This is a genomic window from Enterobacter sp. ECC-219, assembly GCF_043966805.1.
Classification (GTDB): Bacteria; Pseudomonadota; Gammaproteobacteria; order Enterobacterales; family Enterobacteriaceae; genus Enterobacter; species Enterobacter cloacae_N.
Genome location: NZ_CP143680.1, coordinates 2,745,108 through 2,858,404, shown reverse-complemented (window position 1 = coordinate 2,858,404; position 113,297 = coordinate 2,745,108). Strand labels below are relative to the sequence as shown.

Genomic DNA, 113,297 nt, shown 5'->3' with positions numbered 1-113,297 from the left:
ATAGTCCGCACTCAGCACCGTCCCCCAGTGGGCATCGAACTGATGGCTCCAGGTCAGACTGGTTTCGACGCCATAAAATCCACCCGGCGCTGAATAGCGGCGATATCCGCTGCGGCGGCTCTGCTGCTCGCTGACCCCATACCAGGTATTCAGATAATGGCTGTCGCCAAACAGGGCCGCAGACTGAAAGGCGACCGTATCCTGGTTATTTTGTACGGGGACTAGCGTCACGGAGGCCTGATAGCTGGCCCCCTGGCTGTCCGTTAAAGGCAGCGTCGCTTTCCCCTCCACACTCAGCCAGGGCGCGGCCTGCCAGCCCACTGCAAGGCCGGTATTCAGGGTGGTATCAATGTCCCCCATCCCTTTCAGATTGTTTGCGCCCTCACGCCAGCCAGAATTTTTCTCAGCCCTTCCGAAGTCATAGCCCAGCGTGTGTTCGAAGTACCAACCGCTGTCGTTTTGCAGGTCATATCCCACCCCTTTTTGCGCATCAATAAAGAAAGCGCCTTTACGACCCTGCAGCACTGGAACCACCTGCCACACCTGCTTGTCTGAGCCTGAGTAACGTGGGGCATACTGTCCCCCCAGCCCGACGGTTAAGGAATCGGACGCGGAGCCATCATCCGCCTGCGCGCCGGACGTCACGACCATCAGAAGCGGGACGGACATATACAGGACTTTTTTTATCGCTATCATACTGCTCTCCATACAGACGCTGGCGTCACCTGATACAGGGGCGGCCACATAATGTTGGCGCAGTATGATTTGGCTGAATCAATGAATCGTCGGGATAGTGTTAAGAAATGGTCAAGGTGAACGGATGTTGTCCAGAAGAGTGCTGATTATTGAAGATGACGCCGATGCGGCTGGCGTGCTCGAAGCCTATTTACGGCGTGAAAATTACGACGTGACCATTACCGGAGACGGTCTTTCCGGGTTGGATATGGCGCAGCGGTGGAAGCCCGACCTCATCCTGCTGGACGTGATGCTGCCGGGGCTTAACGGCACCGAGGTGCTGGCTGGTGTGCGCCGTAAAAGCGATGTGCCGGTGATTATGGTCACGGCCATGGGGGATACCCCCGACCGCATTGGGGCCCTGCGGTACGGTGCCGATGATTACGTTGTGAAGCCTTATCATCCGGGGGAAGTGGTGGCTCGGGTACAGGCGGTGCTGCGGCGCAGCAGTAAAAAAGAGACAGACGAAGCGATCCTTCGCTGGCAAACGCTGGAGGTGGATGTGGGCGCCATTGTGGCGAGCGTGGATAACGGCGGCGACGCGCCTGTGATGCTCGATCTTACGCCAACGGAATTCTCGATTCTGGCAACGCTGCTGCGTTCTCCTGCGCACCCGTTCTCCCGCCAGTATTTACTGGAACACTGCTTGCCGGAAAGCGAGGCGCTGGAGCGCGTGGTGGACACCCATATTTATAACCTGCGTAAAAAACTCGAAGTGGCGGGTATTTCCGGCGTGCTGATCAACGTTCGCGGCGTGGGTTACAGGTTCAGACAGCCATGATAAAAAACCGGCACTCGTCTCTGTGGCGCTGGATTTGCGCCCGCATCTTAGCGCTGGCCATCGGCAGCGTGATCGTCATTGCCACCTGCATGTGGCTACGTTATGCGGTGCAGAACTACTGGATATTGGGCAAAATGCCAGCGGCGGTCCGGCAGGAGTTTCTTACGCTCAGCCAGAACCCGCAGGCCAATCCGGCCCGCTTCCACACGATTGTGGACACCTGGTGGGGCCTCAGCTACTCCACGCCGTCTATCGCCTCAGCCGACTGGGTCACGGTGGCCCTGCTGGTGCTGGTAATGATCCCGTTTATTGTGGTGATGGGTCTAAAACACGCCCGGCCGCTGGCGCAGCAGTTCAGCCGCCTTCGCGATGCAGCAAAGGATGTCGCCGACGGGCAGTTTGGCCGTCAGGCGGAACTTATCAAGGATGCACCGGCGGAAATGGTCAGCTTTGCGACCGATTTTAACTCCATGACGGGGCAACTCGCCCGCTATGAAAAAGAGCTCCGCGCCTCACACGTCGCGATGGCGCACGAGCTGCGCTCGCCCCTGACGGCCGCCATTGGGCGTCTGCAAGGCATGTTAGACGGCGTGTTTGATGCCAGCCCGGCGCAGCTGGGCATGGTGATGAAACAGCTCCAGCACCTCAACCGCCTCACCGATGAGCTCCACCTTCTCTCGTTGGCCGACGCGGGTAACCTTGTGCTGGAGGACCAGCCGTTCTGTCTGGATGAGCTGATTCAGGAGCGGGCAGCCTGGATCATGCCCCAGGCTGATGCGCATAATTTCCGGATAATCCTTCGTAACCCGCGTACCTGCCCCTTCAGAGGCGATGCGTTCCGCCTGGGACAGGTCGTTACTATCCTCATGGAAAATGCGCTACGTTACGGACGCGATGGCGGCCACCTTGAGGTGGCACTGTACTACGCCCGCGGGCATTACACCCTTGAATTTACCGATGACGGGCCGGGCGTATCGCCCCAGTTTTTACCGGAAATGTTTAAACGTTTTAGCCGCGAGGAGCAGTCCCGCGCGCGGCATTCCGGCGGCAGCGGCCTCGGCTTGTCCATCGCACGGGCGATTTGTCAGGCGCATGGGGGTGAGATTAGCGCGTCATTACCGGAAACCGGCGGCCTCGCCGTGCGCATTTTGCTGCCCTGGCATCCGTCCGATAATGAAAATCGCCACTCTTGATAAAGCCTTGACAGAACATCGAATCTTTCTCGACGTAGCGCGCATTTAATAACGCCATTCCCTTTATGGAGCGGCGTTATGTCAGACGAATTTTTTCTCTCCCTCCGCCACTGCCTGCATCATTTGTACGGCGTGGCGCGCACCCTTTCCTGGCTGCATTTTCTTCCCCTGGCCCTGCTTGCGCTGGCGATTTTTCCGCTGACCGGCTGTGGTGATAAACACGAAAATAAGCCCGTTCCTGCACGGGCGGTACGCTACGTCGTCGTTGGCACCGATCAAACCCTTCCCGCGCTGGAAAGAACCGGTGAGATCCATGCCCACGATGAAACGACCCTGAGCTTTCGTACCGGGGGTCGGATACTGACGCGCAGCGTTGATATTGGCGACCGGGTCACTGCCGGACAACTGCTGGCCACGCTTGACAATACGACCGGGCAGAATCAGCTCGACAGCGCTGAGGCCGACTATGAAGGCGCCAAAGCCTCCGCGCAGGTCGCCGCGCTTAACGTCAGTCGAATGCAAAAACTCATGCCAACGGGGGCAATAGCCCGCACGCAGCTCGACAGCGCCCGTGCGGACTGGCTTGTCGCCCGCGCGCGCTTAAAAAGCAGCGAGGCCGCGCGGCGAAATGCCCGCGAAAGCCTCGGCTGGACGCGCCTGATCGCGCCACAAGCGGGCATCATCACGGCCGTGAACGCCTCTGCGGGACAGGTTGTCAGCGACGGTCAGTCCGTGCTGACGCTGGCGACCGGGGAAGAACGCGATGTGATGTTTGATATTGCCACTCCCGATGCGATCCCGCCTCTGGATAAGGCGGTGTTGCGGGTTTCCCTTCTCAGCGACCCGTCAGTACAGGCGTCTGCCGTGCTGCGGGATATCACCCCGCAGGCCGATCCTCAGACCCGCACCTGGCGCGTCAGAGCCACCCTGCAAAACCCGCCGTCGGCCATGGCGCTGGGTGCCAGCGTTACCGTCACGTTGCCATCGTCAGCCCCGCACGGGTACACCCTTCCCGCATCCGCGCTGACCCGTGCCGGCGACAAACCGGCGGTTTTTGTGATTACCCCGCAGTCGCGGGCGCAGCTGCGCGTGGTGGTACCCGCGAGCTATACGGCTACCTCCGTCATGATTGCCTCCGGCCTTGAGCCCGGCGATCGGGTGATTACCGCGGGCGTGAGCACATTGCGGTCCGGCGAGCCGGTGATGGCCGGAGAGGTTCAGCCATGAACACAGGACAGGAAGCCAAATTTAACCTCTCCGCCTGGGCGCTGAAGAACCAGCAGATGGTCAGCTTTTTTATGCTGCTGGTGATTGCGATGGGCGTGTTCTGCTATGAGAAGTTGCCGCGTAACGAAGATCCGGCTTTTACCATTAAAACGGCCGTCGTCTCCGCGCAGTGGCCGGGAGCATCCGTGGCGGATACCACCCGCCTGCTGACCGATACGCTTGAAAAAAAGCTGCAGGAAACACCCTGGCTGGACTATCTCGAAAGTGAAACCCGGGCCGGACGCACCGTTATCCATGTCAACCTCCGTGACGATACGCCCCCGCAAAGCGTGCCGGACATCTGGTATCAGGTTCGCAAAAAAATGCAGGACATCGCGCCGTCCCTGCCTGAAGGGGTGCAGGTTCCTGCCGTGGACGACGAATTTGACGACACGTTCGGCACAATTTATGCTTTTATTCCCGAAGGTTTCACCCTGCGGGAGGTGCGGGATCGCGTAGAGACCTTACGACGCGAGCTTATGTCCCTGCCGGATATGGGCAAAACAACCCTGCTGGGCGAACAGCAGGAGCAGTGGGTTCTCGCCTTTTCTCCAGCACGCCTGGCCGGGATGGGGCTCGATATTCAGACGATCGCCGACGCCCTCCGGGCGCAGAACGCGGTTGTCCCGGCAGGCACTATGCGTACCGGACAGGAGAACATGGCGATAAAAGTCAGCGGGGCGCTCACGACCGAAGAGAGTTTACGGGCCGTCACGCTGCACGTGAACAATCGCTATATACCGCTGACCGACATTGCCACCGTCACCCGGGAAATCGCCGAGCCACCGGCCCCGGCCTACCGGGTGAACGGCAAACCGGCTATCGGGCTGGCGGTGTCGATGGCGCCAACGGGCAACATGCTGCGTTTCGGTGCTGCGCTGAACGCCAGAATGGCGGCCCTCAGCGCCGGGCTGCCGCACGGTATCGAGATGGTGAAAGTCGCCGATCAGTCAGCGGTGGTCAGTGACGCGGTAAGTGGGTTTATCCGGGTGCTTATCGAAGCCGTTATTATCGTGCTGGCGGTTTCATTTGTCTCACTGGGTTTACGGGCCGGGCTGGTGGTGGCGACGGCCATCCCGCTGGTGCTCGCCATGACGTTTGCCGGCATGATGTTCGCCGGCATTGGCCTTCAGCGCATCTCGCTCGGGGCGCTGATTATTGCCCTGGGCCTGCTGGTGGATGACGCCATGATCGCCGTCGAAACGATGGTCTCCCGGCTGGAAGCGGGGGATTCCCGTCGGCATGCGGCCACCCATGCATTCAAAACGACGGCCTTCCCGATGCTCACCGGTACCCTGGTGATGATTGCCGGTTTTATTCCCGTTGGTTTTGCGGCCTCCAGCGCCGGTGAATACTGTTTTTCCCTGTTTGCCGTGGTGCTCATTGCCCTGCTCTGTTCCTGGGCTGTCGCGATCCTGTTTTCGCCGCTGACGGGTACGTGGCTGCTGCCGGAAAAAGTCAGACATCACGCGGCGGGCCCCGGAAGGATCGCGCGCGGGTACGGACGGCTTTTACGCCTGGCACTGCGCCACCGGCTCGCTACCGTACTGATTGCGCTTTTCGCGCTGGGGCTGTCAGCGTACGGCACGACATTTATGCAGGGCGAGTTCTTCCCCGCCTCGGACCGGCCTGAGCTGCTGGTCAGCCTGACGCTTCCGGCCAACGCGTCGCAGGCGGAAACACTAAGAGAGGTGGAAAAGCTGGAAAAGGCGCTGGCAGGCAACGGCAACATCAATCGCTATTCGACGTACGTCGGGTCCGGCGCCATCCGTTTTTACCTGCCGATGGACGTGCTGCTGGAAAATGAAAATATCGCCCAGATGGTTGTGGTGGCTAAGGATCTTGAGGCGCGGGATCGTCTGCATGCGCAGCTCAACAGGATCCTGGCGACGCAGTTTAGCGATATCATCACGCGCGTGTCGCCCCTTGAGCTGGGGCCCCCCGTCGGCTGGCCAATCAAATACCGGGTGAGCGGGCCTGACTATCTGCAGGTTCGGGCGTTTGCGAACCGTCTCACGGACGCGATTGGGCAGTCCCCGTTCTCACGCGACGTTAACCAGACGGCCGGAGAGCCGGAGAGGGTCATAACCCTTGAGGTGAATCAGACGGCGGCCAGGGCGGCGGGAATATCATCAGAGAGCCTCGCCCGCACGCTGAATACCGTCTGGTCCGGCAGCGTTGTCACGTCTATCAGGGATAACGACCGCCTTGTCGACGTGGTGCTCCGGGCCACGGACGATGCACGTCACAGCACCGCCACCCTCTCCTCGCTCACGATCCAGGGGAATGACGGTAAAAAAATTCCGCTCAGCGCCGTCGCGACGCCGGTCTGGGGCGTGGACGATCCGGTCATCTGGCGTCGGCAACGCGTGCCCTTTATCACGGTGCAAACGGATCTTGCCCCGGGGCTGAAGGCTGAAGCGGTATCTGCAGCGCTGCGTCCGGCGGTCGATAAACTGCGCGCGAGCCTGCCGGCAGGTTACAGCATTGAAGAAGGCGGCGCGGTTGCCGAATCGGATAAGGGGAACAGCTCCGTCTTCACCGTTCTTCCGGTGACGCTGGTCATCATGCTGTTGCTGCTGATGCTTCAGTTGCGGCGATATTCCCGGATGCTGCTGGCACTCCTGATGGCCCCGTTTGGTTTACCGGGGATCGTGCTGGCTATGCTGCCCGGCGGAACGCCGATGGGGTTTGTCGCGCTGCTGGGCGTCATCGCACTGGCGGGGATGATCGTGCGTAACGCGGTGATATTGATTAGCGAGGTTGACAGCAATCTTGCTCAGGGGATGACAAACGATGCCGCGATTATGGCGGCTGCGGAACACCGGGCCAGGCCCATCTGTCTGACCGCCTGTGCCGCCATTCTGGGCATGATCCCCATTTCTCACCAGGTATTCTGGGGCCCAATGGCCTATGCCATTATCGGCGGGCTGCTGTCTGCGACGCTGGTGACGCTGACCGTGTTACCCACGTCGTTTAGCCTGCTGTTACAGTGGGGAGCTCAGCGCAACGCCACAGAAGACGGACTGCGCTGAGGCTCCACCGTTCCCCGGCTGATTACGCGGCGGTCAGCGCAAAACGGTCCTTCAGGACATGGCGAATTTCATCCTCCGCCAGCTGCCGCGTTTCAGTGCCGTTCGCCGTGATGGTTTTCAGCATATCGCCCAGCAAAATCTCGCGTCCTTCGGGGCCATGCTGCACTACCACCCGCTTCTGCACAAAGATCGCATCCGGGTGCGTGGAGTTAAGGTAGTTAGCCGGGACGAAATCAATCCATTCCTGAGGCGTCAGATCAAAACCGTATTGATTAGCCCATTCCCCCTCCACCTTCGCCTCAAGCAGATACTCGCCTTCCGCGCTGCGGCTTAGTCGAAACGTGTCGAAATCCTGCGTGATACCCACATCAAGCGTGTCTAACGCCATCGGCGCGCGAATGCCGTAGCTGCCGAACCCGAGGTCGCAAAGCCACAGTCGGCTATCTACCTCAGCGATGAGCGCCATATGGGTTTTAGGTCGCCGCACGGGGTAGAACATCGGCCGCGCCGCCACGAAACGGTAAGGTATCCCTAACGCCACCAGCGCCATGGCAAAAAGCCCGTTCACCTCATAGCAGTAGCCGCCGCGCCCCTGCGTTAACACCTTATCGGCAATGTCGTCTGGCGCCAGCGAGACAATTTTACCCGCCTGCACGTCCAGATTCTCAAAGGGAACGGAAAAGAGCTGATGGCGCATCAGCGCATGCAGGGTGGCCGTATCGGCAGCCGCCGGTCCGGTGTAGTTTATGCGTTTGAAATAGGTGGAAATGTTGAAATTATCGCTGTGCATAATGCCTCCTTGTCCTGAACATGCCGGACACTATAGATGGCGTGCATCATTGGCTGTATAGTCAGTTTTATCGAAAATTAGCCTGAACAGATCCCCATGTCCGCCCCGTCCCAGTCGTCCCCACACTATCGCCGAATTGCTGAGATGCTGCGCCTCACGCTGACCTCTGGCGCGCTGCGCGCCGGTGACAGGATGATCTCCGCACGTAAACTGGCCGAGCGCGAGCACGTTAGCCTTCCGACGGCGCTGGAGGCCCTTCGCTGCCTTGAGGCTGAAGGGCTGATTGTTGCGCGCCCGCGTTCAGGTTATTACATCCGCCAGACCAGCCTGCCTCCGCGCGTGGAGCCCGCACGTTCCTCACCTGGCCCGGTCCCCGTCACCATGTCCGCCGTGGCCCGGTCGCTGTTCAGCAGTGCAGAAGCCAGGCTGATCCCGCTGGGCGCCGCCCTGCCCGATCCCGCGTGGCTGCCGGGAGATGCACTGCAGCGGGCGCTGCACTCTGCGGGTCGTCGTCTGGACGCGCATGGACAGAGCTACAGCCTGCCTCCGGGAAGAGGGGATTTGCGAAGTAAGATTGCCGCGCGTTCTGCACAGTGGGGAGCCCGGTTCGGCGCAGACGATCTGATTATTACCGCGGGTGCGACGCAGGCGCTGCGCCTGGCCCTTCGGGCCGTGTGTCAGCCAGGTGATGTCGTGGCGATTGAGCAGCCCGCCTACTTTGGCACGCTCCTGCTGCTGGAGGATTTAGGCCTGAAGGCCTTAGCTATCCCCACCGACCCTGTCGAAGGCCTGCTGCTGAAACCGCTGGCGGACGCCATTCGCTGCCACCGCCCTGCTGCCGTTCTGGCCTCGCCCACCGTGCAAAACCCGTTGGGTGCCAGCATGCCCGTCGCGCGCAAGCAGGAACTGGTTGCCCTGCTTGAAGAGGCAGAAATTCCTTTGATTGAGGATGATGTTTACGGTGACCTGGTCGGCGAGGGGCAACGTCCTCCGGCCTGCAAGGCGTTCGACCAGAGCGGGAATGTGATTTACTGCAGTTCCCTGTCAAAAACGCTTGCGCCGGGCTGGCGAATCGGCTGGATTGCCGCCGGACGCTACCACCCGCAGGTCTTACAGGCCCGCATGGCCGGAGACTGGGCCGGCACGCCGCTGCTGGAAGCCGCAACCAGCGAGATGCTGGCAAGCGGCGACTACGATCGCCATCTCCGGAGGCTAAAGCGCCGGGTCGCAGAGGGGATCCACGCCGTTGTCGCGCGGGTCGAGGCCAGCTTCCCACCCGGCACGCGCGTTAGCGTACCCGCAGCCGGTTTCCTGCTGTGGGTAGAACTGCCTCAGCAGGTCAGTGCGCTAGAGGTGCACCGTCGTGCGCTGGCGCTGGGCATCGGCGTCAGCCCTGGCCCCCTGTTTTCCCCGAGATCAGAGTTAACGCATTTTCTGCGGCTGAACTGCGCAAACGAACCCACGCCCCGCCTGCTGAACGCCGTGGACCAGATTGGCGCGCTGTGTCACGAGCTGGCCGCTTTCACACCAGACTCTCCAGCCACTCGGTAAAGACCCGCACCTTGCGGGAGAGGTGACGGTGTGGATAGAGCAGCGACAGCTTGCGGTCCGGCGAGCGATAGTCTGGCAAGACTTCAACCAGAAGACCGCGGTCAATGTAAGGCTGGAGAAAAAGATTCATCCCCTGCATTAACCCCAGCCCGGCAAGGCCAGCCGCAATGTAGGCTTCGGAGTTATCCACGACAAGCTTACCGGGCAGGGTAATCTCCGCGATGCCTTCCGGCGTGGTAAACGTCCACGGCTGAATGTGTCTGCTGCGGTTATTAATCCAGTTGATGGCCTGATGTTTGCGTAAATCATCCGGCGTTTCTGGCGTACCGTGTTTTGCCAGCCAGGCCGGGCTGGCGCAGGTCGTGATGTTGATGTTCCCGATTTTACGCGCGATATACTCGCCGTCCTCCAGCTCTCCCACCCGCAGCACGCAGTCAAGACCGTCCCTGAGCATATCCCGACGGCGGTCAGAGCTGCTCAGAATGATGTCGATTTCAGGATGCTGCCGATAAAAATCAGGCAGATTAGGGATCACCCGCAGCGTTGCAAAAGAGACCGGCATATCCACACGCAGCTGACCGTGTATTGCCCGGTCCGTACCAAACGACTCCAGTAATTCGTCCGCCTGCGCCAGCAGAGGTTTACTCCGGCGATAAAACGCATCGCCATCCGGCGTCAGACTGATTCGACGCGTTGTTCGCTGCAGCAAACGCGTGCCGCTGTGCTGCTCCAGAAGCTGTAACGCTTTGGTGACCGCCGGGCGATGGACCTGCAGATTTTCCGCAGCCTGGGTCAGGCTCCCCGACTCGACAATTTCAATAAAAATTCGAATAGCTTCAAAGAGGTTTATTTGCATAAGGGATGCTTTTGCCGCGATCAGAATAACGTTATTGTTATTAATTTTATAACAGTGATGAATTTTTTTAGCTATTTTTCCTAACAATCCTGCGCCCTACACTCTTCCCCATTCAAACGTAAGGGAGAGTCTGCTATGAAAAATAACCGTATTTGTCAGATCCTGGGTATCGAAAAACCTGTTATTCAGGGGCCGTTATCCTGGCTCACGGATGCCCGCCTGGTCGCCGCGGTCAGCAATGCCGGCGGGCTCGGCGTGCTGGGGCCCAATGCCGGTTTAACCGCCGACACGGCGGTCTCCACGCCGGAAGAGACCGCCGAAAAAATGCGCGAAGAAATTCGTAAAACCAAACGGCTGACCGAAAAACCGTTTGGCGTGAACCTGATCCCCACGGCCGTTAATGACGTCTGGACTGGGCCTATTCTTCAGGTGGTGAAAGAGGAAGGCGTCAGGGCCGTGGTGTATACGGGCTACGGGGAAGGCAGCATTATTCCCGCGCTGTTCAGCGAGTTAAAAGAGGCGGGTATCGCCATTATCTACCGCGACATCAATCCAACGCCGGAGAACACCCGCCTCGCAGAAGAAATGGGGGCTGACATTATTGTTGCTACCGGTTTTGATGAGGGCGGAACGTTACCCGCAACGGTGCTTGGCACCTTTTCCATCGTGCCGCTGATTGCCGATGCCGTGAAGCACATCCCGTTGATGGCCGCGGGCGGCATTACCGATAATCGCACCGCCAGAGCGGCCCATGCATTAGGCGCGGAAGGCGTGTTTGCCGGGTCGGTCTTTATCAGCACGGAAGAAAGCCGCGTGCCGCAGGGAGTCAAAGAGAAAATTGTTGCTGCCAACGGTCTCGATTTGCTGCTTTTCCGCACCGTGCCCCATTACTACCGCGCGCTTCCCGGCAAGCTGGCGGAAAAACTGGCGTCGATGGATAAAGCAGGCGCAAGCAACGAAGCGCTGGGCAAGGCGATGGGAGGATTACGGGGTCTGCGCCTGGGCATGCTGGAAGATAATACCGATGAAGGCTATATCGCGCTCGGCACGGGGATTGGGAACATCCGCAGCGTGAAAAGCGTGGCCGAGGTTGTTAATGCCTTAACGGTTGAGTAAATCCCCCGGCGTCCAGGCTTGCACCTGGACGCCCAGATTTATCAGGGAATAATCCGCGCCGCTCTCAACTGCGCGAACAGGCTGAAAAACATCTCATCCGTCGCCTGCATCCGCGTGAAGCCCGACCGCCGCAGCTTGCTCCCGTCACCAAACATGTCGTAGTTCCAGCTGAAGACGAAATCGGCAAACTGCCCATCGCTCAGCTGCAAAATATCCGCTTCCACCAGCCCTTCCCCGGCAAGATCGCGCCATACGCCGCGATAGTCCGTAAACAGCTGGTGAAACGACAACCTCACCGGCGGCGCAGAGTCCAGTTCAAACCAGCGGGCAATGCGCGGCCACAGCTCGCTCCAGCGCCAGATATCGCCATTATTCACGTTGAACGCCTGATTCTGTGCCGCCGGTGACGTAGCCGCCCACAGCGTGGCCTCCGCCAGCAGTCCGGCATCGGTGTAATCCACAATGCTGTGCCAGGTCTGTTCCGAACCGGGAAAACGCAGTGGTAACCCCAGCGCCTTACACAAAGAGGCATACAGAGCGATACTCAGCGCAAGGTTCATGGTATTACCGGGCACCGCACTGCCCACCACGCCCGGCCGAATGGCATTCCAGTGCCAGCGTTTCCCCTGCTGAAACTGGCTGAGCCACGCGAGCTGCGCGGCGTTAAATTCGGCACCGGGCACGCCAGGATCGCTTTCGCGAGCCGGAGTTTTAAACGGCCCCAGGTGTGCGCCATACACTTTGTAACCCTGCATCAGGCTGACCGTCTGCAAAGGTGCCGTTTTTTCGAGGGTGCTGACCAGGTTACGCAGCATAGTGACGTTCGGCTCAACCATCTCTGTCCAGTTCGCGGCGTTCACCCAGGCGCTGTAAAAGAGATGGGTAACCCTGCTCAGCGATTGCAGCGCCCGCGCGCTGTCCTTAGCATCCAGCAAATCGACGTTCACCACTGGAATACCGTCAGGATGGGATAACGCCTGACGGCTCAGGCCGATCGCTTCCCATCCATTGTGCAGAAGCGTTTTAACAAGCTGTCTGCCGACAATTCCGCTCGCGCCCGCGACCAGGGCGACATTTTGTTGCTGCATCTTATCCATCGTGTTTCTCCAGAAAGGGTGACAGATGCAGTGTCATATATTATTTTTTTAGTGAATATCCCCTCCATCCGATAGCACTTATCAGAAAAACCATTAAATGAATAATAAGCTCAACGCCATTTCCACCTTTCTTTGCGTCGCGGACGCAGGCTCTTTTTCTGCCGCAGCCCGTCGGAGCGGGATGAAGCAGTCCGCCGTCAGCCAGCAGATCGCCGCCCTTGAACAAGAACTGGGCGTGGTGTTACTGCACCGAACAACGCGTGCAATGAAGCTGACCGAACAGGGAGAACGTTACCGCCGCGACATGCAGCTGCTGCTGGACGCCATGCGGGAAGCGGAGGGACGGCTGGCGCCGGTCGATCATCAATTTCAGGGAAGCGTTCATGTCCAGCTGCCGAGCGGCCTGGGGCAGATCGTCTTGCCACATCTACTGGAGCTGCAGCGCCTGCATCCAGAATTACATCTCAGGCTTTCTCTTGATGACCGCCTTGCAGACCTGGTGACGGAGGGCGTGGACGTCGCGATTAGGCTGGGCAGTGAGCCCCCGCAGGCGCATGCGGCCCGCGTGCTGGCGCGTATTGAAAGCGCGCTGTTCGCCGCCCCCGGCTTTCAGGCGGTGCACGACGTTAGCGAGCTGACCACGCTGCCCCACGTGCGCTTTAGCGGCATCCCGCTGGATGCCCCCCTGCGGCTCATCACGGATGAAAAAGCGATCGAAGTAAAAGTGAATACCGTTTTCCGCGCCAACACCAGCGACGCGCTGCTACGGGCGCTGGAGGCAGGCATCGGTATCGGCGGTATGCAGCGACCGCTTGCGGCCAGGGCGCTGAAAACCGGCACGCTGGTGCCGGTATTGCCCGACTGGCGGTTGCCCGATCGCGTCCTCTATGCCGTCTATCCTGACGCCCGCTTTATTCCGCAACGCGTGCGAAGCGTCGTCGGCGTGATTGAGCAATTGCTGATTGAGATCGCAGAGCACGCCCCCGCAAAATAACCGCATCCTACCGCGCCACCGGTAAATCCGCGTACCGCGTCGTATAAGCCGGCGACAGCATCTCACGCTTCATCGCCCAGGATTTCTCAATTCCCTGCCCGGCAAACCATATCTTCCCTTTGCCGGAGTGATTCAGGCTGTCGATCGTCTCCATCAGCGCCGCGCTGTTGGCGCTCGGGCGGTTATCGTCAAACAAGTTAAGCTGAGCGACGCCGCTGCTGAAAAAGTCCGCCAGCATGACCCCGGCTTTCATATAGCGATACCCGTCAAGCCAGATACGCCCCAGCGCCTCCGTGGCGGCGCGGATGATATCGCGCGAGTCATTGGTGGGCGTCATCAGGGTGACGGAAGCCTGATTGCCGTAATAAATTTCGTTGTCCGCGTGCGGGCTGGTGCGTACAAACACGCTGATAAAACGACAGTATTGATGCTCGCCGCGCAGTTTCTCTGCTGCGCGTTCCGCATAGGCGCAAATGGCCTGGTGCATCTCCTCGTACTGCGTAATACGGTGTCCAAACGAGCGGCTACAGATAATTTGCTGCTTCGTAGGGGTAAACTCTTCCAGATCGAGGCAGGGCTCACCGCGAAGCTCGCGTGCCGTGCGCTCCATAACCACGTTAAAATGTTTGCGGATGACCCAGGATGACGCTTCCGCCAGCTCCAGCGCCGTGGTAATCCCCATCGCGTTGAGCTTTTTCGTGATGCGTCGTCCTACTCCCCACACCTCCTCCACCGGAACCTTTGCCAGCAGCTTACGCTGCCGTTCACGATCCGAGAGATCGACCACGCCCCCGGTGGCTGACCACCGCTTCGCCGCATAGTTGGCCAGCTTCGCCAGCGTTTTGGTCGGCGCAATCCCGACGCCAACGGTTAAGCCTGTGTTTTTGAAGACCTGCGTACGCATCTGATGACCGAATGCTTCCAGCGACAGGCAGTTGCTGACACCCGAAACGTTCACAAATGCTTCATCAATGGAGTAGATCTCAATGGCCGGCGCGAGATCGGTCAGCGTTTGCATCACCCGGCTGCTGAGGTCGGCATACAGCGCATAGTTCGAGCTAAAGACGTAAACCCGCGACGGATAACCCTTCTCTTTGAATTTAAAATAGGGTTCCCCCATTTTTATGCCGAACTGCTTTGCCTCTCGCGACAGCGAAATAATGCAGCCGTCGTTATTGGACACCACCACGATGGGTTTACCCACCAGATCGGGGCGAAACACCCTCTCGCAGGAGGCATAGAAACTATTCACATCAACCAGCGCGAACATGTTTATGCGTTTTAAGCGTATGAGTGACGACACCGAAGATTTGCAGCTCCTCTTCGGACTGAAAGGCGATCGGCTGATAGCGGGCATTACGCGGCAACAGTCTCAGAACCGGACGGGTCTGTAGCTCTTTCACCGTGAACTCACCGGCGACCGACGCCACAACGATATCCCCATGTTCAGCATTCAACGAACGGTCGACCACCAGCAGATCGCCGTCGCTAATCCCCGCGTCGATCATGGAGTCCCCGCTCACTTTGATAAAGTAAGTCGCACTGGGGTGCCTGACTGCCAGCCGGTTAAGATCGAGACGATCCTCCACATAATCCTGCGCAGGGCTTGGGAAGCCACAGGCAACGCGCTCAAGATAGAGAGGTAATTCAATAGGTTGTTTTGGATGATAAGAAAAGAGAGTGTCCATAAATGCCTTTCCCGCCAGATACTGTATATAAACACAGTATTACGGATTACGGCACAGGATCAAGGTCATTTCCGACAAAGACCGCAAACGCCTTGAAGTTTGAGCGGATTTAATTCAGCCATCTCTTGTGCGGGCGGTCGCAGATGGGTTAAACGCAAGTCATAAGAAAGTCACAAACAAACACTTTAAAATCACTTAAAGTGAAAAACGAAAGATCACCAAATTACTACACAAACACTATCAATTGACTTTTATATAAGAGTGACGCATATTTTAGGGCACGAATTATCAAGACTTTTGGAGGACGTTTTCTATGCCAGCCCGTGACTATCCCGACAAGCGAGTTGCCCGCGGTTTAGCAAAGGAGGCCGATCTCAGGATGTTGAGCGCCCGCATTGAGCCTGATTTGATGGAATACATCAGAATCACCGCCTTTGAGACGCGTAAAAGCAAGCAGGAGATTGTGGCAGAAGCGTTAGCGCTTCACAGACAGAAAAGTCAATGCGGAGTCTGATCGGGCAAAGTCTGGAAGTGTCCTTCCGGCTTTGCCCATGCCGTGATTAACCCATCAGAGCATTCAGTTTTTCAAGTGCTTCAGGCGGCAATTGCACCTCTCCCGCCGCAAGGTTTTGCCGCAGATGCGCCACGGATGAAGTACCGGGGATCAGCAGGATGTTCGGCGACCGTTGCAACAGCCATGCCAGCGCAACCTGCATCGCCGTTGCGCCCAGGGAATCCGCGACGGCCTGCAGGCCGGTAGACTGCAGTGGCGTAAAGCCTCCCAGTGGGAAGAACGGCACATACGCAATCCCCTGCTGTGCCAGTAAATCTACCAGCGCATCATCGCCGCGGTTCACAATGTTGTACATGTTCTGCACGCAGACGACCTGCACCATCTTCCGCGCTTCCGCCACCTGCGTGGCCGTGACGTTGCTCAGGCCAATGTGGCGCACCAGGCCTTGCTGCTGTAATTCTGCGAGGGTGGAAAGCGGTTCAGCAATCGATCCCTCCGCAGGGCCGTGTGCGCTAAACATGATCCGCAGATTCACCACGTCCAGCACATCCAGCTTCAGATTACGCAGGTTGTCATGCACCGCCTGAGTCAGTTCCTGCGCGGAAAAAGCGGGCAGCCAGGCCCCTTTGTCATCACGGCGGGCGCCGATCTTGGTGACGAGGGTGAGATCGTCCCGGTAAGGATGAAGCGCCTCGCGGATCAGCTGGTTCGTCACATGCGGACCATAAAAATCGCTGGTATCAATATGGTTCACGCCCGCCGCCACGGCTTCGCGCAGCACGTCCAACGCGGCTTGTTTATCCTTCGGCGGGCCAAACACGCCCGGCCCGGCAAGCTGCATCGCCCCGTAGCCCAGTCGTTTAACCGTTCGCGTTCCGAGCGCGTACGTCCCGCTTTTATCAATGCTGCTCATATTAACCTTCCTCATCAAAATGATCCGGATTTACAACAGGTTCCTGACCGAAGCCCTAAGTTAAGCGCGAGTTAAATTAAAGTTTAAATTCTATACGACGATAGTATTGGTGTACCTCTGCATCTTTTCTAACGGACGACCGCTATGCTGAAAAATCTGCACGTGATTACCGGAATTATCTTTGCCCTCACCATATTCTGTCTGCTGCAAGTTGTCACGGGAGGGTTGTTCTACTCTGCCGTCAGCAACGATCGCCATAACTTCCAGAACTCCGGCGTGCTGAATGCCCAGCAGGAAAGCCTGAGCGACAGCGTGAACACGCTGGTGAAAACGCGTGTCACCGTCACCCGCGTGGCAATTCGCTACCTGAAAAACCAGCGCGATCCGGCATCCCTTGCCGCAATTAACAAACTGCTCGGCACCGCAGGCGACTCTCTGGCTAAAGCGGAAACCTATAACAAAGAATGGCAGAAAATGCCGCAGGTTAACGGCCAGAATGCGGCGTTAACCGACGAGATGCAGAAATCCTGGAATCAGATGCATGAAGTGATGCGTTTGTCGATTGAGTATCTGCGTGCCGACAACTATCAGGCCTATGGCGATCTGGACGCTCAGCAGGCTCAGGACGATATGGAAGCGGTCTACAACCGCTGGCGCGCCGAAAACAACACGCTGCTGAAAGCGGCAACCGAAGAGAACCAGAGCAGCTTCACCCAGATGCAGTGGACGCTGGCAGCTATTTTCCTGGCCGTTATTGCCGTTCTGGTGGTGATCTGGCAGGGTTTACAGCACCTGCTGTTAAAACCGCTCAACGCCATCATGAACCATATTCGCGCCATTGCAGGAGGCGACCTGACGCAGAATATCGCCCTCTCTGGCCGCAATGAAATGGGTCAGTTGGCCGCCGGCCTGCATGAGATGCAGCAATCGCTGGTAACCACCGTCAGCGCCGTGCGCGGCAGCACCGATTCCATCTACACCGGCGCGGGTGAAATTGCCGCAGGGAGCAACGATCTCTCCGCCCGCACCGAAGAGCAGGCTGCCTCGCTCGAAGAAACTGCCGCCAGCATGGAAGAGCTGACCGCGACGGTTAAACAGAACTCCGATAACGCCCGTCAGGCGACGTTGCTGGCGAAGAACGCCTCTGAAACAGCGGCTCGCGGCGGCCACGTCGTGGATAACGTGGTTCGCACCATGAACGAAATTGCCAACAGTTCGCAGCAAATCGCCCATATTACCGGCGTGATTGACAGCATTGCGTTCCAGACCAACATTCTGGCGCTTAACGCCGCGGTGGAAGCCGCGCGCGCCGGCGAGCAAGGCCGCGGTTTTGCGGTTGTCGCCGGTGAAGTCCGTACGCTGGCCAGCCGCAGCGCGCAGGCGGCGAAAGAGATTAAAGGGCTTATCGAGAACTCCGTCAGCCGGGTGAACACCGGTTCTGAGCAGGTCAGCGAGGCTGGCACCACCATGAAGGAGATTGTCGCCGCCGTCACCCGCGTGACCGATATCATGGGCGAGATTTCGTCCGCGTCCGACGAGCAGAGCCGCGGTATTGAGCAGGTGAGCCTCGCCGTGTCGCAGATGGACAGCGTGACGCAGCAAAACGCCGCGCTGGTGCAGCAGTCCGCCACGGCGGCAGCGGCGCTGGAAGACCAGTCCGAACAGCTGCGCCAGGCCGTGGCCGCGTTTCGCCTGAACGGTAAAGTCAACGCCACCGCCCCGCGCCCGGCCAACGTTAAAACGCCGCAGCTGCTGCGTCCGGCAACGGCAACCGCCACCCCCGACAGTAACTGGGAAACGTTTTAAGCCTCAGGCGGGCGAAGATACCGCCCGCTAGCGGCTGCGCTTGGCGTGCCGCTCCCAGTTGTCCTGTTTTGCTTCATCGGATTTTCGCAGGGAAACATAGCATGCCCCGCTGCCGCCGTGATGCGGCAGCGCCACGCAGAAAGCCTGCACTTCCTCGAACTCGGTTAACCAGCGAGCAAGATAGCTGCGCACCACATTAGGGTGCGAATTCTGCTCGCGCCCTTTCCCGTGAATGACGATCAGGTTACGTAGTCCGTCACGACCCGCCTGGCGAATAAAGGAATACAGCATCTGGCGGCAGCGTTCAGCGGGCTGGCGCAACAGATTCAGGCTGGCCTGTCGGGAGTATTTACCCGAACGCAGCTTATCAATAACGCCCTGCTGAACGCCTTCGCGCTGAAAAGCCAGCGGCTCGTCAAGGGGCAATAGCTCAAGGAAACCCAGGGTCAGAAAGTTGTCGAGCTGTTCGGTATCGATGTCCTGGCGAGCCCGGGTATTACGGCTTTGCTGCCAGTGGATATCGGTGCAGCGCTTCAGGGGCTGGACATCCTCCATGGCGTCAAGAAAAAGAGATTTGTCGTCAGGGTTCATGGAAATCCTCCGGCTACATCTGAGAGACGTACTATACCCATAGAGGATAACGGGCTCAATGACAAACGGATACATGGAGAAGAGCGGTTTAATTACCGGGGAAGCCATATTTTAAAAGCGCTAAACATATTTGCGGAATGATTATCTTTAACAAGGCTTAACTAAAATTTTACGACACTTAAAATTCAAATTTAAGTTAAAATTTTGTGAATTCAATCAGTAAACACGCTGTCATTTTCCGGCGCGTATGCTATATATAAAAAACCTGCTGTAAGGGAAAAAAGCAAAGTGGGCTTGCGAAAGGAAGCACTGCTGTGTGTTCATGGGCCTGACGATGTCGGCAGGCCCAGTTTTTTTCGCTGCTATTTATAACGATTTATTGCATGCTGTTTTGTCAAAGTCAACGTAGCGTACATCCCCCTTGACATACATGGTAAATTCTTGCCTGACCAGTTTGTCTTTCCACTGACAGAAAGAACCATCATTTTTTACTTTTTTGATAAGTATATCTCTATTGTATAACTGCGCCTGGCGAGTTGGCCAGATACTGGCATTTAAAATAAAGGTATTGTGCAAAATATATTTTGTATAGGGGAAATTAGCGCGAACGTTGCTCGCCTGACGTAGCCAGACACGATCTTTCGCGTAATATGGTGCAACCAAAAATATTTTCTCAGGCAATGTATCATTGACCGGGTAGTTTAAAATTACGTCAAGCAACCGATCTTCATACTGATATTGTGCCAGAATAGCGCCGGTAATCGCCGCATTCAGGCTTGCCATCAACGTAAAGAAAATTACCCAGCCCGCGCAAAGATATTTAAGCATTATCTTCGGCAGATAAAGCAATGGGAAGAACCAAATAAGCATCACGAACTGGTTCCCCGCCATCGCCCTTCCCGCATAAAGAGGAGCACGCAACAGTGCCTGGGGTAGCAACGCCATCAGCAGTCCAAGCACGCAGGTTAACAAATAGATCGTTAGACAGAGCCATCTGTTACGCTGAATACGCGTTGCCGCCACGATCACACCCGCGATGGAAAACATAAATAATATGATGAGAACCACTCCGGCCGTACCGTAAAATGGCGAAAAAAACACATCCAGAAGATACCGGAGATGAGTAGAAACCTGCGCAGGGAAAATAATACTCAGCGTCAGCATTTTGCTGTGAATTAATACGTACTCCCTTAGCGGCAGCAGCAGAATAAATACTTTATACGTAACAAATCCAGCAAATAACGTAATGATGACATTCCCGGCGTGCTGCCGCGTGGCAAGACTTAAGGTTCCGGTGTCAAAAAACTCTTTTAACAGAAAAACCGCGATAATCAAAAACGGGGCAACCAGGAAAAGCTGATAAAAACAGAGAGAAAGAAAATAGCAGCCATAGAAGAACAGATAGCCGCGCCAGTTACGTTTACCAATAAATGGAAGCGCAGTCAGAAGCAATGCGGCTCCCATTGACACTGAGTCAAAGCTGTACTGGATACAATGAATAAACCAGGGAGAGAAGACGACCGTCAGGCAGACCAGAAAACCGCTCCATGTCGCTTCCTTGATGATTCTTTGATAGACAATCCACGCTACGCTCGCCACGCACATAGCGCTAATGAGTTTGGTTAACGGTGCAAGGTTAATAGCCACAACGTCGGTTGAACGACCGATCCACCCGGAGAGCAAGCGAATGAGGATTTCCGCGGCCGGACGACCGCTGTCAGCATATTCACCTAAACCTGTGAATTCGTACCTGCCGTAACCTAATGCATTACGCCCAATATCATCATTGAACAGATAGGTTTGGCTCAGAGCGGGGAAAAAATAAATAAAAGCACAAAGTGCGAATAACCCCAACATTGCCGCATTATTTTTTAACATCATCACACCCTTCACTTCCTTGCTTAAGAATATAACGCGGGCGACCTTTTACCTCGATAAAAATCCTGCCGATATATTCACCCAGTACACCAATACTGACTAGCTGCACGCCGCCAATAAATAAAATCGCCACCATTAATGATGGATAGCCTGGGACATCATTTCCCCAGATGAGTTTATCGATAATCATCCATAGAGCGTAAGTCATAGAAAGGGTGGCGATAAAAAAACCCAGGTAAGTCCATAGCTGGAGCGGAAAAATGGAAAATGAGGTAATGCCTTCCACCGCCAGCCTCCATAATTTCCAACCGTTGAATTTGCTGATCCCCGTACGGCGGGGATCACGGGAATAAGCCACAACCGTGGTTTTTCCTCCTGTCCACGAAAGCAAGCCTTTCATAAAAAGCGTTCTTTCTGGTAATTGAAGAATCGCGTTTACCGTCTCACGTGACAGGAGCCTGAAATCGCCAACGTTCTCCACAATGCCTGGTGAGCTAATTTGATTATGTGCTCGATAAAACCACTGTGCCGTTTTTCGTTTTAGCCAGGTATCACAACGGCGATCGATGCGCTGGGCAAGCACGGTATCAAACCCGTCCTGCCAGCGCGAAATAAGCGCAGGTATGACGTGAACAGGATCCTGTAAATCTACATCAACAGGGATCACCGCGTCGCCCGTTGCCGCCCGCAACCCGGCCAACAGTGCAGCCTCTTTGCCAAAGTTACGGCTAAACTCGACAAGACGAACGCTGCCGGGAAACGTTTCCCGACGGATCGCCTGGACAGTATTATCGCGACTACCGTCGTCGACAAAAATCAGTTCAAGCGAGTAATGAGCCAGGAGGGGCTCGCATCGCAGCGCGTTGAAAAACAGTGGAATAGCCTGTTCCTCATTAAAAACGGGAATCACAAGTGAGATAACCATATTCAATCCCTGAATATAAAACATTTAGAAAGTAAAAAGCCGAGCACCATGCTGACAGAAGAGAACGTGAGTAACGTGAATAAAGCGGGAAATCCGGCAACCTCCGCCAGCTTGCCCGTCAACCACGCCAGACACGCCATCGCCATGACAAAAAGCAGATATTTATGTAAGGTCCGTTTTTTTTTGAACGTCCAGGTAGCGTTAGCAACAAAACTAAATGATGCCGCAACAAAAAAAGCAGTTACGTTAGCCAGGCTTTGCGAAAATGAAAATAAAAAAAAGGTCAGGAGAAATACAGCGGTATGAATAGCGGTATTCAGCACACCGACGGAGACAAACCGAGTGAATAAATATAAGGACGCACGCATAATTAATCCCAGACACAATTATCCATAGTATATGCTAACGCCTTCGGAAATTATTCCTCCTGCATGTAAATATAATCTGAAAAACTACTCCTCTTGTTCACACGCAACATCTTGAACATCCCGAAATTTCCCGACATGATAATGGCTTTGGTTATTCAGGTATCGCTTATGCTAACGCTATTGCAGGAATTGATCCCCACGCCGCTGGGGCCGCTATGGGTCATATGTGATGAACAGTACCGCTTAAGAGCTGTAGAGTGGCAAGAGCACAGCGATCGCATGGAGGTGCTGCTCGCCATCCATTACAGTAAAGAAGGCTATCAGCGCCGGAATGCGGTTAACCCCGGGGGGTTGTGCGATAAGCTCAGCGCCTATTTCGAAGGCGATCTCAGCATCATTGACACTCTGCCAACCGCCACAGCAGGCACGCCTTTTCAGCGGGAAGTGTGGCAGGCGCTGCGGTCGATTCCGTGCGGGCAGGTCATGCATTACGGTCAGCTCGCGGAGCAGCTAGGCCGCGCGGGTGCCGCACGCGCGGTGGGTGCCGCGAACGGCTCTAACCCGGTCAGCATTGTGGTGCCCTGCCATCGCGTCATTGGCCGCAACGGTACCATGACAGGCTATGCCGGCGGCGTGCAGCGAAAAGAATGGCTGCTGCGTCACGAAGGGTATCTCTTGCTCTAGATCCCAGGCTTTTTGTGCTTAATTTTCTTCCGGTTAGGCTAAAAATCCATAATCAAGCTGTGGAATTTCAAGAAGATGGCGACACAATGTCGCCACTTGTCCTTATTGAGGGTTTGTCAGGCTTACGTACTTACCAAAAAGATGTTAAAATTGACCAATATCAATTAAGGCTTGAGCAAACCTATGATCCCGGAAAAGCGAATTATACGACGCATTCAGTCTGGCGGTTGTGCTATCCATTGCCAGGATTGCAGCATCAGCCAGCTCTGTATCCCGTTTACCCTGAATGAGCATGAACTCGATCAGCTTGATAACATCATCGAGCGCAAAAAGCCTATTCAGAAAGGGCAGACGCTGTTTAAAGCGGGAGACGAACTGAAATCGCTCTATGCAATCCGTTCTGGCACCATCAAGAGCTACACCATCACCGAACAGGGTGACGAGCAGATCACCGGCTTCCATCTGGCTGGCGATCTGGTGGGCTTTGATGCCATTGGCACTGGCCACCACCCGAGCTTTGCTCAGGCACTCGAAACCTCGATGGTTTGCGAAATCCCGTTTGAAACCCTGGACGATCTGTCCGGCAAGATGCCTAATCTGCGTCAGCAGATGATGCGTCTGATGAGCGGTGAGATTAAAGGCGATCAGGACATGATTCTGCTGCTTTCCAAAAAGAATGCAGAAGAGCGCCTGGCCGCGTTTATCTATAACCTCTCCCGCCGCTTCGCCGAGCGCGGTTTCTCGCCGCGTGAGTTCCGTCTGACCATGACCCGTGGCGATATCGGTAACTACCTGGGCCTGACCGTGGAAACCATCAGCCGTCTGCTGGGCCGTTTCCAGAAAAGCGGTATGCTGGCCGTTAAGGGTAAATACATCACTATCGAAAACGGTGAAGCGCTGGCCGTTCTTGCCGGGCACGCCCGCAACGTGGCATAACTCTCCGCATGCTGATAACCAGACTGATAAATTCACGTGATTTATTGGTCTGGTATAATCGCCCCCGTTTCAAGACATTTTCACCGTAGCACGTCCCTACACAGCGCCTGAAAGGTTGTCGTTGAGGTTATGAATTGAGAGAAAGTTTGTTTTTCGTTTCAGTCGTGATTGCCTCTGTGACCTTTATCTTCATCTGGATCATGCTTGTCGGCCCAATGAAGGGGGAGGAAAAAACCTACGTTCAGGATTCCACGACCTTTGCGATAGCGGTAATGGTGCTGCTGTTCATTGCGTTTATCGCGGTGACAACCACCGTACTTTTCCTCTGATAAATTTTCATGAATTATTGATCTGGCAAAAGCTCCCCTCTGTTTCATTCAGGATATATAGGTTACTCTTTTAATTACAGACTGTGGTGACAGTAGTAAGGAGACCTGTATGGCAAAGTATCAAAACATGCTGGTGGCTATCGATCCGAATCAGGACGATCAGCCGGCATTACGACGTGCTGTGTATTTACATCAACGGATTGGTGGCAAAATCAAAGCGTTTTTGCCCATCTATGACTTCTCGTATGAGATGACCACCCTTCTGTCGCCTGACGAGCGCACCGCTATGCGTCAGGGCGTCATCAGCCAGCGTACCGCGTGGATCCGTGAACAGGCGAAGTATTACCTGGAAGCGGGTGTGCCTATTGATATTAAAGTGGTCTGGCATAACCGACCTTTTGAAGCCATTATCCAGGAAGTGGTTGCCGGCGGGCACGACCTGCTGCTGAAGATGGCGCACCAGCACGACAAGCTGGAATCCGTGATCTTCACCCCGACCGACTGGCATTTGCTGCGTAAATGCCCTTGCCCGGTCTGGATGGTGAAAGACCAGCCGTGGCCTGAAGGCGGGAAAGCCGTTGTGGCGGTGAACCTTGCGAGCGAAGAGGATTATCACAATTCGCTCAACGAGAAGCTGGTGAAGGAGACCATCCAGCTTGCTGACCAGGTCAACCACACCGAAGTGCATCTGGTGGGTGCCTATCCGGTTACCCCGATCAATATCGCCATCGAGCTGCCGGAATTTGACCCTAGCGTCTATAACGACGCCATCCGCGGCCAGCATCTGCTGGCGATGAAAGCGCTGCGCCAGAAGTTCAGCATAGACGAAAACATGACGCACGTGGAAAAAGGGCTGCCTGAAGAGGTGATCCCGGATTTAGCCGAGCATCTGCAGGCCGGGATTGTGGTCCTGGGAACCATTGGCCGGACCGGTATTTCTGCCGCTTTCCTCGGCAATACTGCCGAACAGGTGATCGACCATCTGCGCTGCGACCTGCTGGTCATTAAGCCGGATGAGTATCAGACGCCGATTGAGCTGGACGACCCGGAAGACGATTAACGTAATTTAAAAGCCCGCCGGAGCGGCGGGCTTTTCTCATCAACTCTCCATTACCGGCTGTTCACCTGACTCATCCTGCATCCACGGCGCGTGCAATACCATGCTGGGCAGCGCCAGCTTAATCTCCTGGGCGTTCAGCCCTTCAAGAATACGGATATTGATCTCCTGCTGGATGTCCATGTATTTGTTGTAATCCGCAGTATTAACAATATGGACGACTTCAAACGTCAGGCGGTCGCGGTCGAATCCGAGAAAATGGGCGCGATCGAATTTTGTCTCACCGACATCGGTAATGATCTGCCTGACCATATCCCCCACGTAGCGGAGCTTATCGGGCGGCGTGTCGCTGGCAACGCCAAAGGTAAAGACGATGCGGCGCGTCTGCATGCGTTTGTAGTTGTGAAGCGTCTGCTGAAGCAAAATGGCATTGCCGCAGACGATCTGCTCTCCGCTCAGGCTGCGGATACGGGTCGTTTTCAGGCCAATGTGCTCTACCGTCCCCGCCACGTCGTTGAACACCACGAAATCGCCAATTTCGAACGGTTTATCAAAGCCGATAGAAAGCGAGGCAAACACGTCGCTCAGAATCGTTTGTACGGCAAGGGCAATGGCAATACCCCCTACCCCAAGGCTGGCAACCAGAGCAGTGATGTTGACGCCCGCGTTAGCAAGGATAGACAGCAGCATCACTGACCAGACGATGGCACGGAGAATAAGCCCCGTGATCACCAGCGTAACCGGGTTTTTATGGCTTCCCGGCGCCAGCATGACGTGACGAAGCCACGACACGACCCCCTGATCCATCCACAGCGCTACCTGGATGGCGAAGACCAGGAACCAGGCGTGGCTGACGGTGCCAAAAAGATGATCGGGCAGGTCAACGAAACGCAGGCTGAGGAGCAGTGCCACCACAAACAGCAGGAAGCGGCTGGTGCGGTTAAGCATATCCGTCAGGATAAAACGCATCCGGTTGGTGGCCGGGTGCTTGTCGCCCCAGGTGGTGATGCCTTTCTTAACGAACGCGATCAGGCGCGTCAGCAGCCAGTACACCAGCAGCGTCACAAAGACAACCGTGGCGGCGCCTATCCAGAATGTCGGCGTCATCATCAACGCGATGAAGTCGAAGCGGGACAGAAATTGCATTACACCTCCTCGTATTACACAAAGGGTAAAGTATAGACAGAGGAGAAAAGCTGACCGCAGAAATAAGAAAACCGCCCCGAAGGGCGGTTTGTCAGGAGAAAGCGAATTACAGCGCTTTCAGAATCGCATCCACGCTGGCCTTGGCGTCGCCAAACAGCATGTGGGTGTTCTCTTTGAAGAACAGCGGGTTCTGTACCCCGGCATAGCCGGTGTTCATGGAACGCTTGAAGACAATGACGTTCTGCGCCTTCCACACTTCCAGAACCGGCATCCCGGCGATTGGGCTACCCGGATCGTCCTGTGCAGCAGGGTTAACGGTGTCGTTGGCGCCAATGACCAGCACGGTGTCGGTGTCGGCGAAATCATCGTTGATCTCATCCATTTCCAGCACGATGTCGTAAGGCACTTTCGCTTCCGCCAGCAGCACGTTCATGTGGCCCGGCAGACGCCCTGCCACCGGGTGAATACCAAAGCGAACTTTGATGCCTCGCGCGCGCAGTTTCTCGGTGATTTCCGCCACCGGATACTGCGCCTGCGCCACCGCCATGCCGTAGCCCGGGGTGATGATCACGGAATGCGAGTTTTTCAGCATCTCTGCGGTATCTTCCGCAGAAATTTCACGGTGCTCACCCACTTCTTCATCCGCACTGGAAGAAGACCCATCGGTCCCGAAACCACCGGCGATAACGCTGATGAACGAGCGGTTCATCGCCTTACACATGATGTAAGACAGGATCGCACCGGAAGAACCCACCAGCGCACCGGTGACGATCAGCAGGTCGTTGCTCAGCATAAAGCCCGCAGCCGCCGCTGCCCAACCGGAGTAGGAGTTCAGCATTGAGACAACCACCGGCATATCCGCTCCGCCGATGGACGCCACCAGATGCCAGCCGAACGCCAGCGCGATGATGGTCATCACCAGCAACGCCAGCACCTGCAGGCCCACGCTTTCGGTACGCACGAAGACCACCAGCAGCACAAACGACACCACCAGCGCCGCCAGGTTCAGCTTGTGACGGTTAGGCAGCATCAGCGGTTTAGAAGAGATCTTACCGCGCAGCTTGCCGAACGCCACGATAGAACCGGTGAAGGTCACTGCACCGATGAAGATGCCGAGGAACACTTCGGTCAGATGAATGTTGACCAGAATCGGTTCCATGCCCGGTTCGTGATACAGGTAGCTGTTGAAGCCCACCAGCACCGCCGCCAGCCCCACGAAGCTGTGCAGAATCGCCACCAGCTCAGGCATCTCGGTCATTTCAACGCGCTTCGCCAGGCGAATACCAATCGCGCCGCCGATGATCATCGCCACCAGGATCCACGCCACGTTGCCGGTATCCGGCCCGAAGATGGTGGCTATCAGCGCAATCGCCATCCCGGCGATACCAAAGTTATTTCCCTGCTGAGACGTTTCGTGTTTGGAAAGCCCCGCCAGACTGAAAATAAACAGGATTGCAGCAACAATGTATGCGGCTGTGACTAATCCTCCAGACATATGCTACCCCTTAGCCTTTACGAAACATTTTCAGCATGCGCTGAGTCACGGTGAAACCACCGAAAATATTGATACTGGCGATCAGCACCGCGATAAAGCTCAGGAAGCTGATCCAGCCGCCGTGTCCAATCTGCAGTAACGCCCCCACCACGATGATCCCCGAGATGGCGTTAGTGACCGACATCAGCGGCGTATGCAGCGCGTGGGAGACGTTCCACACCACGTAATAACCTACGACGCAGGAGAGTGCGAAGACGGTAAAGTGGCCGAGGAACTCTTTCGGCGCAACGTCAGCCAACCAGCCGAACAGAATGATAACCAGCGCCATGATGGCGTATTTACGCCACGGTGAAGCCGGTTTAGCAGGTTCTTTTGGCTCGGGTGCCGCTTTCTGCGCCGCCTGAGGCTGAGCAGAAACCTGAATAGGTGGCGCAGGCCAGGTAATTTCACCTTCGCGTACCACAGTGACGCCGCGCACCACCACGTCATCAAAATCAACGGTGATGTTGCCGTCTTTCTCTTTGCAAAGCAGCTTCAGCAGGTTAACCAGGTTGGTACCGTACAGCTGGGAGGACTGGGTTGGCAGGCGGCCAGGGAGATCGGTATAGCCGATAACCTTCACGCCGTTAGCGGTCGTGGTCACCTGATTGGCAACGGTATACTCGCAGTTACCGCCGTTTTGCGCCGCCAGGTCGACAATCACGCTGCCTGGCTTCATGGAGTCCACCATCTCGCGGGTGATCAGCTTCGGCGCGGGTTTACCCGGAATAAGCGCGGTGGTGACAATAATGTCGACGTCTTTCGCCTGGGCGGCAAAGAGTTCCATTTCGGCTTTGATAAAGGCTTCTGACATCACCTTCGCATAGCCATCACCGCTGCCCGCCTCTTCCTTAAAGTCCAGCTCAAGGAATTCGGCCCCCATACTCTGAACCTGTTCCTTCACTTCGGGACGGGTGTCGAACGCGCGCACGATAGCGCCCAGGCTGTTTGCCGCACCGATTGCAGCAAGACCCGCCACGCCCGCGCCAATCACCATCACTTTCGCCGGCGGGACTTTCCCCGCCGCGGTGATTTGACCGGTAAAGAAGCGTCCAAATTCGTGAGCGGCTTCGACAATGGCGCGGTAGCCGGCAATGTTTGCCATGGAGCTGAGCGCATCCAGCGACTGCGCGCGCGAAATACGCGGCACGGAGTCCATCGCCATCACGGTCACGCCACGGGCCGCCAGCTTCTCCATCAGTTCAGGATTTTGTGCAGGCCAGACGAAGCTCACCAGCGTTGTTCCCGGATTCAGCAGCGCAATCTCGCTCTCTTCCGCCGCGTTGACTTTCAGAATCACGGGAGACTGCCAGACTTCAGCACCGTCCACCACTTCCGCGCCAGCCTGAATAAAGGCCTCGTCATCGAAACTCGCCAGTTTGCCTGCGCCGCTTTCAACCGCGACGGTAAAACCCAGCTTAAGCAGTTGCTCCACCGTTTTCGGTGTTGCCGCTACGCGGGTTTCATTGGCTAACCGTTCTTTTGGTACCCCAATACGCATAGTTTTCCCTTCCATCGGTTTTTGATGATGGTTTGTCGATAAATGCCCGCGGTTTGTATCAATTTTCGCCAGTATGATAGCGACGAGAAATGAGTACCCCCGCAAAATAAAACAGTAACAAACTGTCTATAACCTACTGAAAATAGCGCTTGTGATCTACCGCCAGAAAACACTATTTCTTACTTTATCTGTGAAAAATAAGCGATCGGCGTCACTGACAGTGATATTTACCTTAAATTCATCGCCAGAACCGATAAATCGCGCAAGCGAAGCGGTAAAAACATGATATAGCGCCATAAGAGAACAAGTTATTAACATTAAATTAACTTGTAAAAGTCATATGCTTTATCAGTTTTGCTTGTCAAACGCCTGTTTTTTCAACATATCACTAAATGTTATCGAATTCGGTAATTCAGTGAGCACAGGCTGTGAAAAATGGCGCAGACAGCGACGGGTTTTAAATGCCATAATCGGGACCGTCTCAAATAAACAACAATACCAGTACATGGTTTGCGCAAGGCGAAGGATTATTTTTATGAAGCTTAAGAACACACTCCTGGCGTCCGCACTTCTCTGTGCGACCGCCCTGTCTGCGAATGCCGCAACAGAGTTAACGCCGGAGCAAGCGGCAGCATTAAAACCTTTTGACCATACGGTCATTGTGGGTCGTTATAATTCTATTGGCGATGCCGTCGCCGCCGCATCAAAAGCCGCTGATAAAAACGGGGCGGCCTCGTTTTACGTTGTTGACCAGTCCGATTACGGCAACAGCGGTAACCAGCGCGTGACCATTGCGCTGTATAAAGATAATGCGCCAAAGGCTGACGCACCGAAAAACCGCGTGATCAACGGTATCGTTGAGCTGCCGAAAGATCAGGCCATTGAGCTGGAACCTTACGACACCGTTACCGTTCAGGGCTTCTATCGCAGCCAGCCTGAAGTGAACGATGCCATCACCAAAGCAGCAAAAGAGAAAGGTGCCTACTCTTTCTATATCGTACGTCAGGTGGATGCTAACCAGGGTGGCAACCAGCGCATTACCGCATTCATCTACAAAGAAGATGCGAAAAAACGCGTTCTGCAGAGCCCGGATGCCATCCCTGCGGACTCTGAAGCGGGTCGCGCAGCGATAGCCAAAGGCGGCGAAGAAGCGAAGAAAGTTGAAATTCCAGGCGTCGCGACCTCTGCTGCGCCAAGCGCTGAAGTGGGCCGTTTCTTTGAAACACAATCCACGAAAGGTGGCCGCTACTCCGTTACGCTGCCGGACGGCACTAAAATTGAAGAGCTGAACAAAGCCACTGCCGCGCAAATGGTGCCGTTCGACAGCATCAAGTTCACCGGCAACTACGGCAATATGACGGAAGTCTCTTACCAGGTCGCGAAGCGTGCGGCGAAGAAAGGGGCGAAGTATTACCACATCACCCGCCAGTGGCAGGAACGTGGCAACAACGTGACCATCAGCGCCGATCTGTACAAGTAACAAAATCGTTGACGAAAGGCGGCGCAATGCCGCCTTTTTTTGTTACTTTTTTCGAATTTCTGCCACACATCATTGCATGCTTTCGTTACACTCCGTAAAATCCCGCGCCTTAGTGTGATCCACCATTTTTATGCGCCTTAGCGAAATAATTATTCTGGATTGGGACTTTTCATAACAGGAAGCCAATGGAAAAGAAACTTGGCCTGAGTGCTCTGACTGCACTCGTTTTAAGCTCAATGCTGGGTGCAGGCGTATTCAGTTTACCGCAGAACATGGCGGCCGTTGCAAGCCCTGCCGCCTTGCTCATTGGCTGGGGCATTACCGGTGTCGGGATATTGCTGCTGGCATTCGCCATGCTGCTGCTGACCCGCGTTCGCCCGGATCTGGACGGCGGCATTTTCACTTATGCACGTGAAGGTTTTGGCGAGCTGATTGGCTTCTGCTCCGCCTGGGGCTACTGGCTGTGCGCGGTCATCGCTAACGTCTCTTATCTGGTGATTGTCTTCTCGGCGCTCAGTTTCTTTACCGATACCCCTGAGCTGCGCCTGTTTGGCGACGGCAATACCTGGCAGTCCATCGTCGGCGCCTCGGCGCTACTGTGGATTGTTCACTGGCTGATTTTGCGCGGCGTCCAGACCGCCGCCAGCATCAACCTGGTAGCGACGCTGGCGAAACTGGTGCCGCTTGGCCTGTTCATCGTGCTGGCCTTCATTGCGTTCCGTCTCGACGTGTTTACGCTTGATTTCAGCGGAATTGCGCTTGGCGTTCCGGTCTGGGAACAAGTGAAAAACACGATGCTGATTACCCTGTGGGTGTTTATCGGCGTTGAAGGCGCGGTGGTGGTTTCTGCCCGCGCGCGTAATAAACGCGATGTGGGCCGCGCCACGCTGCTGGCCGTCCTGGCGGCGCTGGGCGTGTATCTGCTGGTAACGCTGCTGTCGCTGGGCGTGGTGGCGCGTCCTGAACTGGCCGAAATGCGTAACCCGTCGATGGCAGGCCTGATGGTGAAAATGCTCGGCCCCTGGGGCGACGTGGTGATTGCCGCAGGGCTGATCGTCTCCGTCTGCGGCGCTTACCTGAGCTGGACCATCATGGCGGCTGAAGTACCGTTCCTGGCCGCGACGCACAAGGCGTTTCCACGCCTGTTTGCACGACAAAACAAAAATAATGCACCATCAGCCTCACTCTGGCTGACCAACATCAGCGTTCAGGTCTGCCTGGTGCTGATCTGGCTCACAGGTTCAGACTATAACACCCTGCTGACCATCGCCTCCGAGATGATTCTGGTACCCTATTTCTTAGTGGGTGCGTATTTGTTAAAAATCGCCACGCGTCCGGCGCACTATGTCGTGGGCGTTGGGGCCTGTATTTACGGCCTGTGGTTGTTGTATGCTTCCGGGCCGATGCATCTGCTGCTGTCGGTAGTGCTGTATGCACCGGGCCTGCTGGTATTTATCTACGCCCGCCGCACGCATCAGCTGGAGAACGCGCTGAAACGCCGTGAAATGGCCTTAATCGGGCTGTTACTGGTTGCTGCCGTACCGGCAACCTGGATGTTAATGGGATAGCACTGTCTTTCCCATTGTTGAACTGTAAAGGAGAATACGATGGGAAATGCACCGCTTCGCCCAATATTGATCACCGGTGGAGGCCGCCGTATTGGCCTCGCCCTCGCCCATCACTTTCTCAACCTTCGCCATCCGGTCATTGTCAGCTACCGTACGGAATACCCGTCGATTGAGGGGTTGCGCAAAGCCGGAGCGGTTTGCATTCAGGCTGATTTTTCCACCGATGAAGGCATCCTGGCCTTTGCGGAGCAGGTGAAATCCACCGCGACGGGGCTGCGCGCTGTGATCCATAACGCCAGCGCCTGGTGTGCCGAGAAGCCCGGCACGTCCCTCAGCGATACGCTATCCGCCATGCTGCAGATCCACGTCAACGCCCCTTATCTGCTTAACCACGCCCTGCAGGATCTGCTGCGCGGTCACGGCCATGCGGCGGGTGACATTATCCACTTCACCGATTATGTGGTTGAGCGCGGCAGCGACAAGCACATCGCTTATGCGGCCAGTAAAGCCGCGCTGGACAACATGACGCGCTCCTTTGCCCGCAAGCTTGCGCCCGAGGTGAAGGTGAACGCCATCGCCCCGGCGATGATTTTGTTTAACGAAAACGATGATGCGGAGTACCGCCAGCAGGCGCTGAATAAGTCGCTGATGAAAATTGCCCCAGGCGAGAAAGAGGTGATCGACCTTGTGGATTACCTCCTCACCAGCTGCTATGTCACCGGCAGAACCTTTGCCGTGGACGGTGGACGCCCGCTGCGCTAGTGAAAGCGGCTCCAGAAGAATATTAACACCCAGGCGCTGAGTGCCCAGCAGATCACCGCCCCGCCCAGCGCCAGGGGAAGCCGCAGAAAACCGGTGAAACACCACAGCGAAAGCAGGTAGAGAAAATACGGGATGATCGACCACATGCCAAACACAATGGTCGTACGTAACGCCTCCGTGCCCCGTTCAGAAGCCACAATATAGTGGGCAATCAGCGCGAAGGTCGGGAACAGCGGGATCAGCCCGGCAATATAGTAGTTTTTGGTTTTTGCCAGAATGCCAATCATTAACACCACCAGCGCCCCCAGCGCGGCTTTGATCACCAGCCCCATATTTTTCCCTATAAAAATCAAATAGCAATAGACGTCAGAATAACGGAAGCGGCGTTAATTTTGAAAGATTAATGGAAGGTTAAGGTTCCGCGGTGTATGTTGGCTTTTTTCACGAAAACAGACGTTGTATGAATAAGATTGTTTATGTTGAAGACGAACCCGAAGTCGGGCAATTGATCGCCGCCTATCTGGGTAAACATGATATGGACGTCATTGTTGAGCCTCGCGGCGATCGTGCCGAAGAGGTGGTCGTCCGTGAAAATCCGGATTTAGTGCTGCTGGACATCATGCTGCCAGGCAAAGACGGCATGACGCTCTGCCGTGACCTGCGCGCCCGCTGGGACGGCCCTATCGTTCTGCTCACCTCACTGGACAGCGATATGAACCATATACTGTCGCTGGAGATGGGCGCCAATGATTACATTCTGAAAACCACACCGCCTGCCGTCCTGCTGGCCCGCCTGCGCCTGCATTTGCGCCAGCACGCCAGTATCGAACGCGAAGCGCCCGCACCGTCTCTGACGCCTCACAAAGCGATGCGCTTCGGTACGCTGTCTATTGACCCGGTTAACCGCCAGGTCCTGCTTTCCGGCGAGCTTATCGCCCTCTCCACCGCAGACTTTGACCTGCTGTGGGAGCTGGCAACGCATGCCGGGCAAATCATGGACCGCGACGCGCTGCTGAAAAACCTCCGTGGCGTGAGCTATGACGGAATGGATCGCAGCGTTGACGTGGCGATTTCGCGTCTGCGTAAAAAATTGCAGGATAACGCCACCGAGCCCTACCGCATTAAAACCGTGCGTAATAAGGGTTATCTGTTTGCCCCGCACGCCTGGGAAACCTGATAAACGATAACGTGCGCGAAATGAAGGCATTACCCGTCGATGTCCCCTCTTTCGCGCGTTAATTTGCCCGTTTGCGCAACAATTAACTTGATAAGCCCGCGAACTAATCCATAATTAACATTCCTACAATCTTTTCTTAAAGCCTCACCGGGCCGGCTATAACCCCACATCTTTTCAGCACATTTCTCCCATAAAATCTTGAAATGAGGATTTAAGCCCATGAACTATGTATAGCTACCGTGAAGTAGAAGTCATCAAAACCAATCTTGAATGGATTGTTAATCAGGCAGCAGTTAGCCATTCCTCCCTCTCACGCGCCGATCAAAAAGCGCTCATTGATCTCCTTGAACTCATCCAGTTTTACGAAATTCTTCTGGATTTAATTAACGAATTTGGGACCGCCGTGATTGAACCGCACATTGCGGAAGGACTGGCCGTAACGGAAACACTCATCGCCAGGGTAAAAAACAGCGCGAAAGCCATGTAACACGCTTCACAGACATGAAAATATCGACGGGTTTTCATGTATATTCTGCGCAAAGCGTTTTTTCGGTGAGATCCAATGAAAAAGCTGTTTGTGCAGTTTTATCTTTTGCTGTTTGTCTGCTTCCTGGTGATGACCATGCTGGTCGGGCTGGTCTATAAGTTCACCGCCGAACGTGCGGGCAGGCAGTCGCTGGACGATCTGATGAAAAGCTCACTGTATCTGATGCGCAGCGAGCTGAGAGAGATCCCGCCGCACGACTGGGCAAAAACCCTCAAAGAGCTCGATCTGAACCTGTCGTTTGATTTACGCATCGAGCCGTTAAAAGATTTCGATTTGGATCCGCCCGCGATGCAGCGCCTGCGCGACGGGGATATCGTCGCGCTGGATGAGAAATACACCTTTATCCAGCGCATCCCGCGCAGCCATTACGTGCTGGCCGTCGGGCCGGTGCCCTATCTCTATTATCTGCACCAGATGCGTCTGCTGGATATGGCGCTGATGGCCTTTATCGCCATTTCACTCGCGTTTCCGGTCTTTATCTGGATGCGCCCCCACTGGCAGGACATGCTGAAGCTGGAGTCCGCCGCCCAGCGTTTTGGCGAGGGGCATTTTACCGAGCGCATTCACTTCGACAGCGGTTCCAGCTTTGAGCGTCTGGGCGTGGCCTTTAACCAGATGGCTGATAACATCAATGCCCTGATCGCCAGTAAAAAGCAGCTGATCGACGGGATTGCGCACGAGCTGCGCACGCCGCTGGTTCGTCTGCGCTACCGTCTGGAGATGAGCGAAAATCTGACGGAAGCGGAGTCTCAGGCCCTGAACCGCGACATTGGCCAGCTTGAAGCGCTGATTGAGGAGTTGCTGACCTACGCGCGTCTCGATCGTCCGCAGAACGAGCTGAACCTCAGCACGCCGGACCTGCCCGCCTGGCTGCAAACCCACATTGATGATGTTCAGAGCGTAAACCCGCAGCGCACGCTGTTGACGCGCGTCACGCCGGGTGATTACGGCGCGCTCGATATGCGCCTGATGGAGCGCGTGCTGGACAACCTGATGAACAACGCCATGCGCTACAGCGAGAGTACGCTCCAGATTGGCCTGGATTTGCAGGGCAACCGGGCCAGCCTGACGGTGGAGGACGACGGACCGGGAATTGCCCCGGAAGCGCGAGAAACCGTGTTTGAACCGTTTGTCCGCCTCGACCCCAGCCGCGATCGCGCCACCGGTGGATGCGGCCTGGGGCTGGCAATTGTTTACTCAATCGCGCAGGCGATGGGGGGCACGGTGCATTGCGAGGAGAGCGAGCTCGGCGGCGCGCGCTTCTGTTTTAGCTGGCCGGTGTACCATAACATCGCCCTTCCCGTTCCTGCCTGACCTCACCCGCACGCTGGCCTGACCCGGCGTGCTGTGCTATATGATAAGTATGTTGTAACTAATGAGGGTGTTTATGGCAACTTACGATCTCATCGAACGGCTGAACAGCACGTTTCGGGAAATAGAACATGAACTACTGACCCTGACCGAGCGCTTGCAGGCCTGCCGTCTGCTGGCCGCGCGCGTCTTTACCCTGCCCGATGTGGCTAAAGGGGCCGAGCACGATCCGCTGGATGCCATCGAGGTCGAACAGCACATCGGCAATGCCGCTCTTGAACGGGCGCTGAAGCACTATCGTCGCCTGTTTATCCAGCAGCAGTCAGAAAACCGCAGCAGTAAGGCCGCCGTGCGCCTGCCGGGCGTCATCTGCCTGCAAACCGATGCGACAACGCGTGAAGCGCTGGAAAGCCAGATTGCGCATATCAACACCCTGAAAGCGGCCTTTGAAAAGATCATCACCGAAGAGTCCGGCCTCGCGCCTGCCGCGCGGTTTGAGTGGGTGCACCGCCAGCTTCCGGGGCTGATTACTCTGAATGCCTACCGAACCCTGACGGTACTGCGTCACCCCGCCACGCTGCGCTTCGGCTGGGCGAATAAACACATCATCAAAAACTTCACCCGGGATGAGATTCTGGCGCAGCTGGAAAAAAGCCTGAAGACGCCGCGCACCGTCGCGCCGTGGTCGCGTGAACAGTGGATTGAGCGCCTGGAGCAGGAGTACCACAGCATCGCCTCGCTTCCGGCGGATACGCGCCTCAAGATAAAGCGGCCGGTGAAGGTGCAGCCTATCGCCCGAGTCTGGTATTCTGGTCAGCAAAAGCAGGTGCAGTATGCCTGCCCGACGCCGCTGATTGCGCTTTACGATGCCGACCAGGGCGCGGTGGTGCCCGATATTGGGGAACTGCTGAATTACGATGCTGAAAATGTTCAGCACCGTTACAGACCTCAGGCGCAGCCGCTACAGCTGATTATTCCGCGGCTGCACCTGTACGTGGCGGGATGATTATTTCAGGCTGCCGACCATCGCTTCCGGACGAACCCAGGCGTCAAACTCCGCCTCCGTGAGATAGCCCAGCGCCAGGGCGGAGGCTTTCAGCGTCAGCCCCTCTTTATGCGCTTTTTTAGCGATCTCCGCGGCTTTGTCATAGCCGATATGGGTATTGAGTGCGGTCACCAGCATCAGGGATTCATTGAGCAACTGGCTGATACGTTCGCGGTTGGGCTCAATCCCTACCGCACAGTGTTCGTTAAAGCTCTCCATCCCGTCCGCCAGCAGACGAACAGATTGCAGCACGTTGTGGATCACCATCGGGCGATAGACGTTCAGCTCAAAGTTGCCGGACGCTCCGCCCATGTTGACGGCCACGTCGTTGCCCATCACCTGACAACAGAGCATGGTCATGGCTTCGCACTGGGTCGGGTTCACTTTACCCGGCATGATAGAGCTGCCCGGCTCGTTTTCCGGGATGCTGATTTCGCCGATGCCGCAGCGCGGACCGGAAGCCAGCCAGCGCACGTCGTTGGCAATTTTCATCAGCGAGGCCGCCAGCCCCTTCAGCGCGCCGTGGGTATGGACCAGCGCATCGCAGGTCGCCAGCGCTTCGAACTTGTTGGGCGCCGTGACGAACGGCTGTCCGGTAATGCTTGCCAGCTCTTCCGCCACGCGTACCGCGTATTCGGGGTGGGTATTTAACCCGGTACCGACCGCCGTCCCGCCGAGCGCCAGCTCCGCCAGGTGCGGCAGGCTGTTCTCGATATGCTTCAGATTGTGCTCCAGCATCGCCACCCAGCCGGAAATCTCCTGGCCGAGGGTCAGCGGCGTGGCGTCCTGCAGGTGCGTACGGCCAATTTTGACGATGTCGCGGAAGGCCTGCGCTTTCTCGTTAAGCGTGGATTTCAGCACGTTGAGCTGCGGGATCAGCTGCTCGCGAATGGCGATTACCGCCGCCACGTGCATCGCCGTCGGGAAGACGTCGTTAGAGCTCTGGCTTTTGTTGACGTCATCGTTTGGGTGGACCTTACGCTCCATGCCGCGCACGCCGCCAAGCAATTCGCTGGCCCGGTTCGCCAGCACTTCGTTCATGTTCATGTTGCTCTGGGTACCGGAACCGGTCTGCCAGATAGCGAGGGGGAATTCATCAGGATGTTTGCCCGCCAGCACTTCGTCGGCGGCGTTGATGATAGCGGTGGCTTTATCGGCGTCCAGCAGGCCCAAATCCTGGTTCACTTTGGCGGCGGCGCGTTTGGTGAGCGCCAGCGCCTGAATCAGCGAGACGGGCATTTTTTCAGTCGAGATACGGAAGTGCTCCAGCGAACGCTGGGTTTGCGCGCCCCACAGCTTGTCGGCCGGAACCGCGATTGCGCCCATAGAATCTTTCTCATGGCGTACCGTTGTCATTACTTTCTCCTTGATAACAAAAGAGGGATTGCTCACATGCTTAAGGGATAAGTATTGATGACTTCTGGGAAACGATATGGCGCTTTGTGCGCTCTTTTTGGTGTCGGGTGGCGCTGGCGCCACCCGACAATTTACAGAATTACTTCACGCACGCCGAACACTGGGAGGACTGGATCTGCTTGAAGAAGTCGTTACCTTTGTCATCCACGAGGATAAACGCCGGGAAGTCTTCCACTTCGATTTTCCAGATCGCTTCCATACCCAGCTCCGGGTACTCCACGCACTCCAGGCTCTTGATGCTGCCCTGGGCCAGTACCGCCGCCGGTCCGCCGATGCTGCCGAGGTAGAAGCCGCCGTGCTTGTGGCAGGCGTCCGTCACCTGCTGGCTGCGGTTGCCTTTCGCCAGCATGATCATGCTGCCGCCGTTGGCCTGCAGCTGGTCAACGTACGAGTCCATACGCCCTGCCGTGGTTGGGCCTAACGAGCCAGAGGCGTAGCCTTCAGGCGTTTTCGCCGGGCCTGCGTAGTAGATCGGGTGATCTTTAATGTACTGCGGCAGCCCTTCACCGTTGTCCAGACGCTCTTTGAGCTTCGCATGCGCGATGTCGCGGCCCACGATAATCGTGCCGTTCAGGGAGAGGCGGGTCGAGACCGGGTACTGCGAAAGCTGCGCCAGAATCTCTTTCATCGGACGGTTCAGGTCAACGCGAACCGCTTCACCCTCACCCGCTTTACGCAGCTCTTCCGGGATGTATTTGCCCGGGTTGTTTTCCAGTTTTTCGATCCACACCCCTTCGCGGTTGATCTTGGCCTTGATGTTGCGATCTGCAGAACAGGAGACGCCCATCCCGACCGGACAGGATGCGCCGTGACGCGGCAAACGGATCACGCGGATGTCGTGGGCAAAGTATTTGCCGCCAAACTGCGCGCCGAGGCCCAGATTACGCGCCTCTTCCAGCAGCTCCTGCTCAAGCTGCACGTCACGGAATGCCTGGCCGTGCTCGTTACCTTCGGTAGGCAGGCCGTCATAGTATTTGGTTGAGGCCAGCTTGACGGTTTTCAGCGTGCTTTCCGCCGAGGTACCGCCGATCACGAAGGCAATATGGTACGGCGGGCACGCCGCGGTGCCGAGGGTGCGCATCTTCTCAACCAGGTAGTTCTTCAGCTTGCCCGGGGTGAGCAGCGCTTTGGTTTCCTGGTAGAGATAGGTTTTGTTGGCTGAACCGCCGCCTTTTGCGATACAGAGAAATTTGTACTCGTCACCGTCGACGCTGTAGAGATCGATCTGCGCGGGCAGGTTGGTACCGGTGTTGACCTCTTTGTACATATCCAGCGCCGCGTTTTGCGAATAGCGCAGGTTGTCTTCGGTGTAGGTGTTGTAGACGCCATGCGCCAGCGCCGCTTCATCACCGCCGCCGGTCCAGACACGCTGGCCTTTTTTACCGACGATGATCGCCGTGCCGGTGTCCTGGCAGGTTGGCAGAATGCCTTTCGCCGCGATGTCTGAGTTACGCAGGAACTGCAGGGCAACGTATTTATCGTTCTCGCTGGCCTGCGGGTCGCTCAGGATATCGGCAACCTGCTGCTGATGCGCGGGGCGGAGCATAAACGAGGCGTCGTGGAAAGCATGCTGCGCCAGCAGCGTCAGCGCCTGCGGATCCACCTTGAGGATCTCTTGTCCTTCAAACTCAGAGACGGAGACGTGATCGCGGGTTAACAGGTAATACTCGGTCTGATCCTTGCTGAGGGGGAAAGGATCCTGATAATGGAAGGGTTTATTCGACATTGTTCTCTCACTTACTGCTTCGGTCTGTTTATTCAGGGCAGATGTTCCGCTGCCCGGCTTAAAAGCGAGTCAGCTTATCCTACACAATTTTTTAACAAAAACTGAGACTAGTACGACTTTTTACATCCACAGGTTACTTCCACGTGGTTTATTGCTTTAATACCCGGAGTTAATTCCACATTTGAATCAGGGCTTGATAATGCAAAAACTCATTAACTCAGTGCAAAACTACGCCTGGGGAAGTAAAACTGCGTTAACGGATCTCTACGGTATCGCGAACCCGAACAACCTGCCGATGGCGGAACTGTGGATGGGGGCGCACCCGAAGAGCAGCTCAAAAATTGAAGACGCCAGCGGCCAGGTTCGCAGCCTGCGTGACGTGATTGATGCCGATAAAGCCGCGCTGCTGGGCGACAAGGTGGCTCAGCGCTTCGGCGAACTGCCGTTCCTGTTTAAGGTGCTGTGCGCCGACCAGCCGCTCTCGATCCAGGTTCACCCGAACAAGAAAGCCTCTGAAATTGGCTTCGCGAAAGAGAACGCGGCGGGTATCCCGTTAGACGCCGCAGAGCGTAACTACAAAGATCCTAACCACAAGCCGGAGCTGGTGTTTGCGCTGACCCCGTTCCTGGCGATGAACGCGTTTCGCGAGTTTTCAGAGATTATCTCCCTGCTGCAGCCGGTCGCGGGTGCCAACAAGGCTATCGCCCACTTCCTCGAAAACCCGAACGCAGACGCGCTGAGCCAGCTGTTCGCCAGCCTGCTGAATATGCAGGGTGAAGAGAAATCTCACGCGCTGGCGGTGCTGAAAGCGGCCCTGGACAGCCAGCAGGGTGAGCCGTGGGAGACCATCCGCCTGATTTCCGAATTCTACCCGGACGACAGCGGCCTGTTCTCCCCTCTGCTGCTGAACGTGGTGAAGCTGAACCCGGGCGAAGCGATGTTCCTGTTTGCCGAAACCCCTCACGCCTATCTGCAGGGCGTGGCACTGGAGGTGATGGCCAACTCCGACAACGTGCTGCGCGCGGGTCTGACGCCGAAATACATCGACATCCCTGAGCTGGTTGCCAACGTGAAGTTTGTGGCGAAGCCTGCCGCGGAGCTGCTGACTCAGCCGGTGAAAAACGGCGCAGAGCTGGACTTCCCGATTCCGGTTGAGGATTTTGCGTTTTCTCTGCATGACCTGAGCCATGCCGAGACCGCCATTGCGCAGGAGAGCGCGGCGATCCTGTTCTGCGTGGAGGGCGAAGCGACGCTGCATAAAGGCGAACAGCGTCTGGTGCTTAAGCCCGGCGAATCAGCATTCGTTGCAGCCAATGAGTCTCCGGTTAGCGTAAGCGGCACCGGTCGTCTGGCGCGCGTTTTTAATAAGCTTTAAGCACTTACTGAATTTTTTAACAACTCTTGCTAAGCTAGTTGCAGGCTTAATATCTCCGGGCGGTTTTTACCGCCTGGTTTCATTTTAGGGATAGTCGCAATGAAAAAATCGGTCGTAGCGGTTGGAGTGATTGTAGCGTTAGGCGTGGTCTGGACGGGTGCCTCCTGGTTTACCGGGAAACAGCTGGAAAGCCGTCTGGCTGAGATGGTGGCACAGGCTAACGGAGAAATTAAGCGCAGCGCGCCGGAGGCGGGTCTGGAGCTGAGCTATCAGAACTATCAGCGCGGCGTGTTTACCAGCCGTATGCAGCTGGTGGTGAAGCCGGTGGCCGGTGCGGCAAACGGCTGGCTGAAGCCGGGCCAGAGCGTGGTGCTGGATGAAGTGGTAAGCCACGGTCCGCTGCCGCTGGCGCAGCTGAAGTCGTTTAACCTGATCCCGTCCATGGCGTCCGTTCATACCGTGCTGGTGAATAACGACGTCACTAAACCGCTGTTTGACCTGGCAAAGAATGAGTCACCTTTCGACATTAATACCCGTATTAGCTACTCCGGTGATACCAGCTCTGATATCGCGCTGAAAGCGCTGAACTACGAGAAAGAGAACGAGAAAGTCGCCTTCAGCGGCGGTCATTTCAAACTTGATGCAGATCGGGATGGCAACGTCTTCTCCATGACGGGTGAAGCGGAAAGCGGCCTGGTCAACGCCGTGAACGAATATAATCAGAAGGTTCAGCTCACTTTCAACAACCTGAAAGCCGACGGCAACAGCCGTATGACCGATTTTAAAGAGCGTATCGGCGACCAGAAGCTCTCCGTTGATAAGATTGCTATCGCAATTGAAGGGAAAGAGATGGCCGTGCTGGAAGGCATGGACGTTAACGGTAAATCCGACGTATCTAAAGACGGTAAGAGCATCAACACCCAGCTGGATTACACCCTGAAGAGCCTGAAAGTGCAGAATCAGGATCTGGGCACCGGCAAGCTGTCGCTGAAGATCGGCAATATCGACGGTCAGGCGTGGCACGAGTTTAGCCAGAAATACAGCAAAGAGAGCCAGGCGCTGCTGACCGACGCCGCGCTGCAGCAGAACCCTGAGGTGTACCAGCAGCAGGCGATGGCGGTGCTGTTCAATAACCTGCCGATCCTGCTGAAAGGCGAGCCGGTGGTCACCGTTGCGCCGCTGAGCTGGAAAAACAGCAAAGGCGAAACCAGCTTTAACCTGTCGCTGTTCCTGAAAGATCCTGCAGCCGCAACGGGTGAACCGCAGACGCTGGCGCAGGAAGTGGATCGTAGCGTGAAGTCGCTCGACAGCAAGCTGACCATCCCGATGGATATGGCGACCGAGTTTATGACCCAGATTGCGAAGCTGGAAGGCTACGGCGATGAAGATGCCGGCAAGCTGGCGAACCAGCAGGTGAAAGGTCTGGCGGCCATGGGCCAGATGTTCCGCATCACGAAGGTGGATAACAACACAATTTCTACCAGCCTGCAGTACGCCAACGGCCAGGTCACGCTCAACGGCGACAAAATGCCGCTGGAAGAGTTTGTCGGCATGTTTGGTATGCCGACGCTGGGGATGCCGGAACCGGCTGAACCGGCAGCGCCAGCCGACCCGGCGGCACCGCAGCAGTAAACAACAAAACCCCTCGCTTGAGGGGTTTTTTTATTACCGTTATCCCTTCCATCCCTGCAGGAAATCCAACAGCAGTGCGTTAACTTTCTCAGGCTGTTCCTCCTGAGGAAGATGGCCGCACTCGTCGATACCGTACGCCCGAAGGTTATCCGCCATTTCAGCCCAGACGCTTTGCATATCGAAGAGCTTGCCGACCGCATGAAAATCATTGCCCCACAGCGACATTACCGGACACGCGATTTTCACGTCAGCGTCGGCAAGATCCTGCGCCACATCTTCTGCGTTGGCGCGATAGTCAGCCATCGCGCCTCGCACGGCTCCGGGTGCCTGATACGCCCGAACATAGGTGTCAAACGCCTCGCCGCTGATGGTTGACGGATCGTAGGTCCAGTCCGAGAAAAAGTGGCGCAGCCAGATATTTTCTCGACCTGCAATCAGCGCTTCCGGGAGGTCGGGCACGAGATGGAACAGGAAGAACCAGTATGCGCGGGCGATGGACGCATTCAAATCGCGCGCCACAATGCGCGTTGGCACGTTATCCATCACCACCAGACGATCCACCAGCTCAGGGTAATCTTTTGCGAACCGCGTCGCGACGCGCGCGCCGCGATCGTGCCCCACCAGCACCACCTTGTGTAAATCCAGCGCACGCATCAGCTCCCGGATGTCCCGCGCCATGTTCCGTTTATCATAGCCAGAAGCCGGTTTATCCGTTTCGCCATATCCTCGTAAATCTGGCGCGATTACGCGGTAGTGCCGGGACAATACCGGTATCTGGTAGCGCCAGGCATAGTTTGTTTCAGGAAAACCGTGCAGGAGAATAACCGGCGCGCCTTCACCCTCTTCAACCACAAACTGGCGGATGCCGTTTGCCGTTACGGTGTAACTTTTCATGGTCGTAACCTCACTTTATTTCAGCAGAGGCACGTTGGCCGCACGTTGATAAGGACCGTAATTTACAGGGTTCCAGCTATATCCCTGCTGCCAGGCGGTGATATGCCCAATACCGGGGAAAGGCAGATGCGCTGCAGCCATCCACTCACCGTCTTTCGCCAGCGCGTTAAACTCCTGCGCCCGGGACGAGATGGCTTTTTTCGAATCGACATCAAAGCGAATAGATACTTCAGGATGCGGGAACTGAACGGCAGGCGCATGGATCAGATCCCCAATGAAGTTAATAGCCGTTCCCTGGGACGCAAAGCGATAAACGGTACTGCCAGGCGTATGACCAACGGCATAGGCCGTCTGGGCTTCCGGGATAGGCGAAGCTGGCGGAACGAAGGTTTTAAGGTGTCCTGACGCTTTATACTCAGATAACGCTTTTCGGGCGATAGCGAAATAATCCTTCGCATTAGCCGGCGCGCTCGCTTCTTTTGCCGGATCGAGCCAGTAGTCGGCCTCCCCCTGCGGTACGTAGACGGTCGCATTGGGGAACAACGCTTTACCGTCCGCGTCGCTCAGGCCACAAACATGATCAAGATGAAGATGCGTCAGGAAAATGGTATCAACCTGCTCAGGACGATAGCCTGATGCTTTCATATTGTTGACCAGCTGGCCTGCCGTTTGCGGCACGCAGTGTCCCGCTCCGCTGTCAATCATGACCAGATGTTTCCCGGTATTAACCAGGAAAGCGTTAAACGCGGTCGGCATGCGTTCGACATCAATTTTATTCTGATCCAGCAGCTTACGAACCTTGTCGCCTGAAAGCCCGTGTAGTAATGACGGCGAAAGGTCATTATAGCCGTCGAACAGCGCCGTGACCTCGTATTCCCCTACCGCCAGACGATAATAGCCGGGGACCTGCTGTTTCACCTGCGCAGGTGCATCAGCCCAGGCGGCACTTACCAGGAACAGGCTGCTGAATGCCAGAACCGTTTTCAACTTTTTCATCTTCACTCCAGATTCATGTTTTCAGGATGTGAAGAGACTATGGCAGCACAACGATAAATACTGTAGATATGTACTTTGATAAGGCAGCGTAACGAAAAACGATATAATGAAACTTGAAGACGTTGAAGTGTTTGTCGAAGCCATTAAGGCAGGTAGCCTGGCGGGCGCCGCGCGTCGGCTCTCAATGAGCGCCATGGCGGCGTCACGGTCTCTTAATAATCTTGAGGCTGAGCTGGGTGTCAGGCTGGTGCATCGCACCACGCGCTCCCTCTCACCCACGAGCGATGGGGAGGTTTTTTTGCCTCATGCACAGGCGTTGCTGGAAGATAAAAATAACGCGCTTGCCGATCTGTTTCCCGATGGTACGCACCTGTCCGGACGCCTTCGCATTACCGCCTCAGCGGCGTTTGGACGCAAGATCGTCGCGCCAATGCTGCCGCTGTTTATGCAGCAACATCCGGCCCTGCAGGTCGACCTGCTGGCAACCGATGATCAGATTGATATTGTCGGGAAAGGCATAGACGTCGCGTTACGCATTGCCCCGCTGCGCGATAACCGGTTGGTTGCACACCGCGTCTGTGATAATCCCCGCGAGCTTTGCGCCAGCGCGGAGTATCTGGCTGCGTACGGTTCACCGAAATTACTTAACGATCTGGCTGGACATAGCTGCCTGACCACCTCAGATACGACACACTGGTCATTTGAAAAGGGTGAACAGCGTTACAAGCAAAAGGTGTCAGGCCGATTCTCGGCTAACTCGATTGAGGCAATTTTCGAGGCTTGCCAGGGGGGACTCGGCATCGCAAATTTATCTCGCTGGTACGTAGAGCCTGCAATTACAGAGGGTAAACTCGTGCGGATCGTCCTTGAAGATGCTCAGCCGGAATCGCTGGCCATTTGGGCTGTTTACCCGACTTCTCGCCTGATCCCGGCAAAAGTGCGAAAATTTATAGAGGCACTGGAGACACAGCTGACGCTCAGCCCGCTTACGCGGCAGAGCTGATTTACTTCACCGTCACCAGCCGCGCCGCCACAATCTGGTGCCCGGCCTGGACATCCGTATTGTCGATGCGCTGCATGATCCTGTCCGCCAGGGTATAGCCCATCTCCCGCGCTGGGGTCGTGGCCCAGACGATCGGCAGATCGTCCAGCGCGTTCTCACCAACATCGGCGAACGCCCCTAACGCCACCTGATGGCCGAAGAAGGTTTCAACGCCCCCTTCACCGCTCTGACGCCCGGCGCGGATCAGGCCAAACCACGCCCCCATGGCAATTACATCGTTGTAGCAAATCACGGCACTGATCGTCGGGCTGCTTCGCAGCAGTGCCCCAATCGCTTCCGCCGCTTTCTTCTGGCTGGATTCGCACTCCACGACCCATTCACTGTGGAACGGCAGGCCGTATTTAATCAGCGTCGCGCAGTAGCCGCCGACCCGTTCGGCGCGCGTCAGGGACGAGCTTTTGCCGCCCAGCCAGGCAATGCGCTGATGGCCGCGACGAATAAGATGCTCGGTCAGCATTTGCGCAGCCTGCATGTTATCCGGGCGCAGCGTATCGGCTTCATCAAGGTAGCTGGCGCGTGAAGCAAACACCAGCGGCACGCCTTTTTCAGCGGCACGCTCGCACAGCTCGCTGCCCACGCCCGACGCCCCGGCGACGATCACCCCGTCCACTCCCTGATTCAGCAGCATATCGAGCCGGGAGAGAAGCTGCCCGGCCTCGCGCCCGCCGTGCAGCAGAAAGACCATCCGCCCCTGCGCTTCAAGGGCCTCGGTTAAGCCGGCGGTCAGCTCCGCATAGAACGGTGACGTCAGGTCACGGACAATCAGGCCAATCACCCCGCTTTGCCCGCCGCGCAGCGCCGACGCCTGGCGGTTTCGCACAAAGCCCAACTGCTCAACCGCCTCGTTCACCCGCTGACCGGTCGCGGGAGAGATGCGCCCTTTTCCGCTCAGTACCAGAGAAACGGTGCTGACGGAAACCCCCGCCGCCAGCGCGACATCGTTGATGGTGACTTTTTTCGCTACAGCCATGTGTCGGCGTGACTCCCTGAAATGAGATCGGTAAAACGTTTTATCAATACGTTATCTTTATACTACCAGTCAAAGCCTGAGAATGTGATTCAGCGCGCACTAAACTTTGATAAAACGTTTTATCTTCTCGCAGCATTGAAGCAGATAAACTGATTTTAACAATAAAGGAGTCGTTTTATGACGGCGAAAGCGGCACAAAAAATATCGCTGTGGGAGTTTTTCCAGCAACTGGGTAAAACCTTTATGCTCCCCGTGGCACTCCTCTCATTCTGCGGGATCATGCTCGGGATCGGCAGTTCGCTAAGCAGTAAAGACGTCATCACGCTGATCCCGTTCCTCGGTACCCCTGTGCTGCAGGCGATCTTTATCTGGATGAGTAAGGTCGGCTCCTTCGCGTTTAGCTTCCTGCCCGTGATGTTCTGCATCGCCATCCCGCTGGGCCTGGCCCGCGAGAACAAAGGCGTCGCGGCGTTTGCCGGGTTTGTGGGTTACGCCGTGATGAACCTGGCGGTTAACTTCTGGCTGACCGCGAAAGGCATTCTGCCGACCACCGACGCTGCCGTGCTGAAGGCTAACAACATCCAGAGCGTGATTGGTATCCAGTCTATTGATACCGGGATCCTCGGGGCGGTGATCGCGGGGGTCATTATCTGGATGCTGCACGAGCGCTTCCACAATATCCGCCTGCCGGATGCCCTGGCCTTCTTCGGCGGTACCCGCTTCGTGCCGATTGTCACTCTGGTGGTCATGGGTCTGTTCGGCCTGATCATTCCGCTGATCTGGCCGGTCTTTGCGATGGGCATCAACGGCATTGGCCGCATCATCAACGGCGCGGGCGATTTTGGTCCGATGATCTTTGGCACCGGCGAACGTCTGCTGCTGCCGTTTGGCCTGCAGCATATCCTGGTGGCCCTGATTCGCTTCACCGAAGCGGGCGGCACCATGGAAGTGTGCGGTCACGACGTGAGCGGTGCGCTGACCATCTTCCAGGCGCAGCTGAGCTGCCCGACCACCCACGGCTTCTCCGAAAGCGCCACCCGCTTCCTGTCTCAGGGCAAAATGCCGGCCTTCCTCGGCGGCCTGCCGGGTGCCGCGCTGGCGATGTACCACTGTGCGCGCCCGGAAAACCGTCATAAAATTAAAGGGCTGCTGATTTCCGGCGTGATTGCCTGCGTCGTCGGCGGCACCACCGAGCCTATCGAATTCCTGTTCCTGTTTGTTGCGCCGGTGCTGTATCTCATTCACGCGCTGCTGACCGGTCTGGGCTTCACCGTGATGGCGGTGCTGGGCGTCACCATCGGCAACACCGACGGTAACGTGATTGACTTCGTGGTGTTCGGGATCCTGCACGGTCTGTCCACCAAGTGGTATCTGGTGCCGGTCGTGGCGGCTATCTGGTTCGCGGTGTACTACGGTATCTTCCGCTTCGCCATCACCCGCTTTAACCTGAAAACGCCGGGCCGCGATACTGATACGGCCACCAGCGTTGAGCAGGCGGTTACCGGTACCGTGGGCAAATCCGGGTATAACACCCCAGCCATTCTGGCGGCGCTGGGCGGTGCGGATAACATCACCTCACTGGACAACTGCATTACCCGCCTGCGCCTGTCGGTGGCGGATATGGCAAAAGTGGATACCAACGCCCTGAAGGCCAACCGGGCCATCGGCGTGGTACAGTTAAACCAGCACAATTTGCAGGTAGTTATCGGCCCGCAGGTTCAGTCAGTGAAGGATGAGCTGGCCACCCTGATGCGAACAGTAGAAGCCTGATGCCTCAACCCCCTCTCATGAGGGGGTTTTACTTTAAGGATTTACGTCATGTTTGATTTTTCTACCGTCGTGGATCGACACGGCACCTGGTGTACGCAGTGGGACTACGTCGCCGACCGCTTTGGCGCGGCGGATTTGCTGCCCTTCACCATCTCAGATATGGATTTCGCCACCGCCCCCTGCATAACCGACGCGCTGCATCAGCGCATTAACCACGGCGTGCTGGGCTACAGCCGCTGGAAGAACGACGAGTTTCTCGCTGCCGTCGCGCACTGGTTCCGGCAGCGCTTCAACAGCCCGATTGATACGGAAACCGTCGTTTATGGACCTTCCGTCATCTACATGGTGTCAGAGCTGATTCGCCTCTGGTCAAAGCCCGGTGACGGCGTGGTGGTTCACACCCCGGCGTACGATGCGTTTTTTAAGGCCATTGAGGGCAATTCGCGCCTTGTGGTGCCCGTTGAGATGGAGAAACAGGCGGCAGGCTGGCAGGGCAATATGGCGGCGCTTGAAGCGGCGCTGGCGAATTCGGAAAACAAAATTTTGCTACTGTGCAGCCCGCAAAACCCAACCGGAAAAGTATGGACGCGTGAAGAATTGACCCATATGGCGGAGCTTTGCGCACGCTATGACGTGGCGGTTATCAGCGATGAAATTCATATGGACATGGTGTGGGGCGCGCATCGCCACACCCCGTGGAACGCGGTGGCGCGCGGCAAATGGGCGCTTCTCACCTCCGGCTCGAAAAGCTTTAATATTCCGGCGCTGACGGGCGCATACGGCCTGATTGGCGATGAAGAGAGCCGCGACGGCTATCTCAGCGCGCTAAAAGGCCGGGATGGACTCTCTTCTCCTTCCGTACTGGCGCTGACGGCCCATATTGCCGCCTACCAGCAGGGAGAGCCGTGGCTGGATGCCTTACGGCGTTATCTGGAGGAGAATCTGCTGTACGTCGCGCAGGAAGTAAACAGTGCTTTTCCGAAACTGAACTGGCAGCCGCCGGAAGCAACCTATCTGGCCTGGATCGACCTGCGCCCGCTGAACATTGACGACAGAGCGCTGCAAAAAGTACTGATCGAGCAGCAAAAAGTCGCCATCATGCCGGGATACACGTACGGAAACGAAGGTAACGGCTTCGTGCGGCTGAACGCCGGCTGTCCGCGCAGCAAGCTGGAACAAGGGGTTCAGCGCCTCATCGCCGGGATCAACACGCTGCTGTAATTTGTTTGCGCAACGGAATTTTCCCTTGCGCAAATAGCTTTTTACCCCGTTTTGTTTTTATAATATGGCGCACTTTAACCAGAAAAGAGTGCGACCATGATTGATACACGCCTGCCTTTAACTGATATTCATCGTCACCTTGACGGTAACATTCGTGCCCAAACCATCCTCGATCTTGGCCGCCAGTTCAATTTAACGCTTCCTGCGCAGACGCTTGAGTCGCTGATCCCTCACGTACAGGTGACCTCCAATGAACCGGATCTGGTCAGCTTCCTGAGCAAGCTCGACTGGGGCGTGAAGATGCTGGCCTCGCTGGATGCCTGTCGCCGCGTGGCGTTTGAGAACATTGAAGATGCGGCACGTAACGGCCTGCATTACGTCGAGCTGCGCTTCTCGCCGGGCTACATGGCGATGACTCACAGCCTGCCCGTTGCAGGCGTGGTGGAAGCCGTCATTGAAGGCGTCCGCGAAGGGTGTAAAACCTTCGACGTTCAGGCCCGTCTGATCGGTATTATGAGCCGTACGTTCGGTGAAGCCGCCTGCCTGCAGGAACTGGAAGCGCTGCTGGCCCATCGCGATGCCATCACCGCCGTCGACCTCGCCGGTGACGAGCTGGGCTTCCCCGGCAGCCTGTTCCTCTCCCACTTCAACCGCGCGCGCGATGCCGGCTGGCACATTACCGTGCATGCGGGGGAAGCAGCGGGTCCGGAAAGCATCTGGCAGGCCATCCGCGAGCTGGGCGCCGAGCGTATCGGCCACGGCGTGAAGGCGGTAGAAGATCGCGCCCTGATGGATTTCCTGGCGGAGCAGCGTATCGGGATTGAGTCATGCCTGACGTCCAACATTCAGACCAGCACCGTGGCAACGCTGGCGCAGCATCCGCTGAAAACGTTCCTTGAGCACGGCGTGCTGGCCTCACTGAACACGGACGATCCGGCGGTCCAGGGCGTGGATATCATCCACGAGTACAACATTGCGGCACCGCAGGCAGGTCTGAGCCGCGAGCAGATCCGTCAGGCGCAGGTTAATGGGCTGGAAATAGCCTTCCTGACGCCTGCAGAGAAGCAGGCGCTGCGAGATAAAGTGGCGCGCGGTTAACGCGCTGCCGGGTAGCGCTGGCGCTTACCCGACTTACAAAAATTATGCCAGACAAAGCGTTGCGCGATGTTTGGCAGATTCAATCCCCAGCTCTATCAGTTCCATAATCTGAATCGCCTGGCTGGCCGGAACCGGGTTTTCCCCCGTTCCGTTCAGCGCATCGCGGATGGCTGCATAATAAGCCGGATAGTTACCCGGTATCGTCAGCAGCGTTTCTTCGACCCGTTCCTCACCTTCTGCCCGCGTCACGACGCCGTCGCGCATATCATAGCCCCAGTCTTCCTGCGGCAGACGTTCACCGTTTTTAAGCCGGTCTTCCTGCGGATCGAGGCCGAACTTCACGTAGCTCCCGCGCGTGCCGTGAATGATATAGCGGGCAGATTCCGCAGCCGCGACCATCGTGCCGTGCAGCACAACCCGGCGCTGCGGGTAACTGAGCACCGCGTGGAAGTAATCGGTTGTCTGTGCCCCGGGCCTGAGCTGGGCCAGATCGACCGTCATGCTCACCGGCAGACCAAACAGATTAACGGCCTGGTCCAGCAGATGCGGGGCTAAATCGTACCAGATGCCGCTGCCCGGACCGGCCTGCTCGCGCCAGCGGTTTCTTACCTGCGGGCGAAAGCGGTCAAAGTGCGATTCAAAAAAAACGATCTCCCCTAACGTACCCTCACCGAGAAGCGTTTTTACCGTCAGAAAATCGCTGTCCCAGCGGCGGTTATGGAAAACGGACAGCACCCTTCCCAGGCTTTTTGCCAGCGCCTCCAGTTCACGCGCCTGTGACAACGTCACGGTGAAGGGTTTATCAACAATGACGTGCTTTCCCGCTTCCAGCGCGGCTTTCGCCAGCGGGAAGTGCGTGTCGTTAGGCGTGGGGATAACAATTAAATCGATATTCGGATCGTTGAAGAGATGTTTTGGCTCAGAGACAACCGGAACAGCGGGCCAGTCAGCGTGGACTTTAGCAGCGTCGCTGCTGGATACCGCAGCCAGCGCCATCCCCGGCGTCCCGGCTATCAGAGGCGCATGAAACGTTTTGCTCGCGTACCCGTAGCCTATAAGGCCGACGCGGATGTTATCACTCATCGTGTTGTCCTCTTTTTGTGTTTCTTATTTCATACTGGCCTGTCTGGCATTGCCCTCATTAATAATGAGCCATGGTGCTTAAAATAGCAGGCTGTAGCGGTTATTTTTGTTACATAGTATTAACCTTCTGATTTTGTTTAAGGGAATCGTTCCCAAAGCGCTTGCCGTCAGAGAAACAGCGCTGTAACATTTGCGCCCTCTATTTATGGATAAATTACAACAGCAAATCATGGCATCAATTATTAATCGAATCATTGAATTAGCGGGATGGATTGTTCTTGGGGTTTCGGTCATTTTGCTCGGCGTAGCCAGCCATATTGATAACTACCAGCCGCCGGAGCCTGCTGCCGTCACCCATCCTAAGTAACCGGTTGCTGCGATAAAGAGTGACATAATATGTCAGTTTCATATTGCCAGCCCTGGTGAACGCGGTTAACCTTCTCTTCCAGGCATCGCCTTCGATGCCTGAATTTCAGCAAAGAAAACTCCTAATTTCGTCGCGTTACCTGAGTGGGCTGTTTACGTCTTTATTAATCCGTTTATTATTCGACCGAATTACCTTAACTGGTATTACTCACTTTTATATGGAAACTTATTAATATGACAGTTCAGGACTATTTATTAAAATTTCGCAAGATCAATTCGCTTGAGAGCCTGGAAAAACTGTTTGACCATCTGAACTACACCCTGTCGGATAATCAGGACATTATCAATATGTATCGCGCCGCTGACCACCGCCGTGCGGAGCTGGTCTCCGGCGGACGCTTGTTCAACGTCGGCGAGGTGCCGAAGTCCGTATGGCGCTACGTTTTATAAGAAAGTAGCCATCCGCGCGAAATGTTATATACTCTCCGCCCTGCAAACTGGCTGTACAACATTTCGCGCAGATAATGGGAGAGTTCATGACCGCAACGCCTGGAGAACGCATCGGAGGCTGGTTAATCGCCCCACTGGCATGGCTGCTGGTTGCCTTATTAAGCGCATCGCTTGCGCTGCTGCTTTATACCACCGCATTGATTACCCCTCACGCCATCCAGACCCTGATGTCGCAAAGCGTGCTGAATATAGCAATGTGGTTTGTGTCGTTCGTTTTCGCGATTGGGATGTGGTACTACACCCTGTGGCTGACCATCGCCTTCTTTAAGCGCCGCAAGAGCGTGCCTAAGCACTATATTATCTGGCTGCTCATTTCGGTTCTGCTGGCGGTTAAAGCGTTTGCTTTCTCGCCCGTGTCTGACGCGCTTGCTGTCCGCCAGCTGCTTTTCCCGTTACTGGCTGCGGCGCTGCTGGTGCCCTATTTCAAGCGTTCAACGCGTGTGAAAAACACCTTCGTGAACCCGTAATAACCTTACAGATAACCTGTTGTCGCCTGACCCGGTTTGTCCGATAATAGGCGGCTTTTTTATTTCAGGCTAAATAATGACCGATTACTTACTGCTCTTTGTCGGCACCGTGCTGGTTAACAACTTCGTTCTGGTGAAGTTCCTTGGCCTGTGCCCGTTTATGGGCGTGTCCAAAAAGCTGGAAACGGCGATGGGCATGGGGCTGGCGACGACCTTTGTCATGACGATGGCGTCTATCTGCGCGTGGTTGATTGACACCTGGATCCTCATCCCGCTGGGGTTAATCTATCTCCGTACGCTGGCGTTTATTCTGGTTATTGCGGTTGTGGTGCAATTTACTGAAATGGTGGTGCGTAAAACCAGCCCGGCGCTCTATCGCCTGCTGGGTATCTTCCTGCCGCTGATCACCACCAACTGCGCGGTACTCGGCGTGGCGCTGCTGAACATCAACCTTGGGCATAACTTTATGCAGTCGGCGCTGTACGGTTTTTCCGCCGCCGTCGGTTTCTCCTTTGTTATGGTTCTGTTCGCGTCGATTCGCGAACGTCTGGCGGCAGCGGACATCCCTGCGCCATTTCGCGGTAATGCCATTGCGCTGGTCACCGCGGGTTTAATGTCTCTGGCCTTTATGGGCTTTAGTGGTCTGGTGAAGTTGTAATGAGTGCTATCTGGATTGCCATCGCCTCTATCAGCGTCCTGGGGTTGGTGTTTGGCCTTATCCTGGGCTACGCCTCCCGCCGTTTCGCGGTAGAGGACGATCCTGTTGTTGAAAAAATTGATGAGCTTTTGCCGCAAAGTCAGTGCGGGCAGTGCGGCTACCCGGGCTGCCGCCCTTACGCTGAAGCGGTAGGGATTCAGGGTGAAAAAATTAACCGTTGTGCGCCCGGTGGCGAAGCGGTAATGCTGAAAATTGCCGCCCTGCTTAACGTAGATCCGCAGCCCGTAGATGGCGATGCGGAGGTGCAGGAGCCGGTTCGCGCCCTCGCCGTGATCGACGAAGCAAACTGCATCGGCTGCACCAAATGTATTCAGGCCTGTCCGGTTGACGCCATTGTCGGCGCGACCCGCGCCATGCACACCGTTGTGGCGGATCTGTGCACCGGCTGTAACCTCTGCGTGGCCCCCTGCCCGACGCAATGTATTGAGCTGCGCCCGGTTGAAACGACTACCGAAAGCTGGAAGTGGGATCTTCAAACCATTCCGGTTCGCAATATTCCTATGGAACAACATGCTTAAGTTATTTTCTGCTTTCAGAAAAGAGAAGATTTGGGACTTTGACGGCGGGATCCATCCGCCGGAGATGAAAACCCAGTCCAACGGCACGCCGCTGCGTCAAATTCCGCTGGCGACCCGTTTCGTCATGCCGCTCAAGCAGCATATTGGCGCTGAGGGCGAGCTGTGCGTGAAAGAAGGCGATACGGTCCTTCGCGGTCAGCCGTTGACCTTTGGCCGTGGACGTATGCTGCCGATTCACGCCCCAACATCCGGTAAAGTGGTGGCGATTGCCCCTCATACGGTGGCGCATCCGTCCGCGCTGTCGGAGCTGAGCGTGATTATAGAAGCCGACGGCGAAGATCGCTGGATTGACCGTGACGGCTGGAGCGACTACCGCAGCCAGAGTCGCGAAGCGCTTATCGAGCGTATTCATCAGTACGGCGTCGCGGGGCTCGGCGGCGCGGGCTTCCCGACCGGCGTCAAGCTGCGCGGCGGCGGCGATAACATTCAGACATTGATTATCAATGCCGCCGAGTGCGAGCCGTATATCACCGCTGACGATCGTCTGATGCAGGATTGCGCCGCCCAGGTGGTGGAAGGCATCCGCATCCTCGCGCACATCTTACAGCCGCGAGAAGTGTTGATTGGTATTGAAGACAATAAACCGCAGGCTATCTCAATGCTGCGCGCCGTGCTGGCCGGTAGCCATGATATCGCCCTGCGCGTCATTCCAACCAAGTACCCTTCTGGCGGCGCAAAACAGCTGACGCAAATCCTCACCGGAAAGCAGGTGCCGCATGGCGGACGCTCGTCGGATATCGGCGTACTGATGCAAAACGTCGGAACCGCTTACGCCGTGAAGCGCGCGGTGATTGACGGCGAGCCGTTGACCGAACGCGTGGTGACGCTGACCGGAGAGTCGGTCTCTCGTCCGGGCAACGTCTGGGCACGTCTTGGTACGCCGGTGCGCCACCTGCTGGAACAGGCTGAATTTTGCCCGGCCAGCGACCAGATGGTGATCATGGGCGGCCCGCTGATGGGCTTTACCCTGCCGTGGCTCGATGTCCCGGTAGTGAAAATCACCAACTGTCTGCTTGCCCCTTCCCCGACTGAGATGGGCGAGGAGCAGGAAGAGAAAGGCTGCATCCGCTGCAGCGCCTGTGCCGATGCCTGCCCGGCGGATCTGCTCCCGCAGCAGCTATACTGGTACAGCAAAGGCCAGCTGCACGATAAAGCCAAAGCCCATAACCTGGCCGACTGTATCGAATGCGGCGCCTGCGCCTGGGTCTGTCCAAGCAACATTCCGCTGGTGCAGTACTTCCGCCAGGAGAAGGCCGAGATTTATGCCATCTCCATGGAAGAAAAACGCGCCGCGGAAGCCAGGGCTCGCTTCGAAGCGCGCCAGGCGCGTCTCGAACGTGAGAAGATGGCTCGTCAGGAGCGACATAAGCAGGCCGCCGTTCAGCCTGCCGAAAAAGATCAGGATGCGATTAACGCCGCCCTGGCGCGCGTTCGCGAGAAAAAAGCCAATGCCGCCCAGACGCTGGTGATCCAGGCCGGTGAAAAACCGGATAACAGCGAAGCGATTGCCGCCCGCGAAGCACGTAAGGCTGCGGCCCGCGCCCGCCAGGCAGAAAAAGCGCAAACGGCACAGCCGGAAGCTGAAGTCGATCCACGCAAAGCTGCCGTTGAAGCGGCCATTGCCCGCGCCAAAGCCCGTAAGGCCGGGGAGCAGCAGGTAGTGGTTGAACAGGAAGCGGTCGATCCGCGTAAAGCCGCCGTTGAAGCCGCAATTGCCCGCGCCAAAGCGCGCAAAGCTGCGCAGCAGGCGCCTGCCGCAGAACCCGAAGCACCGGTCGACCCGCGTAAAGCCGCCGTTGAAGCCGCGATTGCTCGCGCCAAAGCGCGTAAAGCGGCACAGCAGGAAGAGCAGCCGCAGGCCGCAAACGACGACCCGCGCAAGGCCGCCGTCGCGGCCGCGATCGCGCGCGTTCAGGCGAAGAAAGCCGCACAGCAAGCCGTAAACGAGGATTAAATGGTTTTCAGAATCGCAAGTTCCCCTTACACCCACAACCAGCGTCAGACCTCGCGCATCATGATGCTGGTCTGCCTGGCCGCGCTGCCGGGCATTGCCGTTCAGTGCTGGTTTTTCGGCTGGGGAACCCTGTTCCAGATAGCCCTGGGCTGTTCCAGCGCCATAGCAGCAGAGGCTCTCGTGCTGAAGCTGCGCAAGATGGCCGTTTCACGCATCCTGGCCGACAACTCCGCGCTGCTGACCGGCCTGCTGCTGGCCATCAGTATTCCGCCGTTTGCCCCGTGGTGGATGGTGATACTTGGTACCGTGTTTGCCGTAATTATTGCTAAACAGCTGTATGGCGGGCTGGGCCATAACCCGTTTAATCCGGCGATGATTGGCTACGTGGTGCTGCTGATCTCTTTCCCGGTGCAGATGACCAGCTGGCTTCCTCCGCACGAGATTGCGGCCACGGTTCCGGGCTTTATGGATGCCCTGCACGTGATCTTTACCGGCCATACGGCGCGGGGGGCTGATATGAACGCGCTGCGTATGGGCGTGGACGGCATCAGCCAGGCGACGCCTCTCGATACCTTCAAAACGTCCCTGCATGCCGGGCACAGCGTTGAGCAGACCATGAAATCCGCGATCTACAGCGGCATGCTGGCGGGCGCGGGCTGGCAGTGGGTCAACCTGGCGTATCTGCTGGGCGGCCTGTTCCTGCTGCAGCAGAAAGCCATTCGCTGGCATATTCCGGTCAGCTTCCTCGTGACGCTGGCGGTCTGCGCCACGCTGGGCTGGCTCTTCTCTCCTGAATCACTGGCCAGCCCGCAGATGCATTTGCTCTCCGGTGCGACCATGCTGGGTGCCTTCTTTATCCTGACGGATCCGGTTACGGCATCTACGACTAACCGCGGCCGTCTGATCTTCGGCGCGCTGGCCGGGCTGCTGGTGTGGCTTATTCGCAGCTTTGGCGGATACCCGGACGGCGTGGCGTTTGCCGTGCTGCTTGCCAACATTACCGTTCCGCTCATCGACTATTACACGCGCCCCCGCGTGTACGGCCATCGCTAAGGGTTTCGCCATGCTAAAAACGATGCAAAAACACGGCGTCACGCTGGCAGTCTTCGCCGCGGTCCTGACCGGGCTGACGGCATTGGTCAATGCGCTGACCAAAACGACCATTGAAGAACAGGCGCTGAAGCAGCAAAAGGCGCTGTTCGATCAGGTGATCCCGTCCGATTTCTACGATAATGACCTGCAAAAAAGCTGCTTTGTGGTAGACGCGACGCAGCTTGGAAAAGGCACGCACCGTGTCTTTATCGCCCGCAAAGGAGATAAACCCGTAGGCGCAGTGATGGAAGCGACGGCGCCCGATGGCTATTCTGGCTCCATTCAACTGCTTGTCGGCAGCGATTTCACCGGAACCATACTGGGCACCCGCGTGACGGAACACCATGAAACGCCGGGCCTGGGTGATAAAATTGAAACCCGGCTGAGCGACTGGATTTTGCACTTTGCCGGTAAAGTAATCCATGGCGAAGGTGACACCGCGTTTGCGGTGAAGAAAGACGGCGGTGAATTTGACCAGTTCACCGGCGCAACCATCACGCCGCGCGCCGTGGTGAACGCCGTAAAACGAGCCGGGCTATATGCTGAAACGCTGCCCGCGCAAATCAACAATCTTCCGGCCTGTGGGGAGTCATCATGAGCCAGGTTAAAGAGGTTATTGTCCAGGGGCTGTGGAAGAACAACTCCGCGCTGGTACAGCTTCTGGGACTCTGTCCGCTGCTGGCGGTGACATCTACCGCTACCAACGCGCTCGGGCTGGGCCTGGCGACCACGCTGGTGCTGACCCTGACCAACTTCTCTATTTCTGTTTTGCGCCGCTGGACGCCGTCGGAGATCCGTATTCCGATTTACGTGATGATCATTGCGTCGGTGGTGAGCGTCGTGCAGATGCTTATCAACGCTTACGCGTTTGGCCTGTACCAGTCGCTCGGGATTTTTATTCCGCTTATCGTGACCAACTGCATCGTCGTTGGCCGCGCTGAGGCTTTCGCGGTAAAAAACAACCCGGCCATTTCCGCTCTGGATGGGTTTTCCATCGGCATGGGCGCGACTGCCGCCATGTTCGTCCTCGGGTCCATGCGTGAAATTCTCGGCAACGGGACGCTCTTCGACGGTGCCGATGCCCTGCTGGGCGGCTGGGCCAAGGTGCTGCGCATAGAAGTGTTCCACACCGACACGCCATTCCTGCTGGCGATGCTGCCGCCTGGCGCGTTCATTGGCCTTGGCATGATGCTGGCGGTAAAATACCTGATTGATGAAAAACGTAAGCGCCGCGCGGCAGAGCGCAGCGTTCTGGAAGGGACACCCGAGAAGGCTTCATGAATAAAGAAAAGCGCATTGCGATCCTGACTCGTCTGCGGGACGAGAACCCGCACCCGACGACGGAGCTGAATTTTACCTCCCCGTTTGAGCTGCTGATCGCGGTGCTGCTCTCTGCGCAGGCGACCGATGTGAGCGTCAACAAAGCTACCGCCCTGCTCTATCCGGTCGCCAATACGCCAAAAGCGATGCTGGAGCTGGGCGTGGAGGGCGTTAAGTCTTATATCAAAACCATCGGCCTGTTTAACAGCAAGGCGGAGAACGTCATTAAGACCTGCCGGATCCTGCTGGAACAGCACGGAGGCGAGGTGCCGGAAGACCGCGCGGCTTTGGAGGCCTTACCGGGGGTGGGACGTAAAACCGCGAACGTTGTACTCAATACCGCGTTTGGCTGGCCGACGATAGCCGTTGATACCCATATATTCCGCGTCTCAAACCGGACTAACTTCGCCCCAGGGAAAAATGTCGAGCAGGTAGAAGAGAAGCTGTTAAAAGTGGTCCCTGCCGAATTCAAGGTTGACTGCCATCACTGGCTGATTTTGCACGGTCGTTATACCTGCATAGCCCGAAAGCCGCGCTGCGGCTCCTGTATTATTGAAGATCTCTGCGAATATAAAGAAAAAGTGTATCCCTGACTTTTATCCGCAATCACAATCCCACACCAGGAGAGGGCCTTCCAGAAACCCTTCTCCTGACCATAAATCATCCGCCTTCTTTATCCTACAGCCTGTCACTTCTTCCGCGCTATAACGCTCAAACAGGTTAATAGTTTTTTCATAGCCAAAAATTTCTATACATCTGTGATCGCGATCACTCTGATAACGTCATGTTGATTTTTTGTAGTCAAAGTCATCGCAAACCCTTTGCCGGGCAAGATATAACTGTGCTTACCCGGAAGATAAGACCAGCTATTTTTCAGAATATGGGCTATATCACTGCAACAGACGGCAAATAGCAGAACATATCGCCAAAAGCCCATCACACAGGGTGTATAGCAGTCGAAAAAACTACCTTTAGTTATCGTATAAAATTTAACGCTGAATAACATTTGCAGAAACCGACGATTATACCGCCCTAGATATATGTAACAGAATATTACAAACGTATTGCCAGACGGGTCAGGATAGTGAACATTACCCGCCGTTTCTCCTCCCAATATAACTATAAGGCGGATGGGCTACGGCCATCACGCTATGAACACCCCCGTTAATATGGGATGTAAAAAAAGAGGTATATGTGTCGACTGCAAACAATAAACCAACAGATGAAAGCGTGAGTCTGAACGCTTTTAAACAACCGAAAGCGTTTTATCTCATCTTCTCTATCGAGTTATGGGAGCGTTTTGGTTACTACGGCCTGCAAGGGATCATGGCGGTTTACCTGGTTAAACAGCTGGGTATGTCCGAAGCCGATTCCATCACGCTGTTCTCCTCCTTCAGTGCCCTCGTCTACGGTCTGGTTGCCATCGGCGGCTGGCTGGGTGATAAAGTTCTTGGTACTAAGCGCGTCATTATGCTGGGCGCTATTGTTCTGGCTATTGGCTATGGTCTGGTTGCATGGTCTGGACATGATGCGGCTGTGGTCTATATGGGCATGGCAACCATCGCCGTGGGTAACGGTCTGTTCAAAGCGAACCCGTCTTCCCTGCTCTCAACCTGCTACAGCAAAGATGACCCACGTCTGGACGGTGCATTTACCATGTACTACATGTCCATCAACATTGGTTCCTTCTTCTCCATGCTGGCAACCCCATGGCTGGCCGCGAAATTTGGCTGGAGCGTGGCGTTTGCGCTGAGCTTCGTGGGTATGCTGATCACCGTGGTGAACTTCCTGTTCTGCCGCAGCTGGGTAAAAGACTACGGTTCAAAACCTGACTTCGAGCCAGTACACATGGGCAAACTGCTGGCGACTATCGTGGGCGTTGTCGTCCTGGCGGCGATCGCCACCTGGCTGCTGCACAACCAGGGTATCGCTCGTGCCGTTCTGGGCGTGGTTGCGCTGGGTATCGTGGTCATCTTCGCGAAAGAAGCGTTCGCTATGCAGGGTGCTGCGCGTCGTAAGATGATTGTGGCGTTCATTCTGATGCTGGAAGCGATTATCTTCTTCGTGCTGTACAGCCAGATGCCAACCTCTCTGAACTTCTTCGCGATTCGTAACGTTGAGCACTCTATCCTGGGCATTGCGTTCGAGCCGGAGCAGTATCAGGCGCTGAACCCGTTCTGGATCATGATTGGTAGCCCGATTCTGGCCGCTATCTATAACAAGATGGGCGACCGCCTGCCGATGCCGCACAAGTTCGCCATCGGAATGGTGCTGTGCTCCGGTGCGTTCCTGGTGCTGCCGCTGGGTACCAGGTTTGCGACTGACGCAGGTATCGTGTCCGTGAACTGGCTGATCCTGAGCTACGCGCTGCAGTCTATTGGCGAACTGATGATCTCCGGTCTGGGTCTGGCGATGGTTGCACAGCTGGTGCCACAGCGTCTGATGGGCTTCATTATGGGTAGCTGGTTCCTGACCACTGCCGGTGCGGCAATCATCGCCGGTAAGATCGCGAACCTGATGGCGGTGCCGGAAAACGTGACCGATCCACTGGTCTCCCTGAACGTCTACGGTACCGTGTTCATGCAGATTGGTATCGCTACGGCGGTTATCGCGGCGCTGATGCTGCTGACCGCGCCGAAACTGAATCGAATGACTCAGGACGACGACAAGACGGCTGAAGCGACCAAAACCGCTACCGCGTAATATCTGAGAGAAACGACTGAACAGAAGCCGCTAAGAGATTAGCGGCTTTTTTTTTGTCCCTTCGCGCACTAACATAGCTGAAACCTCAGCAAAAAGGAGTTACCGATGAAACTGTTCTACAAACCGGGCGCGTGCTCTCTTGCTTCCCATATCACCCTGCGCGAGAGCGGCAAAGATTTCACGCTGGATGGCGTTGATCTGATGAAAAAGCGCCTGGAAAACGGGGATGACTTTTTTGCGATTAACCCAAAAGGGCAGGTTCCGGCCCTGCTGCTGGATGACGGTACTCTGCTGACCGAAGGCGTGGCGATTATGCAATTCCTGGCGGACAACGTACCGGATCGCCAGCTCCTTGCCCCTACCGGCAGCGTCGCACGTTATAAGACGCTGGAGTGGTTAAACTATATCGCCACCGAGCTGCACAAAGGCTTTACCCCCCTGTTCCGCCCGGATACCCCGGAAGAGTACAAGCCAACCGTGCGAGCTCTGCTGGAGAAAAAGCTGCAGTTTGTGAATGAAGCGCTGAAAGACGATCAGTGGATTTGTGGTTCACGTTTCACCATTGCCGACGCGTACCTGTTTACCGTCCTGCGCTGGGCGCGTGCGGTTAAGCTGAACCTGGAGGGGTTAGACCACATCGCATCGTATATGGCGCGCGTGGCGGAGCGTCCAGCGGTGGCTGCGGCGCTAAAAGCGGAAGGTCTTAACTAATATCGCCCGGCGGCGCTGCGCTTGCACGGGCCTACGGATTAAGTAGGCCAGGTAAGCGCAGCGCCACCCGGCATCGTTTAAAGCTGCGTTGCGCTGAAATAATGCTCCGGCTTAGCGATTCGATCCTGTGCCGCGACCACCTGCAGTTCATATTCCTGCATATCTTTCGTCGCAATCATAATTTCATACACCGCTGCCGTAACGTGCTCCAGCGCGTCTCTCACCGTTGCGCCCTGCAACAGTTTCACCAGCAGTAGCCCACTGGTCACATCACCCACACCCACCGGCTGACGCGTGCCGAAATCCACCAGCGGGCGGCTGATATGCCATGCGTCATCTTTCGTCACCAGCAGCATCTCAAAACGCTCCTGGGTCAGTCCTGCGCGGGCGAGATGTTTTACCAGCACAATTTCAGGCCCCTGGGCTATCAGCTCGCGAGACGCGCGTACCGCCTCTTCTACGCTATTAACCGAATGCTCGCAGAGGATCTCCAGCTCAATCAGGTTGGGCGCAATGATATCGCTGGCGGGCAACGCATGACGAACGTGAAACTCCGCTACGCCAGGCGCCACGATGCAGCCTTTCTCCGGGTGTCCCATGACGGGGTCGCAGAAGTATTTTGCCGCCGGGTTTGCCGCTTTAACCTGACGCACGATACCGAGGATATGTTCCCCCTGCTCCGCTGAGCCGAGGTAGCCGCTCAGCACGGCGTCACAGCGTTTGAGCTGGTCGATATCGGCAATACCCTGCACAACCTCGGTGAGGTGTGAAGGCGGCATCACGCAGCCGGTCCATTTGCCGTATTGCGTATGGTTAGAGAACTGCACGGTATTAAGGGGCCAGACGTTGGCACCGAGGCGGCGCATCGGGAACTCCGCTGCGCTATTGCCAGCATGTCCAAATACAACGTGGGACTGAATGGCGAGGATGTTCTTCATCTTTTACTTACCAAACCCGAAAAAAACAAAAAGGGCGTGGTTTCCCACGCCCCTGAAGACTTTTAATTATTTCCAGCAGACCAGACAGTAGTTTTTCTTACCGCGGCGCAGCAGCGTGTAGCGGCCATACAGACGATCGCCGTCAACGAAGGTGTATTCCGGGTCAGCCTGCTTTTCACCGTTGATGGTGATAGCGTTGGACGCGATGGTTTTACGCGCCTGACCGCGGGAAGGCTGGAGCTCAGAGTCCACCAGCGCCTGCATCAGGTCAGCCCCTTTTTCCATTTCGACCATCGGCACACCGTCCTGCGCCAACTGCTCGAAGTCCGCTTCGCTCAGATCGCTCAGGGTACCGTTGAACAGGCTTGCAGTAATGCGTTTTGCCGCGGCCAGACCTTCTTCACCGTGAACCAGTTTGGTCACTTCATCCGCCAGCACGTACTGGGCACGCGGTGCTTTACCGCTGTTCTTATCTTCCTCTTCCAGCGCGTTGATCTCTGCAATGTCCATGAAGGTGAAGAACTTCAGGAAGCGGTAAACATCGGCGTCCGCCGTGTTGATCCAGAACTGGTAGAATTTGTACGGACTGGTTTTCTTCGGATCCAGCCACACCGCGCCGCCTTCGGTTTTACCGAATTTGGTGCCGTCCGCTTTGGTAATCAATGGAACGGTCAGGCCAAACACCTGGTTCTGATGCAGACGACGGGTCAGGTCGATACCGGAGGTGATGTTCCCCCACTGGTCAGAACCGCCGATCTGCAGAGAAACGCCGTGCAGCTTGTTCAGGCAGGCAAAGTCATAGCCCTGCAGCAGGTTGTAGGAGAACTCGGTAAAGGAGATACCCTGATCGTCACGGTTCAGACGCTGCTTCACGGCTTCTTTGTTAATCATCTGGTTAACAGAGAAGTGCTTGCCGATGTCTCGCAGGAAGGTCAGCACGTTCATGCTGCCAAACCAGTCGTAGTTGTTGGCGGCAATGGCAGAGTTATCACCACAGTTGAAGTCGAGGAATGGTGCAACCTGCTTGCGGATCTTATCCACCCACTCCTGCACGGTATCTTCGGTGTTCAGCTTACGCTCCGCGGCTTTAAAGCTTGGGTCACCAATCAGACCGGTCGCGCCGCCCACCAGGGCAACAGGCTTATGGCCCGCCATCTGGAAGCGTTTCAGGCATAACAATGGAACAAGATGCCCCAAATGCAAGCTGTCAGCGGTGGGATCGAAGCCGCAATAGAGCGCGATCGGGCCTTGCGCCAGTCGCTCTGCTAACGCTTCCTCGTCCGTCACCTGGGCCACGAGGCCCCGCTCTTGCAATTGTTTAATCAAGTTACTGCTTGCCATCAAATTCTCCATGTATAAACGACTGCACCTTTGCCGGTACACGACTTTTCGCCTGATGCGAAAGGACAATAGAATAAAGCGCAAGCGCGGTGTGCGCTAGCGCTTAAATCAACAAATTTCGGGGATTACGGTGCCAGTCTGTCGATTTTCCAGCCGCCATTCTCGCGCTGGTATAAAAAGCGGTCGTGCAGGCGATGCTCACCGCCCTGCCAGAACTCCATCTGCTCAATCGGAATGCGGAAGCCGCCCCAGAAGCTTGGCAGGGGAATTTCCCCTTGCTGGAACTTCTGTTTCAGCTCCAGGAACTTACTTTCCAGCACGCCGCGGGCAGAGATCCGGCTGGACTGTTTTGACACCCAGGCGCCAATCTGGCTGTCGCGCGGACGGCTGTGGAAATACTTCACCACCTCCAGCGTCGAAAGACGTTCCGCCTTGCCGGTGACCATCACCTGACGTTCCAGCATGTGCCAGGGGAACAGCAGGCTGATGCGGGGATTATTTTCCAGATGGTGCGCCTTGCGGCTGCCCAGGTTGGTATAGAACACCAGCCCTTTCTCGTCGTAATGCTTGAGCAAGACGATGCGCTGATACGGTTGACCGTTTTCATCTACCGTCGCGACGACCATGGCCGTTGGGTCAGCCAGCTTCGCATCGCAGGCCTGTTTCAGCCAGCGTTCAAAGAGCACGAGGGGTTCAGCGGGAAGATCCTGGCGGCGCAGGCCGCCTTTGGTGTATTCACGGCGCAGATGCGCAATTTGCTGCAGTTCATCGTTATCTGACATGGCGTTAGCTGATCTTGAGATTGGGTGGCGCTATTGTGCGCCGCCCCTGTAAAAATCTCAACGCTTCGGATTTTCAAGCTGGCAGTTGTTCAGCACAATGCGGTCGCGTTTGTAAACCGTAGCGCTGTCGCCTTTTGACCAGAACACATAGATACCGTCAGAATAACGTGCCCCGGAGGCCGAGATCCCCTGTTTAAGGGTCAGCAGCTTATTGTCGTAAACGAAGCTGGCTTCCTGACGTGGGTTATTCAACTTCACGGTCAGCGGTTTTTCATCGCAGCGATACTCCAGCGTATCGGTCTGCATGCGCTCAAGGAACTGGTTATAGACGCTGCACCCTGACAGCAATAAAGGCGCGACAATAAGAAGAACTTTTTTCATGGCGTATTCCGAAGACTTTCCTGGTCCTGGAGGGCATGACCGCCCTCCTGTTTTACTCCATTCTAACGACGAGACGACGCGCTGAATTTCAGTTAACTCTGATTATGACGCGGATTTGCCGGGAAAATCGCCCCGAGGACGCTGGCCTCGCGTGCGCCGGTTACCGACGGCAAATTGCCCGGTAGCCCGGCGATGGTGCGCCAGGCAAGCCAGGCGAAAGCCAGCGCTTCCATATCATCACCGCTGATGCCAGCCTCGTCCGTCGTCGTCACTTCTGTACCCGGCAGCAGCCCGGCAAGGCGCGCCATCACCAACGGGTTTCGGCTTCCGCCGCCGCACACCAGCAGGCGTTCGCAGCCGCCGCTGAGCAGCACTTGCTCAGAGATAGACACGGCCGTTAATTCGGCAAGCGTCGCCTGAATATCCTGCGGGGCCAGTGCCGGGAACAGCGCCAGCTGGCGCTCAAGCCAGCCAAAGTTGAAGTATTCACGCCCCGTGCTTTTCGGCGCCGGCAAGGCAAAATATGGGTCGCTGAGCATAGACTGCAGCAGCGGGAGGATCACTTTACCCTCGCTCGCCCACTCGGCGTTTTTATCATACGGTTGACCGCACTGCCGCCAGATCCAGGCATCCATTAGCATATTCCCGGGGCCGGTATCGTAGCCGCGAACGGGCTGCCCCGGAATAAGCATCGAGAGGTTAGCAATCCCGCCAATGTTGAGCACCATGCGACGCTCTGAAGGATGCGCCAACAGCGCCTGATGGAAAGCAGGCACCAGCGGTGCGCCCTGCCCGCCAAGGGCAATATCGCGACGACGGAAATCCCCGACGACCGTCACGCCCGTCTTTGCCACTATCTGGTTATTATCGCCGATTTGCAACGTATGCGGCGCCTCGCCAACCGGCTCATGCCAGACGGTTTGTCCATGGCACCCGATGGCGACCACATCCTGAGGTCGAAGATGTTCTTTTTGCATTAACGCCTGCACCGCATCCGCAAACAGCGCCCCCAGGCGAACATCAAGTTGACCAAGCTGGGAGAGAGTCAGCTGCTGCCCCTGACAGATACTCAGAATATCCTCTTTCAGCGAAATGGGGATTGGCCAGGTCAGGCTCGCCTGCTGTGCTACCATATGTTCGTCAATGGCGGCCAGAACGACATCTACCCCATCCAGACTGGTGCCTGACATCACACCAATGTAGCGACCCGATTTCATGCGCTTTCCTTACGTTGCGTGGGCTAAGGATATCCACTCAACCATAAACGACGCTGCTTTGCCATCCGACGATAATATTTTTTAACAATGTCATGCCGGTAACGCGAGCGGATCCTGTTTATGTCTCGTTAAGTCAAATTCAAGTACAATTTTCTTATTGTTAGTGCAAAGATATGAACTATGGCCCTTTATGCCATATAATTTAGCCATAACGGATGCCTCCAAATGGGCGTTTTTGGTGAACAGGAGATTCAAATGATTGTACGTGTACTGGGCGTTTCGCTGATTGGTTTAACCCTGGCTGGCTGTGTGAACGACAGCTCACTGTCTGGCGACGTTTACAGCGCTTCTGAAGCTAAACAGGTTCAGAGCGTGACTTACGGTACCGTTGTTAACGCCCGTCCTGTACAAATTCAGGGTGGTGATGAAAACAACGTCATGGGCGCAATCGGTGGTGCTGTTCTGGGTGGTTTCCTGGGTAACACCGTTGGCGGTGGCACAGGCCGCTCTCTGGCAACCGCAGCGGGCGCCGTTGCCGGTGGCGTGGCAGGCCAGGGCGTCCAGGGTGCGATGAACAAAACGCAGGGCGTAGAGCTGGAAATTCGTAAAGACGACGGCAGCACCATTATGGTTGTTCAGAAACAGGGCAATACCCGCTTCTCAGCAGGTCAGCGCGTTGTGCTGGCAAGCAACGGAAGCCAGGTTACCGTGTCCCCACGTTAATTAAAAATGGATGTGGCCGTCGGGCCACATCCATTTACAATATATATCACTTGAACGAATATATTTACAAAATTCATTCACCCCGCCAATAATTAACCTCACCGTATATTGTTTCTGCGCAAAGTATTTATTGCATTAATTGATTAGACTCTTCGCAATTACCTCTTCATAAATTATTTCTCATTTTGTAAAAATTTATATGCTTGCGAATAGTCTTTGTCTAAAAGGTCGTTATATCTCGTTCTGTTTCGGGTGCCTTGTCGTTATCGGAATACTACAAGCTCTCTTTTCAAAACTGGTTGAATGGGTACCATCCTTCTCGCCTCTTGTGTTCCCTACGCTCACCATTTTTTTACTCGTGTTTCACCTGTTTATTGCCTGTTTTATGGCTATGAAATACTGGTGCGATAAGAGGCGGCTCTATCTGATTGCGATCGCCTTTGCCTTTGCCGGTTCGGCACTGCTGATGGTCGGAACGCTGTCCAGCTTTCCAGCGTGGCTTGACCTCTATCAGTTTAACGTCGTTAACTACAACGATGCGATGATCTACTATATGTTCCGCCATCTCTTAATGGCTGTGCTGATGATCGCTTCGGCATTACTCTATCCCACACGGAATCAGTCCCTTTCCCGTGCGGCCCATATCACCATCGTCAGCGGTATATTTCTGTTTACCGCCTGTGGCATACTGTTAGCCTGGATATATTCCAGCCATTCTGCGTTTTTATCCATCGACCTGGTTGATAATGAAACGCGACAGTTTATGGTTCTGTGGAGCCACTGCATCAATATTTCATTAATTGTTCTCTGGGTTGTAACATTAGCAAGCCTGATGTTTATTACGCGGGTGCGTAATCTGTTCTGGGTGGGCGGTAATTTTCTGTGCGTGTGCTATATCGTTACGCTCGTAATGCTGTTAGTGGGCGGACATGCTGAAGATATATCGTGGTATCGCGCCCGGCTATTTGAAACCGTCGCTACGCTGATGATTATTTTTGTTCTGCTTTACGACGTTTTCATGCTGTACCGTGATTCCCATTTAAAATATCAGCAGTCGTATCAGAATTCGATTCGCGATCCGCTCACGCGCCTTTATAACCGCAGCTATTTTTATGAATCGTTAAACCAGGCGCTGGAAATCGCGAAATCCAGCCGGCCCGTTTCGGTTATCGTCAGCGATCTCGATCGCTTCAAGCGCATCAACGATAACTATGGTCACCTTCAGGGAGACAAAGTCCTGCAGTTTGTCGCCAATCTGCTGATGGATTCCGTGCGCCCGCAGGACATCGCGGCGCGAATCGGTGGCGAAGAATTTGTCCTGATGCTGGCAAACACCTCCTCTGAGGCAGCATGTCAGGTGGCGGAACGTATACGGTTAAAGCTAAGCAGCTTTGATAAAGCCAGCAGCGGGGGACAGTTACCGGAGCCGATTACCATCAGCATGGGGGTATTCACGGCGACCTCATCATCCATAACCGCTGAAACGTGCGTTGAAAGTGCCGACAAGGCGATGTATGAAGCGAAAGAGACCGGCCGTAATCGGGTGGTCGTCTTTACGTAATAAAAAGGCCTTGCTGCTGCAAGGCCTGGTGTTTGTCAGTCGCGAGACTGCAGCTCATGGATGTTTTGCTCAAGGCGTGCAATCAGGCTGATGAGCATTTCCAGCTCCGCCGGTGAAACCCCTGAAAGGATTTCACCGCGCGTTTTGGTAATTACGGCTTCCATTTCAGTGATGATAGGAGCCGCTTTCTCGGTCAGCTTAATCCGCTTGGCGCGACGATCGCTGGCGCAGGTTTGTCGGGAGATCAGTCCCTTCTCTTCCAGCTGGTCAAGCGTGCGCACCAGCGACGGTTGCTCAATGCCTATCGCTTTAGCCAGTTGAATTTGCGACTGGTCGGGCGGCAGCTGATGAATGTTGTGCAACGTGACCCAATGCGTCTGTGTCAGTTCCAGAGGTTTCAGGCGATGGTCAATCAGAGCACGCCAGACGCGTACCAACCTTGCCAGATCAGAACCTAATGGCGATTCCAATTTCATCTCCTTATAATTAGCTTGCTAAGTTATTATACTGATTTTAGAATAGTGTGCAGCATTTGTATTGGCAAAACAAATGCAATACTGCATTCATCTAACTCAAAAGTATGACTTACACTGAATCGTGATGCTTCTTCATACTCAGACAAGCCAACGCGGCATTCTGTTCACTGCAAAGGATCTCTGCTCGTGACCTTTTTTCATCGCTCAGAGGGTTTACCCCTCCAGGACCTGATCTTCGGTGCGTCAGTCTACTTTCCCCCTCTGTTTAAAGCCGTGCTGGTGGGCTTTATTCTTTGGCTCATCGCGCATCGCCTGCTTCGCGACTGGATGTACTCCGGCGAAATCTGGCATCCCATGCTGATGGATCTCTCCCTGTTTGCCCTCTCCGTGTGCCTGGGCCTTGCTGTTCTGATCGTGTGGTGAATATGCCTCTGAAAACGCTGAAGTACTTTTCCACCCTGTTTGTCCTGGTCCTCGCCCTGGTCGCTGGCTGGTGGTTGTGGAATTTCTATATGCAGTCCCCCTGGACCCGCGACGGTAAAATTCGCGCTGAGCAGGTCAGCATCACCCCGCAGGTGTCAGGAAGCATTACGTCGCTGCTGATTAAGGATAACCAGTACGTTAAAAAGGGAGAGGTGTTATTCCGCATCGACGACACCCCGTACCATATTGCGATTTTGAACGCCCAGGCACAGCTGGCGAAAGCCCAGTCCGATCTGGCAAAGGCCAACAACGAGGCCAACCGCCGCCGTCATCTGTCGAAAAACTACATCTCTGCGGAAGATTTGGATACCGCCAACATCAACGTTAAGGCGATGCAGGCGAGCGTTAACGCGGCAGAGGCGACGCTGAAGCAAGCGCAGTGGGAACTGACTCAAACCGTGATTACCGCCCCCGTCGACGGATGGGTGACCAACCTCTCCGCCCGCGTGGGGAATTATGCCACCACCGGCCAGCCGATTTTTGCCCTCGTCGACAGCCACTCCTTCTACGTAGTGGGCTATTTCGAAGAGACCAAGCTTCGGCACATCCGTGAAGGCGCACCCGCCGCCATAACGCTTTACAGCGGCTCGCAGAAGTTACGGGGTCACGTATCCAGCATTGGCCGCGCCATTTACGATCAAAGCGTTGAAACCGATTCCGGGCTGGTGCCGGACATCAAACCGAATGTACCGTGGGTGCGCCTGGCTCAACGCGTGCCTGTGCGCGTGGAGTTTGACCATTTACCCGAGGACATCACGCTGGTATCCGGCACCACCTGCACTGTCTCCATCGGAACCCGTTAATGAAGCTGCAGGCGCTCTCCTGGCAAAACACGCCGTGGATGAAAGCGACGCGTCCCCAGTGGCGCTACGCGCTGCGTAACGGCATAGCCATGTGCCTGGCGCTGACCGTCGCCTATTACCTGAACCTGGACGAACCCTACTGGGCGATGACCTCCGCGGCGGTGGTGAGTTTCCCGACCGTTGGCGGAGTGATCAGCAAAAGCCTTGGCCGTATCGCAGGCAGCCTGCTGGGTGCCACCGCAGCGTTAATTATCGCGGGCCACACGCTGAACGATCCGTGGCTGTTCCTGCTGAGCATGGCGGCATGGCTGGGATGCTGTACATGGGCCTGCGCCCATTTCACCAATAATGTCGCCTACGCTTTTCAGCTGGCGGGCTATACGGCCGCCATTATCGCCTTCCCGGTCGTCAACGTGCTCGACACTACCGAGCTGTGGGATATCGCTCAGGCGCGCGTCTGCGAAGTGATTGTCGGGATCCTCTGCGGCGGATTTATGATGATGGTCCTGCCCAGCACCTCCGACGGGACCGCGCTTATCACAGCGCTGAAAACCATGCATACCCGGCTGCTGGAACACGCGAGCCTGCTGTGGCAACCGGATACCAGCGATGACATCCGCCTCGCGCATGAAAAGGTTATCGGGCAGATCCTGACCATGAATCTGTTGCGGATTCAGGCTTTCTGGAGCCATTACCGTTTTCGCCGTCAGAACACCCTGCTTAACTATTTGCTGCACCAGCAGCTGCGCATGACCAGCGCCATCTCCAGCCTGCGCCGGATGCTGCTCAACTGGTCAACGCCGCCGGAAAACACGCGCGCCGTGATCGAAACGCTGCTCGCGGCGCTTGCCCGCCCGGATGCAGATATCTACACCGTTGCGAAGATCATTGCCCCGCTCGCTCCGGTGGATGAATATGATTACCGCCATCGCGCCTTCTGGCAGCGTCTGAATTATTTTTGCCGTCTATACCTGCGCAGCAGCCGCTGGATTAAGGCGGTAGAGAATGCCACCCCGGTCACTGAGTTCACCGTTCCCGGCAGCCCGGCTCTCGCGCGGCACACCGATTATCTGGAAGCGCTGTGGAGCGGTTTTCGCACCTTCTGCGCGCTGATGCTGGTGGGGGCATGGAGCATCACCACGCAGTGGGAGTCCGGTTCGGCGGCCCTGACGCTGGCCGCCATCAGCTGCGTGCTATATTCCGTCGCGGCCTCGCCGTTTAACTCCCTTACGCTGCTGCTGCGAACGCTGGTGTTGCTGTCACTGTTCAGTTTTGTGGTGAAATTTGGCCTGATGGTGCAGATAAGCGATCTCTGGCAGTTTCTGCTGTTCCTGTTTCCGCTGTTAACTACCATGCAGCTACTTAAGCTGCAAATGCCGAAACTGGCGGGCCTCTGGGGACAGCTGATTGTCTTTATGGGCTCGTTTATCTCCGTGACGAATCCGCCGGTTTACGATTACGCCGACTTTCTCAATGACAACCTGGCGAAGATCCTGGGCGTGGGGCTGGCGTGGCTGGCCTTCGCGGTGTTGCGTCCCGGCTCTGACGCGCGCAAAAGCCGCAGGCATATTCGGGAGTTGCGCAGAGGGTTTGTCGACCAACTCAGCCGCAAACCGCATCTGCGTGAAAGCGAGTATGAATCGCTGGTGTATCACCACGTCAGCCAGTTAAATAACAGCCAGGACGCGCTTTCCCGCCGCTGGCTGCTGCGCTGGGGCGTGGTGCTGTTGAACTGTTCACATGTAGTCTGGCAGCTTCGCGCGTGGGAAACGCGTTCCGATCCGCTGTCGCAGGTGCGTGACGTTTGCATTTCCCTGCTGCGCGATGTCATGAGCGAGCGCGGGGTTCAGCAGCGTCCGCTGGAGGCCACGCTTGCTGAACTGCAGCGCATCTGCGATACCCTTGCACGGCATCACCTGACCGCAGCCCGCGATTTGGCCTCGATTATCTGGCGCCTGCACTGCTCGCTGTCGCAGCTCGAGCAGGCGCCACCGCCGGGCACGATTGGAGATCAGATTACGCCGCAGGCATAGCGTGCCCCACCGCCGCCAAGCGGTTTAGGCTGATCGGACATGTTATCCCCGCCCACATGGATCATCAGCGCTTTGCCTTTGACCTCATCCAGCTTTTTAAGCCGCGGGGCCACGACCGGATCCGTGGCTTTACCGTCATTGTTTACCACCAGCACCGGCAAGTCGCCCAGGTGCCCCATTCCGTCAGGCCCTTCATGTTTACCTGAGTTCTGCGGGTCGAGGTGGCCCCCTGCTGCTTCCGCCGCCGACGGTTTACCCTCTTTCATGGCTGGCTGACAGCTCCCTTTGGCATGAACGTGAAAGCCGTGTTCGCCCGGCGGGAGTGCTTTAAGGTCGGGTGCGAATTCCAGCCCTTTATCGGTCTCAGTGATTTTCACCGTCCCGATTGACTGACCCACCCCCTGTGAGGTGACGAGATTCATTTCTACTTCGTCGCTGGCTGCCTGCGCCCCTGCGCAAACAACCAGCGCGACCATTGCCAGAGCAAAACGCTTCATAATGACCTCCGCGGGTTATTTTTTGCCCCTTAAGTGTATACCAGGGGCACAGATTTCACCGGAAAGTCACCATCTGGCGGTTTATGGCACGTCGTAACCCAGCGCGGCCTTGCGGATGCGGAACCACTGCTGGCGGGTCATTTGCAGCTCTTCGGCGGCCAGAGCGGAACGGACGCGTTCAATTTTTCCGGAGCCAATAATCGGCAGCGGTTTTGACGGGAGACGCAGGATCCAGGCATAAACCACCTGTTCGATACTCTCCGCGTTCAGCTCGCGGGCGATGGTTTCCAGCTCATTGCGCAGCGGCTGGAACGCCTCGTCATTAAACAGGCGTCCACCGCCCAGGCAGGACCAGGCCATCGGGCGAATGCGCAGCTGCTGCAGCTGATCGAGCGTACCGTCCAGCAGCAGCGGCTGGTGTACCGGGGAGATTTCAACCTGGTTAGTGGCCAGGGTAAACGGCAGACGAGACTGAAGCAGCGCAAACTGGGCCGGGGTAAAGTTGGAGACGCCGAAGTGTCGCACTTTCCCGCTCTGATGCAGGCTCAGGAAGGCTTCCGCCACCTCATCGGCATCCATCAACGGGTCAGGACGGTGAATCAGCAGCAGGTCGATACGATCGGTTGCCAGATTGACCAGAGACTGCTCGGCGCTCTTGATGATATGGGCGCTGTCGGTGATGTAGTGACCGAGGGCATGTTCAGGTTTTGCCGTGGTGGCAATCCCACATTTTGTGACGATCTCCATGCGATCGCGCAGCGCCGGAACCAGCTTGAGCGCCTCGCCAAAGGCGGCCTCGCACTGATAGCCTCCGTAAATATCCGCATGATCGACCGTGGTGATGCCTAAATCGAGGTGCTCTTCAATAAAACTTGCCAGCTGGAGGGGGGACATATTCCAGTCCATCAGGCGCCAGTAGCCCATCACAAAACGGGAGAATTCTGGCCCCTGGGGGGCAAGGGTAATTCGCTGAACCATAACATTTTCCTCAAGGACGTGATGTCATGAGTATACGCAATTACCGCATTAAAACAGTGAAGGTTGCTGGGGTTCTTCGGCCTCGCTGGCTTTGTTTGCGCGGATTTTGCGCAGAAGTCGCTGCCGGCAGAGGCGGAGCACCTCCTGCTTTTGCGTGTCGCTGAAGTTTTGCCAGTTAAAACGCTCGTCACGGGTACGCATGCACCCGCGGCAATAACCGCGCTCATCTACCTGACAAATCCCCCGGCACGGGCTCTGGATGGGGAAAAACTCCAGTTGCTCTGCCACACTCACCTCCGGTTAACCACTCTCACCTACAGTGAAGACGCTAACAGCGCCGCGTGCAAGGGCTTTACCACAGTTTTATGGCATTAAGGTTTCACTAATCTTCACTCTCTATACTCGCCACATCAATACAATGACAGGTTTTGCGATCGATGTGGTTAAGTAAAAAGTTACAGTGTAACGACATTAAATTCACTCTGGGCTGTGCACTCTTCTTTACGCTGCTAAACGGGCTGTTTATCCAGCGCAGCTGGGCCATTATTGCCCCTGCTCATCTACACGACATTCTCTTTGCCGCGTCCGTACCGGTGGTGCTGTTTTGTGGCTGGGTGATTGTTTTTAGCCTGCTCAATATTCCGTATATCCGCAAGCCGCTGCTGATCGTCTTAACCGTCGGGTGCGCTGCGGCAACTTATTTTATGTTTACCTACGGCGCGGTCATCGATCAAAACATGATTGTGAACGTGTTCGAAACTAACTCCCAGGAAGCCACCGCCCTGGTGACCCCGCAGATGATTCTGTGGATTGTCATAGCCGGTCTTGTTCCATCCCTGGTGCTGGCGCTGACCCGTATTCGTACCGGAAAATGGTGGTACGCCCTGCTGACGCGCGTTGCTGCGATGCTCGGTGCCCTGCTGGTGATTATTCTAATCGCCGCCGTGTTTTATAAAGATTACGCATCGCTGTTCCGCAATAATAAAAGCATCGTCAAAATGGTCACCCCGGCGAACTACGTCAGCGCCGTGGTGAAATACAGCAAAATGCGCTGGTTTGCCGGTGATCAAACGCTGGTGCGGATTGGCGAAGATGCGCACAAAGGCGCGCTGATTTCGGGTCAGCATAAGAAAACCGTTCTGGTGCTGGTCATCGGCGAAGCGTCGCGCGCGGCGAACTACTCCCTGAATGGCTACGGGCGTGAAACCAACCCCGAACTGAAAAAGCAGGATGTGATCAACTTCCCCCAGGCCTCGTCGTGCGGCACTGAAACCGCCGTATCCGTTCCCTGCATGTTCTCCGGTATGACGCGCAGCAAATACGATGCCGACCTGGCGCACCATCAGGAAGGGCTGCTCGACGTGCTCAAGCATGCGGGTTTCAACCTCCTGTGGCGCGACAACGACGGTGGCTGTAAAGGCGCGTGCGATCGTATTCCCCATACCGACATGACGCAGTGGAAGCTGGATCAGTTCTGCAAAGACCAATCCTGTATTGATGACGTGAACTTCTACCGCCTGGACAACGTGCTGGACGGTCTGAAGCAGGACACGGTGCTGGTTATCCACCTGATGGGCAGCCATGGCCCGGCGTACTATCGCCGTTACCCGGATAACTTCCGTAAATTCACCCCCACCTGCGATACCAATGAGATTCAGGATTGCGATCATCAGGCGCTGATGAACACCTATGACAATACCATTCTGTATACCGACAGCATGGTCAGCAAAACCATTGACGCGCTGAAAGCCCGTCAGGCGAACATGAACACCGCGCTGATTTATCTCTCCGATCACGGTGAATCACTGGGTGAAAGCGGTATTTATCTGCACGGCACGCCGTACATGCTGGCGCCGGAGCAGCAGACGCACATTCCGTTTATGTTCTGGCTGTCCCCGGACTATGCAAAAAACTTTGGCATCAACGAGCAGTGTTTACGCGACCACGCAGCAAAAAATGCGGTTTCGCAGGACAATTTGTTCTCGACGGTGCTGGGCATGATGGACGTTAAATCAAGCGTTTATCAGCAACAGCTGGACATTCTGAACGCGTGTCGCCAGTAACAGAGCTTGCATTAGACCGAACGGTCTATTAGAGTGAATCCATGAGCAGAAATACTGAACACGATACCCGCGAACATCTCCTGGCGACCGGCGAGCGGCTGTGCATGCACCGCGGCTTTACCGGTATGGGGCTGAGCGAGCTATTAAAAACCGCTGAGGTACCGAAAGGGTCGTTCTATCACTACTTCCGGTCCAAAGAGGCCTTTGGCGTGGCGATGCTGGAGCGGCACTATGCTGCCTACCACCAGCGCCTCGCGACCCACTTCGCCACAGGGAAAGGTAACTATCGGGATCGTGTTCTGAACTACTATCAGGAAACGCTGAACCAGTTTTGTCAGCAGGGCATTATCAGCGGATGCCTGACGGTTAAACTCTCTGCCGAAGTGTGCGATCTCTCAGAAGATATGCGCACGGCGATGGATAAAGGCGCCAGCGGCGTTATCGCCCTTCTGGCACAGGCGCTGGCGAAGGGGCGCGAAGAAAATACGCTCGCCTTCCCCGGCGATCCCTTAACGCAGGCTCAGGTGCTCTACTCTCTCTGGTTAGGGGCCAACCTGCAGGCTAAAATTTCTCGCAGTGCCGTGCCGCTCGAAAGCGCGCTGGCGCATGTGAAAAGTACGATTACTGCGCCTGGCGCTTAGCAGGCGTTTTTATTTCCATTATTACTAGTCGACTGGTCTACTCAGGAGTCTTTATGTCAGCTGAAAAATTATTTACCCCTTTAAAAGTGGGTGCCGTCACCGCGCCAAACCGCGTGTTTATGGCTCCGCTTACCCGTCTGCGCAGCATTGAGCCGGGTGACATCCCAACCCCACTGATGGGTGAATACTATCGTCAGCGCGCCAGCTCTGGCCTGATTATCACCGAAGCCACGCAGATTTCTGCTCAGGCCAAGGGATATGCGGGTGCACCGGGGCTGCACAGCCCGGAGCAGATCGCCGCATGGCAGAAAATCACCGCGGGTGTTCACGCTGAAGAGGGTCGCATTGCGGTCCAGCTGTGGCATACCGGTCGTATCTCCCACAGCAGCATTCAGCCTGGCGGTCAGGCACCGGTTTCAGCCTCTGCCCTGAATGCGAATACCCGTACCTCGCTGCGCGATGAAAACGGCAACGCGATCCGCGTCGATACCTCTACGCCACGCGCGCTGGAGCTGGACGAGATCCCGGGTATCGTGAACGATTTCCGCCAGGCCGTAGCCAACGCCCGTGAAGCCGGTTTTGACCTGGTTGAGCTGCACTCCGCGCACGGTTACCTGCTGCACCAGTTCCTGTCACCGTCGTCTAACCATCGCACCGACCAGTACGGCGGCAGTGTCGAAAACCGCGCTCGCCTGGTGCTGGAAGTGGTTGACGCCGTCTGCCAGGAGTGGAGCCCGGAACGTATCGGGATCCGCGTCTCCCCAATCGGTTCTTTCCAGAACGTCGACAACGGTCCGAACGAAGAAGCCGATGCCCTGTACCTGATCGAAGAACTGGCTAAACGTGGCATCGCTTATCTGCACATGTCCGAGCCGGACTGGGCTGGCGGCAAGCCTTACACAGAAGCCTTCCGTCAGAAAGTGCGCGAGCGCTTCCACGGGGTGATCATCGGTGCGGGTGCTTATACCCCAGAGAAAGCCGAAGACCTGATTAATAAAGGGCTGATCGACGCCGTGGCATTTGGCCGCGACTATATTGCCAACCCGGATCTGGTAGCCCGTCTGCAGCAGAAAGCGGCCCTGAACCCGCAGCGTCCTGAGAGCTTCTACGGCGGCGGCGCAGAAGGCTACACCGACTATCCTTCTCTGTAATCTCGCCATTGTTCATTGATAGCGGCGACACTTCGCCGCTATACTAAAACATCGTTTCTGTTCAAAAAAATAGTCTATTCCATTGGTTAATGAGGAAATTATGCGCCTACTTCACACCATGCTGCGCGTTGGCGACCTGCAACGTTCGATCGATTTCTACACTAACGTCCTGGGCATGAAGCTGCTGCGCACCAGCGAAAACCCGGAATACAAATACTCGCTGGCGTTCGTGGGTTACGGCCCGGAAACGGATGAAGCAGTCATCGAGCTGACCTACAACTGGGGCGTGGACAGCTATGAGCTGGGTACCGCCTATGGCCATATCGCGCTGGAAGTGGACAACGCGGCCGAAGCGTGCGAACGCATTCGCAAAAATGGCGGTAACGTCACGCGCGAAGCGGGCCCGGTAAAAGGTGGCACCACCGTGATTGCGTTTGTCGAAGATCCGGACGGTTACAAGATCGAGCTGATTGAAGCCAAAGACGCGGGCCGCGGCCTGGGCAACTGATCCCTCAGGGCGCAATATGCGCCCGTAGTTTTACTGCATCCCCCCGCAAAATTTGCCATAATGCGCTCTGCTTTTTCCCTGGTAAGAGACCCTGATGTCCGATAACGCTCAATTTAGCGGTCTGTGCGACCGTTTTCGTGGTTTTTATCCCGTTGTCATTGATGTAGAAACAGCCGGATTTAACGCTAAAACCGATGCGCTGCTTGAAATTGCCGCCATCACGCTGAAGATGGATGAACAGGGCTGGCTTACACCGGACACCACGCTGCATTTCCACGTTGAACCTTTCGAAGGGGCAAACTTACAGCCGGAGGCGCTGGCGTTTAACGGTATCGATCCGCATAACCCGCTGCGCGGAGCAGTCAGCGAATATGATGCGCTGCACGCCATTTTTAAAATGGTGCGTAAAGGCATGAAAGAGAGCAACTGCAGCCGCGCCATCATGGTGGCCCATAACGCCACCTTCGATCACAGCTTTACCATGGCTGCAGCCGAGCGCGCGTCGCTCAAGCGCAACCCTTTCCACCCGTTCGTGACCTTCGACACCGCCGCGCTGAGCGGCCTGGCGCTGGGACAAACGGTGTTATCAAAGGCCTGCATTACGGCGGGTATACCGTTTGACGGCACTCAGGCACACTCCGCCTTATACGACACGGAGCGCACCGCAGAGCTGTTCTGTGAGATCGTCAACCGCTGGAAGCGTCTGGGCGGTTGGCCGCTGCCGATGGGCGACAGTGAAGAATAAAAAAAAGCGACCTTATCAGGTCGCTTTTTTATTAACGCAGAAAATTACTCAGCGTCTGGCTCTTCGGTTTTGTACTTCGCCGCCGTCTCTTTGATCAGCTGCTGCAGTTCGCCGCGCTGGTACATCTCAATCAGGATATCGCAGCCGCCAACCAGTTCGCCGTCAACCCACAGCTGCGGGAAAGTCGGCCAGTTAGCGTATTTTGGCAGCTCTGCGCGGATGTCCGGGTTCTGCAGGATATCAACGTAAGCAAAACGCTCACCACAGGCTGACAGCGCCTGAACCGCTTGCGCGGAAAAGCCGCAGCTTGGCAGCTTCGGAGAACCTTTCATATACAGCAGAATCGGGTTTTCAGCGATCTGGCGCTGGATTTTTTCAATAGTGGTGCTCATGTCTTGCTTCCTTTAACTTCTGTTACGGCAATAGTCTGACATTGTAGCGGGTCAGGCTGGCATCGGAAAATAACATTTTCGTCACGTTTATATATTTTACCGCGACTCTACAAAAGTTGCATTGCAAATGGTGTTTACCCCTGCGACCGTCAGGGTTTTGCTCAGGGAGTGAACAATTGTGCGGCAGAACGATGATTTTTTTTGCACTTGCTAACGAAACAGGTTTTTAGATTGAAAAATGCTATTAACTTCTCGGGTTTTTATGGATTAGAATCGACGGGCTTTGTAAATCACACGCGGGTATTATTGATGACCTGCATATATCAGGGGACTGCCCAGTGGCGCGGATAACTAAAATCTCGATCACGCTCTGTGCTTTACTGTTTACTTCACTCACTTTCACGCCAGCGGCAAACGCCTCTCAGCAGGCGCGGCAATCTGCTGTACAAAAAAGCCATCTGGTAAAAGCCACAGAACGTAAGAAAAAAACCACCACGAAGAACGTCAAGAAAAAAACCACCGCTCAGACTAAACAGACCGCTTCCAGCAAGACGAAAACAAAATCTTCCCGCACTACCCGCACCGCCAAAAATAAAGCTTCGCTGACTGCCGCTAACCTCGTTACAGAAAAATGCATTACCCGTAAAGGGCATAAAGCAAAATGCACGAAGGTGACGAAACTGGCGGATGTGCATAAAGTGCGTGTGCAAAAAGCGCAAAAAACCGCGATGAATAAGCTGATGGGACAGATTGGCAAACCTTATCGCTGGGGCGGCAGCTCGCCGCGCACCGGTTTCGACTGCAGCGGCCTCGTCTATTACGCCTATAAAGATCTGGTTAAATTCCGTATTCCGCGTACCGCCAACGAGATGTATCACCTGCGCGATGCGTCACCGGTTAACCGCGGGGAGCTGGAAAACGGCGATTTGGTCTTCTTCCGTACCCAGGGTCGCGGCACGGCTGACCACGTCGGCGTCTACGTCGGCAACGGGAAATTCATCCAGTCACCGCGCAGCGGCCAGGATATTCAGATCACCTCGCTCAGTGAAGACTACTGGATGCGCCACTACGTCGGCGCGCGTCGCGTGATGACGCCAAAAACCATTCGCTAATCCCTGCCCTGCCACATCCGTGGCAGGGTAAGTTCCTCTTTTGCATACCCTTTCAATTTGCTATCCTGTCCCTGTTGTCTGTGTGGTTATTGGCAACGCAAAATACAATAAGGAGAGAAGCAATGTCGTTCGAATTACCTGCACTACCGTATGCAAAAGACGCCCTGGCACCGCACATTTCAGCGGAAACCCTGGAATATCATTACGGCAAACATCACCAGACGTACGTCACCAACCTGAACAACCTGATCAAGGGCACCGATTTCGAAGGCAAAACGCTGGAAGAGATCGTTCGCAGCTCGGAGGGTGGCGTTTTTAACAACGCGGCTCAGGTGTGGAACCACACCTTCTACTGGCACTGCCTGGCACCCAATGCCGGTGGCGAACCTGCCGGTGAGCTGGCGGCCGCGATTAACGCCGCTTTTGGCAGCTTCGCCGAGTTTAAGACGAAGTTTACCGATGCAGCCATCAAGAACTTCGGTTCTGGCTGGACGTGGCTGGTAAAAGAGGCGGATGGCAAACTGGCTATCGTGTCCACGTCTAACGCGGGCACCCCGCTGACCACCAGCGCTACGCCGCTGATGACCGTGGACGTGTGGGAACACGCTTACTACATTGATTACCGCAACGCGCGCCCGAACTACCTGGAACACTTCTGGGCGCTGGTTAACTGGGAATTTGTCGCGAAGAATTTCGCCGCGTAAAAGACACGCAGAAGGGTTCGCCCTTCTGCGTTTTTGCTTATTCCGCCGTGCAAACGGCTTCAGGCTGTTTACGGCCGGACATCATTACCAGCAGCAGGCCGAGCGCTGCAATAATGGCCCCCATCACCGGCACAAAACTGTACCCCAGACCACCTGAAATCACGGCACCTCCGGCAGCTGCGCCCAGCGCATTGCCGAGATTGAACGCCCCGATATTCACGGAAGACGAGAGGCCCGGCGCCTCATGGGCGACACGCATCACGCGCATCTGCAGCGGCGGCACCACGGCAAAGGTTGCGGCCCCCCAGACGACCATCGCAATCGCCGCTCCGAACTCATTACGCGCCAGCCACGGGATAGCAACCATAATGACAATCAGCAGGGTTAAGAAGCCTTTCAGCGTCCCGCTCACGGAACGGTCAGCAAATTTCCCGCCGAGATAGTTGCCGATCGAGAAGCCGACGCCAATCAGCACCAGCATCGCGGTAACGAAAAGAGGCGTTGCGTGGGTGATATCGTGCAGCACCGGTGAAATATAGGTGTAGAGGGTAAACATCGCCCCTGCCCCCAGCACCGTGGTGAGCAGCGCGGAGAGCACCTGCGGGCGCATCAGCACCGCCAGCTCTTTACGCACTTCCGGACGTTCTCCTGCTCTTCCTTTCGGCAGAGAGAAGAACAACGCCACCATTGCGACCACGCCCAGCCCGGCCGTCGCCAGGAAGGACATACGCCAGCCGATCGCTTCCCCCAGCCAGGTTGCCGCCGGCACCCCGCCAATGTTGGCAATCGTCAGCCCCATAAACATGGTCGCTACAGCGCTTGCCTGCTTGTGTTTTGGCACTACGCTTGCGGCCACGACCGAGCCCAGCCCAAAGAACGCGCCGTGGTTCAGGCTGGTCAGAATGCGCGACAGCATCAGGGTGGTGTAGTCCGGCGAAATGGCCGAAAGCACGTTGCCCAGAGTGAAAATCGCCATCAGGAAAATCAGCGCATTGCGGCGCGCCCGGTGAGAAAGCAGAAGCGTCATCAGCGGCGCCCCCACCATCACGCCGATGGCGTAGGCGCTGATTAACATGCCTGCCGCAGGGATCGAGACGTCTACGCCCCGGGCAATAACAGGCAGTAACCCCATCGGGGAGAATTCAGTGGTGCCAATCCCAAAAGCGCCAATCGCCAGGGCCAGCAGGGGAAAATTGATTTTCATGCGTCAACTCCGGATGCCGTGTCATGTGGTGACACAGAACAAAGAAGCGGAAAGCATGACATCAATCACAAAAAATGAGAAGTTAACAAAATGGCAAAAGATTTTTGCCAGAGAAGTAACAATCGCGGCGATGGGGAGGGAGAAGGCTCTCCCTCCGCGTAAATCAGTGCAGCGCAGCCGTCAGACCGGCCGCGACAATCAGAGCCAGCACAACAACGGTGGTGAACAGCGAAAACTTCAGATCGGAACTCATCAATTTTTCTCCTTTTAATCCCCCCACGAAAAGTGAGCTTGCTCATTTTTGCACAGATTCCGTCAAAAATCTTCCTGGATTTATACTGATAACCACTTTACCTCTTCCCCTTTTCATCAAGATAGGCCAAAATTCCACGCTAAATTTATTAGCGTACCGGCCATTGACCCCCTCCTGACGTCCCGTGTCGTTTTCCTGGCGTGCCGCAATCCAAAATTGCGTGATAAGGGTGAGAGAAGGCAAACGTTTACCTTCAAGTTTTTCAGGAGCTTAGGATATGGTCTGGAGTGACATTTAATGGCAACAATTAAAGACGTAGCAAAACGCGCAAACGTTTCCACTACAACCGTATCACATGTAATTAACAAAACCCGCTTCGTGGCGGAAGAGACGCGCAACGCGGTCTGGGCAGCGATCAAAGAGCTGCACTATTCGCCAAGCGCGGTTGCGCGCAGCCTCAAGGTCAATCACACCAAGTCCATTGGATTACTGGCGACCAGCAGTGAAGCGGCCTATTTTGCCGAGATCATTGAAGCGGTGGAGAAAAACTGCTTCCAGAAAGGCTATACCCTGATTCTCGGCAACGCATGGAACAGCATTGAAAAACAGCGCGCCTACCTGTCGATGATGGCGCAAAAGCGCGTGGATGGCCTGCTGGTAATGTGTTCCGAGTACCCGGAATCCGTGCTGTCGATGCTGGAAGAGTATCGCCATATTCCGATGGTGGTGATGGACTGGGGCGAAGCGCGCGCGGATTTCACCGATTCGGTTATCGATAACGCCTTTGAGGGCGGCTATATGGCCGGCCGTTATCTGATTGAGCGCGGCCATCGCGAGATTGGCGTGATCCCGGGTCCGCTGGAGCGCAACACCGGCGCGGGCCGTCTGGCCGGCTTTATGAAAGCGATGGAAGAAGCGCTGATTACCGTGCCGGAAAATTGGATCGTGCAGGGCGACTTTGAGCCGGAATCAGGCTACCGCGCGATGCAGCAGATCGTCTCCCAGCCGCACCGCCCGACCGCCGTCTTCTGCGGGGGGGACATCATGGCGATGGGCGCCCTCTGTGCGGCCGATGAGCTGGGTCTGCGCGTCCCGCAGGACATCTCCGTGATCGGGTATGACAACGTGCGCAACGCGCGCTTCTTCACGCCAGCGTTGACCACCATTCACCAGCCGAAAGATTCGCTGGGTGAAACCGCCTTCAATATGCTGCTGGACAGGATCGTCAACAAACGTGAAGAGTCGCAGTCCATTGAAGTTCACCCTCGCCTTATCGAACGCCGTTCCGTTGCGGATGGCCCGTTCCGCGACTACCGTCGTTAATCTCATTGCGGAGCCAGTCAGGCTGGCTCCCTCAGCCACTCCCGGTTAAGCGTTTCGCTGTCCCCCAGATAATCCAGAAGCCAGGCCATCGCCGGCGAAACATCATTTTGTTGCCAGGTGAGGCAGCAGGCCGCATCCGGGAACGGATTCTCCAGGGCCAGCTCAACCCACTCACCGGTGTCGATTCGCGGTCGCGCAAAATGAACGGGTACCATCGCGACGCAGAGCCCGGCGCTGAGGCACGTCGCCGACGATTCCCAGTCAGGGGCCACCACCCGCCGCTGGTTGTCCAAAAGCCAGGTGATACGCTTGGGCAGCGAGCGGGAGGTATCCTCCAGCACCAGCGACGGCCAGCCGCGCAGCGTATCATCGCTCAGCGGCCCTCCCATCTTCGCCAGCGGATGATCGCTTGCCACCACGCATTTCCAGCTCAGCATACCCATATCGCGAAAGGCGTAACGCCCCCCGACCGGGATCGCCTGCGTGGCCCCAATGGCCATCTCTGCCCTGCCGTCCGCCAGCGCATCCCAGACGCCGTTGAACACCTCCTGCGAAACCCACAGTTCGACGTCAGAAAAATGACGGTAGAAATCGACAATCATCTGCCGGGTGCGCTCGGGCTTAACGATGTTATCCACCGCAATGGAAAGGTGTCCCCGCCAGCCGTTCGCGATCTGCTGGCACTGCTCGCGGGTGATCTGCATTTTTTTGATAACAGAACGCCCTTCCTTCAAAAACCACGCCCCTGCAGGCGTTAATTCCACATCACGATGCCGCCGTTCAAACAGCGGTACCGCCAGCCACTCCTCAAGCTGACGTACGGTATAGCTGATAGCCGAAGGGACGCGATGTAGCTCCTGCGCCGCCCCGCTAAAGCTGCCGTTACGCGCGACAGCATCGACCACTTCAAGAGAATAATCTGACCACATTTTCTGCCTGCAAAAAATTTGAATGCACCCGCCAAATATTAGCGTTTCACAAGCGGCTTTGCACTCCCTACACTCAGCGCCAACGTATACCTGCCTCCTCAGGAGAATAAAACAGTGCAACCCAGGAAAGGTTTTTTAGTCTGGCTCGGCGGCTTAAGCGTGCTGGGCTTTTTGGCCACCGATATGTACCTGCCGGCTTTCGCCGCCATGCAGGAAGATTTGCAAACCCCTGCTGCCGCCATCAGCGCCAGCCTGAGCCTGTTCCTTGCCGGTTTTGCCTTCGCGCAGCTGCTCTGGGGACCGCTTTCGGATCGCTTTGGCCGTAAACCGGTACTGCTGCTGGGTCTGGCCATTTTTGCCGTGGGCTGTCTGGGGATGCTATGGGTGCGCGATGCCACCTGGCTGCTGGCACTGCGGTTTGTTCAGGCGGTCGGCGTCTGTGCCGCTGCCGTGACCTGGCAGGCGCTTGTCACCGACTACTACCCGGCAAACCGCACCAACCGTATTTTCGCCACCATTATGCCGCTGGTAGGGCTTTCACCTGCCCTTGCTCCGCTGCTGGGTAGTTGGATCCTCGCGCACTTTGACTGGCAGGCCATCTTTGCCACGCTGTTTGCCATCACGCTGGTGCTGATGCTGCCGGCATTCGCCCTCAAGCCCGCGCATAAAAAAGAGGTGCACGCAGACGCGAAGCCGATCACCTTCACTTCCTTGCTCAGCACCAAAGCGTATCGCGGCAACGTTCTGATCTATGCCGCCTGCTCGGCAAGCTTCTTCGCGTGGCTCACCGGTTCGCCGTTCATTCTGCACGATATGGGCTACAGCCCGGCAGCCATCGGCCTGAGCTATGTTCCACAGACTATCGCGTTCCTGGTGGGCGGGTATGGCTGCCGCGCGGCGCTGCAAAAGTGGGAAGGTCAGCAGATGCTGCCATGGCTGCTGGTGCTGTATGCGCTGAGCGTCATCGGGACCTGGGCCGTTGGCTTTATTCCGGGTGCCGGTCTGGCCGAAATTTTGATTCCATTCTGCGTGATGGCCGTCGCGAACGGGGCGATCTACCCTATTGTTGTGGCGCAGGCGCTGCGTCCGTTCCCGCAGGCGACAGGCCGCGCGGCCGCGCTGCAGAACACCCTGCAACTGGAGCTGTGCTTCCTGGCAAGTCTGGTAGTCTCAGCGCTGATTGCCACGCCGCTGCTGACGACAACCAGCGTAATGCTGGCTACCGTTGCGCTGGCCGTCATAGGCTATCGCATGCAGGCTGCCGCGCAGGATGAGAGTACCCAGGTTGAAACCTCGCACGCCTGATCGCACCAGGAACTATGTTAATTTTCAGTGATTAGGTTGCTAAGAATTTTCTATTGAATCACCAAATTTTGAGGCCTATACTAAATTTGGTTCGATTAAATACGATAAATATTAAGTGTTAACGGGAGCCGGAGTGCTCCCGTTTTACCATGGAAGGCATTTCGGCAAGGGTTATCTCCCTTCCTCTGTTCTACGTCGGATACTAGCCTCGCGGTATTTACCGTGAGATTTCTCACAAACCAAAAAAAGCGTCTACGCTGTTTTAAGGTTCTGATCACAGTAGGGTGATGGAGAAGCTATGAGTTCATCGTGTATAGAAGAAGTCAGCGTTCCGGACGATAACTGGTCCCGGATCGTCAGTGAACTGTTAGGTCGGGCAGGCATCACTATCAATGGATCATCGCCATCCGATCCTCAGGTTAAACATCCCGATTTTTATAAACGCGTGTTGCGGGAGGGATCGTTAGGTCTGGGAGAAAGCTATATGGACGGCTGGTGGGAGTGCGAACGGCTGGATACCTTTTTCGCCAGCGTGCTGCGTGCCGGTCTGGAAAAACAGCTCCCTCGCAATCTGAAAGACACCCTGCGTGTCGCCTCTGCCCGCCTGTTTAATCTGCAAAGTAAAAAACGTGCGTGGATCGTCGGCAAAGAGCATTACGATCTCGGCAACGATCTGTTCAGCCGCATGCTGGACCCCTTCATGCAATACTCCTGCGCCTACTGGAAAGAGGCGTCGACGCTTGAAGAGGCTCAACAGGCCAAACTGCGCCTGATTAGCGAGAAATTGCAGCTACAGCCCGGCATGCGCGTGCTGGATATCGGCTGCGGCTGGGGCGGGCTGGCGTATTTTATGGCGAAGCACTACGGCGTCAGCGTGGTCGGCGTGACGATCTCAGCGGAACAGCAAAAAATGGCGCGAGAGCGCTGTCAGGATCTTGATGTGGATATCCGGCTGCAGGACTACCGTGACCTGAACGAGCAGTTCGACCGGATCGTTTCCGTCGGCATGTTCGAGCACGTGGGGCCAAAAAACTACGACACCTATTTTGAGGTGGTGGACCGTAATCTGAAACCGGACGGCATCTTCCTGCTGCATACCATCGGCTCGAAGCGGACCGACAATAACGTCGACCCGTGGATCAACAAATACATCTTTCCGAATGGCTGTTTACCGTCCGTTCGCCAGATTGCCAACGCCAGCGAATCCCATTTCGTGATGGAAGACTGGCATAACTTCGGCGCGGATTACGACACCACGTTAATGGCCTGGCATGCGCGTTTTCAGGAAGCCTGGCCTGAAATTGCGGACAACTATTCTGAACGATTCAAGCGGATGTTTAGCTATTATCTGAATGCCTGCGCGGGGGCGTTTCGCGCGCGCGATATTCAGCTCTGGCAGGTTGTTTTCAGCCGAGGGATTGAACACGGCTTGCGGGTCGCACGCTAGAAAAATACCCCCGGCTTGCCGGGGGTATTTTTTATTCTTCTTCTGCGGTCTTTATTATTGCGGCTTCTTTGGCGGCCAGCACGCGCTCAACGGTATCGACAACCGCCTGGGTTTGCGGATCGATTTCGATATTCACGCGATGCCCCAGTTTTTTCGAACCCAGCGTGGTGCGCTGCAGCGTTTCAGGAATTAAATGCACGCAAAAACGGGTTGGCGTCACTTCTCCCACCGTCAGACTAATCCCATCAATGCCAATAAACCCTTTATAGAGGATGTATTTCATTAATGAAGGATCCTGCATTTTAAACCAGATTTGTCGGTTATTTTCCGAGGTCACGATTTTCGCCACTTCGGCGGTGGTCATGATATGCCCGGACATCAGGTGGCCGCCAATCTCATCGCTGAACTTCGCCGCCCGCTCAACGTTGACGGTGTCCCCCACCACCAGCTCGCCCAGGTTGGTAATACGCAGCGTCTCTTTCATTAAATCAAAGCTGATCTGGTTGCCATTAATTTCGGTGACGGTCAGGCAGCAGCCGTTATGGGCAACCGAGGCGCCGGTTTCGATGCCATCAAGCATATATTCCGGCAGCTCTACAACATGCGTACGAAAATTAGGTTTTTCATCAATGGACACCACTTTGGCGGTGCCCTGCACAATACCAGTAAACATGCTTACAACTCCTGTTTTTTCCGGACGGTGGTAACACCGTTTAATCCCACCACAATAACAGTTGGAAAAACAGGTTGCCAGCGGAGCGCATTTTCTGGCGATTTTTTCACTAGATAAATAGCTAAAGCCCGCTACAATAGCTGGCACCCCCCTGCATTTTCTTCTTGCTGCCAGTTACGGCGGCTTTTTTGTCTCTCATATAACTACAAAATAAAGGTGTTCACGTGCAGAAGTACATGAATGAAGCGCGCCAGTTATTGGCACTGGCTATACCAGTGATCGTCGCGCAAGTGGCCCAGACCGCAATGGGATTTGTGGATACGGTAATGGCGGGCGGCTACAGCGCCACCGATATGGCGGCCGTTGCCATCGGCACGTCAATCTGGCTTCCGGCCATCCTGTTCGGCCACGGTCTGCTGCTCGCGCTCACGCCGGTTATCGCTCAGCTCAATGGCTCGGGTCGTCGCGAGCGTATTGCCCATCAGGTCCGTCAGGGTTTCTGGCTGGCAGGGTTTGTCTCCGTGCTGATTATGGTCGTGCTCTGGAACGCGGGCCATATCATTCGTGCCATGCACAATATTGACCCGGCGCTGGCAGACAAAGCCGTGGGCTATCTGCGCGCCCTGCTCTGGGGAGCGCCTGGTTACCTCTTTTTCCAGGTAGCACGTAACCAGTGTGAAGGGCTGGCGAAAACCAAACCCGGCATGGTGATGGGCTTTATCGGCCTGCTGGTGAATATTCCGGTGAACTATGTCTTTATTTACGGTCATTTCGGCATGCCAGAGCTGGGCGGCGTCGGCTGCGGCGTGGCGACGGCGGCCGTTTACTGGGTAATGTTCTTCAGTATGATCGCCTATGTGAAACGCGCCCGTTCAATGCGCGATATTCGCAACGCAAAGAGCTTCAGCACGCCGGACTGGAGCATCATGACGCGTCTGGTACAGCTAGGCTTGCCGATTGCGCTGGCCCTGTTCTTTGAGGTGACGCTCTTTGCCGTGGTCGCCCTGCTGGTCTCCCCGCTGGGGATTGTTAACGTGGCCGGGCACCAGATTGCCCTCAACTTCAGCTCTCTGATGTTCGTCCTGCCGATGTCGCTGGCGGCGGCGGTGACGATTCGCGTTGGCTTCCGCCTGGGTCAGGGCTCGACGCTGGATGCGCAAACGGCCGCGCGCACCGGGCTGGGCGTCGGTGTCTGTATGGCCATCTGTACGGCGCTGTTCACGGTGGCGCTGCGTGAGCAGATCGCCCTGCTTTACAATGACAACCCGGACGTGGTGACGCTGGCCTCACACCTGATGCTGCTGGCTGCGGTGTATCAGATTTCTGACTCCATCCAGGTGATTGGCAGCGGCGTATTGCGCGGATATAAAGACACGCGTTCGATCTTCTTTATTACCTTTATCGCCTACTGGGTGCTGGGTCTGCCGGCTGGCTACGTGTTGGCGCTGACCGATCTGGTCGTTGATCGCATGGGGCCAGCCGGATTCTGGATGGGCTTTATCATCGGACTCACATCGGCGGCGATCATGATGATGCTGCGCATGCGCTTCCTGCAGCGCCAGCCGTCAACGGTGATTTTGCAGCGCGCTGCACGTTAACTACGCAGTAGCCGCCGTCTGGCGGCTACTTTCTCTTCACTTTGCGCGGTAATGAAGCAATCGCGTGAAATCAGAGAGAAAAATGCGTTTTCCCTCTTGCCTCCTTGGTGCTGTGCCGCTAATATTCGTCCCCGTTGTCACCGACAACACGTTGCGTTCATAGCTCAGTTGGTTAGAGCACCACCTTGACATGGTGGGGGTCGTTGGTTCGAGTCCAATTGAACGCACCATTCTGCGTCCGTAGCTCAGTTGGTTAGAGCACCACCTTGACATGGTGGGGGTCGGTGGTTCGAGTCCACTCGGACGCACCATTTCAGTCCTGAAATGGTGCAAATCCTCTCTTGTTACCCTGAATTTTCTTAATCCCTTATTTCCATCATTATTCTCCTGCTACGCTTTTCTTATGGAAAAAATACAGGAAGCGCGTCAATGAAGAATATCGCGATTATCGGCTCCGGCCCCACAGGGATTTACACCTTTTATCATTTGCTGAATAACAGCACCCCGCTCTCCGTGTCAGTCTTTGAACAGGCCGATGAAGCCGGCGTGGGCATGCCCTATAATGACGACGATAATTCCCGGCTGATGCTGGCGAACATTGCGAGCATTGAAATTCCCCCCATTTTTATGACCTACCTCGACTGGCTCAAGGAACAGAGCGACACCCATCTGGCGCGCTTTAAGGTTGATAAAGCCAGCCTGCATGATCGGCAGTTCCTGCCCAGACTCCTGTTGGGAGAGTATTTTCGCGACAGCTTTCGTTCAATTGTAAAAGAGGCTCAAAAGCTGGGGTTCCAGGTTACGGTCCATGAATCCGCGAAGGTAACGGACATCATCCCCTCGACATCCGGCGTAACGCTTTCAGTCAATGACGACACCTTGCCCGATCAATTCGACCTGGCGGTTATCGCCACCGGCCATGTCTGGCCAGAAGAGGATGAAGCCACGCGCACGTTCTTCCCAAGCCCGTGGTCCGGTTTGATGGACGCCAGCATTCCCCCTTGCCGAGTGGGCATTATGGGAACCTCATTGAGCGGTCTGGACGCGGTTATGGCGGTGGTGATGCAGCACGGTGAGTTTCGTGATGGTGAATTCATCCTCGACAAAGGCAGCGAGGGGTTAAACATTACGCTAATGTCCCGAACGGGCATTCTGCCGGAAGCCGATTTTTACTGCCCTATCCCTTATGAACCGCTGTCGGTGTTGACCGAATTCGTGGTTGAAAGCGAGATAGCCAAAGGATCGGATGGCCTGCTTGACCGCATCTTTGCCCTGATGGTGAAAGAGCTTGAACTCGCCGACCCGGCGTGGTGCGAGAAAATTTCTCTGCGTAACCAGGATGCCGACAGCCTTCGTGAGGCGTGGTTTGAGGATCGTAAACGGCACGGGCCCTTCACCTGGGCGGAAGAGAACCTCAGCGAGGTTGAGCGGAACAAACGTGAACGCCGTACCGTGGCCTGGCGCTACACCGTACTTCGGCTGCATGAGGTCGTTCAGGAGATCGTTCCGCATCTCAGCGAGCAGGACAGAAAACGCTTTAAGCAGGGCCTGGCGCGCGTGTTTATCGACAACTATGCCGCCATCCCGCCGCAGTCTATTCGCAGGCTTCTCGCGCTTCGCGAGGCAGGCATCATTAGCGTGGCAGCGCTCGGCGATGATTACACGCTTGATGCCGGCAGCGATCGGACAGTCATCACCACACAAGAGACCGTTTATCGTTTCGACGTTTTTATTGACGCTCGCGGGCAAAAGCCGCTCAAAACGAAAGATCTGCCCTTCCCGACGATACGCAAACGACTGGAAGCAACGGGGGAAGAAATACCCGATATCGGCGAGGATTACACGCTACAAGCGCCTGAATCGGTTCGCGGGCGCATCGCTTTCGGCGCGATACCCTGGCTGATGCACGATCGTCCCTTCGTTCAGGGGCTGGCGGAGTGCGCGGAGATTGCAGAAGCGATGGCGAAGGCGGCTGAAAAACCTGCCTCAGGGGTACGGCGTCGATTACCGTACGTGGAGAACTGACAGGGCTTCCATGCCCTGCAAAGCAAGATGACTCGAAGAACACGTCCGTGTTTTCAGACAGCGAGACGAAGGTTCTCGTTGCTTTATCCAGCACACAAATTTTGCCGAGTTCACTGCCGTCTCCCCAGACGTATTCTTTGTGTTCCGGAATTCGCTAACATATCGATAAACCTACCGGTAATGAAAATCCCCCCTGTCCTACTCCGCCGGGCATGTGGAAAGAGAAATTTGTCATGCTATTAAAAAGCCGCAATATTACTATTGCGGCTTATTTCAGACATTATGGATCCTTTATTTTGTTGACTGAAGCATTCCTTCCGATACAGTCAGGCTGTTTAGAATAGTAAAGATTTTGGCATCCTTTGTATTTCCGTCAGCTGTAGCGATAAAGAATTTGTCGCCCACCTTAGGAAGCGTAGAGGCTGTCTCACCCAAAACATAACCTGCGTAGTCCATGTTGGATGTGCCCCATCCAGAACACTTATTCGTGCTGCCTCCTTTAAATTTCCCCTGGAACCAGGAACCGCAGAAAGTCGTGCTCACTTTTCCAGTTGCATCCTGGGAATCTATGTAGAGGTTGAAATATTGATACGAGGCATAATACTGGGTGGGGATACCAACAGAATATTTAAACTGCGAGCCTACCCTTTCTGTTTTTGCCCAGTCGATGTTTGCAGGCGTTGCAGTCGCAAAGTCCTCAACAGTAAATTGATAGGTTAAAACAACATTGTTACTTTCATCCATCACTTTAAGGAGATGTCCTTCACGGAGATCTTTGCCCTTAAAGCTGATTTTTGTATAGCCATTCCCAAGATCGGTCTGAACAATTGGAGTTTGGTCAACGCCTGCCCCGTAGCTTCCGCCTGAGTAGGGCTGACCATCATGGAAATCGTCTCGCTGCAACACAACGTTATATTTTTTCCCCTGCACACTGGCAGTGTTTTGAGACCATTCAAGTGAAGGAGCATAACTTTCCTTATTCACTGCGACGTCTTTGATCTCCGTATCAACGGGTACCGTATCGTTATGCGTAAACGGTGCAAACACCTCGCTGAAAGCATACTGCGGTGCCTGTGATTCTGTCAGACCACTGTGTTCCGGAGAGACCTGCCCCGGTACACCCGGCTGATCGCGCATCATCGACCACATACCGATCATACCCATATCGCGATCCTGAGCATCGTCCTCCACCAACTTCGCATCGGAGATATAGAACACTTCACCCTGAACGTCGTTATAGCCGTTCATCGGCGTGACGCCCATCATCGCGTTAATTTCTTTGTCTGATTTATCTGTGAAGATCTGCTTCAACTGACTGAAGAGGTTTTCAATGGCTGACGTTGCGCATGCGCCATGGATATTTTGCCCTTCCGTTCCGTCGGACTGGCAGATACTACTGCCATAATCCATCGCCATCACGTTCACCCCTGCCAGGTTTACCCCCTTTGCTTTTGCATCGTTCAGCACATACAGACCGTCTGACGTCAGCCCCGTAGGCAGGACAGGCAGAGTGTACCAGATACCTACGCTACGGCCTTCGGACTTCCACTGATCCTGCACCGCTTTAACAGCTTCGTTGCGACGATTGATGGAGTCATGATCGGCAACCCACGTCCCTTCAATATCGAAATCCAGAACGTTCAGGTTCAGATTTTCAACAATGTCATAATAATGCTGTTGTAGGTCGGATACATTTTTGCAAGAGGCTGCCAAAGGTGAGTTGTTGGCGCCACCGATCGATACCATTACATCGCCGCCCGCCTCACGCAGTGCCTTGATTTTGCTGTACTGGGCATAATCGTTAATATTATACGCAGTGCCCCAGGTTGGCAGACAGGTGTCAGCATCTTTACTCACCACAAATGCCATGGTGAAGTGAGTGACATTCTCTTGTTTCGCCAGAGTTGCCAGATCCGGGATGCTGTTCAGCGTAAAATCGACATATGGTGCATAAACATGGGCTGGCCACGGCGCTGAAGGTGTACCCACCATCGCTTTGGTTCCAGACCAGTCGATATACACTTTCCATGGGTTTGTATCAGAAGGACTTACTTTCTGAACTTTCGCCTGGGAAACGTAATTCTCCCCGTTATAGCGAATTAACGTACCACTCGCGTAAAGTGTGCTGTCACTAAACACAGGTGCATTATTTAACTGATCCTCGGTATACACAACAACTGCACCCAACGGTTTCCATGGGCGTCCGTTGGTGCCTGTCGGGTTCTGGTTGGCAGGTAGAGAAGGATCCTCTCCGACTGTATAGAACAGAGCTTCATATTCCTGACCGTCTTTCTGAACCTTATCCCCTTTATTGTAAGTGGTAGTTGAAATCCACTGCGGGACCTCCGAATAAAGAGCCCAGGGGTTACCTTCACCTGGAGCAAAACCATACGGGCTTTGAGCTGTGGAGGTTTTCCAGGTTGTACCGTTATAAGTGACGACATCATCGGCATTATAACTGTTAGCGCTGTTGTAGTCCGGGTAGGTCACATCGCCGCCGCTGGTCTCACAAGTCGTAGGATTACCGTACTGGCTCATTTCTGCACTTGTCGCAACACGTTCATACTTCCAGGGATTGCTGTCAGACTCGGTCCCCGGGCAGTCGGTTTTAGCGACCCACCATGCATTGGTGTAAACGTTGCTGTCATAAATGACTTCATAGGGCCCCGAACCTTCCTGCCCGTTCCATGCTTCAAGCGCAAATACCGGCACGGCAGAACATAATAATCCAACAGCAAGCATCGCTTTACTCATTGCACTGAGTTTCATTTATTTTTTCCTTGTGGCAAAAAATTAAGCTAATAGAAGAATGATTAGCAACACAACTCTATAAGCATCTCACGCAATGAGGAATATAAAAGCACAGCAGGCAATAAAACCAAGAATTCGGCCTGCAAGACAGACCAGATATTAATAGATATCAGTTATATCTGCCTCAGACAAATATGCACACTCAATATAAAAACCCGCAACCCAATAAACAATAAAACACCTTACCACCTGACACTGCTATTATTTAGGCGAGTTATATTTAAGGGCCATTAATTTACCCTGATTAATGTTTCGTAAAACATCTCAATTTTTTATTTTAACACAGGCAATGTGCGGACGATGATTTCACAACACTGTACATTCCCGTTTCACGGTTTTTTAATCCGTGCGGATAAATGCCGCGCAAAACAAACGTTCTGCCTTTTAACGACGCGATGTAAATAGCTGGATGTTACGGATGAAGGCAGCGGAAAAACCCGCTTCTGGTTTACGGCGGAGAATACTTTATGTTGAAAACTGACAGGGCTTCCATGCCCTGCAAAGCGAGATTACTCGAAGAACACGTCCGGGTTCTCAGACAGTGAAACGAAGGTTTTCGTCGCTTTATCCAGCGCGCGGATATCGCCGCTTTCAATGTCATACACCCAGCCGTGCAGGCGAAGCGAGTTATTACGCAGGCCCACCGCGACGGACGGGTGGGTTTTGATGTTGCTGAGTTGCGCAAACACGTTCTCCTGCACCATCGCATTCACTTTATCGATCGGCTTATCCCAGCTTTTTTTCTCAACCACGGCTTTTGCCGCGTCGGAATAGCGCAGCCAGTGCGATACAGCAGGCATTGGCTCCAGGTTCGCGTTATCGGCAATCGCCTTCATCGCACCGCAGTTGGAGTGGCCGCAGATCACGATGTCGGTCACGCCCAGCGCCACTACCGCATACTCGATGGTTGCAGAGACGCCGCCTGGCTCCGGCCCGAACGGAGGGACAATGTTGCCAGCATTACGAATGACAAAGAGCTGTCCCGGCTCTTGCTGGGTGACCAGTTCAGGAACCAGACGGCTGTCGGAGCAGGAGATAAACAGCGCTTTGGGATTCTGGCTGGACGCTAAACTGCGAAAGAGTTCTTTACGTTGCGGGAAAATCTCTTTTTGAAAGCTGAGAAAACCTTCAATGATATGTTGCATAGCAATTTCTCTTTTATCTGTTTTCGTTTAGGTATGATCGCGATCACACTCGTAAAGTTTACCCATCGTGGTTTACTTCAGACAAGCAATATATTTCTGGCCCGACCGCTGCACAATGTCGTCGGCACCGGCCTGGATGTTCTGCCCTTCGAACGCGCCGTAAAGACGAGCGAACGGTTTTCCCGCGAGGCGCCGGGTAACGTCCTCAACCGTACGGGCAGGCAGCGGAAGCATATTCGGGTAGCTCCACATAAACGACACGGCATCTTTCCCCGGGGTGACCTGCAAAATATCCCCTGCCAGCAAAACGCCCTCGCCTTCCTGCCAGTGCAGCACCGTCCCGCCCGCAAAATGCCCGCCGAGGCGCAGCAGCGTGACCGAGGGCATAATCTCCAGCGCGTCGCCATCCCAGAAATGAATCGCCGGGCTGTCGCGCATCACCCACTCCTTATCGCTGGCGTGGAGATAGACCGGCGCATCGAAAGCCGCGGCCCACGCCTGCATCGTGGTGTAATAGTGCGGATGCGAAATCGCAATGGCGTGAAGGCCACCGAGCGCGGTGATGAGCGTTTGGGTTGCGGGATCGAGGTTGGCGATGCAGTCCCACAGAATATTGCCGTGGGGGGTGCGCAGAAGCAGCGCTCGCTGGTTAATAGCAAAGGACGGTACCGTTTTGATACTGAACAGCGCGGGCTCCAGCTGCTGCCACTTGTTCGCGTGTGAGGCCGTCACCGTCGCATAATCAATCCACGCCTGACCGCTGGCCGGGACATACTGGCGTTCATCCTCGCAAATCGGACATCTCTCCGGCTTTCCATCATAGGAAGTACCGCAGGTTCTACAGAGTGTAATCATGAGCGCTCCTCGGTGATAAAGCACTGAGTATGGCAGGGATTATCCTTATGTGCTGCGAGGTACATTGCCGGCGTTTTTTACCCTATACTGTGCCAGTATCAAAACCCGAACAGAGCAGGTGCAACATGGAAATTGATCTCGATAACTTAGTTTTTAACGGACTGGATGAAGCGGAAGAGCGTAACGCGGAACGTCTGGACGACGCGGATAAAAAAGCGCAGGCGGTTGTTGCTGACGACGACTGCGGTGATGCCTGCAAAATTTGATAAGAAAAGCACCGGAAAACCGGTGCTTTTTTTTACTACTTTTTCAGCCCGTCAATGGCCGCCTGAGCGCAGGCTTCATCAAGATGACCGCCCGGTGCACCGCCGATGCCGATAGCCCCAATCACCTCATCACCTTCTTTTACCGGCAGCCCGCCGGCCAGCAGCAGGAAGCCTGGAATATCACGCATATTCTGTGCGCCCGCATTGCTCTGCGCCGCTTCCATAACTTTGCCTGACGCATTCTTTGCGCTAAGCGCCGTAAACGCTTTCATTTCGCTGGCTTTTACCGTGTGAGGACCGGCGTTATCCATACGCTGCACCGCCTTTACCACGCCCGCACGGTCAACCACCGTGACCGCAACCTGGTAATTTTTCGCTGCGCACGCCTGAATGGCGGATGTTGCCAGCGCGTTAGCCTGGGTCAGAGAGAGATTTTTTTGGGTCAACGTCTCGGCCTGCGCGGCCAGACTTACGCTACCCGCGACCAGTGCCGCAACCATCATGACTTTTTTCATTGCACTTCCTCGCGTGTTGTTAGACATCCCGGAGGTTACTTAACGGCGCGATGAAACGTAATTCGGTTGATTACGCACTCAACCTGGTAGTTATACGGATTGCAATTTGTCGTACGCCCGGCTCGCCTGCACCAGGCTAGTAACGCCGAGCTTGGCAAACGCCGCTGCGCGGTGCGCTTCCACGGTCCTCGGGGAAAGATTCAGACGTGCAGCCACCTCTTTATTACTGCACCCTTCCATCAGTACAGTCAGCACCTCGTGCTCCCGCGCGGTTAGCTGTTCAAAGCGTGCTTTGATCTGCGAAAGATCCTGCCAGGCGGCAGACCGTCGCTGGCTCTCCTCAAAGGCCAGCCCAACCGTTTCGATGAGTTTATCGGCGTCTAACGGTTTGGTGAAAAACTCAAACACGCCGTTGCGAAACGCGCGACGGCAGGCGTCAATCGTTCCGTGCCCGGTCATGATAATGACCGGCAGCAGCGGCCACGGCCATTCGCCCTCCTCCAGCCACGTCAGCCCGCCTTTGCCCGGCATGCGCATATCCAGAAGCAGACAGCCGACGAGCGTCGATTCATCGCGCTGCGCCTTAGTAAAGGCCTCGATGCTCTCAAAGGCCTTAACCTGCCAGCCCATCCCTGACAGTAAAAACGCCAGGGATTCTCTGATGGACTCGTCGTCATCAATGAGCCAGACCACCTTATCCATGCTTTATCTCCTTTCCTGCTGCCAGCTGCAAGCGGATCTGCGCCCCACCCTGCGGGGCATTGCCCAGGGCTATCGAGCCGTTCATGCGCGTCATCAGCGTCTCCGTTAGCGTCATCCCCAGCCCAATTCCGCCGGGACGTCCGCTAAAGAATGGCATAAATGCGTTCTGCAGAGCATCCGGGCTAAACCCGGGCCCGCCGTCGGTCAGAGTCACCAGAATGCCCTTCTCATTTTTCTGACTGTCGATTCGCACCCAGCCGTGCGTGCTCTCCTGCTGCGCCTGAATCGCATTGCTGAGCAGATTGTGCAGGATCTGTTCCAGCCAGAGTCGGTCCGCCATCACGATCGTGGCATCCGCAGCAAACGCATGAATGACCGCGATACGCCGGGATTTACGCTCGTGCTCCAGTAAATTCTCCACCTGATGCCAGCACTGCACCAGATCGGTTTCGCGCAGGGTCACCTTCTCCTGTACCACATGCTCGCGAAACCGCGTCAGCAAAGCGCTGATACGCTGCGTTTGCAGCAGCGCGGCCGCGAGCGCCTGCGAGACGGCCTGCGGATTATCCTGCTGCTGTCGCTGCGCCCCCTGGATCCAGGTTTGCACGGCGGTAAGCGGCTGGTTGATTTCATGGACGATGCCCGCGGTGATCTCTCCCAGCGTGTTAAGCCTGGCATGCTGATAATAAAGTGCACGCTGCTCGGCCTGCTGGCGCTGTTTGCGCTGCCAGATCACGGTTCCCGCGCCTGCAATCACCATTCCCCACGTCAGAAAGAGCAGCGGATACGCCAGCCAGGAGACCCTGAACCAGTCCGGATCTGCCGCGGCAGAGAGAATAAAGGGTTGTGTATGCTGCGGGAAGGCGCGCTGCCAGTGCCAGAACGCGCCTGTAGACCCCGGTTGATCGTCATTCGAGAGGTTCAGATGCAGCTCTGCAAAGCGATGGCCCGGCGCAAGCAGCGCGGTTAAGTCGATCAGGACGCGGATCTGCCGCCACGGGTTGTATAGCCAGTACTGAACCCCGCGAAAAGGCTCCACGCGCGCGGCGTCCAGCGCACGACCGGTGGTTTTTTCCAGGGCCTTAATGTGGGGGAATTTTTTGCGCAACGCGGCGAGGTTTTCATCGCCATTCAGAAGCGGAAGCACCGACTCGTTTTGCGTCAGCACGGCGCCGATCGCCGAATACAGCGCCGTAAACTCGCGATCGCGCTCCCAGAACTGGCGGCGTATCTGTTCCGCATACAGCAGCACGCCGCTTATCAGGCAGACCAGCACCCATACCGCGATGCTGCGCTTTATCATTTTTTTTATGCTCATAGCGTTAACTGGCACCGTCATTCAGGCTATCGACATTACCAGTTAACGTTGATGAGAACAAAAAAACGCGGCGCGATCAGATCTCCGGCGTTTTGCTAAAGCCGGTCAGCATGAGGATCAGGCTTTGTGGGGATGCTGCCGTCTCAAACTGGTAGTGATTGCCCTGACGATCGCCGCCGATGTACCACGAAATCTCGGTTTTCCCTTCTGCCAGCGCCTTGCGCACCGCTTTATCCACGTCCACCATCCGGTATTCGCGGGAGTGGTTAAGGTAAAGCACCGCATCCGAACGGTAGTTACAGGCTGGCCGCGACTGCCAGCTCACGCTGGCCGGATCCCAGTCGTTGCTTGCCGGATAGAAGAAGATTTGATCCGCGCCGTTGGTTTCCACTTTCCCGCCATAAATCCGCACGCGGTATTTAAACTGCGCAGGATCCTGTCCGGCAGGCAGCGGCGGAATATGGAACTTCACCAGCGACAGCGTTTCGCTGTTTCTCGTGCGTCCGCCGTTCTGCCAGTTATCCTGCACCAGCAGGGCCTGGGGATCGGGCTGGGAAAGCGTTGGCTCCAGGCTGCTGAGCCAGACGTTGGCTTTCGCTTTTGAATAACCATACGGAACGGTAGTGCCACAATCCAGCCCGCGATTCATGCACAGGTCGGTCATAAAGCGCGCGGCGTCTTCCGTCCAGCCGTTCATAAAGTCAGCATGCGCCGTATAAAGGCTTCCCCATCGCTCTTCACGCTCGTCGCCGTGCATGATGGGGTCGAGGGAAAGCTGCGCTTTGCTGGTATCGAGCGAGCTAATTGTCGGGAGCACGTACGCAATGTTCATGTTCACGGTGGGAATTTTCACCGGGAAATCGGACGGGCACTGCCCTTTGGTGTCGTAGGTCGCGTTGACCAGACCGTGGGCGGGCTTCAGGTTTACCCCGTCCCAACAGTTCGGAAACTGAATGCCGATATTAAACTGCACGGCATCGTTCGCCTTGCGTAAGCCGCAGACCTCGCCCGTTTTGGTGGTGTAGCCATTGCCGTTAGCGCACAGGAAGGTGATATGTGGATTCGGCGCGGTGCCGTGATGATCGCCCGCCAGCAGCGACAACCCCGCCGGGAATGGGTGCAGCGGCCAGGCGTCCACGTTCGATGCCTGATAATAGGTTTTTTGATAGGCAGGTTTAACCACCGTTCCGTCAGGCAATCTCAGAGAGGGTGCCCAGTAGGCCGAGCTGTCTGCTTTGTTATCGCAGGTGGTCTTTTCATCTCTACGCAGCGATTCACGGCTGGAGAAGGCATCCGTTTGCGCGTTGCCAAAAAAATCGTGCAGCATAGCCTCGTTGGGCATGCCGTACATCATAATGGCATCGTCGCCGAGCGTGTGGGAGTAACCGCAGACGACATGCGCCTGTGGCGCAGCGTGTGCCGCCTGGATGGCAATCAGTAGTGCGGTGGCAGAAAGTGCCGGGGTTAATACTGTCCGTTTCATTATCATCTCCTTCTGAGAAAGGAGATATTGGTAACAAAACGGCTATGGTTTACCGAGGATTTGCCCGCGTATTTTTCCGTTCATCCCTGCTTTACATGCAGCACGCACAGCTCATTCCAGTACATTTCGCGCGTGCGGCGCAGTTCAGCGTGACGTTTTATCATGGAACCACTCCGGGTCGATGTTGGCAACGTCCACGCCATACAGGCTGGCAACAGGCAGTATCGACTCAAGAACACGCTGCGCGCTGTTCTCCGCATTCGCGGGTCGGGTCGCAAAAAACCGCCGTAACGTGCTGATCCATTTTTTCATCGTCTTTACTCCTCTTGCTTCACCTGATCTAAGTTAAACACTCAAATTTGGCGCGGGGGAAATACCAATATCGACTGTTCATGTGCAGTATCTGCAAATAGCCTTCCCTTTTATTTACCTGTTCATAACACCCTGTTCACTAATGCTTTTTTTCTCATAGCAAAGAACGATTTCTTATTTGGCGATAGCTTTCGCTTATGGGAGCGTAGCGGGGTAAAACAAAAACAACAGGATGGCGAATGACTATGGCAGCAAACATGAAAGGGTTTACCAAACGGACACTGGTTCTGGGATTACTGGCAGCCGGGAGCCTGCTTTCAGCACAGGCACAGGCCGATCGGCTGGCGGATATTAAGGCCGCAGGGGTGGTGAAAGTGGCCACGTTTGACGCCAACCCGCCGTTTGGCTCTATTGATGCCAAAACGCACGAGATCGTGGGTTATGACGTGGACTTCGCCAAAGCGCTGGCAAAATCGCTCGGCGTGAAGCTTGAGCTGGTTGCCACCAATCCGGCGAACCGAATCCCACTGCTTCAGTCCGGTAAAGCGGATCTGATTGTGGCGGATATCACCATCACCCCGGAACGCGCGCAGGTGATTGATTTCTCCACCCCCTATTTCGTGACCGGACAACAGTTCCTGGTTCCGGCTAAATCATCGGACAAGCTTGATGACTATAGCCGGGCCCGCATTGGTGCGGTGAAAGGGACAACGGGTGAGCAGGCGCTGCACCAGCGTTTCCCGCAATCTCGCGTGCTTTCTTATGATGATATTCCTCTGGCGCTGACGGCGCTGCGCAACGGCAACGTGCAGGCCATCACCCAGGACAGCACTATTCTTGCAGGCCTGCTGGCACAGGCCCCGGATAAAGCGAACTTTAAAATCCTCCCCGATCTGCTCAGCAAGGAAGAGATTGGCGTTGGGGTGAAAAAAGGCGAAGCTGAGCTGCTGAAGGCCGTCAACGACGAGCTGGTTAATCTTGAGAAGAACGGTCAGGCGGCAAAAATCTACGATGTCTGGTTTGGCCCAAACACCCCCGCTCCACAGCCTCGCGCCTTTAAAATAGAAGCTCAGTAATATGCTCTCAGGTTTATTTTCACACTCCGCGGCCGGCGCCGCGGATTTTTCACATCTGGAACACGCCAGCGTCGAGTTTCGTGACGTCGTTAAACGTTACGGCGACCACGAGGTATTAAAAGGCATTAACCTCAGCATCTCTCCGGGTGAAGTGGTGGCAATCCTCGGTCCATCCGGTTCAGGTAAATCGACGTTGATCCGTCTTATCAACCAGCTTGAAACCCTCAGTGACGGCGACATTCTGATTGATAACAAACCCACCGCCCGACTTGCCGCAGCAGCCCTGCGCCAGTTACGCAGCCGCGTCGGTTTTGTTTTCCAGCAGTTCAATCTTTACGCCCACCTCACCGCCAGCCAGAACATTACCCTGGCACTGGAGCACGTGCACGGCTGGAAGCCGCAGCCTGCCCAGGCGCGCGCCCTGGCACTGCTGGAAAAGGTCGGGATGCTCGAAAAAGCCCATCACTTTCCCGCGCAGCTCTCCGGCGGCCAGCAGCAGCGCGTGGCGATTGCTCGCGCGCTGGCCTCGTCGCCGCAAATCATTTTGTTCGATGAGCCCACCTCCGCGCTGGATCCGGAGATGATTGGCGAAGTGCTGTACGTGATGAAGGCCCTTGCCCACAGCGGGATCACCATGATTGTGGTGACGCACGAGATGCAGTTTGCCCGGGAGATTGCTGACCGGATCGTCTTTATCGACGGCGGGCAAATTCTGGAAACCGCTCCGCCGGCACAGTTTTTCAGCCAGCCGTCACATCCGCGCGCGCGGCGATTCCTGCAAAAAGTGCTCGACCCACTTCACCAGGAGCCGCTGTAATGCACGCGTTCGACTGGCAGGGCGTGCTGACCGGGCAGCCCCTGCAGTGGATTTTATCCGGTTTTCTCACCACGCTGTGGGTCACGCTTGCGGGACTGGCGCTTGCCACCCTGCTAGCGCTGTTGTTTCTGCTTCTTCGCCTCTCCGCAGGACGGTTTGGTCATGCCGTCGTCAGCGGCTGGGTCTCGCTGTTTCGCAACACGCCGCTGCTGGTGCAGCTCCTGTTCTGGTACTTCGCCGCCTGGAACGGCCTGCCGCTCGGGCTTAGGGACGTCGTGAATGCCGATCACGCCTGGTCGATTCTGCCCGGTGACGTCTGGTGGTTCACCCCTGAATTTTTATGTTCTGCCTGGGGGCTGGGCGTGTTCACCTCAGCATTTTTAATTGAGGAGATTGAGTCCGGGCTGCGTTCCGTCCCCGGCGGACAGCGGGAAGCGGCGCTGGCGCAGGGGTTTTCTGCCTGGCGGTTATTTCGCTACATTCTGCTGCCGCAAGGACTGGCGAACGCCTGGCAGCCTGTCGTCGGTCAGTATCTCAACCTGATGAAGCTCTCCTCCCTCGCCAGCGGAATTGGCTTTGCCGAACTCACCTGTCAGGTGCGGCAGATCGAAAGCTACAACGCGCACGCGCTGGAGGCCTTTACCGTGGGAACCGCACTGTATCTGCTTACCGGCGTTGTGATGGGTATGCTACTGACGCGACTCGGCCCCCGCGCAGGGAGGGCTCAGCATGATTGCCGGATTTAACGTGATTGCTGATAACCTGGATTATCTGCTGTGGGGACGTGCCGCTGCGGGTGAGCCCGGAGGCGTGTTGCTCTCGCTGCTGATGGCCGCGGGTGCCGCCATACTTGCTTTGCCCGGCGGTATTGCGCTGGCGTGCGCCGCGTGGCGCTATCCCGGACCTGGGCGTAAGGCGCTGTTTTTATGGGCAGAGTTGATACGCGGTATTCCGCTCATCTTTGTGATTTTCTGGATGTGGTATCTGCTGCCGCTGATGACCGGCGGCGATCTGCCGGGGGCGCTTACCGTCACGCTGGCGCTGGCCTGGTTCACGGCGGCATCGGTCATGCATTCGGTTCTCGCCGGGCTAAATGCATTGCCAGCCGGGCAATATGAAGCGGCACTGACCCAGGGGTTCAGCACGCGGCAAACCCTGTGGCGCGTGCTGCTCCCGCAGGTGATGCGCAATATTCTGCCGTCTCTGGTGGGGATATTTATCAGCCTGCTGAAGGATACGTCGCTGGCGTTTATCGTGAACGTCCCGGAACTGACCACCGTAGCGGGCCAGGTCAACAACCGGGTGCAAATCTACCCGGCGGCCATTTTTATCTTTACGAGCGTGGTCTACTACCTGCTCTGCTGCTCGCTCGAGCAGTTTGCGAAACGCTGGCGCCTTACCCGGCCAGCGCTTTAACCACCGTTTCCATCGCTTCGGTTGTCAATTCACTGCGTTTAACGCGCTGGTTCGCCAGCGCGGTTCGCAGGACTCCGGCAATGACAATATGCTTTGGCTCCTGCCCTAAATCACGCATCTCAAGCACCACCTTCCCGACCACCCGGCACATCTCCTGGTACAGCGCTTCATCTTTGGTCACGTTACCCATCGTCATCACTCCATTGCCTGTTAAACGTTGAGCTTAAATGATTCTCCTGCCGGATACAAAAAAGAAGCCCGGCGAGAAACTCGCCGGGCTTCATCTTGAAAATCAGATAATTAGTTGTTTACGGGAATGACCGCGCCTTTGTATTTGGTGCGGATCCAGTCCTGAATCTCTTTGGAGTGCAGCACGTTCACCAGCGCGACAATGTCTTTCTTCTTCTCGTCGCCGCGATGCACGGTAATGATGTTGGCGTACGGGTTGTTTTCACCACTCTCGACCGCAATCGGGTCATGAACCGGGTCCAGACCTGCATCAATCGCGTAGTTGGCGTTGATCACCACCGCAGCGCCTTCGTCGTTGTTGTACATCTGCGGCAGCAGAGAGGCTTCCACGTTAGGCGTGAACTGCAGCTTTTTCGGGTTCTCGATGATATCGCTGATGCGCGCGGTCACTTTATCGATGCCCGGCTTCAGCTTGATCACGCCCTCTTTTTCGAAGATGGAGAGAATACGGCCTTCTTCGGAAACCGCATCACGCATGATGATCTTGCCGCCTTCCGGCAGGTCCTTCAGCGATTTGTATTTTTTGGAGTAGATGCCGATGGGCTCAATGTGGATCGCGCCCGCACTGACAAAGTCATAGTCTTTATCGCCCGCGTGATCTTTCAGCACGCTGTTCAGGTAAGGAATATGCTGGAAATAGTTGGCGTCAATGTCATGTCCCGCCAGCGCGGTGTTGGGCAGAATGTAGTCCTGGAACGGTTTGATCTCCAGGTCGATACCCTGCTTCGCCAGAATTGGCTTGGCCTGCTCCAGAATTTCGGCGTGCGGCGTGTTGGACGCGCCCACGGTCAGAGTGTCGGCCCAGGAGGCGAAGCTCAGGGCGCTCAGGGTTGCGGCGGCAATCAGCGTCAGTGTCTTTTTCATGATGTGGTTCCTGTGTGTTGTTGTTACCCTAAATAGTTCGAGTCACAGGAAGGCGGCAAGTGAGCGAATCCCCAGGAGCTTACATACAGTAAGTGACTGGGGTGAACGAATGCAGCCAACGCGCCTGAGCCTCGAAATATGACGGGTATTAGCGTTTATCTAACAGTGATGTAATGACATCGCCGCAGAACTGGATAATGAAAACGATGATCAGAATGGTCACCGTTGCCACCAGCGTGACGTCACCATGGTTGCGCTGGAATCCTTCCAGATAAGCCAGATTTCCCAAACCGCCGGCGCCAATCACCCCCGCCATCGCGCTGTAGCTCACCAGCGCAATCAGCGTCACCGTAATACCTGAAACCAGTGCAGGTGATGATTCCGGCAGTAAAACCCGAAACACTAACGTGCTCAGTCGTGCGCCCATCGAGCGCGTTGCTTCTATAACGCCTTTATCCACTTCACGCAGGGCGATTTCCACCAGGCGTGCGTAGAACGGTGCTGCGCCCACAATCAGCGCCGGCAGCGCCGCGTTGGCGCCAAGGATGGTCCCGACGATGGTTTTCGTGAACGGGATCAGCAGAACAATCAGGATGATGAACGGAATCGAGCGGAACACGTTCACCACAATCGAAATCACGCTGTAGACCGTGCGGTTATGGAACAGCCCGCCGCGCGCGGTTAAAAACAGCGCCAGACCGAGCACGAGCCCCAGAACAAAGGTCGCCACGCCGGAGAGCGCGGTCATGTACAGCGTCTCCTGAGTTGCCGCCCAGAGCTGGTCCCACTTCAGATGCGGAAAGAGATCCTCAGCCATGTTTAATCACCTCGCCTTCAATATCGCTGTGCTGCAAGTCGGCGAGGATATTGTTCAGTTGTTCGTCGGATGCCACCACGTGCACCCAGAGCTGGCCAAACACACCGTGGGCGGTTTGGGTCATTTTCCCGTGCAGGATGTTAAACGGCAGGCCGTAGCGCAGGGTCAGTTCACCCACGATCGGCTTATGGGTGCTGTGCCCGGTAAAGGTCAGCCTGATGACCGTGCCTTCCAGATCGTTTGCCAGTTCGGTATTGAAGGTTTCTTCCTCAGCGTACTGGCTCACCTGGCGGACAAACTGCTGCGTAATCGGCTGCTGCGGATGGGTAAAGACGCTCAGCACGTCGCCCTCCTCCACGACTTTACCATTCTCCATCACCGCCACGCGGTCGCAGATTTTGCGCACCACGTGCATCTCGTGCGTAATCAGCACGATGGTGAGTTTGAAGCGACGGTTAATGTCCAGCAGCAGATCGAGGATCTGATCGGTGGTCTGCGGGTCGAGCGCGGACGTGGCTTCATCGCAGAGCAGCACGTCAGGGTTGTTAGCCAAAGCACGCGCAATACCCACGCGCTGCTTTTGCCCGCCGCTCAGCTGCGACGGATACGCATGCTCACGCCCCTTCAGGCCAACCAGATCCACCAGCTCGGCCACGCGCGCCTTAATCCGGGCTTTTGGCACACCGGCGATTTGCATCGAGAAAGCGATGTTCTCGCTCACCGTGCGCGACCACAGCAGGTTGAAGTGCTGGAACACCATGCTGATTTTCAGACGCGCCTGACGCAGCGCTTCACCTTTTGCCGCAGAGATATCCTGCCCGTTAATGGTGACGCTTCCGGCGCTGGGTTTTTCCAGACCGTTCAGCAGACGAATCAGCGTGCTTTTCCCGGCGCCGCTGTAGCCGATAATGCCGTAAATCTGTCCCTGCTCTATCGTCAAATTGACGTTATCAACGGCAGTCAGCGCGACCTTTCCGTTGTCGAAAACCTTCGAAATATTCCTGAGTACGATCATTCTTATTCGTTATCCGATCCGCCCCTGGCGGTTTAGCAGTATGGATGTCCAAAAGATAGTAAACAGGCGTTATCAGCTTTTAAATGAACAAAAAAGCATGTGTTATAACCTGAGGTAATAAGCAGCGGATTTAAAGGGTCGAAAGCATTTAGACCAATTTCAGCAATGATTATCTGCCAGACGCATATCCGCTGGCTGACTCGCTCAAAAAACAGTCATTTTTGCAGCATTTTATGCGGATATAGCCATCCTCACTTCCGGACAACTTTACGTCTTGCTGTCCTGCCATCCAAAAACGGCATTTATATTCCATTCCGTTCTAAACGGCAGTGAATGGTTCTTTATTGCGAAAATTTCACCGCCCTATCATCCCGTCATGACATCCAGAAAGGAAAACATCATGACGATTTATCACTCGGTCACTGAACTGATTGGTCGTACCCCGCTTATCCAATTGCATAAGCTTGATACCGGTCCCTGCTCGCTGTTCCTGAAGCTGGAAAACCAGAACCCGGGCGGCTCTATCAAGGATCGCGTTGCGCTGTCGATGATTAACGAAGCGGAGCTCACCGGTCAGCTGCAGCCGGGCGGCACGATTATTGAGGCAACGGCGGGGAATACCGGTCTGGGCCTGGCCCTGATCGCCGCCCAGAAAGGCTACTCGCTGATCCTGGTGGTGCCCGACAAAATGAGCCGCGAGAAGATTTTCCACCTGCGCGCGCTGGGTGCCCAGGTGGTGCTGACCCGCTCCGACGTCAACAAGGGCCACCCCGCCTATTACCAGGATTACGCCCGGCGTCTGGCTAACGAGCTACCCGGCGCGTTTTACATCGACCAGTTTAATAACGAAGCCAACCCGCTGGCGCACCGCACCACCACGGCACCTGAGCTGTTTGAGCAGCTTGACGGCAGGATCGACGCCATCGTGGTCGGCGTCGGCTCAGGCGGGACGCTCGGCGGCCTGCAGGCGTGGTTCGCCGAGCACTCTCCACACACGGAGTTTGTCCTGGCAGACCCTGCAGGATCGGTTCTCGCCGACCAGGTGGAAACCGGACGCTACCACGACGCGGGCTCCTGGCTGGTTGAGGGCATTGGCGAGGACTTTATTCCGCCGCTGGCTCACATCGAAGGGGTGAATCGCGCCTGGCGCATCACCGACCGCGAAGCCTTCACCACCGCGCGCGATCTGCTGAAAACGGAAGGCATTCTGGCGGGCTCCTCCAGCGGCACGCTGCTGGCGGCCGCGCTGAAATACTGCCAGGCACAAACCGCGCCGAAACGCGTGGTGACCTTCGCCTGTGACAGCGGCAATAAGTATCTCTCGAAGATGTTCAACGACGACTGGATGCGCCAGCAGGGGCTTTTCACGCGCCCTCAGGCAGGCGATCTTTCCGACTATATCGCCCTGCGACACGATGAAGGCGCCACCGTCACCGCCGCTCCGGACGACACGCTTTCCACCGTACTGGCACGCATGCGCCTGTATGACATCTCCCAGTTGCCGGTCCTTGAGGACGGCAAGGTGGTGGGCATTATCGACGAGTGGGATCTGCTGCGGCATATCGGCGGTGACGGCGACCGCTTTGCCCTTCCGGTGACGGCAGCCATGACGCGTCAGGTGGAATTCCTCGACAAACGCGCCCCGGAGAGCGCCCTGCACGCCATCTTCGACCGCGGTCTGGTGGCCGTGATTAACGACAATGACCGTTTTCTCGGCCTGATTACGCGCAGCGACGTTCTGACCGCGTGGCGCAATCGTCTACAGCAATAAAGGAATAAACGATGAAAAACCTGGCAACCCTGAGCGTCCACAGCGGCGCGTTCAACGACCAGCACGGCGCCGTCATGCCGCCGATTTACGCCACCTCGACGTTTGCGCAACCGTCACCCGGCGAGCATACCGGCTATGAGTATTCCCGCAGCGGCAACCCTACCCGCCACGCGCTGGAAACCGCTATCGCTGAACTGGAAGGCGGCACGCGCGGTTACGCCTTTGCTTCCGGTCTCGCCGCCATCTCCACGGTGCTCGAACTGCTGGACAAAGACAGCCATATCGTCGCCATTGACGACGTTTACGGCGGGACGTACCGCCTGATTGAAAACGTGCGCAAGCGCAGCACCGGCCTGCAGGTCAGCTGGGTTAAGCCTGACGACTTAGCGGGGCTTGAGGCCGCCATTCGCCCGGATACGCGCATGGTGTGGGTGGAAACGCCGACCAACCCGCTGCTGAAGCTGGCGGATCTGGCGGCCATTGCCGCTATCGCGCGGCGCCATAACGTCATCAGCGTGGCGGATAACACCTTCGCGTCGCCGGCGATCCACCGCCCTCTGGCGTCGGGTTTCGATATCGTGGTGCACTCCGCCACCAAGTACCTTAACGGCCATTCGGACGTGGTGGCCGGGCTGGCGGTGGTGGGTGATAACCCGGCGCTGGCGGACCGGCTTGGCTACCTGCAAAATGCGGTCGGTGGCGTCCTGGATCCCTTTAGCAGCTTCCTGACCCTGCGCGGAATTCGCACGCTTGCGCTGAGGGTAGAAAAGCACAGCAGCAACGCGCTGGCGATTGCGCAATGGCTGGCGCAGCATCCTCTGGTTGAAAAGGTGTTCTATCCCGGGCTGGAATCGCATCCACAATATCAGCTTGCCCGCACGCAGATGGCCCTGCCAGGCGGAATGATTTCCGTCGTGGTAAAAGGCGATGCGCAACGCGCCACAGAGGTGATTCGCAACCTGAAGTTGTTCACCCTCGCGGAAAGCCTGGGCGGCGTAGAGAGCCTGGTGAGCCAGCCCTACAGCATGACGCACGCCTCGATTCCGCTGGAACAACGCCTGGCAAACGGCATTGTGCCGCAGCTGATTCGACTGTCGGTGGGCATTGAAGATCCGAAAGACCTGATTGCCGACCTCAGTCAGGCGCTGCAAAAATAAGCAAAATGCGGCAGGTCAAACGCCTGCCGCCAAAAGTTGTCATCATGGCTTAACGCCTTGATAACAATATTATGTGAAACGGCATTGATTAATTCTGAAACGCCGTATCCATTTTCCTTTTATCTTAAAATCAGCGTATAATGCGCGCCAAATCCCTGGTGAATGGTTTCAGCGCTTGGAATACAAAAAACAACGTACAACTTCTCCTCTCCTTCGTTGGGCTGACACTCAGGCACACTTTCTTCTGCACGCTCATTTGATGTCTCCTATCCTTAGTGCGTGTCATATACTCTTTTGCAACACAGGTTTGACTCCGCGGCGGTGCGCCCCCGGAGCGAGATTTCCATATCCTTCCCAACTTAAAGACTAAGACTGTCATGAAAAAGACGAAAATTGTTTGTACTATCGGCCCGAAAACCGAATCCGAAGAGATGCTGAGCAAAATGCTGGACGCCGGCATGAACGTGATGCGTCTGAACTTCTCCCACGGTGACTATGCTGAGCACGGTCAGCGTATCCAGAACTTGCGCAACGTGATGAGCAAGACTGGCAAAAAAGCCGCTATTCTGCTGGATACTAAAGGTCCGGAAATCCGTACCATCAAACTGGAAGGCGGTAACGACGTTTCTCTGAAAGCGGGCCAGACCTTCACCTTCACTACCGATAAATCCGTTGTCGGTAACAGCGAAATCGTTGCGGTAACCTATGAAGGCTTCACCAGCGATCTCTCCGTGGGTAACACCGTGCTGGTCGACGATGGTTTGATCGGTATGGAAGTGACCGCTATCGAAGGCAACAAGGTTATCTGTAAAGTGCTGAACAACGGCGACCTGGGCGAAAACAAAGGCGTTAACCTGCCGGGCGTTTCCATCGCACTGCCGGCACTGGCTGAGAAAGACAAACAGGACCTGATCTTCGGCTGCGAACAAGGCGTTGACTTCGTTGCGGCGTCCTTCATCCGTAAGCGTTCCGACGTGGTTGAAATTCGTGAGCACCTGAAAGCGCACGGCGGCGAGAAGATCCAGATCATCTCCAAAATTGAAAACCAGGAAGGCCTGAACAACTTCGACGAAATCCTTGAAGCATCTGACGGCATCATGGTTGCACGTGGCGACCTGGGCGTTGAAATCCCGGTTGAAGAAGTAATCTTCGCGCAGAAGATGATGATCGAGAAGTGTGTTCGCGCGCGTAAAGTGGTTATCACCGCAACGCAGATGCTGGACTCCATGATCAAAAACCCACGCCCTACCCGCGCTGAAGCAGGTGACGTGGCGAACGCCATCCTCGACGGTACCGATGCAGTGATGCTGTCCGGTGAATCCGCGAAAGGGAAATACCCTCTGGAAGCGGTCGGCATCATGGCAACCATCTGCGAACGTACTGACCGCGTGATGACAAGCCGTCTGGACTTCAACAACGACAGCCGCAAGCTGCGCATCACCGAAGCAGTATGCCGCGGTGCAGTAGAAACCGCTGAGAAACTGGAAGCGCCACTGATTGTGGTAGCGACCCAGGGCGGTAAATCTGCGCGCGCAGTACGTAAATACTTCCCGGATGCCACCATCCTGGCCCTGACCACCAACGA

At 55.8% G+C, this 113,297-nt stretch carries 110 protein-coding genes, 2 tRNA genes and 1 pseudogene (2 of these 113 cut by a window edge); 65 read left to right on the top strand and 48 right to left on the bottom strand.

All coding sequences use genetic code 11. The features are described from left to right. Window positions 1-696, bottom strand: partial view of a MipA/OmpV family protein gene (locus V1603_RS13595; protein WP_192981452.1) — the 5' portion only. The gene continues 90 nt to the left of window position 1, outside the view; only the first 696 of its 786 coding nucleotides appear in the window; its start codon is at window positions 694-696; its stop codon lies off the left edge, out of view. Between the two features lie 124 nt (window positions 697-820). Between V1603_RS13595 and V1603_RS13590 the strand changes: the two genes are divergently transcribed. From V1603_RS13590 to V1603_RS13575, 4 genes are all read left to right on the top strand, one after another. Further along, window positions 821-1,516: a response regulator gene (locus tag V1603_RS13590; protein ID WP_192981454.1), complete on the top strand. Its 696-nt coding sequence runs from the start codon at window positions 821-823 to the stop codon at window positions 1,514-1,516. After that, on the top strand, window positions 1,513-2,709 hold the full coding sequence (locus tag V1603_RS13585; RefSeq protein ID WP_163329101.1) for a cell wall metabolism sensor histidine kinase WalK: 1,197 nt from the start codon (window positions 1,513-1,515) through the stop codon (window positions 2,707-2,709). The genes V1603_RS13590 and V1603_RS13585 overlap by 4 nt, the downstream gene beginning before the upstream one ends. A gap of 78 nt (window positions 2,710-2,787) precedes the next feature. Further along, window positions 2,788-3,936 carry an efflux RND transporter periplasmic adaptor subunit gene (locus V1603_RS13580; protein ID WP_395312761.1) on the top strand — a complete coding sequence of 383 codons (1,149 nt, stop codon included), beginning with the start codon at window positions 2,788-2,790 and terminating at the stop codon, window positions 3,934-3,936. Then, window positions 3,933-7,010, top strand: coding sequence for an efflux RND transporter permease subunit (locus tag V1603_RS13575; protein ID WP_163329097.1), 3,078 nt, complete (start codon window positions 3,933-3,935; stop codon window positions 7,008-7,010). The genes V1603_RS13580 and V1603_RS13575 overlap by 4 nt, the downstream gene beginning before the upstream one ends. A gap of 22 nt (window positions 7,011-7,032) precedes the next feature. On the opposite strand, the gene V1603_RS13570 is transcribed toward V1603_RS13575, so the two are convergent. Beyond that, entirely contained in the window at window positions 7,033-7,800 is a 768-nt protein-coding gene (locus tag V1603_RS13570) for an arylamine N-acetyltransferase (protein ID WP_395312760.1), read from the bottom strand. A gap of 96 nt (window positions 7,801-7,896) precedes the next feature. On the opposite strand from V1603_RS13570, the gene V1603_RS13565 reads away from it, so the two are divergent. Then, entirely contained in the window at window positions 7,897-9,351 is a 1,455-nt protein-coding gene (locus V1603_RS13565) for a PLP-dependent aminotransferase family protein (protein WP_395312759.1), read from the top strand. Here the strand turns inward: V1603_RS13565 and V1603_RS13560 are convergent. After that, a complete protein-coding gene (locus V1603_RS13560) occupies window positions 9,323-10,207 on the bottom strand; it encodes a LysR family transcriptional regulator (protein ID WP_116341146.1) in 885 nt (294 codons plus the stop codon). The genes V1603_RS13565 and V1603_RS13560 overlap by 29 nt on opposite strands. Before the next feature lie 135 nt (window positions 10,208-10,342). On the opposite strand from V1603_RS13560, the gene V1603_RS13555 reads away from it, so the two are divergent. Next, the gene (locus V1603_RS13555; protein ID WP_395312758.1) at window positions 10,343-11,323 is read left to right on the top strand and encodes an NAD(P)H-dependent flavin oxidoreductase; all 981 of its coding nucleotides are present in this window, start codon (window positions 10,343-10,345) and stop codon (window positions 11,321-11,323) included. Window positions 11,324-11,364: 41 nt separating this feature from the next. Here V1603_RS13555 and V1603_RS13550 read toward each other — a convergent pair whose 3' ends face one another. Next, the gene (locus V1603_RS13550; protein ID WP_192981465.1) at window positions 11,365-12,420 is read right to left on the bottom strand and encodes an SDR family oxidoreductase; all 1,056 of its coding nucleotides are present in this window, start codon (window positions 12,418-12,420) and stop codon (window positions 11,365-11,367) included. Window positions 12,421-12,517: 97 nt separating this feature from the next. Here V1603_RS13550 and V1603_RS13545 point away from each other — a divergent pair, with 97 nt between their 5' ends. After that, window positions 12,518-13,414: a LysR family transcriptional regulator gene (locus tag V1603_RS13545; RefSeq protein WP_116340287.1), complete on the top strand. Its 897-nt coding sequence runs from the start codon at window positions 12,518-12,520 to the stop codon at window positions 13,412-13,414. A gap of 7 nt (window positions 13,415-13,421) precedes the next feature. Here V1603_RS13545 and umuC read toward each other — a convergent pair whose 3' ends face one another. Both umuC and umuD read right to left on the bottom strand, forming a co-directional pair. Then, window positions 13,422-14,684: a translesion error-prone DNA polymerase V subunit UmuC gene (umuC, locus tag V1603_RS13540; RefSeq protein WP_116340289.1), complete on the bottom strand. Its 1,263-nt coding sequence runs from the start codon at window positions 14,682-14,684 to the stop codon at window positions 13,422-13,424. Beyond that, a complete protein-coding gene (umuD, locus tag V1603_RS13535) occupies window positions 14,668-15,102 on the bottom strand; it encodes a translesion error-prone DNA polymerase V autoproteolytic subunit (protein WP_116340291.1) in 435 nt (144 codons plus the stop codon). The genes umuC and umuD overlap by 17 nt, the downstream gene beginning before the upstream one ends. 313 nt (window positions 15,103-15,415) lie before the next feature. On the opposite strand from umuD, the gene V1603_RS13530 reads away from it, so the two are divergent. Then, complete coding sequence (locus tag V1603_RS13530; RefSeq protein ID WP_028012954.1) at window positions 15,416-15,616, top strand: hypothetical protein; 201 nt, start codon at window positions 15,416-15,418, stop codon at window positions 15,614-15,616. 46 nt (window positions 15,617-15,662) lie between these two features. Here V1603_RS13530 and V1603_RS13525 read toward each other — a convergent pair whose 3' ends face one another. Beyond that, the gene (locus V1603_RS13525) at window positions 15,663-16,529 is read right to left on the bottom strand and encodes an aldo/keto reductase family oxidoreductase (protein WP_028012953.1); all 867 of its coding nucleotides are present in this window, start codon (window positions 16,527-16,529) and stop codon (window positions 15,663-15,665) included. 144 nt (window positions 16,530-16,673) lie between these two features. Between V1603_RS13525 and V1603_RS13520 the strand changes: the two genes are divergently transcribed. Next, window positions 16,674-18,335 (top strand): methyl-accepting chemotaxis protein, encoded by a 1,662-nt coding sequence (locus V1603_RS13520; protein ID WP_116340293.1) that lies wholly within the window; start codon window positions 16,674-16,676, stop codon window positions 18,333-18,335. Between the two features lie 27 nt (window positions 18,336-18,362). Here the strand turns inward: V1603_RS13520 and smrA are convergent, their stop codons facing one another. From smrA to V1603_RS13500, 4 genes are all read right to left on the bottom strand, one after another. Then, window positions 18,363-18,926, bottom strand: coding sequence for a DNA endonuclease SmrA (gene smrA / locus V1603_RS13515; protein WP_192981477.1), 564 nt, complete (start codon window positions 18,924-18,926; stop codon window positions 18,363-18,365). A 366-nt stretch (window positions 18,927-19,292) separates the two neighbouring features. Continuing rightward, entirely contained in the window at window positions 19,293-20,807 is a 1,515-nt protein-coding gene (locus V1603_RS13510; RefSeq protein ID WP_395313983.1) for a glucosyltransferase domain-containing protein, read from the bottom strand. Next, the gene (locus V1603_RS13505; RefSeq protein WP_269837395.1) at window positions 20,791-21,729 is read right to left on the bottom strand and encodes a glycosyltransferase family 2 protein; all 939 of its coding nucleotides are present in this window, start codon (window positions 21,727-21,729) and stop codon (window positions 20,791-20,793) included. The genes V1603_RS13510 and V1603_RS13505 overlap by 17 nt, the downstream gene beginning before the upstream one ends. A 2-nt stretch (window positions 21,730-21,731) precedes the next feature. Further along, window positions 21,732-22,097 carry a GtrA family protein gene (locus V1603_RS13500; RefSeq protein WP_395312757.1) on the bottom strand — a complete coding sequence of 122 codons (366 nt, stop codon included), beginning with the start codon at window positions 22,095-22,097 and terminating at the stop codon, window positions 21,732-21,734. 168 nt (window positions 22,098-22,265) lie between these two features. On the opposite strand from V1603_RS13500, the gene ogt reads away from it, so the two are divergent. The 4 genes from ogt (at window position 22,266) to uspE (ending at window position 25,106) form a co-directional block, all read left to right on the top strand. Further along, complete coding sequence (gene ogt / locus V1603_RS13495; RefSeq protein ID WP_233002432.1) at window positions 22,266-22,781, top strand: methylated-DNA--[protein]-cysteine S-methyltransferase; 516 nt, start codon at window positions 22,266-22,268, stop codon at window positions 22,779-22,781. Window positions 22,782-22,964: 183 nt separating this feature from the next. Next, window positions 22,965-23,717 carry a fumarate/nitrate reduction transcriptional regulator Fnr gene (gene fnr / locus V1603_RS13490; protein ID WP_006174991.1) on the top strand — a complete coding sequence of 251 codons (753 nt, stop codon included), beginning with the start codon at window positions 22,965-22,967 and terminating at the stop codon, window positions 23,715-23,717. A gap of 146 nt (window positions 23,718-23,863) precedes the next feature. Beyond that, window positions 23,864-24,046 carry a hypothetical protein gene (locus V1603_RS13485; RefSeq protein ID WP_014883604.1) on the top strand — a complete coding sequence of 61 codons (183 nt, stop codon included), beginning with the start codon at window positions 23,864-23,866 and terminating at the stop codon, window positions 24,044-24,046. A gap of 109 nt (window positions 24,047-24,155) precedes the next feature. Then, window positions 24,156-25,106, top strand: coding sequence for a universal stress protein UspE (gene uspE, locus V1603_RS13480; RefSeq protein ID WP_028012944.1), 951 nt, complete (start codon window positions 24,156-24,158; stop codon window positions 25,104-25,106). 39 nt (window positions 25,107-25,145) lie between these two features. Here uspE and V1603_RS13475 read toward each other — a convergent pair whose 3' ends face one another. The 3 genes from V1603_RS13475 to pntA form a co-directional block, all read right to left on the bottom strand. Next, on the bottom strand, window positions 25,146-26,249 hold the full coding sequence (locus V1603_RS13475) for a mechanosensitive ion channel family protein (RefSeq protein WP_395312756.1): 1,104 nt from the start codon (window positions 26,247-26,249) through the stop codon (window positions 25,146-25,148). A 106-nt stretch (window positions 26,250-26,355) separates the two neighbouring features. Next, window positions 26,356-27,744: a Re/Si-specific NAD(P)(+) transhydrogenase subunit beta gene (gene pntB, locus V1603_RS13470; protein ID WP_163329070.1), complete on the bottom strand. Its 1,389-nt coding sequence runs from the start codon at window positions 27,742-27,744 to the stop codon at window positions 26,356-26,358. A 10-nt stretch (window positions 27,745-27,754) separates the two neighbouring features. Continuing rightward, window positions 27,755-29,284, bottom strand: coding sequence for a Re/Si-specific NAD(P)(+) transhydrogenase subunit alpha (gene pntA, locus V1603_RS13465; protein ID WP_395312755.1), 1,530 nt, complete (start codon window positions 29,282-29,284; stop codon window positions 27,755-27,757). A 535-nt stretch (window positions 29,285-29,819) separates the two neighbouring features. Between pntA and ydgH the strand changes: the two genes are divergently transcribed. From ydgH to folM, 3 genes are all read left to right on the top strand, one after another. Then, complete coding sequence (ydgH, locus tag V1603_RS13460) at window positions 29,820-30,764, top strand: DUF1471 family protein YdgH (RefSeq protein WP_028012941.1); 945 nt, start codon at window positions 29,820-29,822, stop codon at window positions 30,762-30,764. A gap of 185 nt (window positions 30,765-30,949) precedes the next feature. After that, entirely contained in the window at window positions 30,950-32,332 is a 1,383-nt protein-coding gene (locus tag V1603_RS13455; RefSeq protein WP_116340315.1) for an amino acid permease, read from the top strand. A 39-nt stretch (window positions 32,333-32,371) separates the two neighbouring features. Beyond that, the gene (gene folM / locus V1603_RS13450) at window positions 32,372-33,094 is read left to right on the top strand and encodes a dihydromonapterin reductase (RefSeq protein ID WP_061098394.1); all 723 of its coding nucleotides are present in this window, start codon (window positions 32,372-32,374) and stop codon (window positions 33,092-33,094) included. On the opposite strand, the gene V1603_RS13445 is transcribed toward folM, so the two are convergent. After that, window positions 33,091-33,426: a GlpM family protein gene (locus V1603_RS13445; protein ID WP_395312754.1), complete on the bottom strand. Its 336-nt coding sequence runs from the start codon at window positions 33,424-33,426 to the stop codon at window positions 33,091-33,093. The two genes, folM and V1603_RS13445, sit on opposite strands and share 4 nt — an antisense overlap. A 128-nt stretch (window positions 33,427-33,554) precedes the next feature. On the opposite strand from V1603_RS13445, the gene rstA reads away from it, so the two are divergent. The 4 genes from rstA (at window position 33,555) to tus (ending at window position 37,135) form a co-directional block, all read left to right on the top strand. Next, complete coding sequence (gene rstA, locus V1603_RS13440; RefSeq protein WP_116340319.1) at window positions 33,555-34,271, top strand: two-component system response regulator RstA; 717 nt, start codon at window positions 33,555-33,557, stop codon at window positions 34,269-34,271. 226 nt (window positions 34,272-34,497) lie between these two features. Continuing rightward, window positions 34,498-34,758: a hypothetical protein gene (locus V1603_RS13435; protein ID WP_116340321.1), complete on the top strand. Its 261-nt coding sequence runs from the start codon at window positions 34,498-34,500 to the stop codon at window positions 34,756-34,758. A gap of 75 nt (window positions 34,759-34,833) precedes the next feature. Next, complete coding sequence (gene rstB, locus V1603_RS13430) at window positions 34,834-36,132, top strand: two-component system sensor histidine kinase RstB (protein WP_116340323.1); 1,299 nt, start codon at window positions 34,834-34,836, stop codon at window positions 36,130-36,132. Between the two features lie 73 nt (window positions 36,133-36,205). Next, window positions 36,206-37,135 carry a DNA replication terminus site-binding protein gene (gene tus / locus V1603_RS13425; RefSeq protein ID WP_116340324.1) on the top strand — a complete coding sequence of 310 codons (930 nt, stop codon included), beginning with the start codon at window positions 36,206-36,208 and terminating at the stop codon, window positions 37,133-37,135. On the opposite strand, the gene fumC is transcribed toward tus, so the two are convergent. Then, window positions 37,136-38,530: a class II fumarate hydratase gene (gene fumC, locus V1603_RS13420; RefSeq protein WP_116340326.1), complete on the bottom strand. Its 1,395-nt coding sequence runs from the start codon at window positions 38,528-38,530 to the stop codon at window positions 37,136-37,138. It lies immediately after the preceding gene. Between the two features lie 139 nt (window positions 38,531-38,669). Next, entirely contained in the window at window positions 38,670-40,316 is a 1,647-nt protein-coding gene (fumA, locus tag V1603_RS13415; RefSeq protein WP_163329062.1) for a class I fumarate hydratase FumA, read from the bottom strand. 199 nt (window positions 40,317-40,515) lie between these two features. On the opposite strand from fumA, the gene manA reads away from it, so the two are divergent. Together manA and V1603_RS13405 are read left to right on the top strand one after the other, a co-directional pair. Beyond that, window positions 40,516-41,691 carry a mannose-6-phosphate isomerase gene (gene manA / locus V1603_RS13410; protein ID WP_302218708.1) on the top strand — a complete coding sequence of 392 codons (1,176 nt, stop codon included), beginning with the start codon at window positions 40,516-40,518 and terminating at the stop codon, window positions 41,689-41,691. Between the two features lie 99 nt (window positions 41,692-41,790). Beyond that, window positions 41,791-43,323: a YdgA family protein gene (locus tag V1603_RS13405; protein WP_116340333.1), complete on the top strand. Its 1,533-nt coding sequence runs from the start codon at window positions 41,791-41,793 to the stop codon at window positions 43,321-43,323. 39 nt (window positions 43,324-43,362) lie between these two features. Here V1603_RS13405 and V1603_RS13400 read toward each other — a convergent pair whose 3' ends face one another. Both V1603_RS13400 and V1603_RS13395 read right to left on the bottom strand, forming a co-directional pair. Continuing rightward, window positions 43,363-44,217 (bottom strand): alpha/beta fold hydrolase, encoded by an 855-nt coding sequence (locus tag V1603_RS13400; RefSeq protein ID WP_395312753.1) that lies wholly within the window; start codon window positions 44,215-44,217, stop codon window positions 43,363-43,365. 15 nt (window positions 44,218-44,232) lie between these two features. Continuing rightward, window positions 44,233-45,213 carry an MBL fold metallo-hydrolase gene (locus tag V1603_RS13395; RefSeq protein ID WP_166710906.1) on the bottom strand — a complete coding sequence of 327 codons (981 nt, stop codon included), beginning with the start codon at window positions 45,211-45,213 and terminating at the stop codon, window positions 44,233-44,235. 106 nt (window positions 45,214-45,319) lie between these two features. Here V1603_RS13395 and V1603_RS13390 point away from each other — a divergent pair, with 106 nt between their 5' ends. Next, the gene (locus V1603_RS13390; RefSeq protein ID WP_395312752.1) at window positions 45,320-46,216 is read left to right on the top strand and encodes a LysR family transcriptional regulator; all 897 of its coding nucleotides are present in this window, start codon (window positions 45,320-45,322) and stop codon (window positions 46,214-46,216) included. Between the two features lies 1 nt (window position 46,217). Here the strand turns inward: V1603_RS13390 and V1603_RS13385 are convergent, their stop codons facing one another. Then, the gene (locus tag V1603_RS13385) at window positions 46,218-47,246 is read right to left on the bottom strand and encodes a Mal regulon transcriptional regulator MalI (protein WP_116340342.1); all 1,029 of its coding nucleotides are present in this window, start codon (window positions 47,244-47,246) and stop codon (window positions 46,218-46,220) included. A 177-nt stretch (window positions 47,247-47,423) separates the two neighbouring features. Here V1603_RS13385 and malX point away from each other — a divergent pair, with 177 nt between their 5' ends. The 3 genes from malX (at window position 47,424) to add (ending at window position 51,335) form a co-directional block, all read left to right on the top strand. Beyond that, window positions 47,424-49,016 (top strand): maltose/glucose-specific PTS transporter subunit IIBC, encoded by a 1,593-nt coding sequence (malX, locus tag V1603_RS13380; RefSeq protein WP_116340344.1) that lies wholly within the window; start codon window positions 47,424-47,426, stop codon window positions 49,014-49,016. 48 nt (window positions 49,017-49,064) lie between these two features. Next, window positions 49,065-50,237 (top strand): MalY/PatB family protein, encoded by a 1,173-nt coding sequence (locus V1603_RS13375; RefSeq protein WP_395312751.1) that lies wholly within the window; start codon window positions 49,065-49,067, stop codon window positions 50,235-50,237. A gap of 96 nt (window positions 50,238-50,333) precedes the next feature. Continuing rightward, a complete protein-coding gene (gene add / locus V1603_RS13370; protein ID WP_116340349.1) occupies window positions 50,334-51,335 on the top strand; it encodes an adenosine deaminase in 1,002 nt (333 codons plus the stop codon). Window positions 51,336-51,377: 42 nt separating this feature from the next. Here the strand turns inward: add and V1603_RS13365 are convergent, their stop codons facing one another. Next, window positions 51,378-52,418, bottom strand: a complete 1,041-nt coding sequence (locus tag V1603_RS13365; protein WP_116340351.1) for an oxidoreductase — start codon at window positions 52,416-52,418, stop codon at window positions 51,378-51,380. 241 nt (window positions 52,419-52,659) lie between these two features. Between V1603_RS13365 and blr the strand changes: the two genes are divergently transcribed. From blr to gstA, 12 genes are all read left to right on the top strand, one after another. Beyond that, window positions 52,660-52,785, top strand: a complete 126-nt coding sequence (gene blr / locus V1603_RS13360; RefSeq protein WP_168733269.1) for a division septum protein Blr — start codon at window positions 52,660-52,662, stop codon at window positions 52,783-52,785. 233 nt (window positions 52,786-53,018) lie between these two features. Continuing rightward, window positions 53,019-53,234, top strand: coding sequence for a transcription modulator YdgT (ydgT, locus tag V1603_RS13355; RefSeq protein ID WP_013096896.1), 216 nt, complete (start codon window positions 53,019-53,021; stop codon window positions 53,232-53,234). A gap of 86 nt (window positions 53,235-53,320) precedes the next feature. Beyond that, on the top strand, window positions 53,321-53,761 hold the full coding sequence (locus tag V1603_RS13350) for a DUF2569 domain-containing protein (protein ID WP_023311379.1): 441 nt from the start codon (window positions 53,321-53,323) through the stop codon (window positions 53,759-53,761). Between the two features lie 76 nt (window positions 53,762-53,837). Next, complete coding sequence (rsxA, locus tag V1603_RS13345) at window positions 53,838-54,419, top strand: electron transport complex subunit RsxA (protein ID WP_014883581.1); 582 nt, start codon at window positions 53,838-53,840, stop codon at window positions 54,417-54,419. Further along, entirely contained in the window at window positions 54,419-54,997 is a 579-nt protein-coding gene (gene rsxB / locus V1603_RS13340) for an electron transport complex subunit RsxB (protein ID WP_395312750.1), read from the top strand. The genes rsxA and rsxB overlap by 1 nt, the downstream gene beginning before the upstream one ends. Continuing rightward, window positions 54,990-57,011 carry an electron transport complex subunit RsxC gene (gene rsxC / locus V1603_RS13335; RefSeq protein WP_116340355.1) on the top strand — a complete coding sequence of 674 codons (2,022 nt, stop codon included), beginning with the start codon at window positions 54,990-54,992 and terminating at the stop codon, window positions 57,009-57,011. The genes rsxB and rsxC overlap by 8 nt, the downstream gene beginning before the upstream one ends. Continuing rightward, entirely contained in the window at window positions 57,012-58,064 is a 1,053-nt protein-coding gene (gene rsxD / locus V1603_RS13330; protein ID WP_395312749.1) for an electron transport complex subunit RsxD, read from the top strand. Window positions 58,065-58,074: 10 nt separating this feature from the next. Next, entirely contained in the window at window positions 58,075-58,701 is a 627-nt protein-coding gene (gene rsxG / locus V1603_RS13325; protein ID WP_116340359.1) for an electron transport complex subunit RsxG, read from the top strand. Continuing rightward, on the top strand, window positions 58,698-59,384 hold the full coding sequence (locus V1603_RS13320; RefSeq protein ID WP_163329042.1) for an electron transport complex subunit E: 687 nt from the start codon (window positions 58,698-58,700) through the stop codon (window positions 59,382-59,384). The genes rsxG and V1603_RS13320 overlap by 4 nt, the downstream gene beginning before the upstream one ends. Next, window positions 59,381-60,016, top strand: coding sequence for an endonuclease III (gene nth, locus V1603_RS13315; RefSeq protein ID WP_008500570.1), 636 nt, complete (start codon window positions 59,381-59,383; stop codon window positions 60,014-60,016). The genes V1603_RS13320 and nth overlap by 4 nt, the downstream gene beginning before the upstream one ends. 601 nt (window positions 60,017-60,617) lie before the next feature. Further along, complete coding sequence (dtpA, locus tag V1603_RS13310; RefSeq protein WP_192981514.1) at window positions 60,618-62,126, top strand: dipeptide/tripeptide permease DtpA; 1,509 nt, start codon at window positions 60,618-60,620, stop codon at window positions 62,124-62,126. Window positions 62,127-62,231: 105 nt separating this feature from the next. After that, entirely contained in the window at window positions 62,232-62,837 is a 606-nt protein-coding gene (gene gstA, locus V1603_RS13305; RefSeq protein ID WP_116340365.1) for a glutathione transferase GstA, read from the top strand. Between the two features lie 77 nt (window positions 62,838-62,914). Here the strand turns inward: gstA and pdxY are convergent, their stop codons facing one another. From pdxY to anmK, 5 genes are all read right to left on the bottom strand, one after another. Continuing rightward, window positions 62,915-63,775 carry a pyridoxal kinase PdxY gene (gene pdxY, locus V1603_RS13300; RefSeq protein WP_116340367.1) on the bottom strand — a complete coding sequence of 287 codons (861 nt, stop codon included), beginning with the start codon at window positions 63,773-63,775 and terminating at the stop codon, window positions 62,915-62,917. Window positions 63,776-63,841: 66 nt separating this feature from the next. After that, window positions 63,842-65,116 carry a tyrosine--tRNA ligase gene (gene tyrS, locus V1603_RS13295; RefSeq protein ID WP_023311370.1) on the bottom strand — a complete coding sequence of 425 codons (1,275 nt, stop codon included), beginning with the start codon at window positions 65,114-65,116 and terminating at the stop codon, window positions 63,842-63,844. 125 nt (window positions 65,117-65,241) lie between these two features. Beyond that, window positions 65,242-65,898: a pyridoxamine 5'-phosphate oxidase gene (gene pdxH, locus V1603_RS13290; RefSeq protein ID WP_028012909.1), complete on the bottom strand. Its 657-nt coding sequence runs from the start codon at window positions 65,896-65,898 to the stop codon at window positions 65,242-65,244. Between the two features lie 57 nt (window positions 65,899-65,955). Further along, on the bottom strand, window positions 65,956-66,279 hold the full coding sequence (gene mliC / locus V1603_RS13285; RefSeq protein ID WP_116340370.1) for a C-type lysozyme inhibitor: 324 nt from the start codon (window positions 66,277-66,279) through the stop codon (window positions 65,956-65,958). Between the two features lie 92 nt (window positions 66,280-66,371). Continuing rightward, the gene (gene anmK / locus V1603_RS13280) at window positions 66,372-67,496 is read right to left on the bottom strand and encodes an anhydro-N-acetylmuramic acid kinase (protein ID WP_192981520.1); all 1,125 of its coding nucleotides are present in this window, start codon (window positions 67,494-67,496) and stop codon (window positions 66,372-66,374) included. Between the two features lie 255 nt (window positions 67,497-67,751). Between anmK and slyB the strand changes: the two genes are divergently transcribed. Then, the gene (gene slyB / locus V1603_RS13275; RefSeq protein ID WP_028012906.1) at window positions 67,752-68,219 is read left to right on the top strand and encodes an outer membrane lipoprotein SlyB; all 468 of its coding nucleotides are present in this window, start codon (window positions 67,752-67,754) and stop codon (window positions 68,217-68,219) included. A gap of 199 nt (window positions 68,220-68,418) precedes the next feature. After that, the gene (locus V1603_RS13270; RefSeq protein ID WP_395312748.1) at window positions 68,419-69,780 is read left to right on the top strand and encodes an MASE4 domain-containing protein; all 1,362 of its coding nucleotides are present in this window, start codon (window positions 68,419-68,421) and stop codon (window positions 69,778-69,780) included. A 35-nt stretch (window positions 69,781-69,815) separates the two neighbouring features. Here V1603_RS13270 and slyA read toward each other — a convergent pair whose 3' ends face one another. Then, entirely contained in the window at window positions 69,816-70,256 is a 441-nt protein-coding gene (gene slyA, locus V1603_RS13265; RefSeq protein ID WP_021241135.1) for a transcriptional regulator SlyA, read from the bottom strand. 186 nt (window positions 70,257-70,442) lie between these two features. Between slyA and V1603_RS13260 the strand changes: the two genes are divergently transcribed. From V1603_RS13260 to V1603_RS13250, 3 genes are read left to right on the top strand one after another with little or no spacing between them, the layout of a single operon-like run. Next, window positions 70,443-70,679 carry a DUF1656 domain-containing protein gene (locus tag V1603_RS13260; RefSeq protein ID WP_039266199.1) on the top strand — a complete coding sequence of 79 codons (237 nt, stop codon included), beginning with the start codon at window positions 70,443-70,445 and terminating at the stop codon, window positions 70,677-70,679. Between the two features lie 2 nt (window positions 70,680-70,681). Next, window positions 70,682-71,542, top strand: coding sequence for an HlyD family secretion protein (locus tag V1603_RS13255; protein WP_116340377.1), 861 nt, complete (start codon window positions 70,682-70,684; stop codon window positions 71,540-71,542). Further along, window positions 71,542-73,575 carry an FUSC family protein gene (locus tag V1603_RS13250; RefSeq protein WP_395312747.1) on the top strand — a complete coding sequence of 678 codons (2,034 nt, stop codon included), beginning with the start codon at window positions 71,542-71,544 and terminating at the stop codon, window positions 73,573-73,575. The genes V1603_RS13255 and V1603_RS13250 overlap by 1 nt, the downstream gene beginning before the upstream one ends. Here the strand turns inward: V1603_RS13250 and sodC are convergent. From sodC to V1603_RS13235, 3 genes are all read right to left on the bottom strand, one after another. Further along, window positions 73,554-74,072 (bottom strand): superoxide dismutase [Cu-Zn] SodC, encoded by a 519-nt coding sequence (gene sodC / locus V1603_RS13245; RefSeq protein WP_116340380.1) that lies wholly within the window; start codon window positions 74,070-74,072, stop codon window positions 73,554-73,556. The two genes, V1603_RS13250 and sodC, sit on opposite strands and share 22 nt — an antisense overlap. A gap of 81 nt (window positions 74,073-74,153) precedes the next feature. After that, window positions 74,154-75,050, bottom strand: coding sequence for an aldo/keto reductase family oxidoreductase (locus tag V1603_RS13240; protein ID WP_116340382.1), 897 nt, complete (start codon window positions 75,048-75,050; stop codon window positions 74,154-74,156). Window positions 75,051-75,098: 48 nt separating this feature from the next. Next, entirely contained in the window at window positions 75,099-75,338 is a 240-nt protein-coding gene (locus tag V1603_RS13235; protein ID WP_116340384.1) for a DUF1289 domain-containing protein, read from the bottom strand. Window positions 75,339-75,487: 149 nt separating this feature from the next. On the opposite strand from V1603_RS13235, the gene eptA reads away from it, so the two are divergent. From eptA to rnt, 5 genes are all read left to right on the top strand, one after another. Further along, window positions 75,488-77,113, top strand: coding sequence for a phosphoethanolamine transferase EptA (eptA, locus tag V1603_RS13230; protein WP_163329032.1), 1,626 nt, complete (start codon window positions 75,488-75,490; stop codon window positions 77,111-77,113). Between the two features lie 41 nt (window positions 77,114-77,154). After that, window positions 77,155-77,754 carry a TetR/AcrR family transcriptional regulator gene (locus V1603_RS13225; RefSeq protein WP_163329030.1) on the top strand — a complete coding sequence of 200 codons (600 nt, stop codon included), beginning with the start codon at window positions 77,155-77,157 and terminating at the stop codon, window positions 77,752-77,754. Window positions 77,755-77,807: 53 nt separating this feature from the next. Continuing rightward, entirely contained in the window at window positions 77,808-78,905 is a 1,098-nt protein-coding gene (locus tag V1603_RS13220; RefSeq protein WP_395312746.1) for an alkene reductase, read from the top strand. A gap of 100 nt (window positions 78,906-79,005) precedes the next feature. Next, the gene (gene gloA, locus V1603_RS13215) at window positions 79,006-79,413 is read left to right on the top strand and encodes a lactoylglutathione lyase (RefSeq protein ID WP_044596747.1); all 408 of its coding nucleotides are present in this window, start codon (window positions 79,006-79,008) and stop codon (window positions 79,411-79,413) included. A gap of 94 nt (window positions 79,414-79,507) precedes the next feature. Then, the gene (gene rnt, locus V1603_RS13210) at window positions 79,508-80,158 is read left to right on the top strand and encodes a ribonuclease T (protein ID WP_061098432.1); all 651 of its coding nucleotides are present in this window, start codon (window positions 79,508-79,510) and stop codon (window positions 80,156-80,158) included. Between the two features lie 44 nt (window positions 80,159-80,202). Here rnt and grxD read toward each other — a convergent pair whose 3' ends face one another. Next, a complete protein-coding gene (gene grxD / locus V1603_RS13205) occupies window positions 80,203-80,550 on the bottom strand; it encodes a monothiol glutaredoxin 4 (RefSeq protein ID WP_003832760.1) in 348 nt (115 codons plus the stop codon). A gap of 338 nt (window positions 80,551-80,888) precedes the next feature. On the opposite strand from grxD, the gene V1603_RS13200 reads away from it, so the two are divergent. After that, window positions 80,889-81,662, top strand: a complete 774-nt coding sequence (locus V1603_RS13200; RefSeq protein WP_116340392.1) for a C40 family peptidase — start codon at window positions 80,889-80,891, stop codon at window positions 81,660-81,662. Between the two features lie 122 nt (window positions 81,663-81,784). Beyond that, entirely contained in the window at window positions 81,785-82,366 is a 582-nt protein-coding gene (gene sodB / locus V1603_RS13195) for a superoxide dismutase [Fe] (protein WP_116340394.1), read from the top strand. Between the two features lie 37 nt (window positions 82,367-82,403). Here the strand turns inward: sodB and V1603_RS13190 are convergent, their stop codons facing one another. Together V1603_RS13190 and V1603_RS13185 are read right to left on the bottom strand one after the other, a co-directional pair. After that, a complete protein-coding gene (locus tag V1603_RS13190) occupies window positions 82,404-83,570 on the bottom strand; it encodes an MFS transporter (RefSeq protein WP_395312745.1) in 1,167 nt (388 codons plus the stop codon). A 163-nt stretch (window positions 83,571-83,733) separates the two neighbouring features. Beyond that, window positions 83,734-83,823: a YnhF family membrane protein gene (locus V1603_RS13185; protein WP_008500596.1), complete on the bottom strand. Its 90-nt coding sequence runs from the start codon at window positions 83,821-83,823 to the stop codon at window positions 83,734-83,736. Window positions 83,824-84,120: 297 nt separating this feature from the next. Here V1603_RS13185 and purR point away from each other — a divergent pair, with 297 nt between their 5' ends. Further along, window positions 84,121-85,146: an HTH-type transcriptional repressor PurR gene (purR, locus tag V1603_RS13180; RefSeq protein WP_008500597.1), complete on the top strand. Its 1,026-nt coding sequence runs from the start codon at window positions 84,121-84,123 to the stop codon at window positions 85,144-85,146. 17 nt (window positions 85,147-85,163) lie between these two features. Here purR and punR read toward each other — a convergent pair whose 3' ends face one another. Then, the gene (punR, locus tag V1603_RS13175; RefSeq protein WP_395312744.1) at window positions 85,164-86,075 is read right to left on the bottom strand and encodes a DNA-binding transcriptional activator PunR; all 912 of its coding nucleotides are present in this window, start codon (window positions 86,073-86,075) and stop codon (window positions 85,164-85,166) included. Between the two features lie 114 nt (window positions 86,076-86,189). On the opposite strand from punR, the gene punC reads away from it, so the two are divergent. Together punC and cfa are read left to right on the top strand one after the other, a co-directional pair. Then, complete coding sequence (gene punC / locus V1603_RS13170) at window positions 86,190-87,380, top strand: purine nucleoside transporter PunC (protein WP_395312743.1); 1,191 nt, start codon at window positions 86,190-86,192, stop codon at window positions 87,378-87,380. A gap of 298 nt (window positions 87,381-87,678) precedes the next feature. Then, window positions 87,679-88,827, top strand: a complete 1,149-nt coding sequence (gene cfa, locus V1603_RS13165) for a cyclopropane fatty acyl phospholipid synthase (protein ID WP_116340402.1) — start codon at window positions 87,679-87,681, stop codon at window positions 88,825-88,827. Between the two features lie 31 nt (window positions 88,828-88,858). Here cfa and V1603_RS13160 read toward each other — a convergent pair whose 3' ends face one another. Beyond that, entirely contained in the window at window positions 88,859-89,500 is a 642-nt protein-coding gene (locus V1603_RS13160; RefSeq protein ID WP_116340404.1) for a riboflavin synthase subunit alpha, read from the bottom strand. Between the two features lie 224 nt (window positions 89,501-89,724). Between V1603_RS13160 and mdtK the strand changes: the two genes are divergently transcribed. The 4 genes from mdtK (at window position 89,725) to V1603_RS13140 (ending at window position 93,123) form a co-directional block, all read left to right on the top strand. Then, on the top strand, window positions 89,725-91,098 hold the full coding sequence (mdtK, locus tag V1603_RS13155; protein WP_116340406.1) for an MdtK family multidrug efflux MATE transporter: 1,374 nt from the start codon (window positions 89,725-89,727) through the stop codon (window positions 91,096-91,098). Between the two features lie 153 nt (window positions 91,099-91,251). Continuing rightward, window positions 91,252-91,328, top strand: a tRNA-Val gene (locus tag V1603_RS13150). Between the two features lie 4 nt (window positions 91,329-91,332). Beyond that, window positions 91,333-91,409 (top strand) — tRNA-Val (locus tag V1603_RS13145). 118 nt (window positions 91,410-91,527) lie between these two features. Next, window positions 91,528-93,123, top strand: a complete 1,596-nt coding sequence (locus V1603_RS13140) for an FAD-NAD(P)-binding protein (protein WP_395312742.1) — start codon at window positions 91,528-91,530, stop codon at window positions 93,121-93,123. A gap of 31 nt (window positions 93,124-93,154) precedes the next feature. On the opposite strand, the pseudogene V1603_RS13135 reads toward V1603_RS13140, so the two are convergent. The 4 genes and pseudogenes from V1603_RS13135 to V1603_RS13120 all read right to left on the bottom strand — a co-directional run. Then, window positions 93,155-93,235, bottom strand: a pseudogene (locus tag V1603_RS13135) (carbonic anhydrase); the annotation flags it as partial. A gap of 179 nt (window positions 93,236-93,414) precedes the next feature. Next, a complete protein-coding gene (locus V1603_RS13130) occupies window positions 93,415-95,892 on the bottom strand; it encodes a glycosyl hydrolase family 18 protein (protein WP_395312741.1) in 2,478 nt (825 codons plus the stop codon). A gap of 551 nt (window positions 95,893-96,443) precedes the next feature. Further along, window positions 96,444-97,079 (bottom strand): carbonic anhydrase, encoded by a 636-nt coding sequence (locus tag V1603_RS13125; protein ID WP_316378975.1) that lies wholly within the window; start codon window positions 97,077-97,079, stop codon window positions 96,444-96,446. Window positions 97,080-97,151: 72 nt separating this feature from the next. Continuing rightward, entirely contained in the window at window positions 97,152-97,934 is a 783-nt protein-coding gene (locus tag V1603_RS13120) for an MBL fold metallo-hydrolase (protein WP_395312740.1), read from the bottom strand. A gap of 125 nt (window positions 97,935-98,059) precedes the next feature. On the opposite strand from V1603_RS13120, the gene V1603_RS13115 reads away from it, so the two are divergent. Beyond that, window positions 98,060-98,200 carry a hypothetical protein gene (locus V1603_RS13115; protein WP_061098445.1) on the top strand — a complete coding sequence of 47 codons (141 nt, stop codon included), beginning with the start codon at window positions 98,060-98,062 and terminating at the stop codon, window positions 98,198-98,200. A 35-nt stretch (window positions 98,201-98,235) separates the two neighbouring features. Here the strand turns inward: V1603_RS13115 and V1603_RS13110 are convergent, their stop codons facing one another. The 5 genes from V1603_RS13110 to V1603_RS13090 all read right to left on the bottom strand — a co-directional run bounded on the left by V1603_RS13110 (window position 98,236) and on the right by V1603_RS13090 (window position 102,530). Continuing rightward, window positions 98,236-98,715, bottom strand: coding sequence for a heme-binding protein (locus V1603_RS13110; protein ID WP_116340412.1), 480 nt, complete (start codon window positions 98,713-98,715; stop codon window positions 98,236-98,238). 90 nt (window positions 98,716-98,805) lie between these two features. Further along, complete coding sequence (locus tag V1603_RS13105; RefSeq protein WP_166710872.1) at window positions 98,806-99,417, bottom strand: response regulator transcription factor; 612 nt, start codon at window positions 99,415-99,417, stop codon at window positions 98,806-98,808. Beyond that, entirely contained in the window at window positions 99,410-100,720 is a 1,311-nt protein-coding gene (locus tag V1603_RS13100; RefSeq protein WP_395312739.1) for a sensor histidine kinase, read from the bottom strand. Before V1603_RS13100 ends, V1603_RS13105 begins: the two co-directional genes overlap by 8 nt. A 91-nt stretch (window positions 100,721-100,811) precedes the next feature. Then, a complete protein-coding gene (locus V1603_RS13095; protein ID WP_395312738.1) occupies window positions 100,812-102,218 on the bottom strand; it encodes a DUF1996 domain-containing protein in 1,407 nt (468 codons plus the stop codon). A gap of 144 nt (window positions 102,219-102,362) precedes the next feature. Further along, window positions 102,363-102,530: a hypothetical protein gene (locus V1603_RS13090; RefSeq protein ID WP_013096943.1), complete on the bottom strand. Its 168-nt coding sequence runs from the start codon at window positions 102,528-102,530 to the stop codon at window positions 102,363-102,365. A 245-nt stretch (window positions 102,531-102,775) separates the two neighbouring features. On the opposite strand from V1603_RS13090, the gene V1603_RS13085 reads away from it, so the two are divergent. Genes V1603_RS13085 through V1603_RS13070 form a run of 4 tightly spaced genes read left to right on the top strand, consistent with a single transcriptional unit; the run spans window position 102,776 to window position 105,839 of the window. After that, window positions 102,776-103,606, top strand: a complete 831-nt coding sequence (locus V1603_RS13085; protein WP_166712689.1) for an ABC transporter substrate-binding protein — start codon at window positions 102,776-102,778, stop codon at window positions 103,604-103,606. Window position 103,607: 1 nt separating this feature from the next. Continuing rightward, window positions 103,608-104,423, top strand: coding sequence for an amino acid ABC transporter ATP-binding protein (locus V1603_RS13080; protein WP_116340422.1), 816 nt, complete (start codon window positions 103,608-103,610; stop codon window positions 104,421-104,423). After that, a complete protein-coding gene (locus V1603_RS13075) occupies window positions 104,423-105,169 on the top strand; it encodes an amino acid ABC transporter permease (RefSeq protein WP_116340425.1) in 747 nt (248 codons plus the stop codon). Before V1603_RS13080 ends, V1603_RS13075 begins: the two co-directional genes overlap by 1 nt. Further along, window positions 105,153-105,839: an amino acid ABC transporter permease gene (locus tag V1603_RS13070; protein WP_395312737.1), complete on the top strand. Its 687-nt coding sequence runs from the start codon at window positions 105,153-105,155 to the stop codon at window positions 105,837-105,839. The genes V1603_RS13075 and V1603_RS13070 overlap by 17 nt, the downstream gene beginning before the upstream one ends. Here the strand turns inward: V1603_RS13070 and fumD are convergent. The 4 genes from fumD to V1603_RS13050 all read right to left on the bottom strand — a co-directional run bounded on the left by fumD (window position 105,820) and on the right by V1603_RS13050 (window position 108,784). Continuing rightward, window positions 105,820-106,029 (bottom strand): fumarate hydratase FumD, encoded by a 210-nt coding sequence (gene fumD, locus V1603_RS13065; protein WP_008500615.1) that lies wholly within the window; start codon window positions 106,027-106,029, stop codon window positions 105,820-105,822. The genes V1603_RS13070 and fumD overlap by 20 nt on opposite strands. 110 nt (window positions 106,030-106,139) lie before the next feature. After that, complete coding sequence (locus V1603_RS13060; protein ID WP_395312736.1) at window positions 106,140-106,952, bottom strand: MetQ/NlpA family ABC transporter substrate-binding protein; 813 nt, start codon at window positions 106,950-106,952, stop codon at window positions 106,140-106,142. Window positions 106,953-107,100: 148 nt separating this feature from the next. Beyond that, window positions 107,101-107,769 (bottom strand): methionine ABC transporter permease, encoded by a 669-nt coding sequence (locus V1603_RS13055; protein WP_163329006.1) that lies wholly within the window; start codon window positions 107,767-107,769, stop codon window positions 107,101-107,103. After that, window positions 107,762-108,784: an ATP-binding cassette domain-containing protein gene (locus V1603_RS13050; protein WP_316378968.1), complete on the bottom strand. Its 1,023-nt coding sequence runs from the start codon at window positions 108,782-108,784 to the stop codon at window positions 107,762-107,764. Before V1603_RS13050 ends, V1603_RS13055 begins: the two co-directional genes overlap by 8 nt. 400 nt (window positions 108,785-109,184) lie before the next feature. Between V1603_RS13050 and V1603_RS13045 the strand changes: the two genes are divergently transcribed. The 3 genes from V1603_RS13045 to pykF all read left to right on the top strand — a co-directional run. Next, on the top strand, window positions 109,185-110,555 hold the full coding sequence (locus tag V1603_RS13045) for a pyridoxal-phosphate dependent enzyme (protein ID WP_395312735.1): 1,371 nt from the start codon (window positions 109,185-109,187) through the stop codon (window positions 110,553-110,555). A gap of 11 nt (window positions 110,556-110,566) precedes the next feature. Then, window positions 110,567-111,712 carry a PLP-dependent aspartate aminotransferase family protein gene (locus V1603_RS13040; protein ID WP_163329000.1) on the top strand — a complete coding sequence of 382 codons (1,146 nt, stop codon included), beginning with the start codon at window positions 110,567-110,569 and terminating at the stop codon, window positions 111,710-111,712. 377 nt (window positions 111,713-112,089) lie between these two features. Then, a protein-coding gene (gene pykF, locus V1603_RS13035) for a pyruvate kinase PykF (protein ID WP_045284943.1) crosses the window boundary here: on the top strand, window positions 112,090-113,297 show its 5' portion. 205 nt of this gene lie beyond the right edge of the window; only the first 1,208 of its 1,413 coding nucleotides appear in the window; it begins with the start codon at window positions 112,090-112,092; the stop codon falls past the right edge of the window.

Bases quoted from the DNA above. Each gene is read 5' to 3' on its own strand.
- V1603_RS13590 (WP_192981454.1), top strand. From the start codon at position 821: ATGTTGTCCAGAAGAGTGCTGATTATTGAAGATGACGCCGATGCGGCT.
- V1603_RS13585 (WP_163329101.1), top strand. From the start codon at position 1,513: ATGATAAAAAACCGGCACTCGTCTCTGTGGCGCTGGATTTGCGCCCGC.
- V1603_RS13580 (WP_395312761.1), top strand. From the start codon at position 2,788: ATGTCAGACGAATTTTTTCTCTCCCTCCGCCACTGCCTGCATCATTTG.
- V1603_RS13575 (WP_163329097.1), top strand. From the start codon at position 3,933: ATGAACACAGGACAGGAAGCCAAATTTAACCTCTCCGCCTGGGCGCTG.
- V1603_RS13570 (WP_395312760.1), bottom strand. From the start codon at position 7,800: ATGCACAGCGATAATTTCAACATTTCCACCTATTTCAAACGCATAAAC.
- V1603_RS13565 (WP_395312759.1), top strand. From the start codon at position 7,897: ATGTCCGCCCCGTCCCAGTCGTCCCCACACTATCGCCGAATTGCTGAG.
- V1603_RS13560 (WP_116341146.1), bottom strand. From the start codon at position 10,207: ATGCAAATAAACCTCTTTGAAGCTATTCGAATTTTTATTGAAATTGTC.
- V1603_RS13555 (WP_395312758.1), top strand. From the start codon at position 10,343: ATGAAAAATAACCGTATTTGTCAGATCCTGGGTATCGAAAAACCTGTT.
- V1603_RS13550 (WP_192981465.1), bottom strand. From the start codon at position 12,420: ATGGATAAGATGCAGCAACAAAATGTCGCCCTGGTCGCGGGCGCGAGC.
- V1603_RS13545 (WP_116340287.1), top strand. From the start codon at position 12,518: ATGAATAATAAGCTCAACGCCATTTCCACCTTTCTTTGCGTCGCGGAC.
- umuC (WP_116340289.1), bottom strand. From the start codon at position 14,684: ATGTTCGCGCTGGTTGATGTGAATAGTTTCTATGCCTCCTGCGAGAGG.
- umuD (WP_116340291.1), bottom strand. From the start codon at position 15,102: ATGGACACTCTCTTTTCTTATCATCCAAAACAACCTATTGAATTACCT.
- V1603_RS13530 (WP_028012954.1), top strand. From the start codon at position 15,416: ATGCCAGCCCGTGACTATCCCGACAAGCGAGTTGCCCGCGGTTTAGCA.
- V1603_RS13525 (WP_028012953.1), bottom strand. From the start codon at position 16,529: ATGAGCAGCATTGATAAAAGCGGGACGTACGCGCTCGGAACGCGAACG.
- V1603_RS13520 (WP_116340293.1), top strand. From the start codon at position 16,674: ATGCTGAAAAATCTGCACGTGATTACCGGAATTATCTTTGCCCTCACC.
- smrA (WP_192981477.1), bottom strand. From the start codon at position 18,926: ATGAACCCTGACGACAAATCTCTTTTTCTTGACGCCATGGAGGATGTC.
- V1603_RS13510 (WP_395313983.1), bottom strand. From the start codon at position 20,807: ATGATGTTAAAAAATAATGCGGCAATGTTGGGGTTATTCGCACTTTGT.
- V1603_RS13505 (WP_269837395.1), bottom strand. From the start codon at position 21,729: ATGGTTATCTCACTTGTGATTCCCGTTTTTAATGAGGAACAGGCTATT.
- V1603_RS13500 (WP_395312757.1), bottom strand. From the start codon at position 22,097: ATGCGTGCGTCCTTATATTTATTCACTCGGTTTGTCTCCGTCGGTGTG.
- ogt (WP_233002432.1), top strand. From the start codon at position 22,266: ATGCTAACGCTATTGCAGGAATTGATCCCCACGCCGCTGGGGCCGCTA.
- fnr (WP_006174991.1), top strand. From the start codon at position 22,965: ATGATCCCGGAAAAGCGAATTATACGACGCATTCAGTCTGGCGGTTGT.
- uspE (WP_028012944.1), top strand. From the start codon at position 24,156: ATGGCAAAGTATCAAAACATGCTGGTGGCTATCGATCCGAATCAGGAC.
- V1603_RS13475 (WP_395312756.1), bottom strand. From the start codon at position 26,249: ATGCAATTTCTGTCCCGCTTCGACTTCATCGCGTTGATGATGACGCCG.
- pntB (WP_163329070.1), bottom strand. From the start codon at position 27,744: ATGTCTGGAGGATTAGTCACAGCCGCATACATTGTTGCTGCAATCCTG.
- pntA (WP_395312755.1), bottom strand. From the start codon at position 29,284: ATGCGTATTGGGGTACCAAAAGAACGGTTAGCCAATGAAACCCGCGTA.
- ydgH (WP_028012941.1), top strand. From the start codon at position 29,820: ATGAAGCTTAAGAACACACTCCTGGCGTCCGCACTTCTCTGTGCGACC.
- V1603_RS13455 (WP_116340315.1), top strand. From the start codon at position 30,950: ATGGAAAAGAAACTTGGCCTGAGTGCTCTGACTGCACTCGTTTTAAGC.
- folM (WP_061098394.1), top strand. From the start codon at position 32,372: ATGGGAAATGCACCGCTTCGCCCAATATTGATCACCGGTGGAGGCCGC.
- V1603_RS13445 (WP_395312754.1), bottom strand. From the start codon at position 33,426: ATGGGGCTGGTGATCAAAGCCGCGCTGGGGGCGCTGGTGGTGTTAATG.
- rstA (WP_116340319.1), top strand. From the start codon at position 33,555: ATGAATAAGATTGTTTATGTTGAAGACGAACCCGAAGTCGGGCAATTG.
- V1603_RS13435 (WP_116340321.1), top strand. From the start codon at position 34,498: ATGTATAGCTACCGTGAAGTAGAAGTCATCAAAACCAATCTTGAATGG.
- rstB (WP_116340323.1), top strand. From the start codon at position 34,834: ATGAAAAAGCTGTTTGTGCAGTTTTATCTTTTGCTGTTTGTCTGCTTC.
- tus (WP_116340324.1), top strand. From the start codon at position 36,206: ATGGCAACTTACGATCTCATCGAACGGCTGAACAGCACGTTTCGGGAA.
- fumC (WP_116340326.1), bottom strand. From the start codon at position 38,530: ATGACAACGGTACGCCATGAGAAAGATTCTATGGGCGCAATCGCGGTT.
- fumA (WP_163329062.1), bottom strand. From the start codon at position 40,316: ATGTCGAATAAACCCTTCCATTATCAGGATCCTTTCCCCCTCAGCAAG.
- manA (WP_302218708.1), top strand. From the start codon at position 40,516: ATGCAAAAACTCATTAACTCAGTGCAAAACTACGCCTGGGGAAGTAAA.
- V1603_RS13405 (WP_116340333.1), top strand. From the start codon at position 41,791: ATGAAAAAATCGGTCGTAGCGGTTGGAGTGATTGTAGCGTTAGGCGTG.
- V1603_RS13400 (WP_395312753.1), bottom strand. From the start codon at position 44,217: ATGAAAAGTTACACCGTAACGGCAAACGGCATCCGCCAGTTTGTGGTT.
- V1603_RS13395 (WP_166710906.1), bottom strand. From the start codon at position 45,213: ATGAAAAAGTTGAAAACGGTTCTGGCATTCAGCAGCCTGTTCCTGGTA.
- V1603_RS13390 (WP_395312752.1), top strand. From the start codon at position 45,320: ATGAAACTTGAAGACGTTGAAGTGTTTGTCGAAGCCATTAAGGCAGGT.
- V1603_RS13385 (WP_116340342.1), bottom strand. From the start codon at position 47,246: ATGGCTGTAGCGAAAAAAGTCACCATCAACGATGTCGCGCTGGCGGCG.
- malX (WP_116340344.1), top strand. From the start codon at position 47,424: ATGACGGCGAAAGCGGCACAAAAAATATCGCTGTGGGAGTTTTTCCAG.
- V1603_RS13375 (WP_395312751.1), top strand. From the start codon at position 49,065: ATGTTTGATTTTTCTACCGTCGTGGATCGACACGGCACCTGGTGTACG.
- add (WP_116340349.1), top strand. From the start codon at position 50,334: ATGATTGATACACGCCTGCCTTTAACTGATATTCATCGTCACCTTGAC.
- V1603_RS13365 (WP_116340351.1), bottom strand. From the start codon at position 52,418: ATGAGTGATAACATCCGCGTCGGCCTTATAGGCTACGGGTACGCGAGC.
- ydgT (WP_013096896.1), top strand. From the start codon at position 53,019: ATGACAGTTCAGGACTATTTATTAAAATTTCGCAAGATCAATTCGCTT.
- V1603_RS13350 (WP_023311379.1), top strand. From the start codon at position 53,321: ATGACCGCAACGCCTGGAGAACGCATCGGAGGCTGGTTAATCGCCCCA.
- rsxA (WP_014883581.1), top strand. From the start codon at position 53,838: ATGACCGATTACTTACTGCTCTTTGTCGGCACCGTGCTGGTTAACAAC.
- rsxB (WP_395312750.1), top strand. From the start codon at position 54,419: ATGAGTGCTATCTGGATTGCCATCGCCTCTATCAGCGTCCTGGGGTTG.
- rsxC (WP_116340355.1), top strand. From the start codon at position 54,990: ATGCTTAAGTTATTTTCTGCTTTCAGAAAAGAGAAGATTTGGGACTTT.
- rsxD (WP_395312749.1), top strand. From the start codon at position 57,012: ATGGTTTTCAGAATCGCAAGTTCCCCTTACACCCACAACCAGCGTCAG.
- rsxG (WP_116340359.1), top strand. From the start codon at position 58,075: ATGCTAAAAACGATGCAAAAACACGGCGTCACGCTGGCAGTCTTCGCC.
- V1603_RS13320 (WP_163329042.1), top strand. From the start codon at position 58,698: ATGAGCCAGGTTAAAGAGGTTATTGTCCAGGGGCTGTGGAAGAACAAC.
- nth (WP_008500570.1), top strand. From the start codon at position 59,381: ATGAATAAAGAAAAGCGCATTGCGATCCTGACTCGTCTGCGGGACGAG.
- gstA (WP_116340365.1), top strand. From the start codon at position 62,232: ATGAAACTGTTCTACAAACCGGGCGCGTGCTCTCTTGCTTCCCATATC.
- pdxY (WP_116340367.1), bottom strand. From the start codon at position 63,775: ATGAAGAACATCCTCGCCATTCAGTCCCACGTTGTATTTGGACATGCT.
- tyrS (WP_023311370.1), bottom strand. From the start codon at position 65,116: ATGGCAAGCAGTAACTTGATTAAACAATTGCAAGAGCGGGGCCTCGTG.
- pdxH (WP_028012909.1), bottom strand. From the start codon at position 65,898: ATGTCAGATAACGATGAACTGCAGCAAATTGCGCATCTGCGCCGTGAA.
- mliC (WP_116340370.1), bottom strand. From the start codon at position 66,279: ATGAAAAAAGTTCTTCTTATTGTCGCGCCTTTATTGCTGTCAGGGTGC.
- anmK (WP_192981520.1), bottom strand. From the start codon at position 67,496: ATGAAATCGGGTCGCTACATTGGTGTGATGTCAGGCACCAGTCTGGAT.
- slyB (WP_028012906.1), top strand. From the start codon at position 67,752: ATGATTGTACGTGTACTGGGCGTTTCGCTGATTGGTTTAACCCTGGCT.
- V1603_RS13270 (WP_395312748.1), top strand. From the start codon at position 68,419: ATGCTTGCGAATAGTCTTTGTCTAAAAGGTCGTTATATCTCGTTCTGT.
- slyA (WP_021241135.1), bottom strand. From the start codon at position 70,256: ATGAAATTGGAATCGCCATTAGGTTCTGATCTGGCAAGGTTGGTACGC.
- V1603_RS13255 (WP_116340377.1), top strand. From the start codon at position 70,682: ATGCCTCTGAAAACGCTGAAGTACTTTTCCACCCTGTTTGTCCTGGTC.
- V1603_RS13250 (WP_395312747.1), top strand. From the start codon at position 71,542: ATGAAGCTGCAGGCGCTCTCCTGGCAAAACACGCCGTGGATGAAAGCG.
- sodC (WP_116340380.1), bottom strand. From the start codon at position 74,072: ATGAAGCGTTTTGCTCTGGCAATGGTCGCGCTGGTTGTTTGCGCAGGG.
- V1603_RS13240 (WP_116340382.1), bottom strand. From the start codon at position 75,050: ATGGTTCAGCGAATTACCCTTGCCCCCCAGGGGCCAGAATTCTCCCGT.
- eptA (WP_163329032.1), top strand. From the start codon at position 75,488: ATGTGGTTAAGTAAAAAGTTACAGTGTAACGACATTAAATTCACTCTG.
- V1603_RS13225 (WP_163329030.1), top strand. From the start codon at position 77,155: ATGAGCAGAAATACTGAACACGATACCCGCGAACATCTCCTGGCGACC.
- V1603_RS13220 (WP_395312746.1), top strand. From the start codon at position 77,808: ATGTCAGCTGAAAAATTATTTACCCCTTTAAAAGTGGGTGCCGTCACC.
- gloA (WP_044596747.1), top strand. From the start codon at position 79,006: ATGCGCCTACTTCACACCATGCTGCGCGTTGGCGACCTGCAACGTTCG.
- rnt (WP_061098432.1), top strand. From the start codon at position 79,508: ATGTCCGATAACGCTCAATTTAGCGGTCTGTGCGACCGTTTTCGTGGT.
- grxD (WP_003832760.1), bottom strand. From the start codon at position 80,550: ATGAGCACCACTATTGAAAAAATCCAGCGCCAGATCGCTGAAAACCCG.
- sodB (WP_116340394.1), top strand. From the start codon at position 81,785: ATGTCGTTCGAATTACCTGCACTACCGTATGCAAAAGACGCCCTGGCA.
- V1603_RS13190 (WP_395312745.1), bottom strand. From the start codon at position 83,570: ATGAAAATCAATTTTCCCCTGCTGGCCCTGGCGATTGGCGCTTTTGGG.
- V1603_RS13185 (WP_008500596.1), bottom strand. From the start codon at position 83,823: ATGAGTTCCGATCTGAAGTTTTCGCTGTTCACCACCGTTGTTGTGCTG.
- purR (WP_008500597.1), top strand. From the start codon at position 84,121: ATGGCAACAATTAAAGACGTAGCAAAACGCGCAAACGTTTCCACTACA.
- punR (WP_395312744.1), bottom strand. From the start codon at position 86,075: ATGTGGTCAGATTATTCTCTTGAAGTGGTCGATGCTGTCGCGCGTAAC.
- cfa (WP_116340402.1), top strand. From the start codon at position 87,679: ATGAGTTCATCGTGTATAGAAGAAGTCAGCGTTCCGGACGATAACTGG.
- V1603_RS13160 (WP_116340404.1), bottom strand. From the start codon at position 89,500: ATGTTTACTGGTATTGTGCAGGGCACCGCCAAAGTGGTGTCCATTGAT.
- V1603_RS13140 (WP_395312742.1), top strand. From the start codon at position 91,528: ATGAAGAATATCGCGATTATCGGCTCCGGCCCCACAGGGATTTACACC.
- V1603_RS13130 (WP_395312741.1), bottom strand. From the start codon at position 95,892: ATGAAACTCAGTGCAATGAGTAAAGCGATGCTTGCTGTTGGATTATTA.
- V1603_RS13125 (WP_316378975.1), bottom strand. From the start codon at position 97,079: ATGCAACATATCATTGAAGGTTTTCTCAGCTTTCAAAAAGAGATTTTC.
- V1603_RS13120 (WP_395312740.1), bottom strand. From the start codon at position 97,934: ATGATTACACTCTGTAGAACCTGCGGTACTTCCTATGATGGAAAGCCG.
- V1603_RS13115 (WP_061098445.1), top strand. From the start codon at position 98,060: ATGGAAATTGATCTCGATAACTTAGTTTTTAACGGACTGGATGAAGCG.
- V1603_RS13110 (WP_116340412.1), bottom strand. From the start codon at position 98,715: ATGAAAAAAGTCATGATGGTTGCGGCACTGGTCGCGGGTAGCGTAAGT.
- V1603_RS13105 (WP_166710872.1), bottom strand. From the start codon at position 99,417: ATGGATAAGGTGGTCTGGCTCATTGATGACGACGAGTCCATCAGAGAA.
- V1603_RS13100 (WP_395312739.1), bottom strand. From the start codon at position 100,720: ATGATAAAGCGCAGCATCGCGGTATGGGTGCTGGTCTGCCTGATAAGC.
- V1603_RS13095 (WP_395312738.1), bottom strand. From the start codon at position 102,218: ATGAAACGGACAGTATTAACCCCGGCACTTTCTGCCACCGCACTACTG.
- V1603_RS13090 (WP_013096943.1), bottom strand. From the start codon at position 102,530: ATGAAAAAATGGATCAGCACGTTACGGCGGTTTTTTGCGACCCGACCC.
- V1603_RS13085 (WP_166712689.1), top strand. From the start codon at position 102,776: ATGGCAGCAAACATGAAAGGGTTTACCAAACGGACACTGGTTCTGGGA.
- V1603_RS13080 (WP_116340422.1), top strand. From the start codon at position 103,608: ATGCTCTCAGGTTTATTTTCACACTCCGCGGCCGGCGCCGCGGATTTT.
- V1603_RS13075 (WP_116340425.1), top strand. From the start codon at position 104,423: ATGCACGCGTTCGACTGGCAGGGCGTGCTGACCGGGCAGCCCCTGCAG.
- V1603_RS13070 (WP_395312737.1), top strand. From the start codon at position 105,153: ATGATTGCCGGATTTAACGTGATTGCTGATAACCTGGATTATCTGCTG.
- fumD (WP_008500615.1), bottom strand. From the start codon at position 106,029: ATGGGTAACGTGACCAAAGATGAAGCGCTGTACCAGGAGATGTGCCGG.
- V1603_RS13060 (WP_395312736.1), bottom strand. From the start codon at position 106,952: ATGAAAAAGACACTGACGCTGATTGCCGCCGCAACCCTGAGCGCCCTG.
- V1603_RS13055 (WP_163329006.1), bottom strand. From the start codon at position 107,769: ATGGCTGAGGATCTCTTTCCGCATCTGAAGTGGGACCAGCTCTGGGCG.
- V1603_RS13050 (WP_316378968.1), bottom strand. From the start codon at position 108,784: ATGATCGTACTCAGGAATATTTCGAAGGTTTTCGACAACGGAAAGGTC.
- V1603_RS13045 (WP_395312735.1), top strand. From the start codon at position 109,185: ATGACGATTTATCACTCGGTCACTGAACTGATTGGTCGTACCCCGCTT.
- V1603_RS13040 (WP_163329000.1), top strand. From the start codon at position 110,567: ATGAAAAACCTGGCAACCCTGAGCGTCCACAGCGGCGCGTTCAACGAC.